This window comes from Bradyrhizobium sp. 25ACV (assembly GCF_054863005.1).
On the sequence record NZ_JAVAYO010000013.1, the window covers coordinates 172,415 to 256,221 of the forward strand.

The window sequence follows — 83,807 nt, forward strand, 5'->3', positions numbered from 1 at the left end:
AGCTTGAAAGTCATGGAAGCGTCCTCCGGTGAAGATGAGGGATGATCACAGGCCGATCTGGCCGGTGGGATAGAAGCCGGTGAGCCACGCCACGATCAGCGTGTCGTATTGGAAATAGGCGGCGACCGCGAAGCCGATCACGACGATGCCAAAGCCCTGCTGCAGCCGCGGCGAGATCCGCGCCAGGCTGCGCACGCGTGTGGTCGCGGCCTGCCCGCCATAGGCGATCCCAAGCATCGGGATCGCGGCGCCGATCGCATAGGCGATCAGCAGCGTGCCGGCCCAGCTGAGGTTCTTCGAGGTCGCAACCAGCGTCAGGATCGAGCCGAGCACAGGGCCGGCGCACGGCGTCCAGACCAGGCCCAGTGTGGTGCCGAGGATGAGCCCGCCGAGCGCGCCTTCGCGTTGTATGCCGCTCGAGCCGCCGAGATCGAGCCAGCCGTTGAGCCGGCTCGACAGCCATTCGAACGGCGCCGGCCACAGCATCAATAGGCCAAAGCCGAGCAGCAGGATCGCGGCGGCTTCGCGCAGCACGTTCGGATCGAAATCGAACAGGCGGGTGATTGCGCCGAGCAGCAGCGCGGTTGCAGAGAAGGAAAGCACGAAGCCGAGCGCGATCATCGCCGGACGCAGATGCCCCGCGCGCCCGATCGAGGCGCCAAGCAGGATCGGCAGCATCGGCAGCGTGCAGGGCGCGGCGATGGTGAGGATGCCGGCAAGGACGGCGAAGACAAGTTCGAGCATGGGGCACTCGTGAAGGAGGTCACGAGGGCAGTTCGGGGTGGGGTCGCCGGTCGTTACAGAGCGTCACGGCTTCGTGACGGGGAGCTGCCAATCGCACGGCCGGTGCGCTCCCTCTCCCGCTTGCGGGGGAGGGCTGGGGTAGGGGTCTCTCCGCGACGGGACATTCCCCCAGAGGAAAGAACCCTCACCCGCCGCGCGCGGGACGATGCTTCGCATCGCCCGGGGCGCGTCGGCCTCTCCCGCAAGCGGGAGAGGCGGGAGCCCGCGGCGGCCACTTCAAGCCCAAACACAAAACGACCCGGAGGGGGGCATCCCGTCCGGGTCGCTGGAAGTCTTGGGAGGTTTAACGAAACCGTATGTGAGCTTTATAGGGGGGAAGTTTTTCCGCCTGATGTTGTGCTTTGTTTCAATTGTTTCGTGGGCGGTAACACTTCCGTGTTCCGGGAGAGGGCCAGATCGGCGGCCCTATCCCTTTGAATTCACTGAGCTCAGGCGGCGAAGCGCTCGACGCCGCAGCCCTTAAGCAATTCCGCCAGCTGCTTGCGGGCGTAGAACATCCGCGTCTTCACGGTGCTCTGGGGGATGCCGATGATCTGGCCGACCTCCTCCACCGACTTCTCGTGGTAGTAGACGAGGGTGATGATCTCGCGATGCGCGGGCGATAGCTTCTGCACGCAGGCGCGCAGGATGGCGCTGGTGTCGCTGCGGTCGAGCGAGGTCTCCGGCGTATCGGAATCGTCGGGGATCTGGCGGACGTCCTCCTGATCGATGTCCTCGAAGCGGCGCTGGCGCATCGCAGTCAGCGCCTTGAAGCGGGCGATCGACAGCAGCCAGGTCGAAACCTGGGAGCGACCCTGGAACTGGCCGGCGGTCCGCCACACGTCCAGGAACACCTGGCTGACGAGGTCTTCCGCCGCGGTGGCGTCACGCACGATGCGCAGGATGAAGCGGTACACCCGCACGCTGTGCCGGCAATAAAGGATATGCATCGACGTCCGGTTGCCGTCGGCAATGCTCTCGAGAAGCATGTCGTCCGAAGTCGCCTGAGCGGCGATGATGCTCTGGCTGGCCTGGGCGTTGATGGCGATGACATTCCGCATTGACTGGGCTCCCCGTAGCGCCGCGACCGAGCGGCGTTTCCTTGGACCAAAGTGTTAATGAGCCAACGTTTCGGGACGTCTGCACGAAAAGCGGAAAATGGTTTCGTGCGCCGCCAAATTGTTTCATCGGAAAGGCGGCGACGAAACATTCGCGGCAAAAAATCGTGGAATTTCAATGTACGGGAAATACGGGGGTAGGGGTTTGACGTCGCGCTGAGCCGGCGGGAACGTATTTCGGGGGATTGCGTTCAGTCGCGCGGCACACACTGCTGTCGTCCAAGGGACAGAGGAGCCGGAGAGGTGGTCTCGTCGGGTGGGCAAAGGCGCCCTTGCGCCGTGCCCACGATCTTTCCGATAGGGCGACAGACGCGTGGGCACGCTTCGCTTTGCCCACCCTACGGCACCTGGCGTGCCGCGCTGTTTACGCCTTCTCGCCCGCCGGCGAGAAAAGGTAGCCGCCGCCGCGGATGGTGCGGATCACGGCGGGTTTTGCCGGATCGGGCTCGATCTTGCGGCGGATGCGCATGATGCGGAGATCAACGGCGCGGTCGAAGGCTTCGGCGTCGCGCGCGTTGGCGAGTTCGAGCAGGCGCTCGCGCGACAGCACGCGCTTCGGATTGGCCGCGAACACTTTGAGCAGCCCGAACTCGGAGGCGGTCAGCGGATGTTCGTTGCCCTCGTCGTCGCGCAAGGCCTGGGCTTCGAGGTCGAGCCACTTTGTCCCGAACCGTACCAATTGCTCCTTGTCGGATTTCGCCGCCGCGGCATCGGGCGCTGCGGCCTTGGCCGGCCCGCTCCTGCGCAGCACCGAGCGGATGCGCGCCATCAGCTCGCGCAGCTCGCAGGGTTTTGCCACGTAATCGTCGGCGCCGAGCTCGAGGCCCACTACGCGGTCGATCGGGCTCGCGGTTGCCGTCAGCATGATGACGGGCACGTTGATGCGGCTCTTGAGGTCGCGGATGATCGAGAGGCCGTCTTCCTCGGGCATGTTGAGATCGAGCACGACCAGATCGGGCATGCTGCCCTGGATCGCGGCGCGCAAGGACTTGCCGCCGTCGCACAGCGTCACGGTGAAGCCGTGCATCTTGAGATAATCGCCGACCATCTCCCGGGCCGGGGCTTCATCGTCGACGATCATGATGTGCTGGCTTTGGGTCATGGTCTTGAGATCACGGCATTTCGGTCGCGGGAAGGGTGATGGTGAAGGTCGAGCCCTTGCCGGGCCCTTCGCTGTCGGCGGTCACCTCGCCGCCATGCATGTCGACAATACGCTTGACGATGGAGAGCCCAAGTCCCGTCGAGCTCTCGCCGGCGGTCGGTTTGGCCGACAGCCGCTGGAACCGGCCGAACAGGCGGCCGAGATCTTCCGGTGACAGGCCGGCGCCCTCGTCGCTGACGCGGACGACGGTGTCGCTGCCCTCGTGGCTGACGACCACGTCGATCCTGCCGCCGATCGGTGAGTATTTGATGGCGTTGCTGATGAGATTGTCGATCGCCTCGCGGATGCGGTCGGTGTCGCACATGGTGACGATGTTGGCCGGCGCGGCGACATTGATCGCCTGCTGCTTGTTGACGGCGAGCGGCTGGTTGGCCTCGGCGACCTCCTTGACCAGGGCGGCGACATCGACCGGCTCGCGGCGGATGGTGATGTCGAAGGCGTCGGCCATCGCGTCCGAGATCAGATGGTCGACCATCGTGGTCAGCCGCTTGGTGGCGTCGCGGATGTGGTCGACCTGGGCGACCACGCCGTTTTCCGAGGCGCCGGTCGAGATCAGCTCCTTCAGCATCTCGGTGCGGCCGAGGATGACGCCGAGCGGATTCTTCAGATCGTGCGCGACCGTGCCCAAAATCTCGTTCTTGAAGCCGTTGGCGCGCTGCAGCCGCAGCCATTGCGCGGAGAGGCGGCGGTTGGCCTGCATCAGGGCGCGGGTGCGCTGGGCGACGCGGTCCTCCAGCTGGGTGTTGGCGGCCTGGAGCTGCTGGTAGAGGATGACGTTGTCGAAGGCGATCGAGAGCCTCGAGGAGAAGATCTCGACCAGCGAGCGGTCGGTCTCGGACAGTTCGCGCTCGGCCTGCAGCAGCACCACGACCTCGCGGCCGGATCCGGTGCGCAAATAGATCACGCTGCGGTGGTCGGCGAATTCGTTCTTGCGGCGCTGGAACGCGGCCTCCACCATCTCGCGCAGTTCGGGATCGAGCGCCTTCGACGTCGTGGTGCCGATGAAACGGCTGTAGCAGCCGCTGCCGGCGAGCACCGAGAGTTCGGGGTCGAGGCCGCCATTGTCGCGCAAGACCAGTATACCGGCGCAATCGACGTTGAGCAGCGAGGCGAGCTGGGTCAGCACGCCCTCGGCGAGCCGCTGCATCGACTTGAAGTCGTACAGCGTCGAGGCCGCGTCGATGATGATCTCGAGCCCGCGCCTTGTCTGCACCATGCGCTCGAGCTGCTGATAGGAGCGCAGCGCCGCGGTCAGCGAGGTGAACAGCTTGTCGGCGGTGAGCTCGGTCTTGGCCTTGTAGTCGTTGATGTCGTACTGCACGATCACGCGGCGCTCCGGCGCCTGGCCGGGCTGGCCGGTGCGCAGGATGATGCGCACGGTCTCGTTCTTGAGTTCGTTGCGAATGTATTCGACCAGCTCGAGGCCGGCGACGTCGGTCTCCATGATGACGTCGAGCAGCACCGCGGCGATGTCGTTGTGCGCGGCCATCAGCTTGCGGCCTTCGGCCGCGGAATGCGCCGAGAGGATCTCCAGGCTCTGGCCGTTCAGGCTGTAATCCGAGAGAGCAAAACGGGTGCCGTCATGCACGGCCGGATCGTCGTCGATGACGGCGATCTTCCACTTCCGGGCGTTGGCATCCTCCGACGCGGTACCGGTATCGTCGATCAGGTGGAGGACATCGTCCTGTTCGGCCATTGAGAAGTCCCGTCACTTTCTGTGCTTTGCGCGCCGCCCTTGGCGACCCGGGGCATGATAATGCGAAAAGTGGTGCCTTGTCCCAGCTTGGATTCCAGCATCATGCGCCCGCCGAGCTGCTGGGTGACGAGGTTATAGACGATATGAAGCCCGAGTCCCGTGCCGCCTTCATTGCGCCGGGTGGTAAAGAAAGGGTCAAAGGCCTGCCGCTGCACGTCGGAGGTCATGCCGGCCCCGTCATCGGTGAAGATGAGCTCGACGTCCTCAGTCCCGCGCGGCCGCGCCTGGATGATGATCGTGCCGGCGCGCCCGTCGGCGAAGGCGTGGTTGGCGGCGTTGAGGAAGAGGTTGGTCAGGATCTGGCCATAGGAGCCGGGATAGCCGTCGAGCAGCAGCCCCTCGGGCACGTCCACCTGGAGCGTGATCGGCGAGCGCTTCAGCACCGGGCGCAGGCTGGCGATGATCTGGTCGGTGGCCTCGCTGAGCGAGAATTGCCGCCGCTCGGCATGGGAGCGGTCGACCGCGACCTGCTTGAACGACTGGATCAGCTCCCCGGCGCGCTGGAGATTGGCGACCAGCTGCTGCGAGGCGTCGCGCGAGGACTGCACGAATTCCTCCAGCTGTGAGCGGCGTAGTCCGCCGTCGCCCTTGAGCTGGGCCTCGAAGATCTCGCTGCGCCGGGCAAAGCTCGAAGCGACGGTGAGGCTGATGCCGATCGGGTTGTTGACCTCGTGCGCGACGCCGGCGACGAGACCGCCGAGCGCCGCCAGCCGTTCGGCATCGATCAAATTCTGCTGTGCGGTATTGAGCTCGAGCAGCGCGCTCTCGGCCTTCTCCTTGGACGCGCGCAGCTCGTCCTCGGTCTCGCGCTTGGCGATCGCGTTCTCGCGGAACACCTCCACCGCGCGCGCCATGGCGCCGACCTCGTCGCGGGCCTTGGTGCCCTGCACCTCGCGGTCGAGATCGCCGAGCGTGATCGCACGCATCGCCGCCATGATCTGCTGCAGCGGCAGCCGGATCGACAGCGCGATCATCACGCCGGCGGTGAGGATGATGCCGAGGAAGATCACCGCAATGGAAAGGACACGGCGGGAAATATCCGCCAGCGTGCGGTCAAATGTCTCCTGCGCCTTCTGCTCGCGCTTGCGCATCTTGGTGGAGAGGTCGTCGATGGCGCCGATCGCCTCGGCCTGGCTGGCGTCGATGGTGTTGCGGAGCAGCTCGGTGCGGCTGGCAAGCTGCTCGGAGAGCTTTGCAAAGCCCTCGCGCAGTGCGGCGGTGCGGGCCCCGAGCCTTCGCAAGGCCATCTTCTGCAGGTCGTTGTCGGCGAGATCGATCATCACGGGGATGGTCTTCTCGATCGTCTCGGTGTTGCGGCGCGCGTCGTCGGCCGCGCCCGATGACAGCGACAGATAATAGGAATTGGCCGCCACCAGCATTGCGGTGAAGGCCTCGCGGGATTTGCCGAGCGAGGGCCAGATCAGCGCGTCGCGATGGCCGGTGGCGCCTTCGATGATGGAATAGAGGCCGGCCATGTCCCTGGCCGGGCCCTGCACCTGATCCTCATAGGTCTTGGCGATGGTGGCCTGCACGCTGCGCAGTTCGCCGAAACCGTTGAGGAAGCGGTCGGTGGTGCGCTCCAGCTCCTCGACCGAGCCCGACAGCATCGGGTCCTTGGCGGCGCGGTTGGTCAGCGTGCCCAACACCGCCTCGCGCAACAGCAGGATCTCGGCGAACAGGTCCGGGCTCGGCTGGTTGATGTAGCGGTGGATCAAATTGTGCAGGCGCCCGGTCTCGCTTTCGAGCAGCGCCAGGATCCGGTCGGATTCGCGCACCTGGCGCACGTCGCCCCAGGCCGAGCCCAGCACCTGCGCGCCGTTCCAGATCATCCCCACCAGCACCACCACCACGGCGGAGTTCAGCGCGGCGATCGACAGGATGCGCCAGCGGATCGGCACCGCGCGCAGCACGCCGACCAGCCGTGCGCGCAGCCGTCCGATCGGGCCGGACGGCCGGTCTGGGTGCTCGGTATGTCCAAGTGCAGCCAACGCGGCTCACTCCACCTTGCGAATACGTTCGATCAGCGCGGCCGCGGCGGGATCGCGCCCGGCCTTGGCGTAGATCGGGGCCATCGCGTCCTCGAACGGCTTGCGGTCGATCTCCCTGATGATGGTGACGCCGGCTTCCTGCGCCTTGCGCTGCGACTGCTCCTCGAGGTCGCGCCATTTCTCGCGCATGAACCGGCTGGAGCGCTGCGCGGCCTCCCGGAAGATTTTCTGGTCGTCCGGCGACAGGCTCTGCCAGGCCTTCAGCGAGATCACCAGCACTTCGGGGCTCATCGTATGCTCGGTGAGCGTATAATGGCCGGCGTGCGTGTAATGGTCCGTCGTCACGAAAGATGGCCAGTTGTTCTCGGCGCCGTCGATCAGATGGTTGGCGAGCCCGGTGAGCACCTGCCCATAGGGCATCTCGACCGGCTCGGCGCCGAGCGAGCGGATCATCTGGCTCATCAACTCCGACTGCTGCACCCGGATCCGCAATCCCTTGAGATCCGCGATGGTCTTCACCGGGCGGGCACCGTTGTAGATCGACCGCGCCCCGGAATCGTAGAAGGCGAGCCCGACGAAGCCATAGGGCTCGAAGCTAGCAAGGATCTCGCTGCCGATCGGCCCGTCCAGCACCTTCTGCATGTGCTCGATGGACCGGAACAGGAACGGCATGGCGAGCACGTTCATCGCCGGAACGAAATTGCCGATCAGCGCCACGTTGGTCCGGTTGAGGTCGATCGCGCCGGCCCGGGTCTGCTCGATGGTCTCCTTTTCCTCGCCGAGCTGGCGGGAGTGGAACACCTTGATCTCGTGGCGGCCGCCGCTGCGCTCGGCGATCAGCGCGCCCATGTAGCGCAGCGCCTGGACGGTCGGGTAATCCTCGGTCTGGGTATCGGCGGCGCGAAATTCGCGTGCGACGGCGCCCGTCGCACAGACGGCAAGCAGAAGCGCGACGACGATCACTCCGGTCCGCGAGAGTTCGGCACGGCTCAACACTGGCACACTCAACCCCTCAGTGGTGGAGTCTATGGCGGGGGCAAAAGGTTCAATGCAATCTAGCAGATGGTCGGGGGAAGGCCATCCCGCCCGGCGCGGCCGTGTAATTGTGCGGCGCGGCCGGCGCTCATTCCCGGTTGAAACCGCAAATGCCGCGCCTTAAGCAGGGCAGCCGCCTTTGTCGCGCGGCATGGGAAGAGCCATCGTGACTTCAGCATTGCGCCTTTTGCAGCTCGTCGCCGCCTTGGCGGCTCTCTCATTGGCCGCGCCCGTGCGCGCCGCCACCGACATCGCGTGGTGGCACGCCATGTCCGGCGAGCTTGGGCGGCAATTGGAAAAGCTCGCCTCGGACTTCAACGCCTCGCAGTCCGATTACCGCATCGTGCCCGCTTACAAGGGCAACTACACCGAGACGGTGACGGCGGCGATCTTCGCCTTCCGCTCGCGCAGCCAGCCCGCCATCGTCCAGGTCAACGAGGTCGCCACCGCGACCATGACCGCGGCCAAGGGTGCGATCTATCCGGTGTTCAGCCTGATGCGGGACCAGGGCGAGCCGTTCTCGCTCAATGACTACCTGCCCGCCGTCTCCGGCTACTACACCGATGCGGCCGGCAATTTGTTGTCGTTCCCGTTCAACTCCTCGACGCCGATCCTCTACTACAACAAGACCATGTTCCGCGACGCCGGCCTCGATCCGGAGACGCCGCCGAAAACCTGGCCGGAATTGGGCGCCGCCGCAAAGCGCCTGCGCGACCGTGGCGCTGCGTGCGGCTTCACCACGTCATGGCCGTCCTGGATCCATGTCGAGAATCTCTCCGCTTTCCATAATTTGCCGCTGGCGACGCGCGGGAACGGCTTTGCCGGGCTCGATGCCGAGCTGACCATCAACAATCCGGTCGTGGTCAAGCACATCGCCCAGCTCGCCGAATGGCAAAAGACAAAACTGTTCGACTATGGCGGCCGCGGCCAAGCGGCCGAGCCGCGCTTCCAGAGCGGCGAATGCGGCATCTTTATCGGCTCCTCGGCGACGCGCGCCGACATCAGAGCGAATTCGAAATTCGAGATCGGCTACGGCATGATGCCGTATTGGCCCGACGTGAAGGGCGCGCCGCAGAATTCGATCATCGGCGGCGCCACGCTCTGGGTGCTGCGCGATCGGCCGCGCGAGGAATACAAGGGCGTGGCGCGGTTCTTCGCCTATCTGTCTCAGCCCGGTGTGCAGGCCGCCTGGCACCAGAACACGGGTTACCTGCCGATCACCCGCGCCGCTTCCGAGCTGACGCGCGCGCAAGGTTTTTACGAGCGCAATCCGGGCTCGGCGATCTCGTTCGAGGAGATCACGCTCAATCCGCCGACGGAGAATTCGAAGGGTATCCGGCTCGGCTCCTTCGTCCTGATCCGCGGCACAATCGAGGACGAGCTGGAGCAGGCCTTTGCCGGCCAGAAAAGCGCGCAATCCGCGCTGGATTCCGCCGTCGAGCGCGGCAACAAGCTGCTCCGCCAGTTCGAGCGCGCGAGTCCTGAGCGGTAAGGTGGCTGCGATTGAACACCGCTGTGACCTCGAGTGAGGTGCGCCCCCTCTCCCGCTTGCGGGGGAGGGTTGGGGTGGGGGTGTCTCCGCAACGGGACAATCCCCTGGAGGAAAGTGCTCCCACCCGGCGCGGGACGATGCTTCGCATCGCCCGGAACGCGCCGACTTCCCCCGCAAGCGGGAGTGCACCGTCTTCTTGGCTCGCACTGAACCAACAAGAAGCACCTGAATGACGATCGCTCCATCGCAAACACTGCCGGCCTTCACCGACGCGGAAAGCTTCCGCGCCTTTCGCTCCGCTTCCCCGCAATGGCTTCCGATCGCGCTCGACATTGCGCGCAGCCATGATCTCGATACCAGCGCGCCGCATGTGTTCGCGACCGGCACCAACCTCGTCGTCGGCCTCGGCGAGGGGCCGATCCTCAAAATCTTCCCGCCGATGCTGCACGCGCAATTCGTCTCCGAGCGCGGCTCGCTGATGCAGCTCAAGGGCCATCTCGATCTGCCGATCCCCGAGATCGTCGCCGAAGGAACGCGCGACGGCTGGCCCTATCTCGTCATCACGCGGCTATCAGGCACGCTCGGCTCGGAGGTGTGGCCGCACCTGGCGGAAGCGCAGAAGGAACGCCTGCTGCGCCAGATCGGCGAGACCATCGCCAGCGTCCAGCGCGCCCCGCTCGGGCCGCTGGCGCGAATCGAGCCGCGCTGGGACGATTTCATGCGTGCCCAGATGCAGGGCTGCAGGGCCCGGCACACCCGTCTCGGCCTTGCGCCGAAATTTCTTGCCGGCCTCGATGATCTCCTGCGCGATGCGGAAGAGTTGATTCCGATGGATGCGCCGCCGGTCTTTCTGGTCGGCGAATACATTCCGGAGAACTTCCTGCTCGCGTGCGATGACGGTCAGTGGTCGCTCAACGGCCTGTTCGACTTCGGCGACGTGCTGGCGGGATGGCGCGATTACGACCTGCTCGGCCCCGGCGCATTCATGGCGGCGGGCCGGCCGGGGAGGGTGAAGAGTCTGCTCGAAGGCTTTGGCTATGCGAAGCTCGACTACACGCTGAAGCGCCGGCTGATGGCCCTGATGCTGCTGCACCGCGCCAGCGACCTCAACAGCCACATCTGCATCGAGGGCTGGCAGGAGCAGGCGGAGGATCTGGTCGAATTGCAGGAGCTGATCTGGGCGGGGTGAGCGCCGGCCCAGCATCTCTCCGTCATTTCGGGGCGCCGCGGAGCGGCGAGCCCGGAATCCATGATCCTGTGCGTGCTGCCGCCCGATGGATTCCGGGCTCGATGCTGCGCATCGCCCCGGAATGGCAGCCGTGCTTATTGGGCGGGCGCCAATAAAATTAAGCTCATTGAATAGGCAAATCTGTATCTTTGTATGCAATATCGGGAGATCGAGACGAAGGCCGCGACGTGCCTAAATCGACATTTCATAAGCGATATCAGTTCATTAACTTGATCGCAAACATCCGTTAAGCTCTGGCACGAACCTTGCGAATCCGGTTCCAACCAAAAACGTTGTGTTGGAGCGATTTCATGAAGCGCCGCGATTTCCTCAAGTCCGTTTCCGGATTGGCCGCCGGAGCGGCGCTTCCGGCGATGCCACAGGTGATTTCCTCAGCCTATGCCGACGCCCGGTCGGAGACGCTGCTGATCGTCTCGGAAGGCGGCCCCAACAATCTCGACATCCACGGCGTCGGCACCAACGTGCCCGGCTATGAGGTGTCCTGGAATTGCTACGACCGCCTGATCAGCCACGAGATGAAGAGCGGCCCGGGCGGCGTGCCCTATTACGACCGCGACAAGTTCAAGGGCGAACTCGCCGAGGAGTTCAAGATCGACGACATGTCGGTCACCTTCAAGCTGAAGAAGAACGCCAAATTCCACGACGGCGCGCCTGTCACCGCCAAGGACGTGAAATGGTCGCTCGACCGCGCCGTCAGCGTCGGCGGCTTTCCGACCTTCCAGATGAGCGCGGGCTCGCTGACCAAGCCGGAGCAGTTCGTCGTCATCGACGACTACACCGTGCGCGTCGACTTCCTGAAAAAGGACAAGCTGACGATTCCCGATCTCGCCGTGATCGTGCCCTGCATCGTCAACTCCGAGCTGGTGAAGAAGAACGCCAGCGAGAAGGACCCCTGGGGTCTCGAGTTCACAAAACAGCAGACCGCTGGCTCCGGCGCCTACAAGGTGACCAAGTGGACCGCCGGCACCGAAGTCATCATGGAGCGCAACGAGGATTGGGTCGGCGGCCCCTTGCCGAAGATCAAGCGCGTGATCTGGCGCATGGTGCCGCAGGCCGGAAACCGCCGCGCGCTGTTGGAGCGCGGTGACGCCGACATCTCCTACGAGCTGCCGAACAAGGACTTTCAGGAGATGAAAGCCAACGGCAAGCTCAACGTGGTGTCGCTACCGTTCTCCAACGGCATCCAGTATATCGGCATGAACGTCACCAAGCCGCCCTTCGACAATCCGAAGGTTCGTCAGGCCGTGGCCTATGCGCTGCCCTATCAGAAGATCATGGACGCCGTGATGTTCGGCCTTGCCAACCCGATGTTCGGCGCGGCCAAGGACAAGGCGACCGAAGTCGCCTGGCCGCAGCCGCACAAATACAACACCGACATGGAGAAGGCGAAGGCGCTGCTGACGGAGGCCGGCTACGCCAACGGCTTCGAGACCACGATCTCGTTCGACCTCAATTTTGCCGGCGTCAACGAGCCGCTCTGCGTGCTGGTGCAGGAGAGCCTGGCGCAGATCGGCATCAAGACCACCATCAACAAGGTGCCCGGCGCCAACTGGCGCACCGAATTGAACAAGAAGGAGATGCCGCTCTTCACCAACGTGTTCTCGGGCTGGCTCGATTACCCCGAATACTTCTTCTACTGGTGCTATCACGGCAACAATTCCGTCTTCAACACCATGAGCTACAAGTCGGCGGAGATGGACAAGCTGATCGACGGCGCCCGCACCGCCGCTGCGGCCGGCGATACCGCGACCTACGACAAGGACGTGAAGGGCTTCGTCGATCTCGCCTACACCGACATCCCGCGCATCCCGCTGTACCAGCCCTTCGTCAACGTCGCGATGCAGAAGAACATCAGCGGCTATCAGTACTGGTTCCACCGGCGGCTGGACTATCGCGCGATGGCGAAGGGGTGAGGGTAGCGAATAGCGAGCGCTAGGCAGTCGAACATGATGTTCAAAGGCTTGTCGGCTGGCTCCGTCCGCCTCTCCCGCTTGCGGGGGAGGCCGACGCGCTCGAAGAGCGCGGCGGGTGGGGGCTCTCTCCACAAGAAGACCCCCTACGCGGAAGCACCCCCACCCCAACCCTCCCCCGCAAGCGGGAGAGGGAGCGCAGTTGTGCCTGTTGCGTCATCTCCTCTCATCACGGGGACCGCCCCATGCTGACCATGATCGGCAAGCGCCTGATGTTCGCGATTCCCTCGCTGATCGGGGTCGTCATCGTCACCTTCCTGCTGACGCGAGCGCTGCCGGGTGATCCCGCCGCATATTTCGCCGGTCCCGCTGCGACCAAGGAAGCGGTCGAGCAGATCCGCAAGAAGCTGGGCCTCGACAAGCCGCTGATCGAGCAGTTCTTCCGCTACACCAATGATCTTGCCCACGGCGATTTCGGCAATTCGTTGACGACGGGCCAGCCGGTCGCGGCCGAGATCCGCAACCGCCTGCCGGCCTCGGCTGAACTCACGCTGCTCGGCCTCATCGTGTCCGTCGTCATCGCCATTCCGCTCGGCGTCCTCGCGGCGACGCGGCCGGGATCATGGGTCGACCATTTATGTCGCGTCACGACGACGGCCGGCGTCTCGCTGCCGGTGTTCTTCACCGGCCTCGTGCTGGTCTATGTCTTCTATTTCCGCCTCGGCTGGTCGCCGGCGCCGCTCGGCCGGCTCGACGTGTTCACCAGCGCGCCGCCGACCGTGACCGGCTTCTATCTGATCGACACGTTGATCGCGCGCGACCTCGAGGCGTTCCGCTCGGCACTGAGCCAGCTCATCCTGCCGGCGACGACGCTGGCGATCTTTTCGCTGGCGCCGATCGCGCGCATGACGCGCGCCTCGATGCTGGCAGTGCTCGCATCCGAATTCGTCCGCACCGCGCGCGCCAGCGGCCTGTCGCCGGCAACCGTGATCGTCACCTACGCTTTCCGCAACGCGATGCTGCCGGTGATCACCACGCTCAGCATGGTGTTCTCGTTCCTGCTCGGCGCCAACGTGCTGGTCGAAAAAGTGTTCGCCTGGCCGGGCATCGGCTCCTACGCCGTGGAAGCGCTGATCTCGTCGGACTTCGCGCCCGTTCAAGGTTTCGTGCTGACCATGGCGGTCATGTACGTGTTGCTCAATCTCGTGATCGACATTCTGTACGGCGTGATCGATCCGCGCGTCAGGTTGGAGGGCTAGATCATGATGAGGTTTTGTCCTCTGCAAGCCCCGACGAGGGTGTGCCCCCTCTCCCGCTTGCGGGGGAGGGTTGGGGAGGGGGTATCTCCGCGGGCGAGAGCCCCGCTGTGGAGAGAGCCCCCACCCGGCGCGTTGCGCCGACCTCCCCCGCAAGCGGGAGAGGTAAACCGCCCCCGCGGCTTGCTGGTTCGGCCAAAAAACATCCGGGTGGTCCTATGACGTCCGTTGCGCCTGCTGTTGAACCCGTCGGTCCCGCACGCACTTCGGGACTGACTGCGATCCTCGAACAGACCCGCTATGTCCTCAGCGAGAACAAGGTCACGGGCTTTGCCTTCGCGCTGCTGATCCTGATCCTCGCCGCCGCGATCGTCGGCCCCTATGTCGTGCCGTACGATCCGCTGGCGTCCGACACCGCCGCGGCGTTAAAGCCGCCGTCGGCCGCGCACTGGTTCGGTACCGACCAATTGGGGCGCGACATCTTCAGCCGCGTCGTCGTGGCAACAAGGCTCGATACCTTCATCGCGATCGCCTCCGTCGTGCTGGTGTTTTTGATGGGCGGCCTTGCCGGCATCGCCGCCGGCTATTTTGGCGGCTGGACCGATCGCATCGTCGGCCGCATCGCCGACACCATCATGGCCTTCCCGCTGTTCGTGCTGGCCATGGGCATCGTCGCCGCGCTCGGTAACACCGTGCAGAACATCATCCTGGCCACAGCCATCGTGAACTTTCCGCTCTATGCCCGCGTCGCGCGCGCCGAGGCCAATGTCCGTCGCGACGCCGGCTTCGTGCAGGCCGCGCGCCTGTCGGGCAACGGCGAATTCCGCATCCTGCTGGTGCACATCCTGCCCAATATCATGCCGATCATGATCGTGCAGATGTCGCTGACCATGGGCTACGCCATCCTCAATGCCGCCGGCCTGTCCTTCATCGGCCTCGGCGTCCGTCCGCCCACCGCGGAATGGGGCATCATGGTCGCCGAAGGCGCGGGCTTCATGGTGTCAGGCGAATGGTGGATCGCGCTGTTTCCCGGTCTTGCCCTGATGATCGCCGTGTTCTGCTTCAACCTCCTCGGCGACGGCCTGCGCGACATCGTCGATCCCCAGCGGAGGACGTGATGGCAAAATTTCGGCCGAAATTCCCCAACGATTCCAATGCTGCTCTACTGTGCATGGGGTTGTTTTCGCGTTTTTTGATCGGCAGGCCCGCATGACCGCCCAGCCGCTGCTCGACGTCCAGGACCTCACCGTCGAGTTCTCCACCCGCCGCGGCATCGTCAAAGCCGTGCAGCACGTCAATATCTCCGTCGCCAAGGGCGAGACGCTCGCCATCGTCGGCGAGTCCGGCTCGGGCAAGTCGGTGACGTCGTACGCGGTGATGCGCATCCTCGACCGCGCGGGCCGGATCGCCGAGGGCTCGGTGATGTTCTCCGGCATCGACGTCAAGGCCGCGACCGAAGACCAGATGCGCGATCTGCGCGGCCGCGAAGTCTCGATGATCTTTCAGAATCCGCGGGCAGCACTGAATCCGATCCGGAAAGTCGGCGACCAGATCGAGGACGTCTTGCGCACCCATGTGCAGCAGGCCCAGGTCGCCGATCACGGCGAGAAGGCGATCGAGGCGCTGGAGCAGGTCAAGATCGCCCGCCCGCGCGAGCGCTATCATGCCTATCCGTTCGAGCTGTCGGGCGGCATGTGCCAGCGCGTCGTCATCGCGCTCGCGCTCGCCTGCAATCCGCAGCTGCTGATCGCGGACGAGCCGACCACGGGCCTCGACGTCACCACGCAGAAGGCGGTGATGGACCTGATCGTCGAGCTGACCAAGCGCCGCGCGATGTCGACCATCCTGATCACGCACGATCTCGGTTTGGCCGCCGCCTATTGCGACCGCGTCGTGGTGATGGAGAAGGGCCGCGTAGTCGAGACCGCCAAGGCCGCCGACATCTTCGCCAACCCGCAACACCCCTACACCAAGAAGCTGATGCGCGCGACGCCGCGGCTTGGTGTGAGCTTGCGGGATCTGTTGCCGGAGGAGGAGGGCACCGCTGTCATGGCCGGGCTTGACTCGGCCATCCATCACGCTTCGCAAGATTCATCTCAGTCGATGGACCTCCGGGGCAAGCCCGGGGGTGACGAGACATCAAAGCCCCTCCTCCTCATCGAAAAGCTCGTCAAGGAATACCCGCGCCAGGGCGCCACCGCGACGCTCGGAAAGCTGTTCCGCCGCAAGCCGCCGCTGGAGCCGGATGTGTTCCGCGCCGTCGACGGCATCAGCTTCTCGGTCGGCCATGGCGAGAGCGTCGGCCTCGTCGGCGAGTCCGGTTGCGGCAAATCGACCACGTCGATGATGGTGATGCGCCTCTTGGACCAGACCTCCGGCCTGATCCAGTTCGACGGCGAGGACATCGGCGGCATCGCGCCGGCCTCGTTCGCCCGGCTGCCGCAGCGCAGCCGCATCCAGATGGTGTTCCAGGATCCGACCGACAGTCTCAACCCGCGCTTCACCGCCGCACGCGCGATCGCCGACCCGATCATGCAATTGGGCGACATCAGGGGGCGCGATGCGTTCCGCGCCCGCTGCGAGGAACTGGCGACCATGGTCGGTTTGCCGCACAATCTGCTCGATCGCTTCCCGCACCAGCTCTCCGGCGGCCAGAAGGCCCGTGTCGGCATCGCCCGCGCCATCGCACTGCATCCGAAGCTGGTCATCCTGGACGAGCCGACGGCGGCGCTGGACGTCTCGGTGCAGGCTGTCGTTCTGAACCTGCTCCAGGATCTCAAGGCGCGGCTAGGTATGAGCTATCTGTTCGTCTCGCATGATTTGAATGTGGTGCGCTTGCTGTGCGATCGTGTCATTGTGATGCGGACGGGTCGAATCGTGGAAGAGGGCTCTTCCGAGCAGGTCCTTAGCGATCCCAAGGACGACTACACCAAGGAGCTGCTGACGGCGATCCCGCATCCGCCGTTGCCGGTTCACTGAGAGTGCATTGAGATCAGCTTGAGAGAGTGATGGCCGAGAAGCTGGACGATTATATCGACGCCGTATCGAAAGCGCTGGCATTGCCGATCGAGGAGGCCTGGAGGCCTGCGGTGCGCGCCAACCTCGAGGTCTCGCTGCGGCTCGCCCGCCTGGTCGACGAATTCGCGCTGCCGGACGAGACCGAGCCGGCACCGATTTTCACGGCGTGATGCTGCCATGACCAGCAAACCAGAGATGACGGCCGCAGGAATCGCGAGTGCGGTCGCGGGCCGCAGGATGTCCGCACTCGATGCCACTGAAGCGGCACTTTCGCGCATCAAGCAGCACGACGGCATCCTCAATTCCTTCACCGACGTCACCGCCGAGCGCGCCCGCGCGAAAGCGCGTGCCATCGACGCCGATATCGCCGCCGGCAAGGACATCGGCCCGCTTGCCGGCGTGCCCTTCGCGGTGAAGAACCTGTTCGATGTCGCGGGCCTTTCGACGCGCGCGGGCTCGAAGATCAATCGCGACCTCGCGCCGGCCAAGCGTGACGCCACCTTGATCGAGCGCATGGAAGCCGCCGGCGCCGTGCTGGTCGGCGCGCTCAACATGGGCGAATACGCCTATGACTTCACCGGCGAAAACGTCCATGACGGTCCCTCGCGCAATCCGCACGACACCACGCGAATGACCGGCGGCTCGTCCGGCGGTTCGGGCAGTGCGGTCGGCGGCGCGCTGGTGCCGATCGCGCTCGGCTCGGACACCAATGGCTCGATCCGCGTGCCGTCCTCGTTCTGCGGCATTTTTGGTTTGAAGCCGACCTATGGCCGGCTGTCGCGCGCGCGCTCGTTCCCATTCGTCGCGAGCCTCGATCATCTCGGCCCGTTCGCGCGCTCCGCCACCGATCTCGCGCTCGCCTATGACGCGATGCAGGGCGAGGATGCCGAGGACAGCGCCTGCACGACGCGCGGTCTGGAGCCGACGCTGCCGCTGATCGCCAATCCGGTTTCGGATTTGCGCATCGCAATCGCCGGCGGCTATTTCCAGAAGAACGTGTTTCCGGAAGCGGTCGAGGCCGTCAGTCGCGTCGCCAAGGCGCTTGGCGCAACCAAGGTGGTCGACGTTCCCGAAGCCGCGCGCGCCCGCGCGGCAGCCTATGTCATCACCACCACCGAGGGCGCGTCGCTGCATCTCGATCGCCTGCGCAAGCGGCCGAACGATTTCGATCCGGCCGTGCGCGACCGGCTGATCGCGGGCGCGATGGTGCCGGCGCCGATGGTCGATCGGGCGCAAAAATTCCGCCGCTGGTACCGCGCGCAACTCGCCGATATATTCAAATCGGTCGACGTGCTGCTCGCGCCGGCAACGCCCTGCACGGCGCCAAAGCTCGGCCAGGTGAATTTCAACCTCGACGGCGTCGAGCTGCCGGTGCGCGCCAATATCGGCGTCCACACCCAGCCGATCTCCTTCATCGGCCTGCCGGTGGTGGCCGTCCCGGTACCGCTCGAGCCGCTGCCGATCGGCGTGCAGATCATCGCTGCGCCCTGGCGCGAGGACATCGCGCTCCGCGTCGCCTACGCCCTGGAAAAGATGGGCGTCGCCGCAGCGCCCGCGCCGAGAGGACTCTGACATGGAGATCGATCTCCCCGAGGTGATCGCGGAAGTCAAAGCCGCGTTCGATCGTTATGAGCAGGCCCTCATCAGCAACGACGTGGCCGTGCTCGGCGAACTCTTCCGCAACGATCCCCGCACGCTGCGCTACGGCATCGGTGAGAACCTCTACGGCTACGAGGCGATCAACGGCTTCCGCGCCGCGCGCTCGCCGGTCGGCCTGAATCGCCGCACCGCCAAGACGGTGATCAGCAGCTATGGCCGCGACACCGCCGTGGCCTCAACTTTGTTTTATCGCGACACGGCGCCCGGCAAGGTCGGCCGGCAGATGCAGACCTGGATTCGCTTTCCCGAGGGCTGGCGCGTCGTCGCCGCCCATGTCAGCATGATCGACGGGCCGAAAGAGACCTGACCGCATGACGCTCGACGATCTTCCGCAGGGAGCACTGCCGGCCGAGCCGGTGGTGCCCCGCGTCGACCGTGCCTCGCCATCGCTGCAGAAGGTCACGCGCGCCGAGGAGCTGCGCCTGCAGCTCGCCGACGAGATCGTGCGCGGCGCCCTGGCCCCCGGCGCGCCCCTGGACGAGACCGACATCGCGCGCCGCTTCAGCGTCTCGCGCACGCCGGTGCGCGAGGCATTGCGTCAGCTCGTGGCCAGCGGCCTCGTCGAGGCGCGTGCCCATCGCGGCGCGGTGGTGGCGCAGCCCTCGATCGAGCGGCTCACGAGCATGTTCGAGGCGATGGCCGAGCTCGAGGCGCTGTGCGCCGGCCTTGCCGCCGAGCGCATGTCCGCCGTCGAGCGCCACGGCCTGGAGGCCACCCATGAAGAGTTGCGGGTGCTGAGCTACACCGGCAATCCCGATCGCTTTCACGAGGTCAACGAGCGCTTCCACAACGCGATCTATGCCGGATCGCAGAACGGCTACATCGCCGAGATCACGCTGGCGACGCGGGTGCGCGTGCAGCCGTTCCGCCGCGCCCAGTTCCGCAACCTCGGCCGTCTCGCCAAATCGCAAGCCGAGCACGACCGCGTCGTCGTCGCCATCATGCGCGGCGACAAGCAGGGCGCCGCGGCCGCGATGCGTGCGCATATCGAGCTGGTGCGCGGGGAGTATGAGATTTACGCGGTGTCGGTGTAAGGCGGTGGCGTGTCCCGGACGCGGTGCAGCGCTTCTTCAGCGCTGCTCCGCAGAGCCGGGACCCATCTATCCATTCCGCGAGACGATTCATGGGTCCCGGTTCAGCAGCGCACCACTACGTGCTGCGCTGCGCCCGGGACACGAGACCTCTCACCCCTTCGCCGCTTCCGCCATGAATTTCCGCCATCCCCCATACGCCGTAATATCCCGCGCATCGCCCAGCACTTCGGGCTCGACGAGAAATCCCTTCACGCTGCGACCATCGGCGAGGTGCACCGTGCCGATCGCCATCGGCGAAGGAATCGCATTGACGAACTTGCCGAAGGCGGACGGTGACAGCGACCAGAGCTCCAGCTCGATCGATGCGCCCTTGCCGGCCTCCACGCGCAGCATGCCGGGCTTCGGCGGCGTGGTCTTGAGCGCGTAGAGCTTGTAGTCGGGCGCGGTTCTGGTTGCCTCGATCAGCTTTGCCTCCAGCGCCTTCAATTGGCCGTTGAGCACCATGCCGGACAGATGCGCGCCGACGACCGCGATCGGGATCTCGTCGCCGCTGCTTGCCGGCAGCGGCGACAGCGGAGCTTGCGCCGTGCCCTTCGCGCCGAGGCTCAGCTCGGTATCGGCATGGAAGACGCGGCCGATGCTCGCGAGCCGCGCGTCATGTCCTGCGGGCGCGAGCAGCGTGATGCCGAACGGAATGCCGTCGGCGCGCATCGATGCCGGCACGGCGAGGCCGCAGAGGTCGAGCAGATTGACGAAATTGGTGTAGGTGCCGAGCCGGCTGTTGAGCTCAATCGGATTGGCCAGCACCTGCGCGGTCGTATAGGCCGTCGGCGCCGTCGGCAGCACCAGCGCGTCGATATTGGCGAACGTCCGCTCGGCGATCTTGCGCAGGCCCTGCAGGCGATAGAGCGCCGAGAACGTGTCCGCAGCGGTGAGTCGCGCGCCGGCCGCAGTGATCTCGCGCGTCACCGGATGAATCGTATCCGGCGCGGACGCCAGCAGATCCTTGATCACGAGATAACGCTCGGCGACCCAGGGGCCCTCATAGAGCAGCCGTGCCGTCTCGTAGAATGGCTCGAGGTCGAACTCGACCAGCGTTGCTCCGAGCGCAGCCCAGCGCTTCAGTGCATCGGCGTAGGCGGTTTCCGCCTTCTTGTCGCCGAAGAAGATCAGCTGTCCGTTGCGCGGCACGCCGAGGCGCAGGTTTTCCGGGAACGGCGTGAGCTCACCCAGCGGTCGGTCGCGCGAGAACGGATCGGCCGGGTCGGGACCTGCCATCACGGAGAGCGCCAGTGCGGCGTCGTCGACCGTCAGCGCGAATACCGAGATGCAATCCAGCGTGCGGCAGGCCGGCACGAGGCCAGCATTCGAGATCATGCCGAGGCTCGGCTTGAGCCCGACGATGTTGTTGAGCATCGCCGGCACGCGCCCGCTGCCGGCGGTATCCGTGCCCAGCGACAGCGGCACGAGCCCCGCGCCGACCGCCACGGCGGAGCCCGAACTGGAGCCGCCGGGAATGAGGTCCTCGCGGATCGAATTCTTGGGAATGCCGTAGGGCGATCGCACGCCGACGAGGCCGGTCGCGAACTGGTCGAGATTGGTCTTGCCGATGATGATGGCGCCGGCCGCGCGCAGCCGCGCCACCGCGGTCGAATCGTGTGGGGGCGTGGTGGAGAAGGCCGGGCAGGCCGCCGTGGTCGGAAATCCCAGCGCGTCGATATTGTCCTTCACCGCGACAGGCACGCCGTAGAGTGGCAGGCTGGCGGCGTCCTTCGTAGCAAGCTTCTCGGCCTCGGCGATCGCATCCTTTTCGTCGCGCAGGCTGATGAAGATGGCGGGATCGTTGTGATCGCGGATGCGCTGATAGGTCCGCGCGATCGTCTCTGCCGGCGTCAGCGCGCCCGCGCGATGCGCGGCCACAATCGCGGCGATCGTTTCAGGCTGCTCAGCCCCCATTTCAGCCCTCATGGCGACAAAACTCCGGCAACTGCTTCATCCGGAGTGAAGCAAGCGATGTGCCATTGTGTACATTATCCGGGCAGGAATGCTGCTGCGGATATTATCCGTGTGATCAGTGGCTTGGGGGATATTTCGACAGGCGGGCAGGCAGCGATGTCAGCGCCCTGCGATGGGCATCTGCTCAAATCATAGGCAGTCGAGATCAGGTGAAGCCGGCGAGGATCCGCAGCAGCTGCGCCCGGTTTTCCTTGCCGATCTTCTCTTCGACATGCCGCTCGTGCTCGGCCGCAAGCCGCTTGAATTTCGCCAGCGCCGTCTCGCCCTGGGGCGTGAGATGCAGCGCATGCGAGCGCCGGTCCGCTTTCGATTTGACCCGCTTCACGAGCCTGCGCTGTTCGAGGCTGTCCAGCAGATGCACCAGCCGGGCGCGCTCGATGCCGAGACGTTTTGCCACCGCCATCTGCGACAGGCCCGGATTGGCGCCGATCACCGTCAGCACCGAATATTGCGTCGGCCGGATGTCGACATCGCCGAGCGTCCTGATGAAGTCCTGAAAGATCCAGATCTGGAAGCGCCGCACCGCATAGCCGGCGTGCCCGACCAATGCGTCGAGGCCGATATCGTCGGCCATATCCCGAGGCGCCGCGCCGTTGCCGGCGCGCTTGCGTGCGGAAGTCTGGGCTGCGGTGGCTGTCAAATCGCGTCTCCCTGCCGGACCTGTTGTAGCGTCTCTGTTGCCCGGGCGAAAGATTGTTGTTGACGACAACAATTGCCATGCCCAACATTATGGCCAAAGCAGCCCGGAACGAGGCTGCGGCCGAGCCGGGATCCGGGCGGAGGAGGAAATCATGACAACCGCCGCGCGCGGCGATGCCGCAAGCCTGTTTGCAACGCCAAGGACCGTTGCCGAGCATCGCGCCGACGGCAGCATCGTGCTGCGCTCGCCCGACCCCTTGCGCGATGGCGCGCGCTGCGTCGGCGACTGGCTGGAGCAATGGGCGCGGCAAACGCCGGACACGATCTTCCTTGCCGAGCGCGGCCACGTCGATGCACCCTGGACCACCGTCACCTATGCGCAGGCGCTGCGCCAGGTGCGCGCGGCGGCGTCCTGGATTCTGGCGCAGGGCCTCAACGCAGAGCGCCCGCTCACGATCCTCTCCGACAACAGTATTGACCATGCGCTGCTCGCGCTTGCGGCCCAACATGTCGGCGTGCCCTCGGCAGCGATCTCGCCGGCCTATTCGTTGATGTCGAAAGATTTTGACAAGCTCAAGAGCATGATCGCGTTGCTCGAGCCGGGCGCGATCTATGTCTCCGCCACGAAACCATTTGCGGCAGCGCTCGCCGCGATCAAGCCGCTGCACAAGGCGCAGATCATCAGCGGGAACGCTGACGACGTCGATGCGCTCGCGTTCCACACCATCGCCGCGACGCCCGAAACGCCCGACGTCGCAACGGCGTTCGCCGCGGTAACGCCGGATACGATCGCAAAACACCTGTTCACCTCGGGGTCGACAGGTACGCCCAAGGCCGTCATCAACACCCAGCGCATGCTGACCTCGAGCCAGCAGGCCAAGGCGCAGACCTGGACCTTCCTCGAACAGCGCCGCGGCGATCTCGTCATTCTCGACTGGCTGCCCTGGAGCCACACCTTCGGCGCCAATCACAATTTCAATCTCGTGCTACGCAATGGCGGCTCGCTCTATATCGACGGCGGCAAGCCGGCGCCCGGGTTGTTTGCGACGTCGCTCGCCAATCTAAGAAGCGTAATGCCGACGGTCTATTTCAACGTGCCGCGCGGCTTCGACATGCTGATCGCCGCGCTGCGCGCCGACGAGGAACTGCGTCGCCGCTTCTTCAGCGAGGTGAAATTCGCCTTCTATGCCGGCGCCGCGCTGCCGCAGAATCTCTGGGACGCGCTCGAAGACCTCTCGATCAAAACCATCGGCCGCGCGATGCCGATGGTCTCGGCCTGGGGTTCGACCGAGACGTCGCCGCTCGCGGCCGACTGCCATTTCCTCGCGGAGCGCTCCGGCAATATCGGCGTGCCCATTCCCGGCACCGAGTTGAAGCTCGTCACCTCCGGCGACAAGCTGGAGGTGCGGGTGCGCGGTCCCAACGTCACGCCGGGCTATTGGAAGGCGCCGGAGCTGACCAGGCAGGCTTTTGATGAAGAGGGCTTTTATCTGATCGGCGATGCCGTGAAGCTTGCCGACAGCGCGCGGCCGGAGCGCGGCCTGTTCTTCGACGGCCGCGTCGCGGAGGATTTCAAGCTCAATTCCGGCACCTGGGTCAGCGTCGGCACGCTGCGCGTCGCCGGCATCGCCGCGCTGGCGCCGCTGGCGCAGGACATCGTCGTCGCCGGTCATGGCGGCGACGAGGTGCGCTTCCTGGTGTTCCCGAACATCGCGGCTTGCCGCGCCCATGCCGGCTTGGGCGAGACGGCTGACGTGCACGAGGTGCTTGCGCATGACAAGGTCAGGACCGCCATCGCGCAGGGACTGGCGAAACTCAAGCAGCAGGGCCCCAACTCCGCCGGCCACGCCACGCGCGCGCTGCTTCTCGCCGAGCCGCCGTCGGTCGATGGCGGCGAGATCACCGACAAGGGCTACATCAACCAGCGCGCCGTGCTGACCCGCCGCGCCGATGCGGTGGCGCGGTTGAATGATGATGCGGCGGCGGAGTGGATCGGGCTGTAGTGCCTGCACCCGTGCCCCGGACGCGGCGCAGCACTCCCGGCGATGCGTAGCATCGTCCGGTGTGATGCGCTGCAGAGCCGGGGCCCATCTCTCGTCGTGCACGCGGCTTCTGTTGGGTCCCGGCTCTGCGCAGCAGCGTTTCACGCTGCAGCGCGTCCGGGACACGAGAGAGTATTGTAGGGCGACTAGGCCAGCAACCCTGCCGCAATATATTGCTGATTATTTTGTTGCCTAAGCAACTAATTTATGCGAACCGTTCCAGAGAGCGATGACGGCGGAAGAACCGCCGCGTCTGATCCTGGAGGAAACGATGCTCGGCCCGAACGGTGCCGTCGGCAAGCGCCGGCTTATGCCTGGACGCGACGGAGGACGGTGCCGGAAGCGCGCCCCGTCAGGTCTCGGTGCCGCCGGTGACCGCGCCGAGATTTTCGTGCAACCGGCGGAGCAGGCCGATCAGCACCTCGCGCTCGTCCTTGTTGAGGCAGGACAACAGCCGCCGCTCGCGTTCGAGCGCGGCGGCGATCACCTTGTCATGGGTGGCGCGACCCCTTGCCGTCAGGGAAATCGAATGGGTGCGGCCGTCATTCGGGTCGGTGCGGATCGAGATCAGCCCGCGCTTCTCGAGGCCCGCCAGCGTCCGGCTCACTGGCCCCTTGTCGAAGCCGATGACGTGACAGATGCGCGAGGCCGGAATGCCGGGCTCGATCGCCAGCAGCGACATGACCCGCCATTCCGTGACATTGACGCCGAACTCCCGCTGATAGAACGCGGTCGCGCTGTTCGAGAGCTTGTTGGCGATGAAGGTGACGAAGGCCGGGACGTAACGCTCGAGATCGAGCGTCGGTCCCGCCTCTGCGGGCGCAGGCTTGTGGCGAGGTCTGGTCGAAGGCGCAGGCATGTCGGCGTTCTGTCTCGCGGTGAGGCCACCGACCTAAAGGCATGCGCCGCGCTTTCACAAGATCAAAATGAGAGAGGTCTCCCATGACCGCATCCGGCACCCCTGCATCGACAGGCTCTGTGGCCGTCCCGCATCTCGACGTCGATCCCTTCGACATGAATTTTTTCGCCGATCCTTATCCGACGCATCAGCGGCTGCGGGAGGCCGGACCGGTGGTCTATCTCGACAAGTGGAATGTCTATGGCGTGGCGCGCTATGCCGAGGTCCATGCGGTGCTGAACGATCCCGCGACCTTCTGCTCCAGCCGCGGCGTCGGCCTGTCCGACTTCAAGAAGGAGACGCCGTGGCGGCCGCCGAGCCTGATCCTCGAGGCCGATCCGCCCGCGCACACCCGCACCCGCGCCGTGCTGTCAAAGGTGCTGTCGCCGACCGTGATGAAGCAGGTGCGCGATCGCTTTGCGGCCGCGGCGGAGGAGCGGGTGAATGCGCTGCTGGACAAGCGCAGCTTCGACGCGATCACCGATCTCGCCGAGGCCTATCCGCTCTCGATCTTTCCGGATGCGCTGGGCTTGAAGGCGGAGGGACGCGAGCATCTGATCCCCTATGCGAGCGTCGTGTTCAACGCGTTCGGCCCGCCCAACCAGTTGCGGCAGGAGGCGATCGCGCGCTCGGCGCCGCACCAGGCCTATGTCGCCGAGCAATGCCAGCGCGACAACCTCGCACCCGGTGGCTTCGGCGCCTGTATCCACGCCCGGGTCGACGACGGCGAGATCACCGCGACCGAGGCGCCGCTGCTGGTGCGTTCGCTGCTGTCGGCCGGTCTCGACACCACCGTCAACGGCATCGGCGCGGCGGTCTATTGCCTTGCGCGCTTCCCCGACCAGTGGCAGCGCCTGCGCGCTGATCTGACGCTGGCGCGCAACGCCTTCGAGGAGGCCGTGCGGTTCGAAAGCCCGGTGCAGACCTTCTTCCGCACCACCACGCGGGAGGTCGAGCTATCAGGCGCGACGATCGGTGAGGGCGAGAAAGTGCTGATGTTCCTCGCCGCCGCCAATCGCGATCCCAGACGCTGGGACGAGCCTGACAGTTACGACATCACGCGCCGCACCTCCGGTCATGTCGGCTTCGGCTCGGGCATCCACATGTGCGTCGGCCAGCTCGTTGCCCGCCTCGAAGGCGAGGTGATGCTGACGGCGCTGGCCCGGCGCATCGCGAAGATCGAGATCACGGGCGAGCCGAAGCGTCGCTTCAACAACACGCTGCGCGGGCTCGACAGCCTGCCCGTCACCATCACCCCGGCCTGACCAGGAGCTTTGATGCCCGCCATCACCTTCATCCATCCCGACGGCAAGTCCGAGCGCGTCGAGACCGCGGACGGCGAGAGCGCCATGCAGACCGCGACCCGACACGGTCTGGACGGCATTCTGGCCGAGTGCGGCGGCAACGCCATGTGCGCGACCTGCCACGTCTATGTCGACGAGAGCTGGCTCGCGCGTCTGCCCGGCATGGCCGACGATGAGGATGCGCTGCTCGACGGCACCGCGAGCGAACGGCTGCCCAACAGCCGGCTGTCCTGCCAGATCAAGATCACGCCGGAGCTCGACGGGCTCGTGGTGAAGCTGCCGGAACGGCAGGTCTGAGTCTCGACGCGTCGGCAACGACCGGCGCGGCAAACCATCAAACAGGGGAGGGAACGATGAAACATCTGAAATGGACGCTTGCGCTGGCCGCGAGCCTGGTGACCAGCGCGGCGAGCGCCGAGATCTCGGACAATGTCGTGCGCGTCGGCGTGCTCAACGACATCTCCGGCATCTTCCAGGACACCAACGGCATGGGCTCGGTCGAAGCCGCGCGCATGGCTGCCGAAGACTTCAACGGCGGCGGCAAGAACATCAAGGTCGAGATCGTCTATGCCGACCACCAGAACAAGGCCGATGTCGGCAACGCCATTGCGCGCAAATGGCTCGACGTCGAGGGCGTCGATGCCATCGTCGACGTGCCGAACTCGGCGGTTGGTCTTTCCATCAACACGCTGCTGCGCGACAGCCGCATGACCTTCCTGGCGTCGTCGACCGCAAGCTCGGACCTTACCGGCAAGGCTTGCTCGCCCAACACCATCCAATGGGTCAACGACACCTGGGCCACCGGCAATACCACGGCGGCCGCGATGGTGTCGCGCGGCGGCAAGGACTGGTATTTCCTCACGGTCGACTACGCGCTCGGCAAGGGCATCGAGGCGGAGGCGCAGAAATATATCGAGGGACACGGCGGCAAGGTGCTGGGTTCGTCCAAGCATCCGCTCGGCACTTCCGATTTCGCTTCCTTCCTGTTGCAAGCGCAGGGGTCGAAGGCCCAGGTGATCGGCCTTGCCAATGCCGGCGGTGACACCATCAACGCGGTGAAGCAGGCTGCCGAGTTCGGCATCCAGCAGAACGGCCAGAAGCTTGTCGCCTTCCTGCTCTTCATCAACGACGTTCACGGCATGGGCATCAAGGTCGCGCAGGGCCTCCAGCTCATGGAAGCCTTCTACTGGGACATGAACGATGACACCCGCGCGTTCGCCAAACGTTTCGCGGCGCGGCCGGGCATGAACGGCAAGATGCCGAGCGGCAACCAGGCCGGCGTCTATGCCTCGACGCTCGCTTATCTCAACGCGGTCGCCGCGACCGGCAGCGACAACGCCAAGGACGCTGTGCCCGAGATGAAGAAGTTCAGGGGCAAGGACAGACTGTTCGGCGACACCACCATCCGTCAGGACGGCCGCGTCGTGCATCCGATGTACCTGTTCGAGGTGAAGAAGCCGGAGGAATCGAAATATCCGTACGATTATTACAAGCTGGTCTCGACGATTCCCGCGGACCAGGCGTTCCGCCCGCTGGCGGAAGGCGGGTGCGAGCTGGTGAAATGAGGTCTCGTGCCCCGGACGCAGTGCAGCGCGTAGCGGTGCACTGCAGAGCCGGGGCCCATGACCACTGGGTCCCGGCTCTGCGTCGCGTCATTTCATGCCGCGCCGCGTCCGGGACACGAGAGCATCCCTACACCACCTTGCTGCTCCCCTGCGTAATCAATCTCGCTGCCCGCTGATCCCGCGCGTAGATCCAGAGCCAGCTCAGCGCGACACTGAGGCGGTGGCGCAGGCCGATCAGGAAGTAGATGTGGGCGATACCCCAGATCCACCATGCGATGGTGCCGCGCAGCTTGATGCGGCCGAAGTCGATCACCGCGAGCCGTTTGCCGATTTGCGCCAGGCTGCCGGAGTGCTTGTAGCGGAATGGGCCTGTCGGCTCTCCGCGCAGCCGCGCCTTGATCGTTTCGGCGACGTGACGGCCCTGCTGCTTGGCGGCCGGTGCGATGCCGGGCACCGGCTTGTCCTCCCAGGCATTGATCAAGACGGTGTCGCCGATCGCAAAGATCTCGGGATGATCAGGGATGCTCAGATCGTCCTTGACCTGTACGCGGCCAGCACGATCGGCCGGCGCGTCCAGCCATTCTGCGGCGGGTGAGGCGCGCACGCCGGCCGCCCAGATTCGGGTCTTTGCCTCGAGCAGCTTGCCCCCGAACACCACACCCTCGCGATTGATCTCGGTCACGGCCTGCCCCAGCACGACCTCGACGCCGATCTTCTCCAGCGAGGCCTGCGCATAGGCGGAGAGGTCGTCCGCGAAGCCCGCGAGCACGCGCGGCCCCGCTTCGATCAGCACCACGCGCGCCTTGGTCGTGTCGATGTTGCGGAAATCGCCGGGCAAGGTGTGACGCGCCATCTCGGCGATGGTGCCGGCGAGCTCGACACCGGTCGGGCCGGCGCCGACGATGACGAAGGTCAGCCGCGCCGCGCGCTTTTCCGGATCGCTCTCGCGCTCGGCGCGCTCGAACGCCACAAGGATGTGACGGCGCAGCGTGGTGCCGTCCTCCAGCGTCTTCAAGCCAGGCGCGAATTGCTCCCATTCGTCGTGGCCGAAATAGGCGTGACGCGCGCCGGTCGCCAGCACCAGCGTGTCGTAGGGCACCTCGCTGCCGTCGTCGATCAGCACGCAGCGCCTTGCTGCGTCGACGCCGCTGACGGTCGCGAACAGCGTCGTCACCTCGGGCCTGTCTCGCATCAGGTGGCGGATCGGCCAGGCGATCTCGCTGGTGGCGAGCGAGGCGGTTGCGACCTGGTACAGCAGCGGCTGGAACAGATGATGGTTGCGGCGGTCGATCAGCGTGATCTCGACCGGCGCACCCGCAAGCCGGTAGGTCGTCTCCAGCCCGCCGAAGCCGGCGCCGACGATGACGACGCGATGCGGTGTCGTGGTCATGATGTGCCCTCGAATCTCGCTGCTCCACACCCCCATTTAAGTGCGGATCGGACGCTGCGGTCCAATAGAGGTCATCAATCGCCGCATAGGCCGGATGTATCGATCGGGCGCGAAAAAGTGCCGCAGGCTCGGATCAGGCCTTGGCCGAAGTATGTAGAATTATATTTCTTGCCATCGCCGATTGGGGCGAAATATGGTGCAGCAGCGGCCGCTGAGCCATTGGCGGCGCGACAGATTTTGCGTTCAATAGAGACAGGCCCGGGGCGGCGATCACCCCGTTTTCCGGGACCGATAATAAGGAGGGGAGTGGTTATGAGGACGGCATTCTGGCTGGCGGGCGCAGCGGCGCTGGTGCTGGCGAGCCCGGCATTCGCCGGCGACACCATCAAGATCGGTTTCGTCTCGACCTTCAGCGGCCCGACCGCCGTGATCGGCAACGACATGCGCAATTCCTTCGAGCTCGCGCTGGATCACATGGGCCGAAAGATGGACGGCAAGCCGGTCGAGGTCATCTACGAGGATGACGGGCAGAAGCCCGATGTCGGCAAGCAGAAGACCGAGAAGCTGGTGCAGTCGGACAAGGTCGATTTCATCGTCGGCTACATCTGGTCGAACGTGCTGCTGGCCTCGCTGAAGACGGCGGTCGACTCGCAGACCTTCCTGATCTCGGCCAATGCCGGCCCGTCGCAGCTCGCCGGCGAGCTGTGCAGCCCTTACGTGTTCTCGACCTCCTGGCAGAACGACCAGACGCCGCAGGCTATGGGCCTCTACATGAACCAGAAAGGCGTCAAGAGCGTGTTCCTGATCGGGCCGAACTACGCGGCCGGCAAGGACATGCTCGCGGGCCTGAAGAACACGTTCAAGGGCGAGATCAAGGGCGAGGAATACACGGTGTGGCCAAGCCAGCTCGATTTCTCCGCCGAGCTCTCCAAGGCGCGCGCCTCGGGCGCGGAGTCGATCTTCGTGTTCTATCCGGGCGCCGCCGGCGTGCAGTTCCTCAACCAATATGCGCAGGCCGGCCTGAAGAGCACGATGCCGCTCTACACCGCCTTCACGGTGGACGAGCTGTCGCTGCCGCTGCAGAAGGAGAACGCGCTCGGCGTGCCCGGCGCGCAGGAATGGGTCAACGACCTCCCGAACGAGCAGAACAAGCGCTTCGTCGCCGACTACCGCAAGAAATATCCCGGCCTGCGCCCGACCTATTACGGCGCGCAATCCTATGACGCCGCCCAGCTCATCAACAGCGCGGTGGTCGCTGTGAAGGGCGACACCAGCAAGAAGGATGCGATGAAGGCCGAGATGGAGAAGGCCAACTTCAAATCGCTGCGCGGCGCGTTCAAATACGGCAAGAACCACATCCCGGTGCAGAGCTTCTATCTCCAGGATGTCGTGAAGGACGCCGAAGGCCAGCTCTCGCTGAAGACGGTCGCGACCATCGTGGAGAACGACCAGGATCGTTTCCACGACAAGTGCAAGATGAAGTAGCGACAAGCGACGTTGCCCCTTCTCCCCTTGTGGGAGAAGGTGGCGCGAAGCGCCGGATGAGGGGTATCCCTCCGCAAAGCAATTTCCATCGAGTTCGTGGAGAGAGACCCCTCACCCGTCTCGCCGCCTTGCGGCGAGCCACCCTCTCCCACAAGGGGAGAGGGTAAGAGGCCTACACCCTTGGCATGCTGGCCGGGCGCACTTCTCGGGCCTGGGCTGCGAGCCTGATCCCGGCATTGGCCGCACCGAACCCCTGATAATCCCTGCGCTCGACGATCTCGAAGAAGAACCGCTCGTCGAAAATGTGGGTGTAGACCTGGAAGAATTCGCCGTCGCCCTCGCGGTCGTAGAGGATGTGGTTGGTGCGTAGCTGCGCCATCAGCTCGGGCGCGAGGTCGTATTTGGCTTCGATGTCGTCGTAGTAATTGGCGGGGATATCCAGGAAATCCGCGCCGCGCCTGCGCATCTCCGCGACCGCCGCAAAAATGTCCCGGCACGAGAACGCGACGTGCTGCACGCCCGAGCCGAAGAACTCCGAGATGAAGCGTGCCGGCAATGTCCGGTTGGCGGATGAGCCGTTGAGCACGAAGCGCAGGCTCTGGTCGGCGTTGATGATGGCCTGGCTCTGCACGAGGCCTCGGGGATCGGCGATCTCCATCTGCGGCAGGCGCTTGAGGTCGAGGATGCCGGTGTAGAACAACAGCCAGGACAGCATCTCGTCATAGGGCATCGACTGCGCGATGTGATCGACGGTGAGCAGCGCGTCCGCGGCTGCATCGCTCGGGACAGGCTCGAAATCCGTGTCCCAGTTCTTGCCGGCCTGGTCCAGGAAATACAGCAGGCTGCCGCCGACGCCGTGGATCGCCGGGATCTCTAGCTCGCCCGGCCCGACCGGCTGGTAGAAGGTGCGCGCCTTCAGCATCTCGGCGCGCTGCATGGCAAGGCCGGCATTGTCGACATCGAGCGCAATCGCGCAGACGCCGGGGCCGTGCGTCACATAGTGCGAATGGGCGAAGCCGTCGGTCTCGCTGTTGATGACGAGCTCGACCTTGCCCTGCGACCAGCGCTCCACCGCCTTGCTGCGATGCGCGCCGGTCTTGCGGAAGCCGAGCTGCGCAAACAGGCGGGCGAGCTCGCTGGCCTTGGTCTCGTTGACGGCGAACTCGATGAACCCGGTGCCGCGGCTCTTCGCTTTCGGTGCCAGCGGTTCGGCGGCGAATCTCGGCCAATCCGGCGCAAGCTGGTCCTCCAGCAGGATCAGCGAGCGCAGGCCGTCGAGCGCGGTCTGCGCGGCCGAGCCGGCGCGGAACTGGTCGTTGAAGATCTCCAGCGACAGCGGGCCGGCATAGCCGGTCGCCGCGACCGCCGCCATGAACTCGCCGACCGGCAGATCGCCCTGGCCGGGGAAGGAGCGGAAGTGGCGGCTCCACGACAGGATGTCGAGCTCGAGCTTCGGCGCGTCGGCAAGCTGGACCAGAAAAATCTTGTCGCCGGGAATCGAGGCCATCGCACGGGTCGGAAAGCCCGGTGCCAGCGCATGGAAGCTATCGAGGATGACACCGATCGCGGGATGATCGGCGCGCCGCACGATCTCCCAGGCGTCGCGATAATCGTTGACGTGGCGGCCCCAGGCCAGCGCCTCGTAGCCGACGCGCAAGGAGCGCTTGGCCGCGCGCTCGCCCAGCTCACGAAAATCGTCCGCGGCGCGATCAATGCCGCCGAGCGAGGCGGGTGAGACGTTGGAGCAGATCAGCAGCAAATCGGTGCCGAGCTCCTGCATCAGATCGAACTTGCGTTCCGCGCGGGCAAAGTTGCGTGCGCGCTGCGGCTCCGGCATGCCCTCGAAATCGCGGAACGGCTGGAACGCGCAGATCTCGAGATTGAGATCCTTGCAGAGCTTTGCGATGTCGCGCGGGCCGGCGCCGAACGACAGCAGATCGTTCTCGAAGATCTCGACCGCGTCGAACCCGGCCGATGCGATGGCGCGGAGCTTCTCGTCGAGGGCGCCTGAGAGGGAAACGGTGGCGATCGATCGCTTGTTCATGCTGCATTGTCCTCCATGGCGCCGCCGAGGAAGAGCTGGCCGATGCGCGGATCGTTCAGGATGCGCTTGGCGTCGTCGACCATGCGGGTCTGGCCGAGCTCGAGCACGATGCCGATGTCGGAGATCTCCAGCGCCGAGCGCGCGTTCTGCTCGATCATCAGGATGGTGACGCCGCGGTTGCGCAGGCTCTTGAGGATGTCGAAGGTCTGCTGCACCATCAGCGGCGACAGGCCGATCGAGGGTTCGTCGATCAGCACCAGTTTTGGTTCGAGCAGCAGCGAGCGGGCGATCTCGAGTTGCTTCTGCTCGCCGCCGGACAGCGTGGAGGCCTGCTGCGTCGACTTCCGCCGCAGCGCCGGGAACAGGTCAAGTGCGGCCTCGATCCGCGCGGGCAGGTCGAGGCCCTTGCCGGCGGCGACGCCGCCGAGCTCGATATTGTGGCGCACCGACAGCTCGGGGAAGATGTTGCGGCCCTGCGGCACATAGCAGATGCCGGCATTGAGCAGCGCGCGCTGGCTCAAATTGGTGACGTCGCGGCCGGCAAAGCTGATCTTGCCCTCGCGCAGCTTCAACAGGCCGAAGATCGCCTTGAACACGGTGGACTTGCCGGCGCCGTTCGGGCCGATGATGGTGGTGATCGTGGCTTGAGGCACGGCAAAGGTCGTGCCGTTCAAGATCGTCATCTTGCCGTAGCCGCCGACGAGATTGTGAACCGAGAGGATGGGCTCGCTCATGATCGGCTCCTCAATGTCCGAGATAGGCTTCGATGACGGCAGGGTTCTTGCGGACCTCGTCGGGCCGTCCCATCGCCAACACCTTGCCCTCCGCCATCACCATCACGCGCGAGCACAGCGACATCACGAATTCCATGTTGTGCTCGATCACGACGAAGGTGGCGTTCTTCTCGCGGTTGATTGCGACGAGGCGGTCCTTCAGGTCCGCCAGCATCGACGGGTTGACGCCGCCGGCGGGCTCGTCGAGCAGCACCAGGCGAGGGCCGCCCATGAAGGCCATGGCGGCGTCGAGCAGCTTTTGCTGGCCATAGGACAATGCGCCGGCCGGCTCGTCGGCGAGATGATCGAGCTTGAAGAACCCGATCATCTGGTTGGCGGTATCAGTCAGTCCGGCATCGGAGCGGCCGACCAGGCGCGAGGCCATGTTGCCCTGATGCTCCTGGCCCGCGAGGATCAGGTTCTCGCGCACCGAGAGTTTTGGAAACACCTGCAGCAGCTGGAAGGTGCGGCTGACCCCTAACTTGTTGAGCTCGGAGGGGCGGAGGCCCGTGACGAGCTTGCCGTCGAGCTTGACCTCGCCGCCTGACGGGGTGAGCTGGCCGAGGATGCAGTTGAACAGCGTGGACTTGCCGCAGCCGTTCGGACCGATCAGGCCGAGGATCTCGCCCTCGCGCACGTCGAAGGAGACGCCGTCGACGGCGCTGATCCCGCCAAAGTTCTTCTTGATATCGGTGACTTCGAGAACCGCACTCATTGCACCGTCTCCAGGCGGGATTTTGCGACGGCGCGCAGCGCGGAGGCAGCCTTGGTGCGGCGCTCGGCGAGATAGCGGTCGAGGATTCCCAAGATGCCGGTCGGCGACCAGATCAGCAGCAGCATCACCGCCACCGCGTAGAGCATCAGATAATAGCCCTCCGTGAAGCGCAGCCATTCCGGCAGCAGCACCGCGATCATCGCGCCGAGGAAGGGACCGAAATAGAAGCCCGCGCCGCCGACGATCACCATCATCAGAAGGTCGAGCGAGAGCGACAGATTGAACGGCACGGGGTCGATATATTGCGTCAACGGCGCATAGAGCGCGCCGGCGATGCCGCCGAGCGCCGAGCCGATCGCGAACGCCATCAGCGTGTAGCGCCTTGTGTCGATGCCGAGCGATTGTGCGCGCAACGGGTTTTCGCGCAATGCCATGAAGGCTCGGCCCCAGGGAGAGCGGATCAGCCACCACACCGCCAGCGACACGATCGCGAGCGAGCCGAGGCAGACGTAGTAGAACGGCAGCGGCTTGTTGGTCGCGAACCCGAAGATATGCGGACGCGGGATGTTGGAGATGCCGTAGATGCCGCCGGTGAGCCAGCTCTCGTTGCGGAACACCAGGAAGGCGAGGGTGGAGAAGGCCAGGGTGACGAAGGCGAGGTAGTGATGCTGCACGCGCAGCGCGGGATAGCCGAGCACCCAGCCGACCGCGAAGCTGAGCACGATGGCGACGACGATCGCCGCCGGCAGCGGCCAGCCATGGGTGGTCATGATCGCGGCCGCATAGGCACCGATGCCGACGAAGGCGCCCTGCGCCAGCGAGACCTGGCCGGCATAGCCGAGCGTGAGGTTCAGTCCCATCGCAGCGATGGTCATCACCGCCCATTGGCTCAGGATGAACAGGCCGTAGCGGTTGAAGTTCATGGGGACGATGATCAGGCCGGCGATGACGATCAGGCCGAGCGCGATCTTCAGAGGTTTACCGAAGCTGATCATACCGTGCGCTCCTCGGCGCGGCCGAGCAGTCCTTGCGGCCGGAACAGGATGACGACGATCAGGAAGATCATCGGCAAGGCGGCGCGGTACTGCGTCGAGACATAGGCGGCCGCGAGATTGTCGAGCACGCCGATCAAGAGGCCGCCGGCGATCGCGCCGCGGACCTGGTTGAAGCCGCCGACGATCGCCGCGATGAAGGCGGCCTGGCCCAGCACCTCGCCGGACGAGAATTTTGCGAGGTAAATCGGCGTGATCAAAAGCGACGCCAGCGCGACCAGGAAGGCGTTGATCAGGAAGGTCAGCAGGATCATCCGCTCCACGGGCACGCCGATGATGCGCGCCACCGTCGGGTTCTGCGCCGCCGCCTGCATCTGGTGACCGAGCGAGGTGCGATTGAGCAGCGCAGTCAGGCCGAACACGGCAACAATGGCGACGACGAGCACGCCGATGCTTTGCAGCGAGACCGCGTGGCCGAGGATGGAGATGTCGCCGGTCGGCACGATTGACGGGAAGGGCGAGGCCTCGGCGCTGAAGAATTGCTTGACGGCTTCCTTGAGGCCGATCGCCAGCGCCATGGTGGCGATCGCCAACGGCAGCACGCCGTGGCGCATCATCGGGTCGACCAGCAGCAGCTTGAAGCCGAGGCCGAGCAGGATCATCGACAAGAGGATGCCGAGGATGATCGCGAGCCAGAACGGCGCGCCGGCATGCATCGCCGCCAGCATCAGGAACGCCGGCAGCATCACGAACTCGCCTTGCGCGAAATTGATGGTCTGCGAGGTCTGCCACAGCAGCGTGAAGCCGACCGCCACCAGTGCATAGATCGCGCCGGTGGCCAGTCCCGCGACCAAAAGATCGAACAGATTGGACATTTTCCCCTCTCGTGTCCCGTCTCCCTCGCCCCGCTTGCGGGGAGAGGGTCGGGGTGAGGGGAAGTCTCCGCGAGGTCGCTGATGGTTGGACTCGTGGAGGCTCTCCCTCACCCGGATCGCATCTTCGATGCGATCCGACCTCTCCCCGCAAGCGGGGAGAGATGAAAGACCGCGCGCCTCACTTCAACTTGGGCAGCACCTGCTTCACCACCTGCTTGCCTTCGACCACCTCGACCAGGAAGCTTTGGCGGTCGATGTCGCCGGTGTCGCTGAAGGTGACGTCCATCAGGATGCCCGGCTCGTCCGCGGCCTTGATGGTGAGGCCGTGCAGCGTCTCGGCAAACTTCTTCGGGTCGACCTTGCCCATCTTCTCGGTGGTGGCTTTCACCATGTAGACGGCGAGATAGCCCTTCAGGCCGTTATGATCAGGCACGTAATTGTACTTCTTGGAGAACTTCTCGCGGAACGCCTTGATCAGGTCGACCGGCGCATCGGTGGTGAGGCCGACATGACCGCGCGCGCCGTTGGCGGCGTCGCCGGCGAGCTCGATCACCTTCTGGCCGATCAGCGTGGTCTCGCCCATCAATGGCGCGGTGACGCCTTGGCGCTTCAGCTCCTTCAGGATGCGCGCGCTCTCTTCCTCGTTCAGGTAGACGAACACGGCATCGGGATTGGCTGCCTTGATCTTGCCGACGTCGGCGGCGAAATCGGCCTGGCCCGCCTCGGTCGAGAGGTCGGCGACCACCTTGGAGCCGAGTCGGTCGAGCTCCTTGACGACGACGTCGCGCCCGCCGCGGCCGAAGTCGTTGTTGACCCAGACCACCGCGACCGTTTTCGCCTTCATCTCGTCGTGGATGTATTTCGCGACCTTCGGCATCGAGGATTGCTGGCCGAACGAGGTGCGGAACAGGAATTTGTTGCCTCCTTGCGTCAGCTCGGCGGCTTCGCCGCCCATGATCTGCGCGATGCCCGCTTCGGCCGCGAGCGGCGCGGTGACCTTGACCGAGCCGGAATAGCCGGGCCCGAGCAGCACGTAGGGCTCGGCGTCGAGCGCCTTCTGCACCTGGGCGCGGGCGACGCCGGGGTTGGATTGCGAGTCGGCATGGCTGACTTCCAGCTTGCGGCCGAGCACACCGCCCTTGGCGTTGATCTCCTCGATCGCGAGATCGATGCCGTTCTTCCAGTTGGTGCCGACGGTGGCGCCGCCGCCCGAGAGCTCGGCGACGTTGGCGAGCTTGATGGCCTGGGCGTGGACGCTGGTTGCAGTCGCGAAGGCAAGCAGGGCGCCTGCCAGCAGGGTCGATTTCATGGTTTCTCCTCCCATTTTTCGTCGAGATTGTCCGCGGCCTTGTGCCGGCCGCTTCGGTTACGCTGCGTGATAGGCCGAGCTTCGTGCCGCCATCACCTCGTCGAATGCCTCTCCCATGATCTCGGTCGACGGGGCAAGGCCCGTGAACAGTTCGAAGGCGTCGGCCGCCTGATAGATCGCGAGCTCCCGCCCAGTCATGATCCGCGCGCCCTTAGCTTGTGCCGCCGCCAGCAGCGGTGTGATCAGCGGCGAGTACACGGCGTCGGCGACCCACAGGTTTTCGCGCAGCAGCGAGGCTGGGACCGGGATGTCCCGGTTCGGCAGCATGCCGACCGGCGTGCCGTTGACGAGGCCGGTTGCGCCACGAAGCGCGTCTTCCACGCTCGTAGCCACCCGCGCGCCGCCATGCCTGGCCAGCAGCGCGGCGAGTTTTTCGGCGCGTGCCGGCTCGCTGTCGAAGATTCGGAGGTCCGTCACTTTCAGGCTCGCCAGCGCAAAGGCAATCGCCTTGCCGACGCCGCCGGTGCCGATCACGGCCACCGCATTTCCGGAAGACGCCAGCAGCGGCGCGACGGCGCGGGCAAAGCCGGTCGTGTCGGTGTTGTGGCCGATCAGCCGGCCGTCTCTCACGACGACAGTGTTGACCGCCGCCATGGTCGCCGCAGCCGGTGCCAGCTCGTCGAGCAGCGGCACCACGGCCTCTTTGTAGGGAAAGGTGACGTTGACGCCGGCAAAGCCGAGCCGCCGCACGCCCTCGAGCATCATGCGAAGCCCCGCCGCATCGGCGCCGGCGACCTCGATGAGCTGGTAGTGGCCGCGCAGGCCGAGCGCTTCGGCGGCGCGCTCATGCATGGCGGGGGATGCGGAATGCGCGATCGGTGCGCCGATCAGGCCGGTGAGGAGCTTCTTGCTGGCGGCGTATCCGCGCTTGGACATGGTTCGCTATCGTCTCAAAGGGAACGTTCGATCCCGGCCATTAGCGGGGAAATTCCCGCAAGTCCAAGGCAGTTCCTGGGGCGACGATAGCCTTTCCCTCGCCTAACACAATTACCCTTTTGTCCGGCAAACCTAACATGATGTTATTTCTTCCGTCCGCGCGCGCCGCCGGCCTTGCCGTTGCCGCGGGACGGCTCGACCGCGCGCATCTCGGCGCGCAGCGACTCGATGAAAGACTCGGCATGGAGCGACAGCGGCGCGCCGCGCTTGACCGCGATGTAAGTATCGAACCGGGTCGGCTCGGTGATCTTCAGAAGCTCGATCCCGGGATAGCCGCCGTGGGCCACCGTGAACTGATCGATGATGGCGATGCCGAGGCCCGCCTTCACCAGCGCGCAGACCGTGGTGCCGAAGCGCGCCCGGATGGTGATGTTGTAGGCGAGACGGTTGCGCGCAAAGATCTCGGCCATGATCCGGCCGTAGGGATCGTTGGGATCGATGCCGATCAGCGGATAGCGGGTGATCTCGGCGGCCGAGACCTGCTTGCGGCCGGCGAGTTCGTGCCCCGGCGGCACGATGCAGTACAGCTCGCCCGAGGCCAGCGGCATGAAGTCGAGCCCGGAATGCTCCAGCCGGTAGCTCATCGCCACGCATTCGCCGCGGCCGAGCATGAGATAGTCGATGGCCTCCTCGAGCTTGAGGATGTTGATGTCGATGCCGAGATCGGGATAGCGGCGCCGGACGCGCTCGATCGCGCGCGGCACCATCACCTGCGATATGCTCGGCACCGAGCCGATGCGCAGCTCGGACAAGCCGCCGCGGCCGATCTTGGAGATGATCTCGGAGAGATCGTCGACCTTCTTGTAGACGCCGTTGATCTGCTCGAAGATGTTCTCGGCTTCCGGCGTCGGGAAGTACCGCCCGTTCTGGCGCTGGAAGAAGCGGATGCCGAGCGAGCGCTCGGTGTATTTGACGAGGCGGCTGATCCCCGGCGCCGAGACGTTGAGCAGCTTCGCCGCACCGCCGATGGTGCCCGTCACCATCACGGCACGGATCACTTCAACCTGGCGCAGCGTCATCATATCCTGGACATCCGAAAGACGATCATGGCGGCGATCATCTCACGAGAGCCGTGATGTCATCCAGCGGCAAGTGTGTGGATGTGGATGGGAGGAGGGAAGTCGCTCTCGTGTCCCGGACGCGCTGCAGCGTGAAACGCTGCTGCGCAGAGCCGGGACCCAGGAAGCCAGAGGGTAAGCCGCGGATAGATGGGCCCCGGCTCTGCAGCGCATCGTCAAGGAGACGCTGCGCTGCGTCCGTGGCACGAGAGCCCGGCCGGGCTCGCCGGCTCTCCAATAAGAGTAACTTCGCTGTCAGATTGTTTCGACTAAAATCAGCGCGCTCGAATGGAAGGGCGGCGGGCGCTCGATGGGGTCGTCGGCGCTGCGGCTGTGTTTAGCTCGCCGGCTCTTCCGGCAATACGCTCTCGGCCAGCTCCTCGCGCTCGCCTTCCAGCACCGCGCGCGCGAACTCGATGATCTTATGCTTGTTTGCCGTTTCGCGGACGGCGAAAAACACGCGGTTCAATTCCAGGCCGAGCACGCTGTTGAGGGCGATGTCCTCGTCTTCCATCGTGGTGTTCCCGCTTCGGTCGCTCAGGTGTATCGTGACGTCAATTCTGCCACAAGTAGTTTAAATCTTCAGGCGGATGAGCACCGGGAAACTACGGCCGCAGCGAATTGAGGCAGCCCCCGAATACGTGCTATACGAGGCGGTGTGGGGCAGGAAACGCACCGATGTCCGCCGTAGATTATGGCCGGGAGGCGCTCGACTTCATTGAAGGCTTGGGGACCTATCGCAAGGTGCCCGATGCCATGAATGCGCTCGAGACGGCGTTCGGTCGCTTCGGCTTCGAAACCATCATCGTGACGGGATTGCCCAATCCCGACCAGCGGTTTGCGCAGATGGTGCTTGCCAAGCGCTGGCCGGCGGGCTGGTTCAGCCTTTACACCCAGAACAATTACGACCGCTTTGATCCCGTGGTGCGGCTGTGCCGGCAATCGGTTAATCCGTTCGAATGGTCGGAAGCGCCCTATGACGCCGAACTCGAGCCGAACGCGGCCGAGGTGATGAACCGCGCCACCGATTTTCGCATGTCGCGGGGCTTCATCGTGCCGATCCACGGGCTCACCGGCTATGAAGCCGCGGTGTCGCTTGGCGGCGTTCATCTCGACCTCAATCCGCGCAGCAAGCCGGCACTGCACCTGATGGCGATGTATGGCTTCGACCACATTCGCCGTCTGCTCGAACCGGCGCCTTATCCCTCGACGCGCCTCACCCCGCGCGAGCGCGAGGTGATCTCCTGGGCCTCGCAGGGCAAGTCGGCCTGGGAGATCGGTGAGATCTTGCACATCACGCAGCGCACGGCCGAAGAGCATCTTGCAACTGCCGCGCGCAAGCTCGGTGCCGTCAACCGCACGCATGCGGTGGCGCTGGCGATTCGGAACAAGATCATCAATCCGTAAGCGCCGTACTGGGAAATTTCCCAATATCGAATCCGGCTCTTTTCGCAGACTCTGCTCCCATTGAGGATGAATGGGGGTTTTCATGATTCACGCTATTTCTGCGGTAAATCGCCACCTTTATGAAGACGTGATCGAGCAGCATTTCCGGTTGCGCCACGATATCTTCGTCGAGGAGCGGCGCTGGGAGACGCTGCGCAGGCCGGATTGCCGCGAGATCGATTCCTATGACGACGAGGATACCATCTATCTGCTTGCGCTGGAGGGGCGGCGCGTCATCGGTGGCCACCGGCTCTACCCGACGACCAAGCCCTCGATGATGAGCGAGGTGTTCCCGCATCTGGCGTCGGTGCGCGGCTGCCCCGCGGATCCGCTGGTCTGGGAATGGTCGCGCTACTTCGTCGTGCGTGATCGCCGCGACGGCGCGCTCAACCTGCAACTGATGGCGGCGGTGCAGGAGTTCTGCCTCAATCAGGGGATCGCGCAGGTCAGCGCGATCATGGAGACCTGGTGGCTGCCGCGCTTCCACGAGGCCGGCTTCATGGTGACCCCGCTTGGCCTGCCCGCTCTGGTGGAGAACGCGTGGACCATGGCGGCGACCATCGACATTCGTCGCGAGACCCTCGATGCCCTGCATGATCGTATCGGCATGACCTCGGTCGTGCGCCAGGACGGCCCGCGTCTGGACGCCGTCGCCCGTGCCAACCTTTGCGGCGCTGCTGCCGCGCAACGAAAGAGCGCCTGAGATGTCGAACATGATGCGGGACAGCCAGATCATGGCGCAGATCAGGGACGAGAATCTCGGCTACATGTCCGACATGGCGCTCGAGCTGGCGCAGATGGCGGAAGACACCGGATTGGCGACACTCGCCTATCTGTTCCGGATGGCGGCGCTGGAGGCCTCGACGGCCAACAGCGTGCTCGCCGAACCGGACGATCTTCCCCGGCAGATGACGTCGCACTAGGACGCAATCCTTCCTTACATTCTGACGAAGTCGCATCCTCTCGCCGGCCCGCCGGCGAGAGGGTTGTCGTTTGGGTGCGGCAGGTTGCCCCAGTCGGCACGGCAGCTTTCTTGCAGGAGAGCTTGCAGGAGCGTCTCGACCGCATGCACCCGCATGCAACAAAGTGCATGTTTAGTGTCGAATCGCTCTTGCCTCGGAACGATACTGCCATTACCCATTTTTCCGCCTTGAACAGGCAGGGGGAGCTCTTTCACTGATGGCGAACGTGTTCGAACATCGGCGCGACACCGCGTGCGCCTGAAAGAGTCTTGATGCTGCTCGTCGTCGAACAGTTCTTGAACGGATTGCAGTTCGGCCTGCTGCTGTTCCTGCTCGCCGCCGGCCTGACGCTGGTGTTCGGGATCATGGATCTCGTCAACCTGGCGCACGGCTCGCTCTACATGATGGGCGCCTATTTCGCCGCGACCTTCGCGGCGTGGACCGGCAGCTTCCTGCTCGGGGCGCTGATGGCGCTTGGGGCCACGCTGGTGCTCGGCATCGTGCTGGAGATGAGCGCGCTGCGGCATCTCTATGGCCGCGACCATCTCGACCACGTGCTGGCGACCTTCGGCCTGATCCTGTTCTTCAATGAAGCCGTGCGGCTGATCTGGGGCCCGGCCGGCCTTGCGCTGCCGCTGCCAGCTTGGCTCACGGTGCCGGTGCCGATCTTGCCCGGCATTCACTATCCCGCCTACCGGCTCGCCATCATCGTGGTGGCGCTGCTGGTGGCGCTGCTGCTCTATCTCGGCGTGATGCGCACCCGCATCGGCATGCTGATCCGCGCCGGCGCCTCCAACCGCGAGATGATCGGCGCGCTCGGCATCAACATCAAGCTGCTCTACACGCTGGTGTTCGGCTTGGGCGCCGCGCTCGCCGGCCTTGCCGGCCTGATGCAGGCGCCGATCCTCACCGTGCAGATTGGCATGGGCGAGAACATCCTGATTCTCGCCTTCGTCATCATCGTGATCGGCGGCATCGGCTCGATCCGCGGCGCGTTCCTGGCCGCGATCTTCGTCGGCATGATCGACACGCTCGGCCGCGCCTTCCTGCCTAATTTGTTGCGGCAGGTGCTGAGCGGCGCCGCTGCCTCCACCGCCGCGCCCGCATTGTCCTCCATGCTGATCTACCTGCTGATGGCGATCGTGCTGGTGGTGCGGCCGGAGGGGCTGTTTCCGGCCAACCGTCGATGAAGTCTTTCACTGTGAGCAAGGCCGTCACGGCCCTGATGCTGGCGGGCCTCCTGCTGCTGCCGCTCTATTCGCAGCTCTCCGGCAACATCTTCATCCTGACGCTGTTCACCCGCATCATCATCCTGGCGCTGGCGGCCGCGAGCCTCAACCTCATCATGGGTTTTGGCGGCATGATGAGCTTTGGCCACGCCGCCTATCTCGGCATCGGCGGCTACGCGGTCGGCATGCTGGCGCAGGAAGGCGTCGGCAGCGGCTTCATCCAGTTTCCGGTCGCGCTCGCGGCTTCCGCGCTCTACGCGCTGGTGATCGGCGCGCTGTCGTTGCGGACCCGCGGCGTCTATTTCATCATGATCACGCTCGCCTTCGCGCAGATGGCCTATTACGTCGCTTCGGGGCTGGCGCGCTACGGCGGCGACGACGGCCTCACCGTCTACCAGCGCAGCGACTTCTCCGGGCTGATCAACCTGTCGAACCGCACGCAGTTTTATTATCTCTGCCTCGCCTGCCTCCTCGGCGTCATCTTCCTGATCTGGCGGATCGTCAATTCGCGCTTCGGCCTCGTCGTACAGGGCCTGCGCTCCAACGAGCAACGCATGCAGGCGATCGGCTTCCCGGCAAAACGCTATAAGCTGGTCTGCTTCGTCATATCGGGCACCATGTGCGGCCTCGCCGGCGCGCTGCTCGCCAACAACACCGACTTCGTCAGCCCGGCCGTGATGTACTGGACGCGCTCCGGCGACCTCATGGTGATGGTGATCCTGGGGGGCATGGGCACCCTGTTCGGCCCGATCATGGGCGCGGTGGTGTTCCTGCTGCTGGAGGAGTTCCTGTCGCAAATCACCGAATATTGGGCGCTGATCATGGGCCCGCTGCTGCTGCTGATCGTGCTGTTCGGGCGCGGCGGCATCATGGGCATGCTGGGGAGGGCCGGCCGTGGCTGAACCCTTGCTTCGCGTCGAAAAGCTGGTGCGCCGCTTCGGCGGTATCGTTGCGACGGATAACGTCTCGCTCGACGTCGCCGCGGGCGAGTTGCACGCTATCATCGGCCCCAATGGCGCAGGCAAGACCACGCTGATCAGCCAGCTCACCGGGCATCTCGAGCCGCATTCCGGCAGCGTCTCGCTGGCGGGGCGCGACATCACCTATCTGCCGGCCTATCGCCGCTGCGCGCTGGGTCTGGGGCGTTCGTTCCAGATCACCTCGCTGCTGCTCGATTTCACCGCCGCGGACAACGTCGCGCTGGCGGCGCAGGCTCATGCCGGCACCTCGTTCCGCTTCTTTGCCAATGCGCGCAAGGAGCGATCCTTGCGCGATGTCGCGCATGCCGCGCTCGATCGCGTCGGGCTGTTGCATCGCGCCGATGTCGTGGTGAACAGGCTCAGCCATGGCGAGCGCCGCGAGCTCGAGCTCGCGGTTGCGCTCGCGAGCAAGCCGAAGCTCCTGCTGCTCGACGAGCCGATGGCGGGCTTAGGCGTCACCGAATCCCAGCGGATGGTGAAGCTGCTCCAGGAGCTGCGCAAGGAAGTCTCGATCGTGCTGGTCGAGCACGACATGCCAGCGGTGTTTGCGCTTGCCGACCGCATCACGGTGCTGGTCTATGGCCGCGTCATCGCCTCCGGCGATCCGGCCGCGATCCGTGCCAACGAGGACGTCAAGCGCGCCTATCTCGGCGACCAGCACGTGGTGACGCATCATGGCTGACACGCTGCTCGAGGTTGACGGCATCGAGACCTGTTACGGCCTCTCCCAGGTGCTGTTCGGCCTGTCGCTGTCGATCAGGCCGGGCGAGATGGTCTCGCTGATGGGCCGCAACGGCATGGGCAAGACCACGACCATCCGCTCCATCATGGGCCTGACGCCGGCGCGCGCCGGCAGCATTCGTTTCGCGGGCGCCGAGGTCAGGCAGCTTCCCTCCTACAGGATCGCAAAGCTCGGCGTCGGCCTGGTCCCCGAGGGACGCCAGATCTTCCCGAACCTCACCGTGCGGGAGAATCTGGTCGCGGCCGCCGCCGACCGCTTCGGCAGACCCAATCCCTGGACGCTGGCCGCGATCTACGTGATGTTTCCGCGCCTCGCCGAACGCGCCGCCAACATGGGCAACCAGCTCTCCGGCGGCGAGCAGCAGATGCTCGCGATCGGCCGCGCGCTGATGACCAATCCGAAGCTCCTGATCCTGGACGAAGCGACCGAAGGCCTCGCGCCGCTGATCCGCGAAGAAATCTGGAACTGCCTGTCGCTGCTCAAGAGCCGCGGACAGTCGATCCTGGTCGTCGACAAGAACGTCGACCACCTCGCCCGCATCTGCGACCGCCACTTCATCATCGAGCGCGGCAAGACGGTGTGGAGCGGCACCTCCGACCAGCTGATGGCGGAACCGGATCTCCAGCACAAATATCTCGGCATCTGACGCGCGTTCCTGCCGACCGCGCGTAACGCGCGAGATTCTCTTCGAGCAAATCCAGTTTCGAATCCCTCCAAACCGCGCGCAGCGCTCTTGAGCGCGCCGCCGCCAGCGGTCAAACAAGCCGCGGCGTAAGCGGATTCGATGCGGGACTTCTACGATCAAATTGTCGGACGGCCTCAAGACGACGTCGGTTCCGCACAGCCGGGCGCTTCGACAGCGCAATGGCTGGATTTTCCGGGCTGCGTGTTTGTCAGAGGCGAGTTTCGAGCTGATGCCGACGGCTCTGCGATCGCAGCCCCGGGCCTGTTCATCTCGGTCTCCGTTGATGGTGGCGCAGGCCGCGGCATTCTGACGCGCAGCACCGGCTGCGAAGGGCAGATGACGGCAATTGCCGTGCGCGAAACCTGCGCAGCGGAACGTGCGGTTCATTCCGGCGAGCGTTCCGCGATCGGCCTGGCGTTTCCCCCAACCTCGATCGATGGACTCGGACTCGGCGATGAGTTTCGGGCGCTGTTTGCGAACGACGTCTCGGGCGCGGCCGTCGTCTCTCTGAGGGCGTCTGCGCGCATACAGGCGGTCGCGGCAGAGATGTTTTCGCCGCCGGTCACCGGCAACGCGGCGCAATTGCTGCTGTCGGCGCATGCCGCCGAGATCGTGGTCCACGCCTTGTTCGGCGAGCGCGGCCGGATCGCGACCGATCCCGCCACCGATCTGCAGTGGACCCGGCTGCAATCGGTGAAGCAGCGGATGGATGCCGATCTCGCCTATCCCTGGAGCATCGACGAACTGGCGCGGAACGCGGGGCTGAGCCGCAGGTCCTTCAACCAGAAATTCCGCATGGCATATGGCCAGAGCGCGATCGACTATCTCAGGGCTCAGCGGCTCGATGCCGCACGTGCCTTTTTGATTCATCAGCGCTTGTCCGTCACCGAAGCGGCCTATCGGGTCGGCTACGCCCATCCGGCAAATTTCGCGACGGCTTTCCGCAGGCGCTTCGGCCATTCACCGAGCCGCTATCAGTAAACTCGAAAGCCTCCACGTGGGATCAAAGGTGATTTGCGCGCGCGCAAAGGCGGCCGCCGCTTTGATCTGGTTACACCCGGGTTGTTGAACATGGAACTCGGGGAAGACGATGAGGCGGAACGACGGGCAGACGCTCGGCTGGGAACGGATGGTGAGAACTGGTCTGGGAGCGGCCGGTTTGGGAGTGGTCCTGAACGCGACGCCCTCGGCCGCACAGGTCTCCGGAACCAATTCGCCTTCGACGGCGGGCACATTGCCTCCGGTCACGGTGGAGGCACCGAGCCAGGCGCGTCCGCGTGCCCAATCTGTCCAGCGCGCCTCACAATCGCAGCGCGGCCGCGCCGCGATCCCGCGCAATGCCGGGTCCAGGCAAGCCAATAACCCGGGCACGCGCGAGGCGGGTAGCGGTCGCGTCAACGCGTCGAGCGAGAACAGCTATGTCGCAAGCAGCAGCTCGGCGGGCACGAAGACGAACACCCCGCTGCTGGAGACGCCGCAGTCGATCTCGGTCGTGACCCGCAAGGAGCTCAACGACCGCGCCGTGCAGACGCTGACGGAAGCGGTTGGTTATGAGCCGGGCGTCCGCATCGATGCCTCCGGCTACGATCCGCGCTTCGACGCCATCTCGATCCGCGGCTTCGACATCACCTATAACGGCATCTATCTCGACGGCTTGCGCCTCGTCGGCGCCGGTCTCGGCGTGTTCAAGACCGAGCCTTATGGCGTTGACAGCATCACCGTGGTGCGCGGGCCGAGCTCGGCCCTCTACGGTCTCGGCTCGCCCGGCGGATTGATCGACCTGCAGAGCAAGCTGCCGACAAGCCAGCCGTTCCACGAGGTGCAGACGGTGTTCGGCGACCGCGAGCGCGTTCAGGGCAATTTCGATCTCTCGGGTCCGGTCGATCCCAACGGCCAATTTTCCTATCGATTGACCGGCGTCGTGCGCGACGCCGACGTGTTCGTGCCCGGCGGCAAGGACAATCGTGTCTATGTCGCCCCCGCCGTTACCTGGAAGCCGGACCAATCGACGACCCTCACCATTCTCGGCGCCTACCAGAAATCGAAGACACCGGGGTCGATGTTCACCTATTCCACGGGCACCGGCACTACCACGGACATCTTCACCGGCAGTCCGTCCTACAATTCGCTGGACCAGGAGCAGGGCCGCGTCGGCTATTTGTTCGAGCATGCGTTCAACAACGCGGTGACCGTTCGCCAGAAATTCCGCTATGTCGACGTCGATGCGGTCACGCGCTATGTCGGCTTTCTCGGCGCTCCCGTCGGCAATGTCGTCTCGCGCTACACCGGCTACGTCCACGACACGCTGCAATCGGCCATCATGGACAACCAGGTCGAGGCAAAACTCTCGACCGGTCCGGTGCAGCACACGCTCCTGGTCGGCACCGACTACACGGCATCGAAATTCAACGACAAGCAGGGCTTCGGCTTCGGCGTCTCCGACCTCAATCTGGCCGCGCCGGCCTATGTGCCGGAATCGATTCCGGATCCCGCGATCTCGTCCTCGACGCAGCAGCGGCAGACCCAATCCGGCGTGTACATTCAGGACCAGGCCAAGCTCGATCACTGGATCCTGACGCTGAGCGGCCGCAGCGACTGGGTTCGCACCACGGGCGAGGATCAGTTCGCGCTGACCCGCCAGCAGCAGTCCGAACAGGCCTATAGCGGGCGAGCCGGGCTGACCTATGTGTTCGATTCCGGAGTTGCGCCTTACGTCGCCTATTCAACCTCGTTCTTTCCCAATCTCGGCGTCGATCCCACAGGCGCCTTCTTCAAGCCCACCACCGGCAAGCAGACCGAGATCGGCGTCAAATACCAGCCGCTGGGCACGAGGAGCTTCATCACTGCTGCGGTGTTCGACCTGACCCAGAGCGGGGGCCTCGTCACGACCGGGACCGGCGTCACGGTCCAGCGCGGCGAGATTCAAAGCCGCGGCTTCGAATTGCAGGCGCTGGCGAGCCTCGGCGGCGGTTTCGACATCACATCGTCCTACACCTATCTCGACATGGTCACCAAGCAGGCCGGCGACAGCGCGCAGATCGGCAAGTTTCCGTCGGGCAATCCGCCGCACACCGCGACGCTGTGGGGCAACTATGCCCTGCCGCTGGCCGGCCCGTTTGCCGGGCTGAGCATCGGTGGCGGCGTGCGTTACATGTCCTGGAGCTATGGCGACGATCTGAACACGTTCAAGAACAGCTCAGTGACCTTGGTTGATGCTGCGCTGAAATATGATTTCGGCCAGGCGGCGAAGGAGCTGAAGGGCCTGCAGTTCCAGGTCAACGCCAAGAACCTGTTCAATCTGCACTACACCACGTGCCAGGTCGGGTACTGCTACCGCGGCGCACCGCTGACCGTCATCGCAACGCTCGGCTATCGCTGGTGAGTTTCCCGCGGGACGGAGGCGGCCGGACGATCACCATGGATCCCGTGACGGTGCAGTTCGCGGATGACGCGGGCTTCGCCCGACCGCTGCCGGCGTTTGGCTTTCGGCGCTTTGGTCAACCCGTCTTACCTGGTCCGACCTGCCCGCTGTTAGCGCGATAGACGGTGCGTGCCGATCTCGATCAGGGTGGACCGGCAGGACAAGCGGTAGATCAGACTGAACAATTGATCCCACATGACCGAACTCCACTGTTGATCATGGAGCGGTAATCTAGACCCCGTCTCTTTCCGGCAGTTTTCGAGGCGCATGAAAAACGGCTTCTTCGCAGAGCGGAGTGATGTCGTCGGAACAGGGAGGACGAAGTCGCCTCACGCCGACGTGAGGCATATCCCTATCAAAACACCTCGAAATATTCGCGGTGCTCCCAGTCGGTCACCTCGGACAGGAAGCGGTCGATCTCGGCGTTCTTGATGTGGGTGTAGTAGTCGACGAACTCGGGCCCGAATTTCTCGCGGAAGAACGGATCGTCCTTCAGCGCGCTGACTGCATCGCGCAGCGATTTCGGCAGCAGCGGCGCCTTGGTCTCGTAGGGCGTGTCGGCGGAGGGACCGGGATCGAGCTTGCGGTCGACGCCGTCGAGGCCCGAGAGGATCTGCGAGGCCATGTAGAGATAGGGATTGGCGGCGGGCTCGCCGATGCGGTTCTCCAGGCGCGTTGCGGAATCATTGGCGCCGCCGAGCACGCGGATCATCACGCCGCGATTGTCGCGGCCCCAGATCGCGCGGTCCGGCGCCAGCGAATAGGAGCGGTAGCGCTTGTAGCCGTTGATGGTCGGGGTGGTGAACACGGTCGAGGCACGGGCGTGCTCGAGCAGGCCGGCGAGGTATGAGCGGCCGAAGGCGCTGAGCGGCTCGCCGCCGTCTTTCACCATGAACAGATTCTCGCCGCTCGCGCGCGAGACGATCGACTGGTGCAGATGCCAGCCGCTCGCGAACACATTCGGCAGTTTCGGCCGGCACATGAAGGTGGCGTGATAGCCGTGGCGGCGCGCGATCTGCTTCACGGCGCTCCGAAACAGCACCATGGTGTCGGCGGGCTCGATCCCCTTCCGCGGCGCGAAGGTGAACTCGCACTGGCTCGGCCCGAACTCGACCTCGACCGAGCGCAAGGGCAGCCCGAGCGCGATGATGTCGCGGCGCAGGATCTCCAGCACCGGCTCCATCTGATCGAAGCGCTGCTCGGTGAGATATTGATAGCCGTGGCTGAGCAGGCTCACTGATGGTGGCGTGCCCGGCTGGCCGGCGTCCTCGGGCCGCATATGCGGGTCGTCGAGCCTGAAGATGTGGAATTCGACCTCGAGCCCGGCGACGAAATCGTGTCCGCGCGTGCCGAGTTCGTCCAGCGCGCGCTTGTAGAGCCCGCGCGTCGCGAACGGCACCGGGCGGCCGTCATTGAAGTAGAGGTCGCACAGCACCCAGCCCGTGGTCGGCGCCCACGGCAAAACCCGAAACGTGGTGGGGTCGGCGACCATCAGCACGTCGGCCGCGCCCTCCATCTCCTTCATGCCGAAACCGCCGCCCGCGGTGAACACCGGAAACACCGTGCGGTGCGAGGTGTCCTTGGCGAGCATGGTCGTGGTGATGGAGCAGCCGCTCTCGAGCGAGGCGATCGCCTCGGAGGCGATGATGGTCTTGCCGCGCAGGATGCCGTGCTGGTCGGGGAAGGCGAGGCGAATGACCTCGAGGTTCTTCTCCTCGACGATGCGGCGCATGCGCGACGCCGCGTCCCTCTGCTCATCCGACCACAGCGCATGACGCGCGACGAAAGTCACTTCACCACTCCTTCAGCTGCCGTAGGGTGGGCAAAGCGAAGCGTGCCCACGTAGTCTATCATCTGAACGAAAGCATGGTGGGCACGGCGCTTTGCGCCTTTACCCACCCTACGGGTCCGGTGCATGAACGTCACTCCGCCGCCGTCAGCCGGTGCACGTTGTCCGCGATCTCCTTCGGCACCGGTGCGGCCCAAGGTGCGCCGCGGCGGCGCTTGACGTCGACCTCCATCCAGTAGAGCTCCCACCCCTGGGTCGGCCCGATGCCGTCCATGGTGGCCGGTCCCTGGATGCTGCGAGCTCTGCTCTCGTCCAGGAACAGCATCGGCTTCTCGCCGCCAGAAACCTTCTCGATCTCCTGTCGCAGCAGGCGGCGATATTGCACGATCGCCTTGTCGCTCGAGCCGAGATGCTCCTTGGTGCGGTCCTGAATCGCGCCCATCGATTCCACCGCCCACTGGTCGTGGACGTTGATGTCGGTGCCCATGCCGGTATAGGTCGCGGTCTGCTGCTCGTGTGGATCGAAGCCGTAATCATTGCCGCGGTTCTTGCGCGATTTGTAATCGGGCAGCTCATAGAGCTCGAGCCGCTGGTCGCGCATCTTCTGCTTGTCGACCGGGTTCGAATAGCTGGTGAAGATCGCGTACCAGTAGCAGTTCTCGTCGTCGATCGGCACGTGCCACTGCGAGATCGTCATCTCCGTGCTCATGGGAATGACGAAGCCGTGCGGGAAGAGCTGGTTGGTGACGCGCACATGGGTGCGCTCCTCGTCGATCTCGCGCAGCGCGATCAGCCGCAGGCCGTATTCGGTGTGCTCGACATTGATGATCGGGCGGTCGTATTCGCGCAGGATCTTCGTCATCGGCAGATCGCTGCCGGCGGAGGCGCCGCGGAACTGCTTGCCGTAGGCTGTGGACGTGTCCTCGTCCTCGAAGAAGCGATGCAGGTAGGAGGCGTGCGCGGGATCGATGCCGACCTCGAGCGCCTGCAGCCAGTTGCAGGCCATGTGGCCCTTGAACGCAAAGGTGTGAGTATCAGGGGCGACGAAGCAATCGAGCTCCGGAAAGGCCGGCGGCTCACCCTCGCCGAGATAGGCCCACAGGATGCCGCTCTTCTCCACCACGGGATAGGAGCGCTGGCGAATGTTCTGGCAGAGTTTTGAATCCTTCGGCTCGGCCGGCGTCTCGATGCACTGGCCGGTGGCGTCGAACAGCCAGCCGTGGAAGGCGCAGCGCAGACCGCCATGTTCGAGCCGTCCGAAGGCGAGGTCGGCGCCGCGATGGGCGCAGTGGCGGTCGATCAGGCCGTAGCGTCCGGTCTCGTCGCGAAACAGCACCAGGTTCTCGCCCAGCAGTTTGACGGGTCGGATCGGACGATCGCCTTCGAGCTCATCCACCAGCGCCGCCGGCTGCCAGTAGCTCCGCATCAGCTTTCCGCAGGGGTCCTTCGGACCGGTGCGGGTGATCAGGTCGTTCTGCTCCTGGCTCATCATGGCAGTAGCATCCTTTTGTGGAATGGCGTTTGTTCGCCTATTGAACGAATGGGCGAATTATGACATGCCTTGAAGCAGCAGCAAGCACTATTTTGCAGGATTGTCCCGGGCATGCCCAAGCTGAAGCGCAGTGAGAGCGACGAGCGCGCGACGGATTTTGTCGAGGCCCTCGATCGCGGCCTGCGCCTGCTGCAATGCTTCGGCACGACGGCAGGCCCGATGACGCTGAGCGATCTCGCGCGCACCGCGGACCTGCCGCGTGCCACCGCCCGGCGCATGCTGTTCACGCTGCAGCGCGGCGGTTTCGTCAGCGGCGATGGCAAGCTATTCTCGCTCACGCCGCATGTGCTGACGCTTGCTGCGTCCTACTTGCGATCCAACCAGCTCGTCGCCGTGCTTCAGCCGGTGCTCGATCGCGTTGCGACGGCGGCAAATGAAATATCCTCGCTCGCGGTGCTCGACGGCGATGACGTCGTGTTCATTGCCCGCGGCAGCCCGGCGCGCGTGTTCTCGGGCGGATTGGAGATCGGCTATCGCCTGCCGGCGTCCTGCACCTCGGTCGGCCGCGCCATGCTCGGCCAGCTCGACGATGCCGACCTTGCCGCACGCCTGGAGGCGATGACGCGCCAGGCGCTGACGCCGCAGACGCAGACCGACGCCAAGGCGCTGCTCGCGCGCATCGTCGCCGATCGCGGGCAGGGCTATTCACTGGTCGACCGCGAGGCCGAGCCGCATTTCCGGTCGATCTCGGTTCCGGTGCGCCGCTACGACGACGTGATCGTCGCCGCCATCAACATGGGCGCCCATGTCGACCGTGTGCCGGCGCAGGAATTGATCGATCGATTTTTGCCGCTGTTGCAGGAGGGCGCGGAGTCGGTGCGTTCGCAGCTGCTCTAGCTGTAGCCCGAGTGAGCGTCGCGATACCCCGGGAAGCATCGCAAGACCCCGGATGTCGCTTCGCTGATCCGGGCTACAGGACTATAATGCCCGCAACGCAAGAACCCAGGGAGTATGCCATGCAACACACCATGGTTCCCAGTGATCGCGTCGAACACGTCGCCGTCTATGGGTGTGACGGCACGAAGCTCGGCACGATCGAGCGATTGATGCTCGACAAGGTCAGTGGAACGGTCGCTTACGCGGTGGTCAAGACCGGCAGGTTGCTCGGGACGCATCACCATTATCCCGTGCAGTGGACCGCGTTGAAATATGATCCGGCACGTCAGGCTTTCCAGGTCGACCTGACGTCGGAGCAATTGAGCAGCGGTCCCTGCGAATTCGATGGCGATGAGTTCGACTGGGGAGACCGCTCGCGGCCCTATCAGCATCCGAACTACTGGTCGATCTAGCAAGTAAGACGGCCCGGCCGCCCGCATTCTCGGCGCGGATGCGGCTGGGCTCGAGCCGCGGCCACCGAGCAGTGGCTGACGTGAGCGTCCACCTATCCGGCGAGCGGCTGTTCGCCGACCTTGGGCCAATAGGTGCCAAAGCTCCAGAGGCCGCCCTCCGGATCGCGCGCGGCGAAATCGCGGCTGCCATAGTCGGTTGTGTAGGGCTCCATCTCGATCTGTGCTCCAGCGGCTTTCACCTTCTCATAGAGCGCGTCGGCATCATCAACGGCCAGATAGACGGCATCCGTCCGCCGGCCGCCGATGTCACCAACTTGTTTGCCGTAGGCGTCGTCGCGATGCGCGCCAAGCATGAGGATCGACGATCCGAACGCCAGCTCGGCGTGAATGACCGTGCCCTCGTTGCGGTACACCACGCGTTCGGCGAAGCCGAGAACGTTCTTCAGCCAGGCGATCATCGCCTCCGTATCCTTGCAGCGCATGGTGTGGTAGAGGCGCGGCGCTTCATAGCCGTTCGGCTGGTTCATGAAACTCTCCAGGTTCGGTACAAGCGATGCAAGTGCTTGCAAGCTTGCTGCAGAGCTGACCCTAGTTCGGATCACGGCGGCCGGCTTGAACAAATGGGACTTGACCGTCTCGCGCCGTCTGGCCGCTGTTTTGGCGCTAGCCCCCGCCGTCGCGCATCAGGCGAGGATCGACGACGTCGAGCCGCGCGGCCCATCCGGTCGGCGTCTCGCCGCTGAAGATCCGGAAATCGCGCGCGAGATGTGCCTGGTCGGCATAGCCGGCGTCCGCGGCAATGGCCGCCCAGCCGCCCGTGCCATCCGTCCGGGCCAGCGCGCAGGCTCGATGAAAGCGCAGCATCTGCGCCAGCGTTTTCGGCGCAACGCCGATCTCGTTGTGGAAGCGGCGCGTGAGATGCTTGCGGCTCCAGCCGATGTCGGAGGCGATGTCGGCGATCCTGAGCGCGCCCGCGCCCCGCCAGAGCGTCTCCAGGGCGAAAGCCACCGCAGGCGAGGGCTCGTGCACGGCGCGGCGACGCACGAAGTCTTCCACGATCTCGAATCGCCGCTGCCAGCCGACCGCGTCGGCCACCCTGGCCCGGAGGTTCTCGCCATCCCGTCCCAGAATGTCGTCGAGGCCGACCATGCGCGCGGTCAGATCGGGCACGGCGCCTCCGAAGAAGCGATACGCCCCGAGCGGCGTGAAATCGACCTGAACGCATTCGGCGCGGCCGTCGGATTCGATCACGACCGGCCCGGGAAACAGACCCGCCGCGAAACTCGGCTGCGCGTCGGCACGATCCGGCTGGTGCCCGAGGGCAATACGGAAGGGCGTTCCCAGATTCACCAGGAGAGGCAGCGCAAGCGGCGCGGCGTGCCGGAAGGCCGACAAGCCGAGGCCGCGCTCGCGGTAGAACGAGATGCTGGAGATCAGCCGCGCGAGGCGCGGCGAGGCCGGTCGACGGATGACATCGGCAGGTGCGTCCATCGTGCGTCCCATTCGTTCGCGCGCAGCATGGCGCCAAGTTTATCGGCACGTTTGCAGTGTCGTAGCCCGGGTGAGCGAAGCGATACCCGGGAAAGTCATGGCGAGTCTCGGATGTGGCTTCGCTCATCCGGGCTACGGCTCCGCGCTCTACTGCGCTTCCGCCTCGCGCTCCATGTCGCGGCCGGACAGATCCTCGCCCTGCATGTTGGCGTAATCGCGCGCCATCTCGCGCATCAGGAACTTCGCGGGCACGTCGTGATAGGTGCCGCGGTCGTTGACATATTGCATGTAGGCGCGGCCTTCTCCGTCGAAGGGATGCAGCAGCGCGTCGGTATGGCCGTCGAAATCGAGCGGGGCCACGCCGACCTTGGCGCACAGCGTGTCGTTGAAGGTTGGCGTCGCCTTGCGCCAGGCGCCATCGACATGCACCTCCGTAAAGCCGTGCCAGGTGAAGATGTCCGTGCCCATGCTCGCGCGCAGCTTCTCGGTGGTGAGGTGGTTCTTCACGTCCGCAAAGCCGACCCGTGCGGGAATGCCGTGGACGCGGCAGGCGGCGGCATAGAGCGCGGCCTTTCCGACGCAATAGCCTTGCCCCGCGGCGAGAACGCTCGAGGCACGAAACGTCTCGGCGACACGCATGCTGACGTAGGGATTGTAGCGGATACCGTCGCGCACCGCCTTGTAGAGCACGCTCGCCTTCTCGCGCGCGCTCGCATCCGCGCGCACCGCGTCGGCCGCAAATTGCTGCACGGCCGGATGGTCGCTGTCGATGTACTCGCCGGGATCGGTGTAGAGACGGCGGATAGTATCGGGAAGGATATCGGTCATGCCTGGAGCTTAGCAGGCGATCGCCGCGGAACTCAAATCACGCGATACGGCTCCATGATGCGCCTTCGAATTGCGTCGAGGCGCTGCCATCCTCTCACTGCCGGTTACGCATCCAGTCGGCGAGGCCCGATATCGCCTTGTCGAGCTCCTGCCGCGCCGCCATGTCGGTCACCGTCTCCTCCATCGCGCTGCGCATGCAGAGCATCCACGCATCGCGCTCGGCATCGCCGATGGCAAAACCGATGTGGCGCTGGCGCAGCCGCGGATGGCCCTTCTCGGGCGTGTAGAGGCGCGGTCCGCCGGTCCATTCGCTCAGATAGCGCTTCAGCACGTCCCTGATCAGGCCGAGATCATCCGCATGCATCGCGCGGATGATCGTCGCCTCCGGCAGCGTGTCCATGCGGTCGTAGAAGCGGTCGACCAGAAGGTCGATCGTGGCGCTGCCGCCGATCCGCTCGAACATGGAGGTGGTGACGTCGGTGGAGGTCATTGGTGGTCCGGATGTTTGCTGCTGGGCCTGCATATATGATGATCGCAGCTCGATCACAAATCTCCGCTGTCGTCCCTGCGAACGCAGGGACCCATACCCCCAGAGAGCAGTTTGGCGAAGACTGGTCGTTCGGGATTGGCGGCGCGCGCGACCGATAGATCACGCGGTATGGGTCCCTGCTTTCGCAGGGACGACAGCAGAGCGTTTCGATGCAGCTCGCCTACAGCGCCACGCTGCGCAGGCCGAAGCTGCGGGCCTCGTTCTGCAGCACCGGCCGAACCGCATCGATCAGCCGTGCTGCCGCTGCATCGACGGAGAGGCCCGCGGTATCCACCACTGCCGTCGCGCGCGAGTACAGCGGCTCGCGGCTGAGCAGGATGTTGCGCAGCTCCGCCATTGCGGAGCGATCATCGGCCATCGGACGCAAATCGCCCTGGCGACGGACGCGGGCCATGTGCTCCTCGGGCTCGGCCTTCAGCCAGATCGTGTAGAACGAGGTCAGGATCTGGTCGAACGTCAAAGGCTCGGATACGATGCCGCCGCCGGTCGCCAGCACCATCAACTCGTTGCGCGCGAGCAGCTGTTGCAGCGCTGCCTGCTCCATGCGGCGAAAGCCTTCCTGGCCGTACAGCGCGATGATCTCGGCGACCGAGAGCCCGTTCTGCTGCTCGACCTCCTTGTTGAGCTCGACAAAACTCCAGCCGATCTTCTTCGCCAGCATTCGACCGAGCGTCGATTTTCCGGCGCCGCGCAGGCCGATCAGCGCGATGCCGCAGAACGGCGCACGCCGCGGCGCCGAGGCGCTGCCGCCGGCGAGCAGATCTTTTGCCTGCGCGATCTGCGCAGGCGTGGCCTTGCGCAGCAGGTCGCGAAACATCTGCCAGTCCGGTGTCGGATCGGCACTGGGAAGCAGGTCTTCGAGATGCGCGCCCATCGCGTCGGAGACGCGGCGCAGCAGCACGATGGAGACATTGCCCTTGCCGCTTTCAAGCTGCGCGATGTAGCGCTCCGAGATTCCTGATACCTTGGCCAGCACTTTGCGCGACATGCCGCGCAACGCGCGCATGGTGCGCACGCGCTGGCCGAGCTGTTCGAGGAAGCGGGATTCGGCGTCGGGACTTTCGGTCATGAGCCTTCTTTAAGGGATGTCTTCTTGAAGGATGTCCTGCGGCGCATTTTAATGAAACATAATGCCTGCTAGCATTGACAGCAAGCCGCTACGGTGTCTTTCTATGAATTATAATTCCAAATTCGGGGAGAAGTCCGTGAGCGAGGGATCCTATAACGCGGTGACCTGGCTGCTCGACCGCAACGTCAGGGAGGGCCGTGGCAACAAGCTGGCCTTCGACGACACCGTCTCGCGGCTCACCTATGGCGAGCTGCAGCACCAGAGCTGCCGCGCCGCCAACATGCTGCGCCGGCTCGGCGTCCGCCGCGAGGAGCGGGTGGCGATGATCATGCTCGATACGGTCGACTTCCCGATCGTGTTCCTGGGTGCGATCCGCGCCGGCATCGTGCCGGTGCCGCTGAACACGCTGCTGACCGCGGACCAATACGCCTACATCCTCGCCGACTGCCGCGCGCGCGTCCTGTTCGTCTCCGAGGCGCTCTACCCTGTTATCAAGGACGTCGTCGGCCGCATGCCCGATCTCGAGCATGTCGTGGTCTCCGGCGCCAAGCAGAACGGCCACAAGCAGCTCGCCGAGGAGATCGCGGGCGAGAGTGATCAGTTCACCACCGCCGCGACGCATCCGGATGAGCCGGCGTTCTGGCTCTATTCGTCCGGCTCGACCGGCATGCCCAAGGGCGTGCGCCATATCCATTCCAATTTGCAGGCGACCGCGGACACTTACGCCAAGCAGGTGCTCGGCATCCGCGAGAGCGACGTCTGCCTCTCCGCTGCCAAGCTGTTTTTCGCCTACGGGCTCGGCAATGCGCTGACCTTCCCGATGTCGGTCGGCGCCAGCGTGATCCTCAACAGCGAGCGCCCGACGCCGGCGCGCATGTTCGACCTGATGAACCGCTACAAGCCGTCGATCTTCTATGGCGTGCCGACCTTGTTCGCGGCCATGCTCAACGACGAGGCCATGAAGGCCGAGCGCGGCGGCGGCGCCTTGCGCATCTGCACCTCGGCCGGCGAGGCGCTGCCGGAATCCGTCGGCACCAGCTGGAAGGCGCGTTTCGGCGTCGACATCCTCGACGGTGTCGGCTCGACCGAGCTGTTGCACATCTTCCTGTCGAACGCGCCCGGCGACATCAAATACGGCTCCTCCGGCAAGCCGGTGCCGGGCTATGCGGTGCGGCTCGTCAATGAGGCCGGGCAAGATGTTGCCGACGGCGAGGTCGGTGAGCTCCTGGTCGATGCGCCCTCCGCCGGCGAAGGCTACTGGAATCAGCGCCACAAGAGCCGCCGCACTTTTGAGGGACCGTGGACCCGCACCGGCGACAAATATGTCCGCGACGCTGACGGCCGCTACACCTTCTGCGGCCGCGCCGACGACATGTTCAAGGTCTCCGGCATCTGGGTCTCGCCGTTCGAGGTCGAGAGCGCGCTGATCACCCATCCCGCCGTGCTGGAGGCCGCCGTCGTGCCCGAGGCCGATCCGGAAGGGCTGTTGAAGCCAAAAGCCTTCGTCGTGCTGCGGCCGGGCGCGACGACGAGCGATCTTCAGGAAATGCTGAAGGAGCACGTCAAGCAGAAGATCGGCCCGTGGAAATATCCGCGCTGGATCGACGTGGTGGAGTCCCTGCCGAAGACGGCGACGGGAAAGATCCAGCGGTTCAAGCTGCGGGAAGGGGCGAATTGATGGTGCAGGCGGCGGACGCGCTTGCTTACCCTCCCCTGGAGGGGGAGGGTCGCGTCGCATGGAGCGAAGCGCAATGCGAAGCGGGGTGGGGTGATCTCTCCACACGGGCACCGCATCCGCTGAGAGACTGCCACCCCACCCCGTCTCACATCTCGCTGCGCTCGATGTGAGCCGACCCTCCCCCTCCAGGGGAGGGTGCAGACGAAGCGAACAGGAATAAGACCATGACCCTCACCCCCACCGGCTTCCTCAGCGTCGATGGCGCCAGCCTCGAATATAAATGGCTCGCGCCTGCATCGGCCGACGCACCGACCATCGTCATGCTGCACGAAGGCCTCGGCTCGGTCGGGCTCTGGGGCGATTTTCCCGAGAAGCTGCAGCAAGCCACCGGTGCCGGCATCTTCGCCTATTCGCGCGCCGGCTACGGCCAGTCGAGCCCGGCCGCGCTGCCGCGGCCGCTCGACTACATGCAGCGCGAGGCGCTGGACGTGCTGCCGAAGCTGCTCGATGCGATTCAGTTCAAGCGCGGCCTGCTGCTGGGCCATTCCGACGGCGCCTCGATCGCGACGATCTATGCCGGCGCGCATCAGGATCACCGCCTGAGCGGCCTCGTGCTGATCGCGCCGCATTTCATCGTCGAGGACATCTCGGTGAAATCCATCGCCGCGATCAAGACCAGCTTCGAGACCACGGACCTGAAGGCCAAGCTGGCGCGCTGGCACAAGGATGTCGACAACGCCTTCTACGGCTGGAACGGCGCCTGGCTCGATCCGAAATTCCGCGACTGGGACATCTCGGAATATCTGGCCTATATCCGCGTTCCCATTCTGGTCGTGCAAGGTGCAGGCGACCAATATGGGACACTGCGTCAGGTCGAAATTGCGCAGGAAGAGTGTTACTGTCCGGTAGATTTTAAAGTCATTTCAGACGCGGGCCATTCCCCGCATCGTGAAGCGCCGGGGGCGACGCTTGACGCGATTGAGCAATTTGCAAAAGCGGCCCTGCGCGACGATCAGGGACTCCAGGTACGCGCCGCATGACCATGCGGAGGCACATCCATGAATGTGCCTTCACATGCGACCGGCCGATTGCCATGGCCGCAATGGGCCTATGTCCCGGGGGAGACCGGCGCCATCGAGGCCGATGACGAGACGCTTCGCTTGGCCAAGGCGCTGGTGCCCTCGGCCTTTCGTGGCTACGTGCCGGCCCGCCATCCGGCGTTGCGCTACGGCCTCGCGCTCAACGACCGCGGCTATTTCTGGGAAGCGCAGGAGGTGCTGGAGACGGTGTGGGCCGCAGCCCCGCAGAGCGGCCGCGAACGCATCCTGCTGCGCGCCTGCATCCACATCGCCAATGCCAATCTGCGGCTGCGCATGCAGAAGGCGCATTCGGCCGCGCGCCTGTTCGGCGACGCTCTGACCGAGCTGCGGGCGTTGAGCGCGCGCAAGGTCGCAAGCGGCGGCGACGGCTTCGTCGAGAGCTTTCCGGTCACGGCCCTGGTGGCGCTGCTCCAGGCCAAGATCGGCCGCCCGCAGCTCGCGAAGGCCGACTGGATCGCGCTGGGCGCGATTGTGCGGTCTTGGCTAACTGCATGAAACAAAGTGCATGCGTCGGGGGTTAAGGGCTAGACGCATCCAAAAAGATGCACTATTGTGCATCTAACGGTAAACCAAAACGAGCTCAAGGGTGGCCCATGGCCGGGGAAGATCGGCGCCTCGCAGGCGGCGCGACATTCATCGATTTCCAGACCGAACCGTCCCGCTACAAGCACTGGAAGCTCGCGGTCGACGGTGACGTCGCGACGCTGACCATGGACGTCGACGAGAATGGCGGCCTGTTCGAGGGCTATCTGCTCAAGCTCAATTCCTACGATCTCGGCGTCGACATCGAGCTGGCGGATGCGGTCCAGCGGCTGCGCTTCGAGCATCCGGACGTGAAGGTCGTGCTGATGCGCTCGGCCAAGAACCGCGTGTTCTGCGCCGGCGCCAACATCCGCATGCTCGCGGGCTCGACCCATGCCCACAAGGTGAACTTCTGCAAGTTCACCAACGAGACCCGCAACGGCATGGAAGATTCCTCGGAGAATTCCGGCCAGCGCTTCATCACCGTGGTGAACGGCTCGGCCGCCGGCGGCGGCTATGAGCTGGCGCTCGCGACCGACCACATCATCCTCGCCGACGACGGCTCGTCGGCCGTCGCGCTGCCCGAGGTGCCGCTGCTCGCGGTGCTGCCGGGCACCGGCGGGCTGACGCGCGTCGTCGACAAGCGCAAGGTGCGCCGCGATCATGCCGATTTCTTCTGCACCATCGAGGAAGGCGTCAAGGGCAAGCGCGCCGTGCAATGGCGCCTCGTCGACGAGATCGCGCCGAACTCGAAGTTAGAGGCCAAGATCGCCGAGCGCGCCAAGGAGTTCGCGACCGCCTCGAAGCGCAAGGGCAGCGGCAAGGGCGTCGCGCTGACACAGCTCAAGCGCATCATCGACGAGAACAGCATCCGTTACAGCTTCGTCACGGTCGACGTCGATCGCACAGCTCGCATCGCCACCATCTCGATCAAGGCGCCGGAAACCGCGCCGCCCGCCGATATCGACGGCATGATGGCGCTAGGCGCGTCGTTCTGGCCGCTCCAGGTCGCGCGTGAGCTCGATGACGCCATCCTGCACTTGCGCATCAACGAGCTCGAGATCGCCATGCTGGTGTTCAAGAGCCATGGCGACCGCGCTCATGTGCTCGCGCACGACGCCTTCCTCGAAGCCAACAAGGCGCATTGGCTGGTCAACGAAATCAGACATTATTGGAAGCGCGTGCTGAAGCGCATCGACGTCACCTCGCGCACGCTGGTGACGCTGGTCGAGCCCGGCTCCTGCTTTGCCGGCACGCTCGCCGAGCTCGTCTTCGCCGCCGACCGCTCCTACATGCTGATCGGCACGCGCCAGGGCGATAACCGCCCGCCGCCGTCGATAGAGCTCTCCGCCATGAATTTCGGCCCGTATCCGATGAGCCACGGCCTGACGCGGCTGGAGTCGCGCTTCCAGGCCGATCCGTCGGATGTGGAGCGCGCGGAAGCCACGATGGGTACCGCGCTCGACGCCGAGCAGGCGGAAGAGCTCGGCCTCGTCACCTTCGCGCTCGACGACATCGACTGGGACGACGAGGTCCGCGTGTTCCTGGAGGAGCGCGCCAGCTTCTCGCCCGACAGCCTCACCGGCATGGAAGCGAGCCTGCGCTTCGTCGGCCCGGAGACGATGGAATCGAAAATCTTCTCGCGCCTCACCGCATGGCAGAACTGGATCTTCCAGCGCCCCAACGCGGTCGGCGAGGAAGGCGCGCTGCGCCGCTACGGCAGCGGCCAGAAGCCGAAATTCGATATGACGCGAGTCTAGCGAGTAGGGAGTGGCGAATGGCGAATAGGAGTTTCCATTCGCTACTCGCCATTCGCCATTCGCCCCTTTAACGAGCTAGTCCCCCACGGGAGGTCCACATGAACATGAACATCATGAACGTCGACTACTCGACCAAGATTCCGAACAACGTCAATCTTGCCGAAGATCGCCAGGTGCTCAAGGCGCTCGAGGGCTGGCATCCCGGCTACATGGATTGGTGGAGCGACATGGGGCCGGAAGGTTTCCAGGAATCGCTGGTCTATTTGCGCACCGCTTACTCCGTCGATCCGCGCGGCTGGGCCAAGTTCGACTATGTCCGCATGCCCGACTATCGCTGGGGCATTCTCCTCGCGCCGCAGGAGGAAAATCGCGTCGTGCCGTTCGGCGAGCACTACGGCGAGCCGGCCTGGCAGGAAGTCCCGGGCGAGCATCGCGCCATGCTGCGCCGCCTGATCGTGATCCAGGGCGACACCGAGCCGGCCTCGGTCGAGCAGCAGCGTCATCTCGGCAAGACCGCGCCTTCGCTCTACGACATGCGCAACCTGTTCCAGGTCAATGTCGAGGAGGGCCGCCACCTCTGGGCGATGGTCTACCTGCTGCAGAAATATTTCGGCCGCGACGGCCGCGAGGAAGCAGATGACTTGCTGCGCCGCCGCTCCGGCGATGCTGATGCCCCGCGCATGCTGGGCGCCTTCAACGAGGCGACGCCGGACTGGCTGTCCTTCTTCATGTTCACCTATTTCACCGACCGTGACGGCAAGATGCAGCTGCACTCGCTCGCGCAGTCCGGCTTCGATCCGCTGTCGCGCACCTGCCGCTTCATGCTCACGGAAGAAGCGCACCACATGTTCGTCGGCGAGACCGGCATCACCCGTGTCGTGCAGCGCACCTGCGATGCGATGCGCGAGGCCGGCATCACCGATCCCACCGACATCGCGAAAGTCCGCGCGCTCGGGGTGATCGATCTTCCGACCATCCAGAAGAAGCTGAACCTGCACTACACGCTGTCGCTCGATCTGTTTGGCTCGGAGGTCTCGACCAACGCGGCCAACGCCTTCAATGCCGGCATCAAGGGCCGCTATCACGAGACCCAGATCGAGGACGATCACCAGCTCAAGAACGCCACCTATCCGGTGCTGAAGTTCATCAACGGCGAGATCAAGCTGGTCGACGAGCCGGCGCTGACCGCGCTCAACATGCGCCTGCGCGACGATTACAGCCAGGATTGCGTCAAGGGCATGCTGCGCTGGAACAAGGTGATCTCGACCGCGGGCTACGACTTCAAGCTGACCTTGCCCAACGTCGCCTTCCATCGCCACATCGGCGAGTTCAAGGACGTGCGCGCGACGCCCGACGGCCTCCTGATCGACGATGCCACCTGGGCGAAGCGCAAGGACGAATGGTTGCCCTCGACCGCCGACGGCGACTTCATCACCTCGCTGATGCAGCCCGTCACCGAGAGCGGCAAGTTCGCCTCGTGGATCTCGCCGCCGAAGGTCGGTATCGACAACAAGCCCGGCGATTTCGAGTACGTGAAGATCGAGTCGTAGAGGCTGGCGAGCAGCGAGTAGCGAATGGGGCAATAAACTCCATTCGCCATTCGCTACTCACCATTTGCCCCCTCAGCTATCCCACCCGCTCCCCTTGATCCCCGGATTGGCGTAGACGATGCCGCCGTCCACCGCGATGGTCGCGCCCACCACGTAATCGCCCGCGCGCGAGGCGAGATAGATTGCGGCGCCCGCCATGTCCTCGTCGGTGCCGATGCGCCCCGCGGGCACGCGCGTTGCGACTTCGTCGCCATGGTCGCGCGCGGCGCGGTTCATGTCGGACTGGAACGGGCCCGGCGCGATTGCCGTGACCACGACGTGGTCGGAGATCAGCTTCACCGCCATGCGCCGGGTCAAATGGATCAGCCCGGCCTTGCTCGCGGCGTAGGAATAGGTCTCCATCGGATTGACGAAGATGCCGTCGATCGAGGCGATGTTGATCACCTTCGCCGGCCGCTCCGCGCTTGCGGCTGCGCGCAGCGGCGCGGCCAGCGCCTTGGTCAGGAAGAACGGCGCCTTGACGTTGAGGTTCATCACCTTGTCCCAGCCGCTCTCCGGAAACTCGTCGAACTCCGCGCCCCAGGCGGCACCCGCATTGTTCACGAGGATATCGAGCTTCGGCTCGCGCTTGCTGAACTCTGTTGCCAGCAGCTCGGCGCCGGCGAGCGTCGAGATGTCGATCGGCAGCGCGATGCACTCGCCGTCATATTGCGCGGTGAGCGCCTTGGCGGTCTCCTCGCACGGTCCCGCCTTGCGCGCGGTGATGTAGACCTTCGCGGCGCCGGCGCCGAGAAATCCCGCCGCGATCATTTTGCCGATGCCGCGCGAGCCGCCGGTCACCAGTGCGACGCGGCCTTTGAGCGAGAACAGATCGTTGAACATGATGCCTCCCTGGGTTGACGAAGTTTTGGGCGGGCGGGGGAGGGGAGTCAAGAAAGGCTGGAATTAGATCGCCGTGTGGCGTGACGCCGGTCGAACCTACTCGGTGTCGTCCCCGCGAACGCGGGGACCCATACCCACAGGGAGTAGTTTGGCGAAGGCTGGTCGTTCGGTACGTCTACCAATCGCAATCGATAGATCACGCGGTATGGGTCCCTGCGTTCGCAGGGACGACGGCGGCTACGCCGCCGCGATCCGGCGGAAGCCGTTCCACATCGCGGTCGCCGCGCCCGAGGTCAGAACGGGGAGGATTCTTGCATCCTGGTAGTTGCCGTTGAGGGAGACGCGCGGCAGCGCCGTCATGTGGGCGGCATTGTCGGCGAACAGCATGCCGGGCCGCGTCGTCACCGCAGTCTTGAAGCCCGCCGTTGCAGCAAGGCCGAATTCGCGCATCCCCGCGGCCTCGCGGTCGCCATAGGGATAGGCGAGATGCAGCACGGGCCGCTGCAGCGCCTGCTCGATCCGCGCGCGGCTCGTGGCGATCTCCTGCGCGGCGACGTCTTCGGCCACCTTGGCGAGGTTGCAATGGCTGACGCTATGCGCGCCGATCGTGACCAGCGGATCGGCGGCAAAGCTCTTCACCTCGGCCCAGGACAGGCAGAGGCTGCGGCACAGCGCTGCCATGTCGACGTCGTATGTCGCGCAGAGCGCCTCGATCTCTCGCGCCAGATCGTGCTCGCCCGGTAGCGCGCGCAGCCAGTCGTGGAGGCGGTCGAACGTTACCTGCTTGGCCGCGGGCGTCGTCGCATCGAGCCGCAGCGCGGAATTCCCGATTCTGACGTCGACCTGATCGGTCTTGGCGATCACGGCCTCCAGCGCCGCCCACCACAGCCGTCCAGTGCCCTCGGCAAAATCGCTCGCGACATAGACCGCCAGAGGCGCGTCAAATTCGCGCAGCACGGGCAGCGCATAATCCAGATTATCGCGATAGCCGTCGTCGAGGGTGAAGGCAGCGAAGCGGCGGTCGAACCGGCCCTGCACCAGCCGCTCATGCAGCTCGTCCATGCTGACGATGTCGATGTCGCGCGAGCGCAGATGGCACAGCGTCGCGCGCAGGAACTCGGGGGTGACTTCGAGATGCCGGTTCGGCTGGAACGCGGCCTCACGGGCCGGCCGTACGTGGTGCAGCATGAAAATGGCGCCGACGCCCGACAAAAGCGGGCGCAGCAGATGGTGCGCCCCGCTGAAATAGAGTGCTTCCAGCCCGGCGCGGATGACGTTGTTACGCAGTTGTTTCATGACCCGCTGGCGGACTCTGGCATTCCGCTTTCAACTTACGGAAGAACCCTTGAAGAAAAAGTTATTCCGATTGTCCAGGCGGGCCCTTCGCAACAGCACCATTTCCGGTTTGACAGCCTGCCAAGGGTTTGTTTTGTCTCCGGTTCCAGAGTTCGGGTCGTCGAATGAAGAAGCTTTTCAAGTGGGCCAGCAAATGGTGGCCGGGGCTGATCCCCTTGGCCGTCATGTGGGGATTTGCGGCCTGGAATAATACCTTACCGGTCGAAGCCGACCTGTCGGCGCGCAGCTCGGCTGCGCTGAAGGACACCGTGCTGGACAAGACCCGGATTGCGGTCGATGGCCGCGATGTCAGCCTGGCCGCGGACGCCTTCTCCGAGGAGGGTCGGCGGGATGCCGTGATGGCGGTCGAGACCGTCCCCGGCGTCCGCCTGGTCGACGATCGGACCCGCCTTGTTCCCGAGGCCAAACCCTTCGTCTGGAACGCCGAGCGCGACGTGGTGCGGGTGACGCTGTCAGGCTCCGCGCCCTTGCCGTCGATGAAGGGCCGGCTGACCGAGGCGGCCCGCAAGGAGGTCGGCGGGGTCGAGGTGGCCGACCAGATGGGGCTGGCGCGCGGTGCGCCGCCGCGGTTCGAGGCCGCAGCGACGCTGTTGCTGGACCAGATCGGCAAGCTGAAGGACGGCAAGATCACGATCACGGACACCAAGGTCAATCTGTCGGGCATGGCGCGCGATCTCGGCGGCCGCGAGGCGATCGTGGCGGCGCTGAAGAACCTGCCCGAGGGCTTTTCGATCGCCGCCAACGACGTCAAGGCGCCGCCCTATATCTTCCAGGCCTACAAGGATCCGGTCGCCGCGACCGTGACGCTGACCGGCTATGTTCCCGACAACACCATCCACGCGGCGATCGCCACCAGCGCCGCGCGAAAATTCTTCACCGAAAAGGTGGTCGACAATCTCAAGGCCAGCATCGGCGCGCCCGGCTCCTTCAACACCGCCGTGATCGCAGCCCTCGGCGCGCTGTCGCGACTGTCGACCGGCACGCTCGTCGTCTCCGACCGCGAGGTGAAGCTGTCGGGCGATGCGCTCTACGAGGGGGCCGCCAACGACATCCGCGCGGGCCTCGGCAAGGACTTCCCAAAAAACTGGCAGTACAAGCCGGAGATCACCGTGAAGCCGGCGGCAGGCCCGGTCGATGGCACCGTGTGTCAGCAATTGTTCTCCGAGCTCCTGGCCAAGGGCAAGATCCGCTTCGCAGCCAAGCGCGCCGACATCGATCCGGATTCCGCCGCCATCCTCGATCATCTGATCGAAACGGCGCTGCGCTGCCCCACCACCAATGTCGAGGTCGCCGGGCATACCGATGCCGACGGCGAGGACGGCTTCAACCGGGCTCTCTCGGAGAAGCGCGCGCAGGCGGTGATCGATTATCTGGTCAAGGCCGGCCTGCCCGCCAGCCGCTTCACGGCGGTCGGCCATGGCAGCACGCAGCCGCTCGCCGGCAACGACACCGACGAAGGCAAGGCGCAGAACCGACGTATCGAATTCCTGGTGAGGTGACGATGCCCTATCTCGTCTCGTTCCATCTGGGCTGGCTGATCGGCTCGCTGCTGCTGGGCTTTTGCATGGGCTGGATCTCGGTGGTCCAGCGCGGCAACGGCACCTCGAAGGTGACGGCGCGCTGGCTCGCCGCGCTTGCTGCCGCCCTGGTCGCGGCCTCGTTCGCACACGTCGTGCCCGGCCGCTTCGGCTACTGGCTCGACCTCGGCCTGATCATGTTCGCCTGCTATCTGGTCGGCTGCACCATCGGCGCCTGGCTGCGCGACCGCGTGGTCTCGCGCAGCATGCGGACCGGCTGAAGCTCCACCGCCAGGCCCATTTCTGTTCGGACACGTCGTCGAGAGAGGCGTCAAACGCACGACTTGACAATAATACGTACGTACGTATTATCTCTCCATGCCCAAGCCCTCACTCAAAGACGCCATCCTCGACGCCGGCCTCAAGGTCATGTTCCGGACCGGCTATCACGGCACCAGTGTGCGCGATGTCACCACCGCGGCAGGCGCCCCGCAGGGGTCCTTCACCAATCATTTCCGCTCCAAGGAAGCGTTCGCCTCGGAGGTGCTCGATCGCTATTTCGAGATCACGAAGGGATTGGTCGCGGAGGCCCTTGAAGACGCCTCTCTGACCCCGCGGGCGCGGCTCAAGCGCTATCTCGACATCATCTCCGGACGGCTCGAAGCCGACGGCTACGGACGCGGCTGCCTGATCGGCGATCTCAGCCTGGAAGCTGCCGGCAGCAGCGAGATGCTGCGCAGCCGCCTTGCCGAAATCTTTGCCGAGTGGCGCGTGCCCTTCGCGGCCTGCATCAGCGAGGCGCAGAGGAGCGGCGAGATCGATTCCGAATTCGAGCCCGAGGAACTTGCCGATTTCCTGCTAGCGTCCTGGCAGGGCGCGATCCTTCGCATGAAGGTCGACCGCACGCCCACGGCGCTCGAACGCTTCAAGACCATCGCTTTCAAAACCGTGTTCAAGGAGCCGACATGAGCCAGCAAGCCGAGATCCAGATCCGCAGCGCCTCCGTGCTGGGAAGCACGATGGTTTATCGCGACACGGGCGCGCAGGATGCGCCGGTCGCGCTCTTCCTTCACGGCAATCCGACGTCCTCGCACATCTGGCGAAACATCCTGCCGCTGGTATCGCCGGTGGCACGTTGCATCGCGCCCGATCTCATCGGTTTCGGCCGGTCCGGCAAGCCTGATATCGCCTACCGCTTCTTCGATCATGTCCGTTATCTCGACGCGTTTATCGAAGAACTCGGCATCAGCTCAGCCTATCTCGTTGCGCAGGATTGGGGCACGGCGCTCGCATTTCATCTCGCGGCGCGCCGGCCGGCCTTGGTGCGCGGCCTCGCCTTCATGGAGTTCATCCGGCCGATGCCGACCTGGCAGGATTTCCATCAGGTCGAAGCTGCGCGCGAGACGTTCCGCAAATTCAGGACCCCGGGCGAGGGGGAAGCAATGATCCTGGAGGCGAACGCCTTCGTCGAACGCGTGCTGCCCGGCGGCATCATGCGCACCTTGAGCGAAGACGAGATGGTGCCGTATCGCGCGCCGTTTCCGACGCCGGACAGCCGCCGTCCCGTTCTTGCATTCCCGCGTGAATTGCCGATCGCGGGCGAGCCTGCCGATGTCGATCAAGCGCTGCAATCGGCTCATGCGTCGCTCAGAGCGTCTGCATATCCGAAGCTGCTCTTCGCAGGCGAGCCGGGGGCCGTCGTCGCTCCCGAATTTGCCGAGACCTTTGCGGCCTCGCTGCAGCACTGCGCGCTCGTCCGCCTCGGGCCTGGCAGGCATTACCTCCAGGAGGATCATCCCGATGCCATCGGCCGTTCCGTTGCCGGCTGGATCGCCGGCATCGAAGCGGTGCGTCCCCAGCTTGCGGCCTGAAGGAGGACGAGATGTCCGACGTGACCATCATCTATTGCCGGCCGTGCGGATACGAGAAGCGCGCCAAGGAGGCGGCCGCGGCGTTGCGCCGGCAACTCGGGCTGGAAGCGGATCTCGTCCCCGGCACGGGCGGCGTCTTCCAGGTGAGGCTCGGCGACCGGATTGTCGCTAGCCGCAGCAAAGGTCATTTTCCTGACGGGGACGATATCGTCGCGGCCGTCACCGCCGCGCGGGGCTGAGCCAGGAGGGTTTTCGCGATGTCGATTGTCTGGGCCGACGATCTCGCCGGGATCGACTGGGATGAGCTATCCGAGCTCTATCGCATCGCGCCGCTCGGCAACAAGGCGCCGGCCGATCTCGCGCTGGTGTTCGGCAACAGCATGTTTCGCGCCTTCGCGAGGGACGATGGCCGCATCGTGGGCGCGGGGCGCGTGCTGGCCGACGGCCGCGACTGCGCCTATCTCTGTGATGTCGCCGTGCACCTGGACCACCAGGGGCGGGGGCTCGGCCGCGACCTCATCGAGCGCCTGCTTGTGCGTTGCCGCGGGCATCGCAAGATCATCCTCTATGCGGTGCCTGGCAAGGAGGGGTTTTACGAACGCCTGGGCTTCAGGCGGATGACCACGGCCATGGCGATCTTCGAAGATCAGGCCGGCGCCTATGGCCGCGGCTATTTGACCGCGCCTTGAGGCTGCGCCCGGGGCCCGCGACCTTCCGGCGGATCGGATACCCCGTCGAACGGACGCCGGGATTGCCCCCTCTTTCAACAGGCGCGCGCGGGCCATAGATTGACGTCGGCTTAAGGCGTGAAGGAACATTGTGCGGCCGAAATCATCAAAACTTCATGGCGCCTGCGCAGGATCGCCATGGAGATTCGCCTCAAGTCCTGCCGCCGAAGGCGCCAAACCGTGCATCAGGAGCCCGCAACCCTGCCTAAAATATTGAATGCACGTGTTTTTGTTCGAATTGGCGAATTCCACTCCGCCCCAAAACGCGCTAGTGGAGGGCTGGGGGGCATGCGCGATACCGGAGCCGGCGGCGAGGGTTCGTTGAGTGCCAGTGCGTCGTCCGCCTGTTCGCCGGCCACCCTGGCCGCTGAAGCGTTGTTCGAGGTCTAGATGCTGGAAGCCATACGCAGGGCGATGTCGTTTCTGCGCCAGAAGCAAGTCCTGCATAAGCTTGGCGTTGTGATCAGCGTCGCGGTCATCGGCATCGCTTGCTATGTGCTCTACCACATGTTGCGAGGCATCGATTTCAACGAAGTCCTCGAAGCGATCAAGAGCACCGAGCCGACCCAGATCGCGATGGCGGCGCTGTTCGTCACCGCGGGCTATTTCACCCTGACCTTCTACGACCTGTTCGCCGTGCGCGCGATCGGCCATGCCCATGTGCCCTATCGCATCAACGCGCTCGCGGCCTTCACCAGCTATTCGATCGGCCACAATGTCGGTGCATCCGTCTTCACCGGCGGCGCGGTGCGCTACCGCATCTATTCGGCCTACGGGCTGAACGCGATCGACGTCGCGAAGATCTGCTTCCTCGCCGGCCTGACCTTCTGGCTCGGCAATGCCGCCGTGCTCGGCCTCGGCATCTCCTATCATCCGGAAGCCGCCGCCTCGATCGACCAGCTGCCGCCCTGGCTGAACCGGGCGCTGGCGCTGATGATCATCGTCGGGCTGGTCGGCTATGTGGTCTGGGTCTGGACCCAGCCGCGCGTGGTCGGCCGCGGGCCCTGGACCGTGGTGCTGCCGGGCGGCCCGCTGACGCTGCTCCAGATCGCGATCGGCATCGTCGATCTCGGCTTCTGCGCGCTCGCGATGTACGTGCTGGTCCCGGACGAGCCCAATCTCGGCTTCGTGGTGGTCGCGGTGATCTTCGTCTCGGCCACCCTGCTCGGCTTCGCCAGCCACTCGCCCGGCGGGCTAGGGGTGTTCGACGCCGCCATGCTGGTCGGTCTCTGGCAGATGGATCGCGAGGAACTTCTGGGCGGCATGCTGCTGTTCCGCGTCCTCTATTATCTGTCGCCCTTCGTCATATCTGTAATCTTGCTGACGTTTCGCGAAGTTATCATCGGCGCAAGATCGAAGCGCTTGCAGCAGGCGGCGCTCAAGCTCGACCCCGGCCCGGCGCGTGAAGCCGCTTATGTGAGAGAGCGCAGCGACAGCGGTGCCTGACGGCGCCAAGCCTTATTTGGACAGGCCTTCAGACAAGCCCCAGGAGAAGTCCGCCCCGATGGCGATCGACGCCCCATCTTCTCCCTCCGCCCAGCCCTGGTCCGACCGGCTGCGGCATTCGACCGTGATCCTGATCGCCGCGGCGCTGGCGCTGTCCGTCGTCGTCTCGCTCGGCGAATTGTCGGCGCTGCACGCCGCGATCGTGTTCCTCTGTATCGCGGCGGCGGCGCTGGTCCCGTGGCGGCTGCATGATCCCGCCGCCTCGCGCGACGACGTCAGGCGCATCAACCCGGTCGAGAGCGCGGCAGTGGCCGCGGTCGTCGCCGGCATGCCGGATCCGGCGGTGCTGCTCGACCGCGCCGGCCGCGTCATCCACCTCAACGCCGCCGCCGCCCAGCTCGCGCCGGCGCTGCGCCGGAACGAGCTCGCCCAGTTCGCGCTGCGCTCGCCGGAGATCATCACGGCGCTGCGCGAGGCGATCGCGACCACCGAGCCGCGGCGCGCGACCTATCTCGACCACGTCCCGGTCGACCGCTGGCTGGAGCTCATGATCACGCCGGTGCCGGTGCCGACCAGCTTCGGCGGCGCCGACAAATGCATGCTGATGACCTTCCACGACCAGACGCCGCTGCGCCGGGTGGAGGAGATGCGCGCCGACTTCGTCGCCAATGCCAGCCACGAGCTGCGCACGCCGCTGGCCGCGCTGTCGGGCTTCATCGACACGCTGCAGGGCCAGGCCAAGGACGATCCCAAGGCGCGCGAGCGCTTCCTCGGCATCATGCACAACCAGGCCACCCGCATGGCGCGCCTGATCGACGACCTGTTGTCGCTGTCGCGGGTCGAGCTGTCGGCCCATGTCCGGCCCGACACCCTGGTCGACCTGCTGCCGATCATCCGTCAGGTCGCCGACGGGCTCGAGCCGCTGGCGCGCGAGCGCCAGGTCGAGGTCGAGATCCATCTGCCTGAAGGGGCGGTGATGATCGCGGGCGACCGCGAGGAGCTGCTCCGCCTGTTCGAGAATTTGATCGAGAACGCGCTCAAATACGGTGCCTCCGGCGGACGCGTCATCGTGTCGCTGACCTCAGCCGCAGCCACTGATGGAACTCAGGAAATCCGGATCATGGTCCGCGATTTCGGCCCCGGCATCGCGCCCGAGCACCTGCCGCGGCTGACCGAGAGGTTCTACCGGGTCGACGTCGGCGACAGCCGCTCGCAGGGCGGCACGGGGCTTGGATTATCGCTGGTGAAACATATTCTTAACCGCCATCGCGGCCGGCTTTTGATCGAAAGTGTGCCCCGGCAGGGCGCCACTTTCACCGCCTGTTTTCCCCAGGCTAAGACTTTAGTTTAGACCTGAAACTCACGCGATTCCAATCGCTTGAGTGTGTCATCCGACTGTCACGAAACCTTCGTAAAAGCACAGCCGACCGCTCCTAAAGGGGCGGCGCGGGGAGCGCGATCGGGCGCGGTTGGCGCTTCGCTCCCCCCAATGGAGACCAGCATGAATTTCCTCAAAACGATCGTCGCTGCCGGCATGGTCGCCGCTTCGACGACGGCGGCCTTTGCTGCCGACATCACCGGTGCCGGTGCCACCTTCCCATTCCCGATCTATTCCAAATGGGCTGACGCCTACAAGAAAGAGACCGGCAACGGTCTGAACTACCAGTCGATCGGCTCCGGCGGCGGCATCAAGCAGATCCAGGCCAAGACCGTGACCTTCGGCGCCAGCGACGCGCCGCTCAAGGCCGAGCAGCTCGAGAAGGACGGCCTCGTCCAGTGGCCGATGGTGATGGGCGCCATCGTCCCCGTCGTCAACCTCGAGGGCGTGAAGCCCGGCGAGATGGTGTTCGACGGCGAGACGCTCGCCAGCATCTATCTCGGCAAGATCACCAAGTGGGACGACGCCGCGATCAAGAAGCTCAATCCGAATCTGAAGCTGCCCTCGGACGCCATCACCGTGGTCCGCCGCTCGGACGGTTCGGGCACCACCTTCAACTTCACCAACTATCTCGCCAAGGCCAGCGCGGACTGGAAGAGCAAGGTCGGTGAAGGCACCGCGGTCGAGTGGCCGGTCGGCGTCGGCGCCAAGGGCAACGAAGGCGTGTCGGGCAACATCAGCCAGACCAAGAACTCGATCGGCTACGTCGAGTACGCCTATGCCAAGCAGAACAAACTGACCTACACCGGTCTCGTCAACAAGGCCGGCAAGCCGGTGCAGCCGACCGTCGAAGCCTTCCAGGCGGCCGCCTCCAACGCCGACTGGGCCAAGGCGCCCGGCTACTACGTCATCCTGACCGACCAGCCCGGCGAGAAGTCGTGGCCGATCACGGCGGCGACCTTCATCCTCATGCACAAGTCCGCCACCGACAAGGCGGCCTCGCAGGAAGCCATCAAGTTCTTCCGCTGGGCCTTCAAGAGCGGCGGCAAGGCGGCTGAAGAGCTCGACTACATCCCGATGCCCGAAGGCGTCGTGAGCCTGATCGAGAAGACCTGGGCTGCCGAGATCAAGAGCTAAGTAAGACCCTCGTGTCCCGGCCGCGGTGCGGCCCTGGCGATGCGAAGCATCGTCCAGTGTGCCGCTCCGCGAGGGCCGGAACTACAAGACTTCCGCTCCGGATCGGCGCGCGCCGCGTCCGGAGCGCGAGACCGACAAAAAGACTGACAACAAGCGTATATTATCGGGCACAGGGGATCGGCGTGGCAGAAATGGCCGTTCAGAGCGATGTAATCGACGACGCCGGACCGTATGACCGCGCCAAGGCGTTGAGCGCGTTCAAGCTCGGCGACGTCACCTTCTACTGGATCACGCGGCTGTCCGCGATCTCGGTGCTGCTCATTCTCGGCGGCATCATCGTCTCGCTGATCGTCGGCGCGTTCCCGGCGATGAAGGAATACGGCTTCTCCTTCCTGTGGACGCAGCGCTGGGCGCCGTCGGCCGATCCGCCCGTGCTCGGCGCGCTAGGGCCGATGTACGGTACGCTCGTCACCTCCTTCATCGCGATGCTGATCGCCATTCCCGTCGGTCTCGGCATTGCGATCTTCCTCACCGAGCTCTGCCCGCAATGGCTGCGCCGCCCGATCGGCATGGCGATCGAGCTGCTCGCCGGCATTCCCTCGATCATCTACGGCATGTGGGGCTTCTTCGTGCTGGGCCCGTTCCTGGCCAACACCTTCCAGCCCTTCATGATCAGGATCTTCGACGGCGTGCCCGTGCTGGGTGCGATCTTCGCGGGTCCGCCGTCCTATCTCAGCACGTTCAACGCCGCGCTGATCCTCGCCATCATGGTGCTGCCCTTCATCACCTCGATCTCGGTCGACGTGTTCAAGACGGTGCCGCCGGTGCTGAAGGAGGCCGCCTACGGCGTCGGCTGCACCACCTGGGAAGTCGTCCGCAGCGTGGTGATCCCCTACACCCGCGTCGGCATCATCGGCGGCGTCATGCTGGCGCTGGGCCGCGCGCTCGGCGAGACAATGGCGGTGACCTTCATCATCGGCAATTCGTTCCGCATCTCCTCATCGATCTTCGCGCCGGGCACCACGATCTCGGCGGCGATCGCATCCGAATTCGCCGAGAGCGACGGCCTGCACCAGTCCGGCCTGATCCTGCTCGGCCTCTTGCTGTTCGTGCTGACGTTCTTCGTGCTGGCCGCAGCGCGGCTGATGCTGATGCGGCTGGACAAGAAGGCGGGGAAGTAACGTCATGGCGCTCAATCCGATCTATTCGCGTCGTCGCCGCAAGGACATCGTCATCCGCGGGCTCTGCTTCGCCGCGGCCGCCTTCGGCGTCACCTGGCTGGCGCTGATCCTGATCACGCTGCTCTTCAACGGCCTGGCCGGCCTCAATCTCGAGATCTTCGTCGCGGATACGCCGCCGCCGGGTTCGACCGAAGGCGGCCTGCGCAACGCGATCGTCGGTTCGATCATCATGACGTTGATCGGCGTCGGCATCGGCGCGCCGCTCGGCCTGTTCGCCGGCACCTACCTTGCCGAATACGGCCGCAACGACCGGCTGACCTCGGTGATCCGCTTCATCAACGACATCCTGCTCTCGGCGCCCTCGATCATCATCGGCCTGTTCATCTATGGCGCGGTGGTGGTGCCGATGCGTGGCTTCTCCGCGATCGCAGGCAGCCTGGCGCTCGCCGTCATCGTGATCCCGGTCGTGCTGCGCACCACCGAGGACATGCTGCTGCTGGTGCCGAATCCCCTGCGCGAGGCGGCCTCGGCGCTCGGCCTGCCACGCTCGCTGGTGATCAAGCGTATCGCCTATCGTGCGGCCCGGTCGGGCCTCATCACCGGCGTGCTGCTCGCCACCGCCCGCGTCGCCGGCGAGACCGCGCCGCTGCTCTTCACCGCGCTGTCGAACCAGTTCTTCAGCCTCGGCCTGAACAAGACGATGGCCAACCTGCCGGTCACCATCAACAACTTCGTCCAGAGCCCCTACGCCTATTGGAAGCAGCTCGCCTGGAGCGGCGCGCTGCTGATCACGCTCACCGTGCTTGCCCTGAACATTGGCGCGCGCATCCTCGGCGCCGAGAGGACTGCAAAATGACCGACCTGTCCGTATCCATGAGTTCCAACGCTCATCTGGCCTCGCAGCCGCTGCCGGAAGCCCCGGCCAAGGTGACGGTGCGCAATCTCAATTTCTATTACGGCGAGCACCACGCGCTGAAGAACATCAACCTGACGCTGGGCGCCAACCGCGTCACGGCGTTCATCGGCCCGTCGGGCTGCGGCAAGTCGACCCTGCTGCGCATCTTCAACCGGATGTACGACCTCTATCCGGGCCAGCGCGCCACCGGCCAGCTCATGCTGGACCAGACCAACATCCTCGACCCCAGGCTCGACCTCAATCTGCTGCGCGCCCGGGTCGGCATGGTGTTCCAGAAGCCGACGCCGTTCCCGATGACGATCTACGAGAACATCGCCTTCGGTATCCGCCTCTACGAGAAGATCTCGAAGTCGGAGATGGACGACCGCGTCGAGAAGGCGCTGCGCGGCGGCGCGCTCTGGAACGAGGTCAAGGACAAGCTCAACGCCTCCGGCCTGTCGCTCTCCGGCGGCCAGCAGCAGCGTCTGTGCATCGCCCGCACCGTCGCGGTGCGGCCTGAGGTGATCCTGTTCGACGAGCCCTGCTCGGCGCTCGACCCGATCTCGACCGCCAAGGTCGAGGAGCTGATCCAGGAACTGTCCGAGAACTACACGATCGCGATCGTCACCCACAACATGCAGCAGGCCGCGCGCGTCTCCGACAAGACCGCCTTCATGTATCTCGGCGAGCTGATCGAGTTCGACGACACCAGCAAGATCTTCACGTCGCCGAGCGACCGGCGCACGCAGGATTACATCACCGGCCGGTTCGGCTGAGGAGACGCGACATGGGTACCGAACATACCGCAAAAGCTTTCGACACCGACCTCCAGGAGCTCACCCGCCTGGTCGCCGAGATGGGCGGCATCGCCGAGCGCATGATCGTCGATTCCGTCGACGCGCTGATCCGCCGCGACGTCGCGCTCGGCCAGCGCGTCGTCACCATCGACGCCGAGCTCGACGCGCTGCAGAAGCGCATCGAGGAACGTGCGGTGCTCACCATCGCCCGTCGCCAGCCGATGGCGGTGGATCTGCGCGAGATCGTCGGCGCCATGCGCGTTGCGACCGACCTCGAGCGCATCGGCGACCTCGCCAAGAACATGGGCAAGCGCGTCGCCGCGCTGGAGACCGACTTCCATCCGCTGAAGCTGTTCCGCGGCCTGGAGCACATGACCGACCTCGTGCAGCAGCAGGTCAAGTCGGTGCTGGACGCCTATGCCGCGCATGATCTGCCGGCGGCGATGGCGGTGTGGAAGGGCGACGAGGAAGTCGACGCGATCTGCACCTCGCTGTTCCGCGAGCTCCTCACCTACATGATGGAGGATCCGCGCAACATCTCGTTCTGCATCCATCTGATGTTCTGCGCCAAGAACATCGAGCGGATCGGCGACCACGCCACCAACATCGCCGAGACCGTGTTCTACATGATCGAGGGCCAGGCGATCACCGACAAGCGGCCGAAGGGCGACATGACCACCTTTGCCACGACGGTCCCGAATACCTGAAGACTTGAAGGAGCGACGACCCGATGGGCGCACGCATTATGGTGGTTGAGGACGAGGAAGCTCTCACCGAGCTGCTTCGCTACAACCTCGAAGGCGACGGCTATGACGTCGAGACGGTCATGCGCGGCGACGACGCCGACACCCGCCTCAAGGAGCACATCCCGGACCTGATCGTGCTCGACTGGATGCTGCCGGGCCTGTCAGGCATCGAGCTGTGCCGCCGCCTGCGCACGCGGCCCGACACCAAGCAGCTCCCGATCATCATGCTCACCGCGCGCGGCGAGGAGAGCGAGCGGGTGCGGGGACTTGCGACCGGCGCCGACGACTACATCGTCAAGCCGTTCTCGGTGCCAGAGCTTTTGGCGCGCGTGAAGGGCCTGCTGCGGCGCGCCAGTCCTGAGCGGCTCGCGACGGTGCTGGCCTATGGCGACATCGAGCTCGACCGCGACAAGCGCCGCGTGGCGCGCTCGGGCCGGCCGATCGATCTCGGCCCGACCGAATATCGCCTGCTGGAGTTTTTCCTGGAGCATCCCGGCCGCGTGTTCTCGCGCGAGCAGCTGCTCGACAGCGTCTGGGGCCGCGACATCTACATCGACGAGCGCACCGTCGACGTCCATATCGGCCGCCTGCGCAAGCTGCTCAATCTCGGCCGCGAGCAGGACCCGATCCGCACCGTCCGCGGCGCCGGCTACGCGCTCGACGACCGCTTCGCGAAGGCGGAGCAGACGTAAGGTTTGCAGGCGTTGGGGTTTGGTGGGCTGCCGCCACACCCTCAGTGTCGTCCCTGCGAAAGCAGGGACCCATAACCACAGGGCGTGGTTTAGCGAAGACTCGGAGTGACCATTTCGCGCGACAACTGCGCCCTGTGGTTATGGATCCCCGCGTTCGCGGGGATGACACCGAGTGGTTTGAGCCGTCATCGTGTGACGGCTGCAATCAGTTAGATCAACAAGCTCAGCGCGGACCCGGCTTCGCCGGCGCGCGACGGCGATCCGCCGCCGGCTGATACGCCACGCGCGAATGCTGGGCGCAGTAGGGCAGGCCGGAGAGTGCCTTGCCGCCGCAGAAGAAGAAATCCGGGCTCGAGGGATCGCCGACCGGCCAATGGCAGGTCGCCTCGTTCAGCTCGAGTAGCGACAGCCGCTGGCTCATCGGCACCACGTTGTCGTAGGTGACCGGTTCAGCCTCCACCTCGACCTCGAAGGCCTGCGCCAGCGCGGTGTTGCCGCGCGCGATGGGACGGGTCACCCGCATCATGTGCTGCGCGGGACGCGCCTTGCGCGGCCGGGGCGCTGCCGATGAAGGGCTCTTGGCGCGGCCCGACAGACCGAGCCTGTGCACTTTGCCGATCACGGCATTGCGGGTCACATTGCCGAGCTCAGCTGCGATCTGGCTGGCCGAAAGTCCGGCCTCCCAGAGCTTTTTCAGCTGCTCGACGCGATCGTCGGACCAGGTCAAAACCGTCATTGCACCCTTTCCCTCGCTACGCGCCAGCCATCCTGGGGCCTCGCAGCGATTGCCTAAGTCTTCAAAAACCCGTGCCGCCAGAATCCCTTAAGGCTCGCCGGGCGCGTGACTGACGCCTGAACGTTTACGCCGGTACATGAGGACTCTTGAGATCAGAACCGCTGCACGAGATGTCGTATCTGACAATCCAAACGCTACAATATGGCGTGACTCCCGCGCAAGAGTCCGCCGACTCGCTTCCACATGTTCCGTGGTGAAAACCCGCAAAATCGGCACCGCAAGACTACGGATTCAGCGTTTCCCGAGGCTTTCCGGGCGGCATTGACACCCGTCTTGCCAAGCATAAGATAGTCCCGCGTGCCGCCCTTAAAAGGCGGCACGTTTCGTTTTCCGGGCCGGTCGATGGTGCGTTGCGCAATGCACGCGTCACACCGTCCTCAACATTCAAGTGACATCATGACTAACAGCGCAGCGCCGCATTTGCTCCCCGTTTTCGCCAGAGCCGACCTCGGCTTCGAGCGCGGCGAAGGCTGCTGGCTGATCGCGACGAATGGCGATCGCTATCTCGATTTCACCTCGGGCGTGGCTGTGAATGCGCTCGGCCATTGCCACCCGCATCTGATCAAGGCGCTGCAGGAGCAGGCGACGAAGCTCTGGCACATGTCGAACCTGTTCCAGAGCCCGGATGGCGAAAAGCTCGCCAACCGGCTTTGCAACGAGAGCTTTGCGGACTTCGTGTTCTTCTGCAATTCGGGCGCCGAAGCGCTGGAGGGCGTGATCAAGCTGGTCCGGCATCATCACTTCTCCAAGGGCCATCCGGAACGTTATCGCATCATCACTTTCGAAGGCGCGTTTCACGGCCGCACCCTGGCAACGCTCGCGGCGACCGGCTCTGCAAAATATCTCGAAGGCTTCGGTCCGCCCATGGAAGGCTTCGACCAGGTGCCGCATGGCGATATCGAGGCCGTCAAGAAGGCGATCGGTCCGCACACCGCCGGCATCCTGATCGAGCCGATCCAGGGCGAGGGCGGCGTGCGCTCGGCAACGCCGACCTTCCTCAAGGCGTTGCGCCAGCTTTGCGACGAGAAGGGCCTGCTGCTCGCCTTCGACGAGGTGCAGACCGGCATGGGCCGCAGCGGCGATCTGTTCGCCTATCGGCGCACCGGCGTCGCGCCTGACGTGATGTCGCTGGCGAAGGCGCTCGGCGGCGGCTTCCCGATCGGCGCTGTGCTGGCGACCGCGGATGCGGCGGCCGGCATGGGGCCCGGCTCGCACGGCTCGACCTTCGGCGGCAATCCGCTGGCGATCTCCGCGGCCAATGCGGTGCTCGACGTCATGCTCAAGCCCGGCTTCTTTGACCACGTGCAAAAGATGTCGCTGCTGCTGAAGCAGAAGCTCGCCTCCGTGATCGACCGTCATGGCGATGTCGTCAGCGAAGTGCGCGGCGAGGGCCTTCTGATCGGCATCAAGGCCGTGGTGCCCTCCGGCGATCTCGTCGCGGCACTGCGCAATGAAAAACTGCTCACGGTGGGTGCCGGCGACAATGTCGTGCGTTTCCTGCCGCCACTGATCGTGACCGAAGCCGAGATCGAGGACAGCGTCGGGCGGCTCGAGCGCGCCTGCGTCGCAATCTCGTCCAGCCAGACCAAGCGGGCGGCAAGCTGATGAGCAAGTCCCCGAAGCACTTCCTCGATATCAACGAGCTGCCGCTGTCGGAGCTCAAGACCATGCTCGCGGCGTCCTCCGCCATGAAGGCGAAGCAGAAGGCGCAGCAGCCGGTCAGGCCGCTCGAAGGCAAGACGCTGGCGATGATCTTCGAGCGCCCGTCGACCCGGACACGCGTGTCGTTCGACGTCGCGATGCGCCAGCTCGGCGGCGAGCCCATCATGCTCACCGGTGCCGAGATGCAGCTCGGCCGCGGCGAGACCATCGCCGACACCGCGCGCGTGCTGTCCCGCTATGTCGACGCCATCATGATCCGCATCCTCAACCACGATGCGCTGCTGGAGCTTGCGGCCAACGCCACCGTGCCCGTCATCAACGGCCTGACGCGGCGATCGCATCCCTGCCAGGTGATGGCCGACCTCATGACCTATGAGGAGCATCGCGGCCCGATCGAGGGCAAGACGGTGGCCTGGACCGGCGACGACAACAACGTGCTGGCGTCCTGGGCTCACGCCGCCGAGCGCTTCAAGTTCCAGCTCAATGTCGCAACGCCGCCGGAGCTCGCGCCGAAAAAAGCGATGCGCGACTTTATCAAGGCGACCGGCGCGCCGATCATGCTCGGCACCGATCCGGAGGCCGCCGTGAAGGGCGCCGACTGCGTCGTCACCGACACCTGGGTGTCGATGGGCGACAAGGAAGGCGAGCATCGTCACAACGTGCTCAAGCCCTATCAGGTCAACGGCAAGCTGATGTCGCTGGCCAAACCCGATGCGCTGTTCATGCACTGCCTGCCCGCCCATCGCGGCGAGGAGGTCACGGATGAAGTGATCGACGGTCCGCAATCGGTCGTTTTCGACGAGGCCGAAAACCGTCTGCACGCGCAGAAGGGCATTCTGGCCTGGTGCTTTGACGCGGTGAAGTAAGGACGCTGGAAGCCCGACTGCCGCCGCACGCACAACTGTCGTCCCTGCGAACGCAGGGACCCATACCGCGGAATCTCTCTTGTGGCAGGCTGGCGGAGGCGAGCGGTCTTCGCCAAACAGCGTCCTGTGGTTATGGGTCCCGGAGCTGCGCTTACGCTTGTCCGGGACGAAATCGAATTTGCCGCAACGTTGTGCAACCTTATCGCCCCCGAACCCCCCCACCCCGCGCCCCTTCCATTTCCTACCCACCGACCCCAGATAACGCCCATGGTTTCCCAATCCCCTGAGATGAAAGCCGGCCCCGAAGGCCCGGTTCGCGCGCCATCAGCGGTTCCGATCGATGACGCCGTGTTGCCCTACGAGGTCGACGCGCTCGACGTGCGCGGGCGCCTGGTGCGGCTTGGCCCGGCGCTCGACGAGATCCTGACCAAGCACGATTACCCCGCGCCGGTCGGCAAGCTGCTCGGCGAGGCAATCGTGCTGACGACGCTGCTCGGCTCGGCGCTGAAATTCGAGGGGCGCTTCATCCTGCAGGCCCAGACCGACGGCCCGGTGTCGTTCCTGGTCGTCGACTACATGGCGCCGGATCGCCTGCGGGCCTATGCGCGCTTCGATGCCGCGCGTCTCGGCGATACCAAAGATTCCGGCACGCTGCTCGGCCGCGGTCATCTCGCCATGACCATCGACCAGGGCCCCGACATGAGCCGCTATCAGGGCCTGGTCGCGCTCGACGGCGGCAGCCTCGAAGACGCCGCCCACGAATATTTCCTGCGCTCCGAGCAGATCCCGACGCGCGTGCGCCTCGCGGTCGGCGAAGAGTGGCGCTCCAACGACGGCGGCAAGCATCGCTGGCGCGCCGGCGGCATGCTGATGCAGTTTCTGCCGAAGGCGGCGGAGCGCGCGCGGCAGGCCGATCTGCATCCCGGCGATGCCCCCGATGGCGTCGAGGTGCACAGCGTTGCCGAAGACGACGCCTGGGTCGAGGCGCGTTCGCTGATCGAGACCGTCGAGGACGTCGAGCTGATTGATCCCGAGCTCTCCGGCGAGCGGCTGTTGTTCCGCCTGTTTCACGAGCGCGGCGTGCGCGTGTTCAATCCGATGGTCCTCAAGGCGCAATGCTCCTGCTCGCGCGATGCGGTCGCATCGATGCTGAAGAGCTTCTCGCCCGACGACCGCGCTGCCATGGTCAAGGACGACAAGGTCGTGGTGACCTGCGAGTTCTGCAGCTCGGTGTATGATTTCACGCCGGAAGAGGCGGGCGTGGAAAACGCGTAGCGAACTCTCGTAGGTGGGCAAAGGCGCACTTGCGCGGAGCGCATGATTTCTCGATGACGACCAAAAACGTGGGCATGCTTCGCCTTGCCCACCCTACGGCAGCTTGCTGTGTCGCCCTCTGTCAATCCGCCTTGCTAAAAATATTCCACTTTACCGAAATTCGGTTTCGGCGTATGTGTCGTCCATCCCGGCTCACCCAAGAGGGGCGATCATGTGTCGTCACGCATCGCGAGCCGGGCTTGCGGTGGACGCGGCAGCGTCGGCACGAGAGGTGCGGGCAGGGCGGGTAGTCCCTGTGAGTCCGAAACCGCGTGTAGATGAGCGGCGCTGTTCAGTTCGTCTCGCCACATTCTTTCGGCAACGTCGACAAGGCCGGGA

78 protein-coding genes (1 of these 78 cut by a window edge) are annotated in these 83,807 nt (G+C 65.0%); 48 read left to right on the forward strand and 30 right to left on the reverse strand.

Annotated features, from left to right (window positions below):
• The 7 genes from RAD04_RS27350 to RAD04_RS27380 all read right to left on the reverse strand — a co-directional run.
• Nucleotides 1-14: the beginning of a thioredoxin family protein gene (locus RAD04_RS27350; RefSeq protein ID WP_461626271.1), read on the reverse strand. Its footprint begins 550 nt before the window's first position; 14 of the gene's 564 nt are visible here — the first part of the coding sequence; it begins with the start codon at nucleotides 12-14; the stop codon falls past the left edge of the window.
• Between the two features lie 31 nt (nucleotides 15-45).
• Nucleotides 46-744: a cytochrome c biogenesis CcdA family protein gene (locus RAD04_RS27355; RefSeq protein ID WP_461626272.1), complete on the reverse strand. Its 699-nt coding sequence runs from the start codon at nucleotides 742-744 to the stop codon at nucleotides 46-48.
• 488 nt (nucleotides 745-1,232) lie between these two features.
• Nucleotides 1,233-1,844, reverse strand: a complete 612-nt coding sequence (locus tag RAD04_RS27360; RefSeq protein ID WP_018316842.1) for a sigma-70 family RNA polymerase sigma factor — start codon at nucleotides 1,842-1,844, stop codon at nucleotides 1,233-1,235.
• A 421-nt stretch (nucleotides 1,845-2,265) separates the two neighbouring features.
• A complete protein-coding gene (locus RAD04_RS27365) occupies nucleotides 2,266-3,003 on the reverse strand; it encodes a response regulator (RefSeq protein WP_018316843.1) in 738 nt (245 codons plus the stop codon).
• A 10-nt stretch (nucleotides 3,004-3,013) separates the two neighbouring features.
• Nucleotides 3,014-4,759, reverse strand: a complete 1,746-nt coding sequence (locus tag RAD04_RS27370) for an ATP-binding response regulator (RefSeq protein WP_461626273.1) — start codon at nucleotides 4,757-4,759, stop codon at nucleotides 3,014-3,016.
• Nucleotides 4,729-6,807 (reverse strand): sensor histidine kinase, encoded by a 2,079-nt coding sequence (locus RAD04_RS27375; protein ID WP_461626274.1) that lies wholly within the window; start codon nucleotides 6,805-6,807, stop codon nucleotides 4,729-4,731. The genes RAD04_RS27370 and RAD04_RS27375 overlap by 31 nt, the downstream gene beginning before the upstream one ends.
• 6 nt (nucleotides 6,808-6,813) lie before the next feature.
• Nucleotides 6,814-7,809, reverse strand: a complete 996-nt coding sequence (locus RAD04_RS27380; RefSeq protein WP_461626275.1) for a TRAP transporter substrate-binding protein — start codon at nucleotides 7,807-7,809, stop codon at nucleotides 6,814-6,816.
• A 184-nt stretch (nucleotides 7,810-7,993) separates the two neighbouring features.
• On the opposite strand from RAD04_RS27380, the gene ugpB reads away from it, so the two are divergent.
• The 10 genes from ugpB (at nucleotide 7,994) to RAD04_RS27430 (ending at nucleotide 19,460) form a co-directional block, all read left to right on the forward strand.
• Nucleotides 7,994-9,334, forward strand: coding sequence for a sn-glycerol-3-phosphate ABC transporter substrate-binding protein UgpB (ugpB, locus tag RAD04_RS27385; RefSeq protein WP_461626276.1), 1,341 nt, complete (start codon nucleotides 7,994-7,996; stop codon nucleotides 9,332-9,334).
• 229 nt (nucleotides 9,335-9,563) lie between these two features.
• Nucleotides 9,564-10,523: an aminoglycoside phosphotransferase family protein gene (locus tag RAD04_RS27390; RefSeq protein ID WP_461626277.1), complete on the forward strand. Its 960-nt coding sequence runs from the start codon at nucleotides 9,564-9,566 to the stop codon at nucleotides 10,521-10,523.
• Nucleotides 10,524-10,873: 350 nt separating this feature from the next.
• On the forward strand, nucleotides 10,874-12,496 hold the full coding sequence (locus RAD04_RS27395) for an ABC transporter substrate-binding protein (RefSeq protein WP_461626278.1): 1,623 nt from the start codon (nucleotides 10,874-10,876) through the stop codon (nucleotides 12,494-12,496).
• Between the two features lie 242 nt (nucleotides 12,497-12,738).
• Nucleotides 12,739-13,752 carry an ABC transporter permease gene (locus RAD04_RS27400; RefSeq protein ID WP_461626279.1) on the forward strand — a complete coding sequence of 338 codons (1,014 nt, stop codon included), beginning with the start codon at nucleotides 12,739-12,741 and terminating at the stop codon, nucleotides 13,750-13,752.
• A 215-nt stretch (nucleotides 13,753-13,967) separates the two neighbouring features.
• Nucleotides 13,968-14,867, forward strand: coding sequence for an ABC transporter permease (locus RAD04_RS27405; RefSeq protein WP_461626280.1), 900 nt, complete (start codon nucleotides 13,968-13,970; stop codon nucleotides 14,865-14,867).
• 91 nt (nucleotides 14,868-14,958) lie between these two features.
• A complete protein-coding gene (locus RAD04_RS27410) occupies nucleotides 14,959-16,728 on the forward strand; it encodes a dipeptide ABC transporter ATP-binding protein (RefSeq protein ID WP_461626281.1) in 1,770 nt (589 codons plus the stop codon).
• A 29-nt stretch (nucleotides 16,729-16,757) separates the two neighbouring features.
• Nucleotides 16,758-16,937 (forward strand): DUF4089 domain-containing protein, encoded by a 180-nt coding sequence (locus tag RAD04_RS27415; protein WP_461626282.1) that lies wholly within the window; start codon nucleotides 16,758-16,760, stop codon nucleotides 16,935-16,937.
• Nucleotides 16,938-16,944: 7 nt separating this feature from the next.
• Nucleotides 16,945-18,339 carry an AtzE family amidohydrolase gene (locus tag RAD04_RS27420; protein ID WP_461626283.1) on the forward strand — a complete coding sequence of 465 codons (1,395 nt, stop codon included), beginning with the start codon at nucleotides 16,945-16,947 and terminating at the stop codon, nucleotides 18,337-18,339.
• Between the two features lies 1 nt (nucleotide 18,340).
• On the forward strand, nucleotides 18,341-18,733 hold the full coding sequence (hpxZ, locus tag RAD04_RS27425) for an oxalurate catabolism protein HpxZ (RefSeq protein ID WP_461626284.1): 393 nt from the start codon (nucleotides 18,341-18,343) through the stop codon (nucleotides 18,731-18,733).
• A gap of 4 nt (nucleotides 18,734-18,737) precedes the next feature.
• Nucleotides 18,738-19,460, forward strand: a complete 723-nt coding sequence (locus tag RAD04_RS27430) for a GntR family transcriptional regulator (RefSeq protein ID WP_461626285.1) — start codon at nucleotides 18,738-18,740, stop codon at nucleotides 19,458-19,460.
• 150 nt (nucleotides 19,461-19,610) lie between these two features.
• On the opposite strand, the gene atzF is transcribed toward RAD04_RS27430, so the two are convergent.
• Together atzF and RAD04_RS27440 are read right to left on the reverse strand one after the other, a co-directional pair.
• The gene (gene atzF, locus RAD04_RS27435) at nucleotides 19,611-21,416 is read right to left on the reverse strand and encodes an allophanate hydrolase (RefSeq protein WP_461626335.1); all 1,806 of its coding nucleotides are present in this window, start codon (nucleotides 21,414-21,416) and stop codon (nucleotides 19,611-19,613) included.
• 205 nt (nucleotides 21,417-21,621) lie between these two features.
• Nucleotides 21,622-22,116 (reverse strand): MarR family winged helix-turn-helix transcriptional regulator, encoded by a 495-nt coding sequence (locus RAD04_RS27440; protein WP_461626286.1) that lies wholly within the window; start codon nucleotides 22,114-22,116, stop codon nucleotides 21,622-21,624.
• A 151-nt stretch (nucleotides 22,117-22,267) separates the two neighbouring features.
• Here RAD04_RS27440 and RAD04_RS27445 point away from each other — a divergent pair, with 151 nt between their 5' ends.
• Nucleotides 22,268-24,118, forward strand: a complete 1,851-nt coding sequence (locus RAD04_RS27445) for a feruloyl-CoA synthase (protein WP_461626287.1) — start codon at nucleotides 22,268-22,270, stop codon at nucleotides 24,116-24,118.
• A 391-nt stretch (nucleotides 24,119-24,509) separates the two neighbouring features.
• Here RAD04_RS27445 and RAD04_RS27450 read toward each other — a convergent pair whose 3' ends face one another.
• Entirely contained in the window at nucleotides 24,510-25,016 is a 507-nt protein-coding gene (locus RAD04_RS27450; RefSeq protein WP_018316859.1) for a MarR family winged helix-turn-helix transcriptional regulator, read from the reverse strand.
• 83 nt (nucleotides 25,017-25,099) lie between these two features.
• Here RAD04_RS27450 and RAD04_RS27455 point away from each other — a divergent pair, with 83 nt between their 5' ends.
• Genes RAD04_RS27455 through RAD04_RS27465 form a run of 3 tightly spaced genes read left to right on the forward strand, consistent with a single transcriptional unit; the run spans nucleotide 25,100 to nucleotide 27,924 of the window.
• Entirely contained in the window at nucleotides 25,100-26,320 is a 1,221-nt protein-coding gene (locus RAD04_RS27455; RefSeq protein ID WP_461626288.1) for a cytochrome P450, read from the forward strand.
• Between the two features lie 12 nt (nucleotides 26,321-26,332).
• Nucleotides 26,333-26,656: a 2Fe-2S iron-sulfur cluster-binding protein gene (locus RAD04_RS27460; RefSeq protein ID WP_461626289.1), complete on the forward strand. Its 324-nt coding sequence runs from the start codon at nucleotides 26,333-26,335 to the stop codon at nucleotides 26,654-26,656.
• 56 nt (nucleotides 26,657-26,712) lie between these two features.
• Nucleotides 26,713-27,924, forward strand: coding sequence for an ABC transporter substrate-binding protein (locus RAD04_RS27465; RefSeq protein ID WP_461626290.1), 1,212 nt, complete (start codon nucleotides 26,713-26,715; stop codon nucleotides 27,922-27,924).
• Between the two features lie 127 nt (nucleotides 27,925-28,051).
• Here RAD04_RS27465 and RAD04_RS27470 read toward each other — a convergent pair whose 3' ends face one another.
• Nucleotides 28,052-29,314 carry an NAD(P)/FAD-dependent oxidoreductase gene (locus tag RAD04_RS27470; RefSeq protein WP_461626291.1) on the reverse strand — a complete coding sequence of 421 codons (1,263 nt, stop codon included), beginning with the start codon at nucleotides 29,312-29,314 and terminating at the stop codon, nucleotides 28,052-28,054.
• A 312-nt stretch (nucleotides 29,315-29,626) separates the two neighbouring features.
• On the opposite strand from RAD04_RS27470, the gene RAD04_RS27475 reads away from it, so the two are divergent.
• Entirely contained in the window at nucleotides 29,627-30,799 is a 1,173-nt protein-coding gene (locus tag RAD04_RS27475) for an ABC transporter substrate-binding protein (protein WP_026201746.1), read from the forward strand.
• A 172-nt stretch (nucleotides 30,800-30,971) separates the two neighbouring features.
• Here the strand turns inward: RAD04_RS27475 and RAD04_RS27480 are convergent, their stop codons facing one another.
• From RAD04_RS27480 to RAD04_RS27520, 9 genes are all read right to left on the reverse strand, one after another.
• Nucleotides 30,972-32,843 carry a bifunctional sugar phosphate isomerase/epimerase/4-hydroxyphenylpyruvate dioxygenase family protein gene (locus RAD04_RS27480; RefSeq protein WP_461626292.1) on the reverse strand — a complete coding sequence of 624 codons (1,872 nt, stop codon included), beginning with the start codon at nucleotides 32,841-32,843 and terminating at the stop codon, nucleotides 30,972-30,974.
• On the reverse strand, nucleotides 32,840-33,577 hold the full coding sequence (locus tag RAD04_RS27485) for an ABC transporter ATP-binding protein (protein ID WP_461626293.1): 738 nt from the start codon (nucleotides 33,575-33,577) through the stop codon (nucleotides 32,840-32,842). Before RAD04_RS27485 ends, RAD04_RS27480 begins: the two co-directional genes overlap by 4 nt.
• Nucleotides 33,578-33,587: 10 nt before the next feature.
• Nucleotides 33,588-34,331: an ABC transporter ATP-binding protein gene (locus tag RAD04_RS27490; protein ID WP_461626294.1), complete on the reverse strand. Its 744-nt coding sequence runs from the start codon at nucleotides 34,329-34,331 to the stop codon at nucleotides 33,588-33,590.
• Nucleotides 34,328-35,326 (reverse strand): branched-chain amino acid ABC transporter permease, encoded by a 999-nt coding sequence (locus RAD04_RS27495; RefSeq protein ID WP_095425022.1) that lies wholly within the window; start codon nucleotides 35,324-35,326, stop codon nucleotides 34,328-34,330. Before RAD04_RS27495 ends, RAD04_RS27490 begins: the two co-directional genes overlap by 4 nt.
• The gene (locus RAD04_RS27500) at nucleotides 35,323-36,198 is read right to left on the reverse strand and encodes a branched-chain amino acid ABC transporter permease (RefSeq protein ID WP_461626295.1); all 876 of its coding nucleotides are present in this window, start codon (nucleotides 36,196-36,198) and stop codon (nucleotides 35,323-35,325) included. Before RAD04_RS27500 ends, RAD04_RS27495 begins: the two co-directional genes overlap by 4 nt.
• A 178-nt stretch (nucleotides 36,199-36,376) precedes the next feature.
• Nucleotides 36,377-37,507, reverse strand: coding sequence for an ABC transporter substrate-binding protein (locus tag RAD04_RS27505; protein ID WP_461626296.1), 1,131 nt, complete (start codon nucleotides 37,505-37,507; stop codon nucleotides 36,377-36,379).
• Between the two features lie 57 nt (nucleotides 37,508-37,564).
• Nucleotides 37,565-38,443 (reverse strand): shikimate dehydrogenase, encoded by an 879-nt coding sequence (locus RAD04_RS27510; RefSeq protein WP_461626297.1) that lies wholly within the window; start codon nucleotides 38,441-38,443, stop codon nucleotides 37,565-37,567.
• Nucleotides 38,444-38,586: 143 nt separating this feature from the next.
• The gene (locus tag RAD04_RS27515; protein WP_028139751.1) at nucleotides 38,587-39,525 is read right to left on the reverse strand and encodes a LysR family transcriptional regulator; all 939 of its coding nucleotides are present in this window, start codon (nucleotides 39,523-39,525) and stop codon (nucleotides 38,587-38,589) included.
• A gap of 373 nt (nucleotides 39,526-39,898) precedes the next feature.
• Nucleotides 39,899-40,075, reverse strand: a complete 177-nt coding sequence (locus RAD04_RS27520) for a hypothetical protein (protein ID WP_461626298.1) — start codon at nucleotides 40,073-40,075, stop codon at nucleotides 39,899-39,901.
• 164 nt (nucleotides 40,076-40,239) lie between these two features.
• Here RAD04_RS27520 and RAD04_RS27525 point away from each other — a divergent pair, with 164 nt between their 5' ends.
• From RAD04_RS27525 to RAD04_RS27565, 9 genes are all read left to right on the forward strand, one after another.
• Complete coding sequence (locus RAD04_RS27525; RefSeq protein ID WP_028139752.1) at nucleotides 40,240-40,968, forward strand: helix-turn-helix transcriptional regulator; 729 nt, start codon at nucleotides 40,240-40,242, stop codon at nucleotides 40,966-40,968.
• Between the two features lie 82 nt (nucleotides 40,969-41,050).
• Entirely contained in the window at nucleotides 41,051-41,710 is a 660-nt protein-coding gene (locus tag RAD04_RS27530; RefSeq protein ID WP_461626299.1) for an acyl-homoserine-lactone synthase, read from the forward strand.
• Nucleotide 41,711: 1 nt separating this feature from the next.
• Nucleotides 41,712-41,930, forward strand: coding sequence for a hypothetical protein (locus tag RAD04_RS27535; RefSeq protein WP_106941309.1), 219 nt, complete (start codon nucleotides 41,712-41,714; stop codon nucleotides 41,928-41,930).
• A 311-nt stretch (nucleotides 41,931-42,241) separates the two neighbouring features.
• Nucleotides 42,242-43,159 carry a branched-chain amino acid ABC transporter permease gene (locus RAD04_RS27540; protein ID WP_028139755.1) on the forward strand — a complete coding sequence of 306 codons (918 nt, stop codon included), beginning with the start codon at nucleotides 42,242-42,244 and terminating at the stop codon, nucleotides 43,157-43,159.
• A complete protein-coding gene (locus RAD04_RS27545) occupies nucleotides 43,156-44,100 on the forward strand; it encodes a branched-chain amino acid ABC transporter permease (RefSeq protein WP_461626300.1) in 945 nt (314 codons plus the stop codon). Before RAD04_RS27540 ends, RAD04_RS27545 begins: the two co-directional genes overlap by 4 nt.
• On the forward strand, nucleotides 44,093-44,860 hold the full coding sequence (locus RAD04_RS27550; protein ID WP_461626301.1) for an ABC transporter ATP-binding protein: 768 nt from the start codon (nucleotides 44,093-44,095) through the stop codon (nucleotides 44,858-44,860). Before RAD04_RS27545 ends, RAD04_RS27550 begins: the two co-directional genes overlap by 8 nt.
• Nucleotides 44,853-45,566: an ABC transporter ATP-binding protein gene (locus tag RAD04_RS27555; protein WP_461626302.1), complete on the forward strand. Its 714-nt coding sequence runs from the start codon at nucleotides 44,853-44,855 to the stop codon at nucleotides 45,564-45,566. The genes RAD04_RS27550 and RAD04_RS27555 overlap by 8 nt, the downstream gene beginning before the upstream one ends.
• A gap of 240 nt (nucleotides 45,567-45,806) precedes the next feature.
• Entirely contained in the window at nucleotides 45,807-46,586 is a 780-nt protein-coding gene (locus tag RAD04_RS27560) for an AraC family transcriptional regulator (RefSeq protein WP_461626303.1), read from the forward strand.
• A gap of 109 nt (nucleotides 46,587-46,695) precedes the next feature.
• On the forward strand, nucleotides 46,696-48,987 hold the full coding sequence (locus tag RAD04_RS27565; RefSeq protein WP_461626304.1) for a TonB-dependent siderophore receptor: 2,292 nt from the start codon (nucleotides 46,696-46,698) through the stop codon (nucleotides 48,985-48,987).
• A 394-nt stretch (nucleotides 48,988-49,381) separates the two neighbouring features.
• Here the strand turns inward: RAD04_RS27565 and RAD04_RS27570 are convergent, their stop codons facing one another.
• Nucleotides 49,382-50,818, reverse strand: coding sequence for a glutamine synthetase family protein (locus RAD04_RS27570; RefSeq protein WP_461626305.1), 1,437 nt, complete (start codon nucleotides 50,816-50,818; stop codon nucleotides 49,382-49,384).
• Between the two features lie 130 nt (nucleotides 50,819-50,948).
• Nucleotides 50,949-52,307, reverse strand: coding sequence for an aromatic ring-hydroxylating dioxygenase subunit alpha (locus tag RAD04_RS27575; RefSeq protein ID WP_461626306.1), 1,359 nt, complete (start codon nucleotides 52,305-52,307; stop codon nucleotides 50,949-50,951).
• Nucleotides 52,308-52,418: 111 nt separating this feature from the next.
• On the opposite strand from RAD04_RS27575, the gene RAD04_RS27580 reads away from it, so the two are divergent.
• Together RAD04_RS27580 and RAD04_RS27585 are read left to right on the forward strand one after the other, a co-directional pair.
• Nucleotides 52,419-53,204, forward strand: coding sequence for an IclR family transcriptional regulator domain-containing protein (locus RAD04_RS27580; RefSeq protein WP_461626307.1), 786 nt, complete (start codon nucleotides 52,419-52,421; stop codon nucleotides 53,202-53,204).
• 119 nt (nucleotides 53,205-53,323) lie between these two features.
• Nucleotides 53,324-53,656, forward strand: coding sequence for a PRC-barrel domain-containing protein (locus tag RAD04_RS27585; RefSeq protein WP_461626308.1), 333 nt, complete (start codon nucleotides 53,324-53,326; stop codon nucleotides 53,654-53,656).
• Nucleotides 53,657-53,748: 92 nt separating this feature from the next.
• On the opposite strand, the gene RAD04_RS27590 is transcribed toward RAD04_RS27585, so the two are convergent.
• From RAD04_RS27590 to RAD04_RS27610, 5 genes are all read right to left on the reverse strand, one after another.
• Entirely contained in the window at nucleotides 53,749-54,183 is a 435-nt protein-coding gene (locus tag RAD04_RS27590) for a VOC family protein (protein ID WP_461626309.1), read from the reverse strand.
• A 136-nt stretch (nucleotides 54,184-54,319) separates the two neighbouring features.
• Complete coding sequence (locus RAD04_RS27595) at nucleotides 54,320-55,147, reverse strand: helix-turn-helix domain-containing protein (RefSeq protein WP_461626310.1); 828 nt, start codon at nucleotides 55,145-55,147, stop codon at nucleotides 54,320-54,322.
• Between the two features lie 147 nt (nucleotides 55,148-55,294).
• On the reverse strand, nucleotides 55,295-55,975 hold the full coding sequence (locus RAD04_RS27600) for a transglutaminase-like domain-containing protein (protein WP_091965862.1): 681 nt from the start codon (nucleotides 55,973-55,975) through the stop codon (nucleotides 55,295-55,297).
• A 94-nt stretch (nucleotides 55,976-56,069) separates the two neighbouring features.
• Nucleotides 56,070-56,465, reverse strand: coding sequence for a group II truncated hemoglobin (locus RAD04_RS27605; RefSeq protein ID WP_461626311.1), 396 nt, complete (start codon nucleotides 56,463-56,465; stop codon nucleotides 56,070-56,072).
• Nucleotides 56,466-56,685: 220 nt separating this feature from the next.
• A complete protein-coding gene (locus tag RAD04_RS27610; protein ID WP_461626312.1) occupies nucleotides 56,686-57,594 on the reverse strand; it encodes a helix-turn-helix transcriptional regulator in 909 nt (302 codons plus the stop codon).
• A 136-nt stretch (nucleotides 57,595-57,730) separates the two neighbouring features.
• On the opposite strand from RAD04_RS27610, the gene RAD04_RS27615 reads away from it, so the two are divergent.
• The 5 genes from RAD04_RS27615 to boxB all read left to right on the forward strand — a co-directional run bounded on the left by RAD04_RS27615 (nucleotide 57,731) and on the right by boxB (nucleotide 64,204).
• Nucleotides 57,731-59,272, forward strand: a complete 1,542-nt coding sequence (locus RAD04_RS27615) for a benzoate-CoA ligase family protein (RefSeq protein WP_461626313.1) — start codon at nucleotides 57,731-57,733, stop codon at nucleotides 59,270-59,272.
• 224 nt (nucleotides 59,273-59,496) lie between these two features.
• A complete protein-coding gene (locus RAD04_RS27620) occupies nucleotides 59,497-60,312 on the forward strand; it encodes an alpha/beta fold hydrolase (protein ID WP_461626314.1) in 816 nt (271 codons plus the stop codon).
• An 18-nt stretch (nucleotides 60,313-60,330) separates the two neighbouring features.
• Nucleotides 60,331-60,867 (forward strand): DUF309 domain-containing protein, encoded by a 537-nt coding sequence (locus RAD04_RS27625; RefSeq protein WP_461626315.1) that lies wholly within the window; start codon nucleotides 60,331-60,333, stop codon nucleotides 60,865-60,867.
• Nucleotides 60,868-60,965: 98 nt separating this feature from the next.
• The gene (gene boxC, locus RAD04_RS27630) at nucleotides 60,966-62,654 is read left to right on the forward strand and encodes a 2,3-epoxybenzoyl-CoA dihydrolase (RefSeq protein WP_461626316.1); all 1,689 of its coding nucleotides are present in this window, start codon (nucleotides 60,966-60,968) and stop codon (nucleotides 62,652-62,654) included.
• Nucleotides 62,655-62,752: 98 nt separating this feature from the next.
• Nucleotides 62,753-64,204: a benzoyl-CoA 2,3-epoxidase subunit BoxB gene (gene boxB, locus RAD04_RS27635; protein WP_461626317.1), complete on the forward strand. Its 1,452-nt coding sequence runs from the start codon at nucleotides 62,753-62,755 to the stop codon at nucleotides 64,202-64,204.
• Between the two features lie 72 nt (nucleotides 64,205-64,276).
• On the opposite strand, the gene RAD04_RS27640 is transcribed toward boxB, so the two are convergent.
• Both RAD04_RS27640 and RAD04_RS27645 read right to left on the reverse strand, forming a co-directional pair.
• A complete protein-coding gene (locus tag RAD04_RS27640) occupies nucleotides 64,277-65,086 on the reverse strand; it encodes an SDR family oxidoreductase (RefSeq protein ID WP_461626318.1) in 810 nt (269 codons plus the stop codon).
• 237 nt (nucleotides 65,087-65,323) lie between these two features.
• Nucleotides 65,324-66,382 carry a polysaccharide deacetylase family protein gene (locus tag RAD04_RS27645; RefSeq protein ID WP_461626319.1) on the reverse strand — a complete coding sequence of 353 codons (1,059 nt, stop codon included), beginning with the start codon at nucleotides 66,380-66,382 and terminating at the stop codon, nucleotides 65,324-65,326.
• A 164-nt stretch (nucleotides 66,383-66,546) separates the two neighbouring features.
• On the opposite strand from RAD04_RS27645, the gene RAD04_RS27650 reads away from it, so the two are divergent.
• The 14 genes from RAD04_RS27650 to phoB all read left to right on the forward strand — a co-directional run bounded on the left by RAD04_RS27650 (nucleotide 66,547) and on the right by phoB (nucleotide 78,830).
• Entirely contained in the window at nucleotides 66,547-67,941 is a 1,395-nt protein-coding gene (locus tag RAD04_RS27650) for an OmpA family protein (protein WP_104463374.1), read from the forward strand.
• 2 nt (nucleotides 67,942-67,943) lie between these two features.
• Nucleotides 67,944-68,240 (forward strand): hypothetical protein, encoded by a 297-nt coding sequence (locus tag RAD04_RS27655; RefSeq protein ID WP_165637786.1) that lies wholly within the window; start codon nucleotides 67,944-67,946, stop codon nucleotides 68,238-68,240.
• A gap of 97 nt (nucleotides 68,241-68,337) precedes the next feature.
• Entirely contained in the window at nucleotides 68,338-68,928 is a 591-nt protein-coding gene (locus RAD04_RS27660) for a TetR/AcrR family transcriptional regulator (RefSeq protein ID WP_461626320.1), read from the forward strand.
• Nucleotides 68,925-69,830, forward strand: a complete 906-nt coding sequence (locus tag RAD04_RS27665; protein ID WP_461626321.1) for a haloalkane dehalogenase — start codon at nucleotides 68,925-68,927, stop codon at nucleotides 69,828-69,830. Before RAD04_RS27660 ends, RAD04_RS27665 begins: the two co-directional genes overlap by 4 nt.
• A gap of 11 nt (nucleotides 69,831-69,841) precedes the next feature.
• On the forward strand, nucleotides 69,842-70,069 hold the full coding sequence (locus RAD04_RS27670) for a SelT/SelW/SelH family protein (protein WP_461626322.1): 228 nt from the start codon (nucleotides 69,842-69,844) through the stop codon (nucleotides 70,067-70,069).
• A gap of 18 nt (nucleotides 70,070-70,087) precedes the next feature.
• Nucleotides 70,088-70,519 carry a GNAT family N-acetyltransferase gene (locus RAD04_RS27675; protein WP_461626323.1) on the forward strand — a complete coding sequence of 144 codons (432 nt, stop codon included), beginning with the start codon at nucleotides 70,088-70,090 and terminating at the stop codon, nucleotides 70,517-70,519.
• Nucleotides 70,520-70,948: 429 nt separating this feature from the next.
• On the forward strand, nucleotides 70,949-72,004 hold the full coding sequence (locus RAD04_RS27680) for a putative bifunctional lysylphosphatidylglycerol flippase/synthetase (protein ID WP_028139780.1): 1,056 nt from the start codon (nucleotides 70,949-70,951) through the stop codon (nucleotides 72,002-72,004).
• A 58-nt stretch (nucleotides 72,005-72,062) separates the two neighbouring features.
• A complete protein-coding gene (locus tag RAD04_RS27685) occupies nucleotides 72,063-73,355 on the forward strand; it encodes an ATP-binding protein (protein ID WP_461626324.1) in 1,293 nt (430 codons plus the stop codon).
• Between the two features lie 150 nt (nucleotides 73,356-73,505).
• Complete coding sequence (gene pstS / locus RAD04_RS27690; protein WP_461626325.1) at nucleotides 73,506-74,519, forward strand: phosphate ABC transporter substrate-binding protein PstS; 1,014 nt, start codon at nucleotides 73,506-73,508, stop codon at nucleotides 74,517-74,519.
• A gap of 191 nt (nucleotides 74,520-74,710) precedes the next feature.
• Nucleotides 74,711-75,700: a phosphate ABC transporter permease subunit PstC gene (gene pstC / locus RAD04_RS27695; protein ID WP_026201750.1), complete on the forward strand. Its 990-nt coding sequence runs from the start codon at nucleotides 74,711-74,713 to the stop codon at nucleotides 75,698-75,700.
• 4 nt (nucleotides 75,701-75,704) lie between these two features.
• Nucleotides 75,705-76,556, forward strand: a complete 852-nt coding sequence (pstA, locus tag RAD04_RS27700; protein WP_461616103.1) for a phosphate ABC transporter permease PstA — start codon at nucleotides 75,705-75,707, stop codon at nucleotides 76,554-76,556.
• Nucleotides 76,553-77,371 (forward strand): phosphate ABC transporter ATP-binding protein PstB, encoded by an 819-nt coding sequence (gene pstB, locus RAD04_RS27705; RefSeq protein WP_028139784.1) that lies wholly within the window; start codon nucleotides 76,553-76,555, stop codon nucleotides 77,369-77,371. The genes pstA and pstB overlap by 4 nt, the downstream gene beginning before the upstream one ends.
• A gap of 11 nt (nucleotides 77,372-77,382) precedes the next feature.
• Nucleotides 77,383-78,099 carry a phosphate signaling complex protein PhoU gene (phoU, locus tag RAD04_RS27710; RefSeq protein ID WP_018316912.1) on the forward strand — a complete coding sequence of 239 codons (717 nt, stop codon included), beginning with the start codon at nucleotides 77,383-77,385 and terminating at the stop codon, nucleotides 78,097-78,099.
• A gap of 23 nt (nucleotides 78,100-78,122) precedes the next feature.
• Nucleotides 78,123-78,830 (forward strand): phosphate regulon transcriptional regulator PhoB, encoded by a 708-nt coding sequence (gene phoB, locus RAD04_RS27715; protein ID WP_018316913.1) that lies wholly within the window; start codon nucleotides 78,123-78,125, stop codon nucleotides 78,828-78,830.
• A gap of 223 nt (nucleotides 78,831-79,053) precedes the next feature.
• On the opposite strand, the gene RAD04_RS27720 is transcribed toward phoB, so the two are convergent.
• Nucleotides 79,054-79,566, reverse strand: coding sequence for a GcrA family cell cycle regulator (locus RAD04_RS27720; RefSeq protein WP_014491301.1), 513 nt, complete (start codon nucleotides 79,564-79,566; stop codon nucleotides 79,054-79,056).
• Between the two features lie 456 nt (nucleotides 79,567-80,022).
• On the opposite strand from RAD04_RS27720, the gene RAD04_RS27725 reads away from it, so the two are divergent.
• From RAD04_RS27725 to RAD04_RS27735, 3 genes are all read left to right on the forward strand, one after another.
• Nucleotides 80,023-81,231, forward strand: a complete 1,209-nt coding sequence (locus RAD04_RS27725; RefSeq protein ID WP_461626326.1) for an acetylornithine transaminase — start codon at nucleotides 80,023-80,025, stop codon at nucleotides 81,229-81,231.
• Nucleotides 81,231-82,154 (forward strand): ornithine carbamoyltransferase, encoded by a 924-nt coding sequence (gene argF, locus RAD04_RS27730; RefSeq protein WP_461626327.1) that lies wholly within the window; start codon nucleotides 81,231-81,233, stop codon nucleotides 82,152-82,154. Before RAD04_RS27725 ends, argF begins: the two co-directional genes overlap by 1 nt.
• Before the next feature lie 267 nt (nucleotides 82,155-82,421).
• The gene (locus RAD04_RS27735; RefSeq protein ID WP_461626328.1) at nucleotides 82,422-83,429 is read left to right on the forward strand and encodes an Hsp33 family molecular chaperone; all 1,008 of its coding nucleotides are present in this window, start codon (nucleotides 82,422-82,424) and stop codon (nucleotides 83,427-83,429) included.
• The last annotated feature ends 378 nt before the right edge of the window (nucleotides 83,430-83,807 follow it).

Excerpts from the sequence above, each read along its gene's own strand:
- RAD04_RS27660 (WP_461626320.1), top strand. The coding sequence starts at position 68,338 with ATGCCCAAGCCCTCACTCAAAGACGCCATCCTCGACGCCGGCCTCAAG.
- hpxZ (WP_461626284.1), top strand. The coding sequence starts at position 18,341 with ATGGAGATCGATCTCCCCGAGGTGATCGCGGAAGTCAAAGCCGCGTTC.
- RAD04_RS27365 (WP_018316843.1), bottom strand. The coding sequence starts at position 3,003 with ATGACCCAAAGCCAGCACATCATGATCGTCGACGATGAAGCCCCGGCC.
- RAD04_RS27650 (WP_104463374.1), top strand. The coding sequence starts at position 66,547 with ATGAAGAAGCTTTTCAAGTGGGCCAGCAAATGGTGGCCGGGGCTGATC.
- RAD04_RS27510 (WP_461626297.1), bottom strand. The coding sequence starts at position 38,443 with ATGTCCAAGCGCGGATACGCCGCCAGCAAGAAGCTCCTCACCGGCCTG.
- RAD04_RS27535 (WP_106941309.1), top strand. The coding sequence starts at position 41,712 with ATGTCGAACATGATGCGGGACAGCCAGATCATGGCGCAGATCAGGGAC.
- RAD04_RS27415 (WP_461626282.1), top strand. The coding sequence starts at position 16,758 with ATGGCCGAGAAGCTGGACGATTATATCGACGCCGTATCGAAAGCGCTG.
- RAD04_RS27605 (WP_461626311.1), bottom strand. The coding sequence starts at position 56,465 with ATGACCTCCACCGACGTCACCACCTCCATGTTCGAGCGGATCGGCGGC.
- RAD04_RS27360 (WP_018316842.1), bottom strand. The coding sequence starts at position 1,844 with ATGCGGAATGTCATCGCCATCAACGCCCAGGCCAGCCAGAGCATCATC.
- RAD04_RS27675 (WP_461626323.1), top strand. The coding sequence starts at position 70,088 with ATGTCGATTGTCTGGGCCGACGATCTCGCCGGGATCGACTGGGATGAG.
- RAD04_RS27680 (WP_028139780.1), top strand. The coding sequence starts at position 70,949 with ATGCTGGAAGCCATACGCAGGGCGATGTCGTTTCTGCGCCAGAAGCAA.
- RAD04_RS27470 (WP_461626291.1), bottom strand. The coding sequence starts at position 29,314 with ATGACCACGACACCGCATCGCGTCGTCATCGTCGGCGCCGGCTTCGGC.
- RAD04_RS27475 (WP_026201746.1), top strand. The coding sequence starts at position 29,627 with ATGAGGACGGCATTCTGGCTGGCGGGCGCAGCGGCGCTGGTGCTGGCG.
- ugpB (WP_461626276.1), top strand. The coding sequence starts at position 7,994 with ATGGGAAGAGCCATCGTGACTTCAGCATTGCGCCTTTTGCAGCTCGTC.
- RAD04_RS27465 (WP_461626290.1), top strand. The coding sequence starts at position 26,713 with ATGAAACATCTGAAATGGACGCTTGCGCTGGCCGCGAGCCTGGTGACC.
- pstS (WP_461626325.1), top strand. The coding sequence starts at position 73,506 with ATGAATTTCCTCAAAACGATCGTCGCTGCCGGCATGGTCGCCGCTTCG.
- RAD04_RS27450 (WP_018316859.1), bottom strand. The coding sequence starts at position 25,016 with ATGCCTGCGCCTTCGACCAGACCTCGCCACAAGCCTGCGCCCGCAGAG.
- RAD04_RS27405 (WP_461626280.1), top strand. The coding sequence starts at position 13,968 with ATGACGTCCGTTGCGCCTGCTGTTGAACCCGTCGGTCCCGCACGCACT.
- RAD04_RS27490 (WP_461626294.1), bottom strand. The coding sequence starts at position 34,331 with ATGAGTGCGGTTCTCGAAGTCACCGATATCAAGAAGAACTTTGGCGGG.
- RAD04_RS27565 (WP_461626304.1), top strand. The coding sequence starts at position 46,696 with ATGAGGCGGAACGACGGGCAGACGCTCGGCTGGGAACGGATGGTGAGA.
- RAD04_RS27540 (WP_028139755.1), top strand. The coding sequence starts at position 42,242 with ATGCTGCTCGTCGTCGAACAGTTCTTGAACGGATTGCAGTTCGGCCTG.
- argF (WP_461626327.1), top strand. The coding sequence starts at position 81,231 with ATGAGCAAGTCCCCGAAGCACTTCCTCGATATCAACGAGCTGCCGCTG.
- RAD04_RS27525 (WP_028139752.1), top strand. The coding sequence starts at position 40,240 with ATGTCCGCCGTAGATTATGGCCGGGAGGCGCTCGACTTCATTGAAGGC.
- RAD04_RS27590 (WP_461626309.1), bottom strand. The coding sequence starts at position 54,183 with ATGAACCAGCCGAACGGCTATGAAGCGCCGCGCCTCTACCACACCATG.
- RAD04_RS27480 (WP_461626292.1), bottom strand. The coding sequence starts at position 32,843 with ATGAACAAGCGATCGATCGCCACCGTTTCCCTCTCAGGCGCCCTCGAC.
- RAD04_RS27640 (WP_461626318.1), bottom strand. The coding sequence starts at position 65,086 with ATGTTCAACGATCTGTTCTCGCTCAAAGGCCGCGTCGCACTGGTGACC.
- RAD04_RS27520 (WP_461626298.1), bottom strand. The coding sequence starts at position 40,075 with ATGGAAGACGAGGACATCGCCCTCAACAGCGTGCTCGGCCTGGAATTG.
- RAD04_RS27500 (WP_461626295.1), bottom strand. The coding sequence starts at position 36,198 with ATGTCCAATCTGTTCGATCTTTTGGTCGCGGGACTGGCCACCGGCGCG.
- RAD04_RS27665 (WP_461626321.1), top strand. The coding sequence starts at position 68,925 with ATGAGCCAGCAAGCCGAGATCCAGATCCGCAGCGCCTCCGTGCTGGGA.
- RAD04_RS27735 (WP_461626328.1), top strand. The coding sequence starts at position 82,422 with ATGGTTTCCCAATCCCCTGAGATGAAAGCCGGCCCCGAAGGCCCGGTT.
- phoB (WP_018316913.1), top strand. The coding sequence starts at position 78,123 with ATGGGCGCACGCATTATGGTGGTTGAGGACGAGGAAGCTCTCACCGAG.
- RAD04_RS27725 (WP_461626326.1), top strand. The coding sequence starts at position 80,023 with ATGACTAACAGCGCAGCGCCGCATTTGCTCCCCGTTTTCGCCAGAGCC.
- RAD04_RS27390 (WP_461626277.1), top strand. The coding sequence starts at position 9,564 with ATGACGATCGCTCCATCGCAAACACTGCCGGCCTTCACCGACGCGGAA.
- atzF (WP_461626335.1), bottom strand. The coding sequence starts at position 21,416 with ATGGGGGCTGAGCAGCCTGAAACGATCGCCGCGATTGTGGCCGCGCAT.
- boxB (WP_461626317.1), top strand. The coding sequence starts at position 62,753 with ATGAACATGAACATCATGAACGTCGACTACTCGACCAAGATTCCGAAC.
- RAD04_RS27625 (WP_461626315.1), top strand. The coding sequence starts at position 60,331 with ATGAATGTGCCTTCACATGCGACCGGCCGATTGCCATGGCCGCAATGG.
- RAD04_RS27395 (WP_461626278.1), top strand. The coding sequence starts at position 10,874 with ATGAAGCGCCGCGATTTCCTCAAGTCCGTTTCCGGATTGGCCGCCGGA.
- RAD04_RS27685 (WP_461626324.1), top strand. The coding sequence starts at position 72,063 with ATGGCGATCGACGCCCCATCTTCTCCCTCCGCCCAGCCCTGGTCCGAC.
- RAD04_RS27420 (WP_461626283.1), top strand. The coding sequence starts at position 16,945 with ATGACCAGCAAACCAGAGATGACGGCCGCAGGAATCGCGAGTGCGGTC.
- RAD04_RS27515 (WP_028139751.1), bottom strand. The coding sequence starts at position 39,525 with ATGATGACGCTGCGCCAGGTTGAAGTGATCCGTGCCGTGATGGTGACG.
- RAD04_RS27545 (WP_461626300.1), top strand. The coding sequence starts at position 43,156 with ATGAAGTCTTTCACTGTGAGCAAGGCCGTCACGGCCCTGATGCTGGCG.
- RAD04_RS27355 (WP_461626272.1), bottom strand. The coding sequence starts at position 744 with ATGCTCGAACTTGTCTTCGCCGTCCTTGCCGGCATCCTCACCATCGCC.
- pstC (WP_026201750.1), top strand. The coding sequence starts at position 74,711 with ATGGCCGTTCAGAGCGATGTAATCGACGACGCCGGACCGTATGACCGC.
- RAD04_RS27645 (WP_461626319.1), bottom strand. The coding sequence starts at position 66,382 with ATGAAACAACTGCGTAACAACGTCATCCGCGCCGGGCTGGAAGCACTC.
- RAD04_RS27370 (WP_461626273.1), bottom strand. The coding sequence starts at position 4,759 with ATGGCCGAACAGGACGATGTCCTCCACCTGATCGACGATACCGGTACC.
- RAD04_RS27530 (WP_461626299.1), top strand. The coding sequence starts at position 41,051 with ATGATTCACGCTATTTCTGCGGTAAATCGCCACCTTTATGAAGACGTG.
- RAD04_RS27485 (WP_461626293.1), bottom strand. The coding sequence starts at position 33,577 with ATGAGCGAGCCCATCCTCTCGGTTCACAATCTCGTCGGCGGCTACGGC.
- RAD04_RS27720 (WP_014491301.1), bottom strand. The coding sequence starts at position 79,566 with ATGACGGTTTTGACCTGGTCCGACGATCGCGTCGAGCAGCTGAAAAAG.
- RAD04_RS27455 (WP_461626288.1), top strand. The coding sequence starts at position 25,100 with ATGACCGCATCCGGCACCCCTGCATCGACAGGCTCTGTGGCCGTCCCG.
- RAD04_RS27505 (WP_461626296.1), bottom strand. The coding sequence starts at position 37,507 with ATGAAATCGACCCTGCTGGCAGGCGCCCTGCTTGCCTTCGCGACTGCA.
- RAD04_RS27460 (WP_461626289.1), top strand. The coding sequence starts at position 26,333 with ATGCCCGCCATCACCTTCATCCATCCCGACGGCAAGTCCGAGCGCGTC.
- RAD04_RS27410 (WP_461626281.1), top strand. The coding sequence starts at position 14,959 with ATGACCGCCCAGCCGCTGCTCGACGTCCAGGACCTCACCGTCGAGTTC.
- phoU (WP_018316912.1), top strand. The coding sequence starts at position 77,383 with ATGGGTACCGAACATACCGCAAAAGCTTTCGACACCGACCTCCAGGAG.
- RAD04_RS27445 (WP_461626287.1), top strand. The coding sequence starts at position 22,268 with ATGACAACCGCCGCGCGCGGCGATGCCGCAAGCCTGTTTGCAACGCCA.
- RAD04_RS27580 (WP_461626307.1), top strand. The coding sequence starts at position 52,419 with ATGCCCAAGCTGAAGCGCAGTGAGAGCGACGAGCGCGCGACGGATTTT.
- pstB (WP_028139784.1), top strand. The coding sequence starts at position 76,553 with ATGACCGACCTGTCCGTATCCATGAGTTCCAACGCTCATCTGGCCTCG.
- boxC (WP_461626316.1), top strand. The coding sequence starts at position 60,966 with ATGGCCGGGGAAGATCGGCGCCTCGCAGGCGGCGCGACATTCATCGAT.
- RAD04_RS27555 (WP_461626302.1), top strand. The coding sequence starts at position 44,853 with ATGGCTGACACGCTGCTCGAGGTTGACGGCATCGAGACCTGTTACGGC.
- RAD04_RS27610 (WP_461626312.1), bottom strand. The coding sequence starts at position 57,594 with ATGACCGAAAGTCCCGACGCCGAATCCCGCTTCCTCGAACAGCTCGGC.
- RAD04_RS27430 (WP_461626285.1), top strand. The coding sequence starts at position 18,738 with ATGACGCTCGACGATCTTCCGCAGGGAGCACTGCCGGCCGAGCCGGTG.
- RAD04_RS27655 (WP_165637786.1), top strand. The coding sequence starts at position 67,944 with ATGCCCTATCTCGTCTCGTTCCATCTGGGCTGGCTGATCGGCTCGCTG.
- RAD04_RS27595 (WP_461626310.1), bottom strand. The coding sequence starts at position 55,147 with ATGGACGCACCTGCCGATGTCATCCGTCGACCGGCCTCGCCGCGCCTC.
- RAD04_RS27670 (WP_461626322.1), top strand. The coding sequence starts at position 69,842 with ATGTCCGACGTGACCATCATCTATTGCCGGCCGTGCGGATACGAGAAG.
- pstA (WP_461616103.1), top strand. The coding sequence starts at position 75,705 with ATGGCGCTCAATCCGATCTATTCGCGTCGTCGCCGCAAGGACATCGTC.
- RAD04_RS27620 (WP_461626314.1), top strand. The coding sequence starts at position 59,497 with ATGACCCTCACCCCCACCGGCTTCCTCAGCGTCGATGGCGCCAGCCTC.
- RAD04_RS27495 (WP_095425022.1), bottom strand. The coding sequence starts at position 35,326 with ATGATCAGCTTCGGTAAACCTCTGAAGATCGCGCTCGGCCTGATCGTC.
- RAD04_RS27400 (WP_461626279.1), top strand. The coding sequence starts at position 12,739 with ATGCTGACCATGATCGGCAAGCGCCTGATGTTCGCGATTCCCTCGCTG.
- RAD04_RS27585 (WP_461626308.1), top strand. The coding sequence starts at position 53,324 with ATGCAACACACCATGGTTCCCAGTGATCGCGTCGAACACGTCGCCGTC.
- RAD04_RS27575 (WP_461626306.1), bottom strand. The coding sequence starts at position 52,307 with ATGATGAGCCAGGAGCAGAACGACCTGATCACCCGCACCGGTCCGAAG.
- RAD04_RS27600 (WP_091965862.1), bottom strand. The coding sequence starts at position 55,975 with ATGACCGATATCCTTCCCGATACTATCCGCCGTCTCTACACCGATCCC.